This window comes from Streptomyces sp. NPDC088387, from assembly GCF_044753385.1.
Classification (GTDB): Bacteria; Actinomycetota; Actinomycetes; order Streptomycetales; family Streptomycetaceae; genus Streptomyces.
Window position 1 is genome coordinate 1 of sequence record NZ_JBIVNC010000012.1, and the last position, 115,343, is coordinate 115,343.

Annotated in this window: 97 protein-coding genes and 5 tRNA genes (1 of these 102 running past the window's edge); 73 read left to right on the top strand and 29 right to left on the bottom strand. The window is 70.7% G+C overall.

All coding sequences use genetic code 11. The features are described from left to right. Window positions 1–191: 191 nt before the first annotated feature. Window positions 192–362: a hypothetical protein gene (locus ACIQAC_RS28595; RefSeq protein WP_402195720.1), complete on the bottom strand. Its 171-nt coding sequence runs from the start codon at window positions 360–362 to the stop codon at window positions 192–194. Window positions 363–1,748: 1,386 nt separating this feature from the next. Here ACIQAC_RS28595 and ACIQAC_RS28600 point away from each other — a divergent pair. From ACIQAC_RS28600 to ACIQAC_RS28630, 7 genes are all read left to right on the top strand, one after another. Beyond that, window positions 1,749–2,747: an ABC transporter permease gene (locus tag ACIQAC_RS28600; RefSeq protein WP_402195722.1), complete on the top strand. Its 999-nt coding sequence runs from the start codon at window positions 1,749–1,751 to the stop codon at window positions 2,745–2,747. Window positions 2,748–2,784: 37 nt separating this feature from the next. After that, complete coding sequence (locus tag ACIQAC_RS28605) at window positions 2,785–4,554, top strand: ABC transporter substrate-binding protein (RefSeq protein WP_402195724.1); 1,770 nt, start codon at window positions 2,785–2,787, stop codon at window positions 4,552–4,554. 69 nt (window positions 4,555–4,623) lie between these two features. Beyond that, window positions 4,624–5,631 (top strand): ABC transporter permease, encoded by a 1,008-nt coding sequence (locus ACIQAC_RS28610; RefSeq protein ID WP_402195725.1) that lies wholly within the window; start codon window positions 4,624–4,626, stop codon window positions 5,629–5,631. Further along, a complete protein-coding gene (locus ACIQAC_RS28615; RefSeq protein WP_402195727.1) occupies window positions 5,628–6,722 on the top strand; it encodes an ABC transporter ATP-binding protein in 1,095 nt (364 codons plus the stop codon). The genes ACIQAC_RS28610 and ACIQAC_RS28615 overlap by 4 nt, the downstream gene beginning before the upstream one ends. Continuing rightward, on the top strand, window positions 6,719–7,987 hold the full coding sequence (locus tag ACIQAC_RS28620; RefSeq protein WP_402195728.1) for an ABC transporter ATP-binding protein: 1,269 nt from the start codon (window positions 6,719–6,721) through the stop codon (window positions 7,985–7,987). Before ACIQAC_RS28615 ends, ACIQAC_RS28620 begins: the two co-directional genes overlap by 4 nt. 68 nt (window positions 7,988–8,055) lie before the next feature. Further along, a complete protein-coding gene (locus ACIQAC_RS28625) occupies window positions 8,056–8,733 on the top strand; it encodes a trimeric intracellular cation channel family protein (protein WP_402195731.1) in 678 nt (225 codons plus the stop codon). Between the two features lie 25 nt (window positions 8,734–8,758). Then, window positions 8,759–9,622, top strand: coding sequence for a thioesterase family protein (locus ACIQAC_RS28630; RefSeq protein ID WP_402195732.1), 864 nt, complete (start codon window positions 8,759–8,761; stop codon window positions 9,620–9,622). An 11-nt stretch (window positions 9,623–9,633) separates the two neighbouring features. Here ACIQAC_RS28630 and ACIQAC_RS28635 read toward each other — a convergent pair whose 3' ends face one another. Beyond that, window positions 9,634–10,269 (bottom strand): TetR family transcriptional regulator, encoded by a 636-nt coding sequence (locus ACIQAC_RS28635; RefSeq protein ID WP_402195735.1) that lies wholly within the window; start codon window positions 10,267–10,269, stop codon window positions 9,634–9,636. A 101-nt stretch (window positions 10,270–10,370) separates the two neighbouring features. Between ACIQAC_RS28635 and ACIQAC_RS28640 the strand changes: the two genes are divergently transcribed. The 3 genes from ACIQAC_RS28640 to ACIQAC_RS28650 all read left to right on the top strand — a co-directional run bounded on the left by ACIQAC_RS28640 (window position 10,371) and on the right by ACIQAC_RS28650 (window position 12,107). Continuing rightward, complete coding sequence (locus tag ACIQAC_RS28640) at window positions 10,371–10,532, top strand: hypothetical protein (protein WP_402195737.1); 162 nt, start codon at window positions 10,371–10,373, stop codon at window positions 10,530–10,532. A gap of 38 nt (window positions 10,533–10,570) precedes the next feature. Further along, on the top strand, window positions 10,571–10,849 hold the full coding sequence (locus tag ACIQAC_RS28645) for a DUF4190 domain-containing protein (protein WP_402195739.1): 279 nt from the start codon (window positions 10,571–10,573) through the stop codon (window positions 10,847–10,849). Between the two features lie 88 nt (window positions 10,850–10,937). Next, on the top strand, window positions 10,938–12,107 hold the full coding sequence (locus ACIQAC_RS28650) for a cysteine desulfurase family protein (RefSeq protein WP_402195742.1): 1,170 nt from the start codon (window positions 10,938–10,940) through the stop codon (window positions 12,105–12,107). A gap of 282 nt (window positions 12,108–12,389) precedes the next feature. On the opposite strand, the gene ACIQAC_RS28655 is transcribed toward ACIQAC_RS28650, so the two are convergent. Continuing rightward, window positions 12,390–13,076, bottom strand: coding sequence for an N-acetylmuramoyl-L-alanine amidase (locus tag ACIQAC_RS28655; RefSeq protein WP_402195745.1), 687 nt, complete (start codon window positions 13,074–13,076; stop codon window positions 12,390–12,392). Between the two features lie 60 nt (window positions 13,077–13,136). Here ACIQAC_RS28655 and mnmA point away from each other — a divergent pair, with 60 nt between their 5' ends. Beyond that, window positions 13,137–14,267 carry a tRNA 2-thiouridine(34) synthase MnmA gene (mnmA, locus tag ACIQAC_RS28660; RefSeq protein WP_402195747.1) on the top strand — a complete coding sequence of 377 codons (1,131 nt, stop codon included), beginning with the start codon at window positions 13,137–13,139 and terminating at the stop codon, window positions 14,265–14,267. A gap of 40 nt (window positions 14,268–14,307) precedes the next feature. On the opposite strand, the gene ACIQAC_RS28665 is transcribed toward mnmA, so the two are convergent. Further along, entirely contained in the window at window positions 14,308–14,631 is a 324-nt protein-coding gene (locus ACIQAC_RS28665; protein WP_402195750.1) for a DUF427 domain-containing protein, read from the bottom strand. 51 nt (window positions 14,632–14,682) lie between these two features. Here ACIQAC_RS28665 and ACIQAC_RS28670 point away from each other — a divergent pair, with 51 nt between their 5' ends. From ACIQAC_RS28670 to ACIQAC_RS28740, 15 genes are all read left to right on the top strand, one after another. Then, window positions 14,683–15,222: a TIGR00730 family Rossman fold protein gene (locus ACIQAC_RS28670; RefSeq protein ID WP_402195751.1), complete on the top strand. Its 540-nt coding sequence runs from the start codon at window positions 14,683–14,685 to the stop codon at window positions 15,220–15,222. Between the two features lie 17 nt (window positions 15,223–15,239). Further along, complete coding sequence (locus tag ACIQAC_RS28675) at window positions 15,240–15,938, top strand: SDR family oxidoreductase (protein WP_402195754.1); 699 nt, start codon at window positions 15,240–15,242, stop codon at window positions 15,936–15,938. A 127-nt stretch (window positions 15,939–16,065) separates the two neighbouring features. Continuing rightward, window positions 16,066–17,073: a methionine synthase gene (locus tag ACIQAC_RS28680; protein ID WP_402195756.1), complete on the top strand. Its 1,008-nt coding sequence runs from the start codon at window positions 16,066–16,068 to the stop codon at window positions 17,071–17,073. Window positions 17,074–17,088: 15 nt separating this feature from the next. Beyond that, window positions 17,089–19,284: an NAD-dependent DNA ligase LigA gene (ligA, locus tag ACIQAC_RS28685; protein ID WP_402195758.1), complete on the top strand. Its 2,196-nt coding sequence runs from the start codon at window positions 17,089–17,091 to the stop codon at window positions 19,282–19,284. A gap of 258 nt (window positions 19,285–19,542) precedes the next feature. Continuing rightward, entirely contained in the window at window positions 19,543–21,765 is a 2,223-nt protein-coding gene (locus ACIQAC_RS28690) for a putative bifunctional diguanylate cyclase/phosphodiesterase (protein ID WP_402195760.1), read from the top strand. A 192-nt stretch (window positions 21,766–21,957) separates the two neighbouring features. After that, on the top strand, window positions 21,958–22,254 hold the full coding sequence (gatC, locus tag ACIQAC_RS28695; RefSeq protein ID WP_004925108.1) for an Asp-tRNA(Asn)/Glu-tRNA(Gln) amidotransferase subunit GatC: 297 nt from the start codon (window positions 21,958–21,960) through the stop codon (window positions 22,252–22,254). 5 nt (window positions 22,255–22,259) lie between these two features. Continuing rightward, a complete protein-coding gene (gene gatA, locus ACIQAC_RS28700) occupies window positions 22,260–23,753 on the top strand; it encodes an Asp-tRNA(Asn)/Glu-tRNA(Gln) amidotransferase subunit GatA (RefSeq protein ID WP_402195763.1) in 1,494 nt (497 codons plus the stop codon). Window positions 23,754–23,758: 5 nt separating this feature from the next. Next, complete coding sequence (locus ACIQAC_RS28705; protein ID WP_402196221.1) at window positions 23,759–23,992, top strand: hypothetical protein; 234 nt, start codon at window positions 23,759–23,761, stop codon at window positions 23,990–23,992. A gap of 15 nt (window positions 23,993–24,007) precedes the next feature. Continuing rightward, window positions 24,008–25,522 (top strand): Asp-tRNA(Asn)/Glu-tRNA(Gln) amidotransferase subunit GatB, encoded by a 1,515-nt coding sequence (gatB, locus tag ACIQAC_RS28710; protein WP_402195765.1) that lies wholly within the window; start codon window positions 24,008–24,010, stop codon window positions 25,520–25,522. Between the two features lie 266 nt (window positions 25,523–25,788). Then, window positions 25,789–28,032 (top strand): MMPL family transporter, encoded by a 2,244-nt coding sequence (locus ACIQAC_RS28715; protein WP_402195768.1) that lies wholly within the window; start codon window positions 25,789–25,791, stop codon window positions 28,030–28,032. Next, window positions 28,010–28,585: a GNAT family N-acetyltransferase gene (locus ACIQAC_RS28720; protein ID WP_402195770.1), complete on the top strand. Its 576-nt coding sequence runs from the start codon at window positions 28,010–28,012 to the stop codon at window positions 28,583–28,585. Before ACIQAC_RS28715 ends, ACIQAC_RS28720 begins: the two co-directional genes overlap by 23 nt. A 35-nt stretch (window positions 28,586–28,620) precedes the next feature. Next, entirely contained in the window at window positions 28,621–29,277 is a 657-nt protein-coding gene (locus ACIQAC_RS28725; RefSeq protein ID WP_402195773.1) for a hypothetical protein, read from the top strand. A 242-nt stretch (window positions 29,278–29,519) separates the two neighbouring features. Continuing rightward, window positions 29,520–29,717: a hypothetical protein gene (locus ACIQAC_RS28730; RefSeq protein ID WP_402195774.1), complete on the top strand. Its 198-nt coding sequence runs from the start codon at window positions 29,520–29,522 to the stop codon at window positions 29,715–29,717. A 308-nt stretch (window positions 29,718–30,025) separates the two neighbouring features. Beyond that, on the top strand, window positions 30,026–33,166 hold the full coding sequence (locus ACIQAC_RS28735) for an AAA family ATPase (RefSeq protein ID WP_402195776.1): 3,141 nt from the start codon (window positions 30,026–30,028) through the stop codon (window positions 33,164–33,166). 54 nt (window positions 33,167–33,220) lie between these two features. Next, window positions 33,221–33,418 carry a DUF6191 domain-containing protein gene (locus ACIQAC_RS28740; protein WP_402195778.1) on the top strand — a complete coding sequence of 66 codons (198 nt, stop codon included), beginning with the start codon at window positions 33,221–33,223 and terminating at the stop codon, window positions 33,416–33,418. A gap of 8 nt (window positions 33,419–33,426) precedes the next feature. On the opposite strand, the gene ACIQAC_RS28745 is transcribed toward ACIQAC_RS28740, so the two are convergent. Both ACIQAC_RS28745 and ACIQAC_RS28750 read right to left on the bottom strand, forming a co-directional pair. Next, window positions 33,427–34,608, bottom strand: a complete 1,182-nt coding sequence (locus ACIQAC_RS28745; protein ID WP_402195780.1) for a PQQ-dependent sugar dehydrogenase — start codon at window positions 34,606–34,608, stop codon at window positions 33,427–33,429. 500 nt (window positions 34,609–35,108) lie between these two features. Next, entirely contained in the window at window positions 35,109–36,107 is a 999-nt protein-coding gene (locus tag ACIQAC_RS28750) for an aldo/keto reductase (RefSeq protein ID WP_402195781.1), read from the bottom strand. A gap of 90 nt (window positions 36,108–36,197) precedes the next feature. Between ACIQAC_RS28750 and ACIQAC_RS28755 the strand changes: the two genes are divergently transcribed. From ACIQAC_RS28755 to serA, 6 genes are all read left to right on the top strand, one after another. Further along, on the top strand, window positions 36,198–37,196 hold the full coding sequence (locus ACIQAC_RS28755; RefSeq protein ID WP_402195782.1) for a 2-hydroxyacid dehydrogenase: 999 nt from the start codon (window positions 36,198–36,200) through the stop codon (window positions 37,194–37,196). A 404-nt stretch (window positions 37,197–37,600) separates the two neighbouring features. After that, the gene (locus ACIQAC_RS28760; protein WP_402195784.1) at window positions 37,601–40,639 is read left to right on the top strand and encodes a putative bifunctional diguanylate cyclase/phosphodiesterase; all 3,039 of its coding nucleotides are present in this window, start codon (window positions 37,601–37,603) and stop codon (window positions 40,637–40,639) included. Window positions 40,640–40,876: 237 nt separating this feature from the next. Next, window positions 40,877–42,733 (top strand): acetolactate synthase large subunit, encoded by a 1,857-nt coding sequence (locus ACIQAC_RS28765; RefSeq protein WP_402195786.1) that lies wholly within the window; start codon window positions 40,877–40,879, stop codon window positions 42,731–42,733. Between the two features lie 32 nt (window positions 42,734–42,765). Then, window positions 42,766–43,290 (top strand): acetolactate synthase small subunit, encoded by a 525-nt coding sequence (ilvN, locus tag ACIQAC_RS28770; RefSeq protein WP_402195788.1) that lies wholly within the window; start codon window positions 42,766–42,768, stop codon window positions 43,288–43,290. A 118-nt stretch (window positions 43,291–43,408) separates the two neighbouring features. Next, window positions 43,409–44,407 (top strand): ketol-acid reductoisomerase, encoded by a 999-nt coding sequence (ilvC, locus tag ACIQAC_RS28775; protein WP_402195790.1) that lies wholly within the window; start codon window positions 43,409–43,411, stop codon window positions 44,405–44,407. A 276-nt stretch (window positions 44,408–44,683) separates the two neighbouring features. Next, the gene (gene serA, locus ACIQAC_RS28780; protein WP_402195792.1) at window positions 44,684–46,273 is read left to right on the top strand and encodes a phosphoglycerate dehydrogenase; all 1,590 of its coding nucleotides are present in this window, start codon (window positions 44,684–44,686) and stop codon (window positions 46,271–46,273) included. A 161-nt stretch (window positions 46,274–46,434) separates the two neighbouring features. On the opposite strand, the gene ACIQAC_RS28785 is transcribed toward serA, so the two are convergent. After that, window positions 46,435–47,979 (bottom strand): MFS transporter, encoded by a 1,545-nt coding sequence (locus ACIQAC_RS28785; RefSeq protein WP_402195794.1) that lies wholly within the window; start codon window positions 47,977–47,979, stop codon window positions 46,435–46,437. Between the two features lie 84 nt (window positions 47,980–48,063). Here ACIQAC_RS28785 and ACIQAC_RS28790 point away from each other — a divergent pair, with 84 nt between their 5' ends. Together ACIQAC_RS28790 and ACIQAC_RS28795 are read left to right on the top strand one after the other, a co-directional pair. Further along, entirely contained in the window at window positions 48,064–48,681 is a 618-nt protein-coding gene (locus ACIQAC_RS28790; RefSeq protein ID WP_402195795.1) for a TetR/AcrR family transcriptional regulator, read from the top strand. A 131-nt stretch (window positions 48,682–48,812) separates the two neighbouring features. Next, window positions 48,813–49,301: a beta-class carbonic anhydrase gene (locus ACIQAC_RS28795; RefSeq protein ID WP_402195797.1), complete on the top strand. Its 489-nt coding sequence runs from the start codon at window positions 48,813–48,815 to the stop codon at window positions 49,299–49,301. A 41-nt stretch (window positions 49,302–49,342) separates the two neighbouring features. Here ACIQAC_RS28795 and ACIQAC_RS28800 read toward each other — a convergent pair whose 3' ends face one another. Then, window positions 49,343–50,632 carry a PucR family transcriptional regulator gene (locus ACIQAC_RS28800; protein WP_402195799.1) on the bottom strand — a complete coding sequence of 430 codons (1,290 nt, stop codon included), beginning with the start codon at window positions 50,630–50,632 and terminating at the stop codon, window positions 49,343–49,345. 170 nt (window positions 50,633–50,802) lie between these two features. Here ACIQAC_RS28800 and ACIQAC_RS28805 point away from each other — a divergent pair, with 170 nt between their 5' ends. The 5 genes from ACIQAC_RS28805 to ACIQAC_RS28825 all read left to right on the top strand — a co-directional run bounded on the left by ACIQAC_RS28805 (window position 50,803) and on the right by ACIQAC_RS28825 (window position 55,389). Next, window positions 50,803–51,729, top strand: a complete 927-nt coding sequence (locus tag ACIQAC_RS28805) for a proline dehydrogenase family protein (RefSeq protein ID WP_402195802.1) — start codon at window positions 50,803–50,805, stop codon at window positions 51,727–51,729. Window positions 51,730–51,811: 82 nt separating this feature from the next. Continuing rightward, window positions 51,812–53,443, top strand: a complete 1,632-nt coding sequence (gene pruA, locus ACIQAC_RS28810; protein WP_402195804.1) for an L-glutamate gamma-semialdehyde dehydrogenase — start codon at window positions 51,812–51,814, stop codon at window positions 53,441–53,443. 98 nt (window positions 53,444–53,541) lie between these two features. After that, entirely contained in the window at window positions 53,542–54,441 is a 900-nt protein-coding gene (locus ACIQAC_RS28815; RefSeq protein WP_402195806.1) for an alpha/beta fold hydrolase, read from the top strand. 32 nt (window positions 54,442–54,473) lie between these two features. After that, window positions 54,474–54,998 (top strand): GNAT family N-acetyltransferase, encoded by a 525-nt coding sequence (locus ACIQAC_RS28820; RefSeq protein ID WP_402195808.1) that lies wholly within the window; start codon window positions 54,474–54,476, stop codon window positions 54,996–54,998. 259 nt (window positions 54,999–55,257) lie between these two features. Next, window positions 55,258–55,389, top strand: a complete 132-nt coding sequence (locus tag ACIQAC_RS28825) for a hypothetical protein (protein ID WP_126395287.1) — start codon at window positions 55,258–55,260, stop codon at window positions 55,387–55,389. 21 nt (window positions 55,390–55,410) lie between these two features. On the opposite strand, the gene ACIQAC_RS28830 is transcribed toward ACIQAC_RS28825, so the two are convergent. After that, window positions 55,411–56,979, bottom strand: coding sequence for a purple acid phosphatase family protein (locus ACIQAC_RS28830; protein WP_402195810.1), 1,569 nt, complete (start codon window positions 56,977–56,979; stop codon window positions 55,411–55,413). Window positions 56,980–57,239: 260 nt separating this feature from the next. Here ACIQAC_RS28830 and ACIQAC_RS28835 point away from each other — a divergent pair, with 260 nt between their 5' ends. Together ACIQAC_RS28835 and ACIQAC_RS28840 are read left to right on the top strand one after the other, a co-directional pair. Continuing rightward, on the top strand, window positions 57,240–58,283 hold the full coding sequence (locus ACIQAC_RS28835; protein ID WP_402195813.1) for a 3-isopropylmalate dehydrogenase: 1,044 nt from the start codon (window positions 57,240–57,242) through the stop codon (window positions 58,281–58,283). Between the two features lie 317 nt (window positions 58,284–58,600). Further along, window positions 58,601–59,689 (top strand): branched-chain amino acid aminotransferase, encoded by a 1,089-nt coding sequence (locus ACIQAC_RS28840; protein WP_402195816.1) that lies wholly within the window; start codon window positions 58,601–58,603, stop codon window positions 59,687–59,689. Between the two features lie 104 nt (window positions 59,690–59,793). On the opposite strand, the gene ACIQAC_RS28845 is transcribed toward ACIQAC_RS28840, so the two are convergent. Next, window positions 59,794–61,269: a cytosine permease gene (locus ACIQAC_RS28845; protein ID WP_402195819.1), complete on the bottom strand. Its 1,476-nt coding sequence runs from the start codon at window positions 61,267–61,269 to the stop codon at window positions 59,794–59,796. A 129-nt stretch (window positions 61,270–61,398) separates the two neighbouring features. Between ACIQAC_RS28845 and ureA the strand changes: the two genes are divergently transcribed. The 6 genes from ureA (at window position 61,399) to cimA (ending at window position 68,770) form a co-directional block, all read left to right on the top strand. Beyond that, window positions 61,399–62,118 carry an urease subunit gamma gene (ureA, locus tag ACIQAC_RS28850; RefSeq protein ID WP_402195822.1) on the top strand — a complete coding sequence of 240 codons (720 nt, stop codon included), beginning with the start codon at window positions 61,399–61,401 and terminating at the stop codon, window positions 62,116–62,118. After that, the gene (locus tag ACIQAC_RS28855; RefSeq protein WP_402195824.1) at window positions 62,115–63,785 is read left to right on the top strand and encodes an urease subunit alpha; all 1,671 of its coding nucleotides are present in this window, start codon (window positions 62,115–62,117) and stop codon (window positions 63,783–63,785) included. The genes ureA and ACIQAC_RS28855 overlap by 4 nt, the downstream gene beginning before the upstream one ends. Window positions 63,786–63,793: 8 nt before the next feature. Then, entirely contained in the window at window positions 63,794–64,831 is a 1,038-nt protein-coding gene (locus ACIQAC_RS28860) for an agmatine/peptidylarginine deiminase (protein WP_402195826.1), read from the top strand. Window positions 64,832–64,846: 15 nt separating this feature from the next. Then, complete coding sequence (locus ACIQAC_RS28865) at window positions 64,847–65,449, top strand: TetR/AcrR family transcriptional regulator (protein WP_402195829.1); 603 nt, start codon at window positions 64,847–64,849, stop codon at window positions 65,447–65,449. A 134-nt stretch (window positions 65,450–65,583) separates the two neighbouring features. Beyond that, window positions 65,584–66,855 carry a TolB family protein gene (locus tag ACIQAC_RS28870; RefSeq protein ID WP_402195831.1) on the top strand — a complete coding sequence of 424 codons (1,272 nt, stop codon included), beginning with the start codon at window positions 65,584–65,586 and terminating at the stop codon, window positions 66,853–66,855. A gap of 310 nt (window positions 66,856–67,165) precedes the next feature. Next, window positions 67,166–68,770, top strand: coding sequence for a citramalate synthase (gene cimA, locus ACIQAC_RS28875; protein WP_402195833.1), 1,605 nt, complete (start codon window positions 67,166–67,168; stop codon window positions 68,768–68,770). A 494-nt stretch (window positions 68,771–69,264) separates the two neighbouring features. Here cimA and ACIQAC_RS28880 read toward each other — a convergent pair whose 3' ends face one another. Continuing rightward, on the bottom strand, window positions 69,265–69,918 hold the full coding sequence (locus ACIQAC_RS28880; protein ID WP_402195836.1) for an SLATT domain-containing protein: 654 nt from the start codon (window positions 69,916–69,918) through the stop codon (window positions 69,265–69,267). A gap of 167 nt (window positions 69,919–70,085) precedes the next feature. Further along, window positions 70,086–71,960, bottom strand: a complete 1,875-nt coding sequence (locus ACIQAC_RS28885; RefSeq protein WP_402195839.1) for a ricin-type beta-trefoil lectin domain protein — start codon at window positions 71,958–71,960, stop codon at window positions 70,086–70,088. Window positions 71,961–72,203: 243 nt separating this feature from the next. On the opposite strand from ACIQAC_RS28885, the gene ACIQAC_RS28890 reads away from it, so the two are divergent. After that, on the top strand, window positions 72,204–73,568 hold the full coding sequence (locus ACIQAC_RS28890) for a hypothetical protein (RefSeq protein WP_402195841.1): 1,365 nt from the start codon (window positions 72,204–72,206) through the stop codon (window positions 73,566–73,568). A 101-nt stretch (window positions 73,569–73,669) separates the two neighbouring features. Here the strand turns inward: ACIQAC_RS28890 and ACIQAC_RS28895 are convergent, their stop codons facing one another. Then, on the bottom strand, window positions 73,670–74,218 hold the full coding sequence (locus ACIQAC_RS28895) for a YceI family protein (protein ID WP_402195843.1): 549 nt from the start codon (window positions 74,216–74,218) through the stop codon (window positions 73,670–73,672). A 426-nt stretch (window positions 74,219–74,644) separates the two neighbouring features. Here ACIQAC_RS28895 and ACIQAC_RS28900 point away from each other — a divergent pair, with 426 nt between their 5' ends. Both ACIQAC_RS28900 and ACIQAC_RS28905 read left to right on the top strand, forming a co-directional pair. Beyond that, a complete protein-coding gene (locus ACIQAC_RS28900) occupies window positions 74,645–76,240 on the top strand; it encodes an acyl-CoA carboxylase subunit beta (protein WP_402195845.1) in 1,596 nt (531 codons plus the stop codon). 57 nt (window positions 76,241–76,297) lie between these two features. Beyond that, on the top strand, window positions 76,298–76,492 hold the full coding sequence (locus ACIQAC_RS28905; RefSeq protein WP_402195847.1) for an acyl-CoA carboxylase subunit epsilon: 195 nt from the start codon (window positions 76,298–76,300) through the stop codon (window positions 76,490–76,492). Between the two features lie 168 nt (window positions 76,493–76,660). Here the strand turns inward: ACIQAC_RS28905 and ACIQAC_RS28910 are convergent, their stop codons facing one another. From ACIQAC_RS28910 to ACIQAC_RS28945, 8 genes are all read right to left on the bottom strand, one after another. Beyond that, window positions 76,661–77,251 (bottom strand): GTP-binding protein, encoded by a 591-nt coding sequence (locus ACIQAC_RS28910; RefSeq protein ID WP_402195850.1) that lies wholly within the window; start codon window positions 77,249–77,251, stop codon window positions 76,661–76,663. Further along, window positions 77,232–77,804, bottom strand: coding sequence for a DUF742 domain-containing protein (locus ACIQAC_RS28915; RefSeq protein ID WP_402195852.1), 573 nt, complete (start codon window positions 77,802–77,804; stop codon window positions 77,232–77,234). The genes ACIQAC_RS28910 and ACIQAC_RS28915 overlap by 20 nt, the downstream gene beginning before the upstream one ends. Window positions 77,805–77,898: 94 nt before the next feature. Beyond that, a complete protein-coding gene (locus ACIQAC_RS28920) occupies window positions 77,899–78,312 on the bottom strand; it encodes a roadblock/LC7 domain-containing protein (RefSeq protein ID WP_004983065.1) in 414 nt (137 codons plus the stop codon). A 10-nt stretch (window positions 78,313–78,322) separates the two neighbouring features. Then, complete coding sequence (locus tag ACIQAC_RS28925) at window positions 78,323–81,532, bottom strand: nitrate- and nitrite sensing domain-containing protein (RefSeq protein WP_402195855.1); 3,210 nt, start codon at window positions 81,530–81,532, stop codon at window positions 78,323–78,325. Between the two features lie 379 nt (window positions 81,533–81,911). Continuing rightward, window positions 81,912–82,502 carry a GTP-binding protein gene (locus ACIQAC_RS28930; RefSeq protein ID WP_402195857.1) on the bottom strand — a complete coding sequence of 197 codons (591 nt, stop codon included), beginning with the start codon at window positions 82,500–82,502 and terminating at the stop codon, window positions 81,912–81,914. After that, on the bottom strand, window positions 82,483–82,878 hold the full coding sequence (locus ACIQAC_RS28935; RefSeq protein ID WP_402195858.1) for a DUF742 domain-containing protein: 396 nt from the start codon (window positions 82,876–82,878) through the stop codon (window positions 82,483–82,485). The genes ACIQAC_RS28930 and ACIQAC_RS28935 overlap by 20 nt, the downstream gene beginning before the upstream one ends. 112 nt (window positions 82,879–82,990) lie before the next feature. Next, the gene (locus ACIQAC_RS28940; protein ID WP_402195860.1) at window positions 82,991–83,404 is read right to left on the bottom strand and encodes a roadblock/LC7 domain-containing protein; all 414 of its coding nucleotides are present in this window, start codon (window positions 83,402–83,404) and stop codon (window positions 82,991–82,993) included. 9 nt (window positions 83,405–83,413) lie between these two features. Next, window positions 83,414–87,253 (bottom strand): nitrate- and nitrite sensing domain-containing protein, encoded by a 3,840-nt coding sequence (locus ACIQAC_RS28945; protein ID WP_402195862.1) that lies wholly within the window; start codon window positions 87,251–87,253, stop codon window positions 83,414–83,416. A 581-nt stretch (window positions 87,254–87,834) separates the two neighbouring features. Here ACIQAC_RS28945 and ACIQAC_RS28950 point away from each other — a divergent pair. From ACIQAC_RS28950 to ACIQAC_RS28990, 9 genes are all read left to right on the top strand, one after another. Next, on the top strand, window positions 87,835–88,020 hold the full coding sequence (locus tag ACIQAC_RS28950) for a hypothetical protein (protein ID WP_402195864.1): 186 nt from the start codon (window positions 87,835–87,837) through the stop codon (window positions 88,018–88,020). Between the two features lie 200 nt (window positions 88,021–88,220). Next, complete coding sequence (locus ACIQAC_RS28955; protein ID WP_402195866.1) at window positions 88,221–89,006, top strand: fumarylacetoacetate hydrolase family protein; 786 nt, start codon at window positions 88,221–88,223, stop codon at window positions 89,004–89,006. Then, window positions 88,999–90,486, top strand: a complete 1,488-nt coding sequence (gene gltX, locus ACIQAC_RS28960; RefSeq protein ID WP_402195867.1) for a glutamate--tRNA ligase — start codon at window positions 88,999–89,001, stop codon at window positions 90,484–90,486. The genes ACIQAC_RS28955 and gltX overlap by 8 nt, the downstream gene beginning before the upstream one ends. Before the next feature lie 93 nt (window positions 90,487–90,579). Beyond that, on the top strand, window positions 90,580–91,311 hold the full coding sequence (locus ACIQAC_RS28965; protein WP_402195868.1) for an HAD family hydrolase: 732 nt from the start codon (window positions 90,580–90,582) through the stop codon (window positions 91,309–91,311). A 90-nt stretch (window positions 91,312–91,401) separates the two neighbouring features. Next, a tRNA-Gln gene (locus ACIQAC_RS28970) sits at window positions 91,402–91,473 on the top strand. 40 nt (window positions 91,474–91,513) lie between these two features. After that, a tRNA-Glu gene (locus ACIQAC_RS28975) sits at window positions 91,514–91,586 on the top strand. A gap of 62 nt (window positions 91,587–91,648) precedes the next feature. Next, window positions 91,649–91,721: transfer RNA gene (locus ACIQAC_RS28980), tRNA-Glu, on the top strand. A 20-nt stretch (window positions 91,722–91,741) separates the two neighbouring features. After that, a tRNA-Gln gene (locus tag ACIQAC_RS28985) sits at window positions 91,742–91,813 on the top strand. Window positions 91,814–91,841: 28 nt separating this feature from the next. Then, window positions 91,842–91,914: transfer RNA gene (locus ACIQAC_RS28990), tRNA-Glu, on the top strand. 322 nt (window positions 91,915–92,236) lie between these two features. On the opposite strand, the gene ndgR is transcribed toward ACIQAC_RS28990, so the two are convergent. Further along, window positions 92,237–92,953, bottom strand: a complete 717-nt coding sequence (gene ndgR, locus ACIQAC_RS28995; RefSeq protein ID WP_402195870.1) for an IclR family transcriptional regulator NdgR — start codon at window positions 92,951–92,953, stop codon at window positions 92,237–92,239. Window positions 92,954–93,150: 197 nt separating this feature from the next. On the opposite strand from ndgR, the gene leuC reads away from it, so the two are divergent. From leuC to ACIQAC_RS29015, 4 genes are all read left to right on the top strand, one after another. Beyond that, window positions 93,151–94,581, top strand: a complete 1,431-nt coding sequence (gene leuC, locus ACIQAC_RS29000; protein ID WP_402195873.1) for a 3-isopropylmalate dehydratase large subunit — start codon at window positions 93,151–93,153, stop codon at window positions 94,579–94,581. Between the two features lie 6 nt (window positions 94,582–94,587). Further along, window positions 94,588–95,181, top strand: a complete 594-nt coding sequence (gene leuD, locus ACIQAC_RS29005; RefSeq protein WP_402195876.1) for a 3-isopropylmalate dehydratase small subunit — start codon at window positions 94,588–94,590, stop codon at window positions 95,179–95,181. A gap of 280 nt (window positions 95,182–95,461) precedes the next feature. After that, on the top strand, window positions 95,462–95,692 hold the full coding sequence (locus ACIQAC_RS29010) for a hypothetical protein (RefSeq protein WP_402195878.1): 231 nt from the start codon (window positions 95,462–95,464) through the stop codon (window positions 95,690–95,692). Between the two features lie 136 nt (window positions 95,693–95,828). After that, window positions 95,829–96,473, top strand: coding sequence for an HU family DNA-binding protein (locus tag ACIQAC_RS29015; RefSeq protein WP_402195881.1), 645 nt, complete (start codon window positions 95,829–95,831; stop codon window positions 96,471–96,473). Window positions 96,474–96,556: 83 nt separating this feature from the next. On the opposite strand, the gene ACIQAC_RS29020 is transcribed toward ACIQAC_RS29015, so the two are convergent. Further along, window positions 96,557–96,760 carry a hypothetical protein gene (locus tag ACIQAC_RS29020; RefSeq protein WP_402195883.1) on the bottom strand — a complete coding sequence of 68 codons (204 nt, stop codon included), beginning with the start codon at window positions 96,758–96,760 and terminating at the stop codon, window positions 96,557–96,559. A 9-nt stretch (window positions 96,761–96,769) separates the two neighbouring features. Continuing rightward, window positions 96,770–97,408, bottom strand: coding sequence for a 2-phospho-L-lactate guanylyltransferase (gene cofC / locus ACIQAC_RS29025; protein ID WP_402195884.1), 639 nt, complete (start codon window positions 97,406–97,408; stop codon window positions 96,770–96,772). Window positions 97,409–97,598: 190 nt separating this feature from the next. Between cofC and ACIQAC_RS29030 the strand changes: the two genes are divergently transcribed. From ACIQAC_RS29030 to ACIQAC_RS29040, 3 genes are all read left to right on the top strand, one after another. Continuing rightward, window positions 97,599–98,423 carry a lysophospholipid acyltransferase family protein gene (locus ACIQAC_RS29030; protein WP_402195886.1) on the top strand — a complete coding sequence of 275 codons (825 nt, stop codon included), beginning with the start codon at window positions 97,599–97,601 and terminating at the stop codon, window positions 98,421–98,423. Further along, on the top strand, window positions 98,420–99,430 hold the full coding sequence (locus tag ACIQAC_RS29035; RefSeq protein ID WP_402195889.1) for an NAD(P)H-dependent glycerol-3-phosphate dehydrogenase: 1,011 nt from the start codon (window positions 98,420–98,422) through the stop codon (window positions 99,428–99,430). The genes ACIQAC_RS29030 and ACIQAC_RS29035 overlap by 4 nt, the downstream gene beginning before the upstream one ends. Before the next feature lie 82 nt (window positions 99,431–99,512). Beyond that, entirely contained in the window at window positions 99,513–100,664 is a 1,152-nt protein-coding gene (locus ACIQAC_RS29040; protein ID WP_402195895.1) for a D-alanine--D-alanine ligase family protein, read from the top strand. A 30-nt stretch (window positions 100,665–100,694) separates the two neighbouring features. On the opposite strand, the gene ACIQAC_RS29045 is transcribed toward ACIQAC_RS29040, so the two are convergent. Both ACIQAC_RS29045 and ACIQAC_RS29050 read right to left on the bottom strand, forming a co-directional pair. Further along, window positions 100,695–101,195 carry a DUF3515 domain-containing protein gene (locus ACIQAC_RS29045; protein WP_402195898.1) on the bottom strand — a complete coding sequence of 167 codons (501 nt, stop codon included), beginning with the start codon at window positions 101,193–101,195 and terminating at the stop codon, window positions 100,695–100,697. 20 nt (window positions 101,196–101,215) lie between these two features. Next, a complete protein-coding gene (locus tag ACIQAC_RS29050; protein ID WP_016432437.1) occupies window positions 101,216–101,449 on the bottom strand; it encodes an Lrp/AsnC family transcriptional regulator in 234 nt (77 codons plus the stop codon). Window positions 101,450–101,646: 197 nt separating this feature from the next. Between ACIQAC_RS29050 and ACIQAC_RS29055 the strand changes: the two genes are divergently transcribed. Both ACIQAC_RS29055 and thiD read left to right on the top strand, forming a co-directional pair. Next, a complete protein-coding gene (locus ACIQAC_RS29055; RefSeq protein ID WP_402195901.1) occupies window positions 101,647–102,612 on the top strand; it encodes a thiamine-phosphate kinase in 966 nt (321 codons plus the stop codon). Then, window positions 102,609–103,418 carry a bifunctional hydroxymethylpyrimidine kinase/phosphomethylpyrimidine kinase gene (thiD, locus tag ACIQAC_RS29060; RefSeq protein WP_402195904.1) on the top strand — a complete coding sequence of 270 codons (810 nt, stop codon included), beginning with the start codon at window positions 102,609–102,611 and terminating at the stop codon, window positions 103,416–103,418. Before ACIQAC_RS29055 ends, thiD begins: the two co-directional genes overlap by 4 nt. 156 nt (window positions 103,419–103,574) lie before the next feature. Here the strand turns inward: thiD and rpmB are convergent, their stop codons facing one another. Next, complete coding sequence (gene rpmB / locus ACIQAC_RS29065) at window positions 103,575–103,760, bottom strand: 50S ribosomal protein L28 (RefSeq protein ID WP_105970634.1); 186 nt, start codon at window positions 103,758–103,760, stop codon at window positions 103,575–103,577. 267 nt (window positions 103,761–104,027) lie between these two features. On the opposite strand from rpmB, the gene ACIQAC_RS29070 reads away from it, so the two are divergent. Beyond that, window positions 104,028–105,767 (top strand): DAK2 domain-containing protein, encoded by a 1,740-nt coding sequence (locus ACIQAC_RS29070; RefSeq protein WP_402196224.1) that lies wholly within the window; start codon window positions 104,028–104,030, stop codon window positions 105,765–105,767. 164 nt (window positions 105,768–105,931) lie between these two features. Here the strand turns inward: ACIQAC_RS29070 and ACIQAC_RS29075 are convergent, their stop codons facing one another. Together ACIQAC_RS29075 and ACIQAC_RS29080 are read right to left on the bottom strand one after the other, a co-directional pair. Further along, a complete protein-coding gene (locus ACIQAC_RS29075) occupies window positions 105,932–108,874 on the bottom strand; it encodes a tetratricopeptide repeat protein (RefSeq protein ID WP_402195907.1) in 2,943 nt (980 codons plus the stop codon). Continuing rightward, entirely contained in the window at window positions 108,874–110,742 is a 1,869-nt protein-coding gene (locus ACIQAC_RS29080) for an HSP90 family protein (protein WP_402195910.1), read from the bottom strand. The genes ACIQAC_RS29075 and ACIQAC_RS29080 overlap by 1 nt, the downstream gene beginning before the upstream one ends. A 169-nt stretch (window positions 110,743–110,911) precedes the next feature. Here ACIQAC_RS29080 and recG point away from each other — a divergent pair, with 169 nt between their 5' ends. The 4 genes from recG to ACIQAC_RS29100 all read left to right on the top strand — a co-directional run. Next, complete coding sequence (gene recG / locus ACIQAC_RS29085; protein WP_402195912.1) at window positions 110,912–113,131, top strand: ATP-dependent DNA helicase RecG; 2,220 nt, start codon at window positions 110,912–110,914, stop codon at window positions 113,129–113,131. 111 nt (window positions 113,132–113,242) lie between these two features. Then, complete coding sequence (rsmD, locus tag ACIQAC_RS29090) at window positions 113,243–113,827, top strand: 16S rRNA (guanine(966)-N(2))-methyltransferase RsmD (RefSeq protein WP_402195914.1); 585 nt, start codon at window positions 113,243–113,245, stop codon at window positions 113,825–113,827. Between the two features lie 26 nt (window positions 113,828–113,853). After that, window positions 113,854–114,333, top strand: a complete 480-nt coding sequence (gene coaD, locus ACIQAC_RS29095; RefSeq protein WP_402196227.1) for a pantetheine-phosphate adenylyltransferase — start codon at window positions 113,854–113,856, stop codon at window positions 114,331–114,333. Window positions 114,334–114,490: 157 nt separating this feature from the next. Next, window positions 114,491–115,343, top strand: partial view of a cell division initiation protein gene (locus tag ACIQAC_RS29100; protein WP_402195917.1) — the 5' portion only. It continues 248 nt past the right edge of the window; 853 of the gene's 1,101 nt are visible here — the first part of the coding sequence; the start codon lies at window positions 114,491–114,493; its stop codon lies off the right edge, out of view.

Below are 115,343 nucleotides of genomic sequence, written 5' to 3' on the forward strand. Positions count from 1 at the left end.
ACCCCAAGCCCTACCTCTGGACCAAGACCGCAGACGAGATCCTTGAACGCCTCGCCTCTTATCTGAACAGAATTCCCGACTCAGAAGACTAGGGCGTGTTTCGAAAGTCCCGTCGTCCGTCCGGAGGGCGGGCCGAGCGGCGTCCGGTGCTCCCCCACTGCTCACGGTGACCTCGGCCAGAGTGGTCCAGCTCAACCACTCTTCACGCGGGCGGTGGCGGTCAGGGACGCCGGGCTTGTCTTCCCCCTGGCGACCATGTCGGGTTCTGTCTTCGCTTCCAGGCCGGCGACGGCGGTGGTGGGTTTCAGCGAGCCGGTCACGGTCGCCTCGACCGTGGTGATGAGGGCCGAACCGGCCGTCACCCGCCGCGGTGTGCCGGAGTACTGCCTGGTCGAGCCATGGGTCAGTGCGGGCCCCCTCGGTGGCCCCACTCCAGGTGCCGGATGACTTACCGGGAGGGCAGGCATGCGCCGCGACGGTGTCGGCTGGTGCTGCTGCCGCCTGCTCGGCGGCCGTGGGAGGGGTCGCCAGCACTCCGGCCGACATGATCACATCGATCATTTGCATTCGCATGTGTTCCATGCCTCGGTGCTTATTCGGCGTGATAAATCTGCTCGGTCACCTGGAAAACGGCTGCACTGGGCGTGCAAGCGAGTTTATTCAAACCGCTCTGGATTTCACTCAGTGGTGGCGCTGAACCGATGTTTGGTCGGGTTTACCGGCTTGGGTGTGCAGCCGTTCGTGCTTTTGATCTGGCATTCCGCCCAGTGCTGGGACGGCGTGCTGCCGGTCAGAACCCACATGGTAGAGCCCGGGACTTGCGCGCAGTTCCACGCTCGCCGTTACTTGTAGACGCCGAAGCGGTGAGTCCGGACTATCGGCCGGGCGTAACCGTGCTTCTTGGGTCGAAGACCAGCACATTGGTGACGCTCACGCCCATGCTTGCGGCGTTCGTCAGCTCGTAGCCGGCCTGGCCGATTCCTCAGCGAGGCTGCCTCCGACCTTCGCCTTCCAGGTCGAGGACTGCGAGGTGATCGTCTCGAGAGTGATCCGGAGACGGGAATTGTAGGTGGCGCCCGACAGCTTCTTCACCGTGTAGTAGGTGAAGGTGCGGCGGCCGGGGACCGCTTTTTCTTCGTTGCAAATTGAGGTATTCTTCCGATTCTCTGTTTCCTCGCTTTCCGGTTATCTGGAATGCGTTGACGAGAGGGAACTTGTCAGGCCGCGCTGGGATGGTAAAAACCTCTCGCGAACGACATTTCATCCCTCCTCGAATATACCTAAAGTTCGCAAAATTTAACTGTCAGAGGAGGTGTCGATGTGTCCAAATTGTCCGTTTCGGAACGGATGGGAGTGGAGGGGATAGGGTGCGGGGTGGTGTGGCTGTGACGTCTGTCACGCGGTGCGGGGTGTATCAAAGCTGTTTGCTGTTACCTGAGCCGGCAACGACCAGGTCGCGAGGGGTGAGACACCGAAAGTCGTGAAGGCGTGATCGGATAACGGAATGTCTGGCACTGCATCACGGTTGCGCATACTTTCCCGGGCAGCCCTGGCGGGTGATCGCGGAGACGTTGAAGACTCCCGACGCGGGTGTCGGGTGTCGCGCACAGGCGAAAGCTGGCAAGTCGCGCAAGTCGCCGGAGCGCGGGCCACGTATCCGTGGCCGGCACCAGCCAGTAAATCGAACCAAATCCGCTCACAGCGGCAGGCGTAGGCCGGTCACCACCGGCGAGAGGGGTCAGGTCACTGTGACCGCACCGATCGAGACCACCGGGGCGCAAGCCGAGGCACGGCCGGAGGCTGTACTCGTCGGCGTCGGCAAGGGGCAGATCGAGGGTCGTTCCCTGGGGCAGATCGCCTGGTCGCGATTTAAGAAGGACAAGGTTGCCGTCGCCGGCGGGGTCATCGTGATCCTGCTGATCCTCCTCGCGGTCCTCTCCCGGCCCATCCAGGCCCTCTTCGGCCTCGACCCCAACGCGCTCCACCAGGATCTGATCGACCCCAACACCTCTCTGCCCAAGGGCGGCTGGGGCGGCATGAGCTGGGACCACCCGCTCGGTGTGGAGCCCAAGTTCGGTCGTGACATCGCCACCCGCATCCTGGAAGGCTCCTGGGTCTCGCTGGTCGTCGCCTTCGGCGCCACGATCCTGTCCAACACGATCGGTGCGATTCTCGGCGTCGTGGCCGGCTACTACGGCGGCCGCGTCGACACGATCATCAGCCGGCTGATGGATACCTTCCTGGCGTTCCCCCTCCTGCTGTTCGCGATCGCCATCTCGGCGACGTTGCAAGGCGGTGCCTTCGGGCTGGAGGGCCTGCCGCTGCACATCTCCGTGCTGATCTTCGTCATCGGCTTCTTCAACTGGCCCTATCTGGGCCGTATCGTGCGAGGCCAGACGCTGGCACTGCGCGAGCGGGAGTTCGTCGACGCCTCGCGTGGCATGGGGGCCAAGGGCCCGTACATCCTCTTCCGGGAGCTGCTGCCGAACCTCGTCGGCCCGATCATCGTGTACTCGACGCTGCTCATCCCGACTAACATCCTCTTCGAGGCGTCCCTGAGCTTCCTCGGCGTCGGCATTCAGCCCCCGCAGGCGTCCTGGGGCGGCATGATCAACCAGGCGGTCGACTACTACCAGGTAGATCCCCAGTACATGATCGTTCCTGGTCTCGCCATCTTCGTGACCGTCCTGGCATTCAATCTGCTCGGTGACGGTCTCCGTGACGCTCTCGACCCGCGCAGCCGCTGACCCGCGGCCGCGACGAGAGCCCCAAAGATTTCCGACAATGGAGGGGAAGCAGACCATCATGCGAAGGTCAGCGCTGGCCGCGGTCGCGGCCATCGGCAGTGTGAGCTTGCTGCTTTCGGCTTGCAGCAAGGCCGATGACAACAACGAAAACGAAACCAAGTCGGCTGGGGCCAACGCAGCGACCAAGGGTGTCGTCAACGCCTCCACCCAGAAGGGCGGGACGGTCACTTACGAGTACGCCGACGTCCCGGACTCCTTCGACCCCGGCAACACGTACTACGCGTACATGTACAACCTCAGCCGGCTCTACGCCCGCCCGCTGATGACCTTCAAGCCCGGCGCGGGCGAGGAGGGCAACGAACTCGTCCCGGACCTCGCGGCGAGCAAGGGTGTGCCGAGCGACGGCGGCAAGACCTGGACGTATAAGCTGCGTTCGGGCCTGAAGTACCAGGACGGCACGGCGATCACCTCGAAGGACGTCAAGTACGCCGTCGAGCGCTCCAACTTCGCGCGCGACGTGCTGTCCCTCGGCCCGAACTACTTCCAGCAGTTCCTTGAGGGCGGCGACAAGTACAAGGGCCCCTACAAGGACAAGAGCGCCGAGGGCCTGAGTTCGATCGAGACGCCGGACGACACGACGGTGGTCTTCCACCTCAACCGTGCCTTCCAGGAGTTCGACTACCTGGTCGCGACGCCGCAGACGGCGCCGGTCCCGAAGGCCAAGGACACCGGCATCGACTACGTCAAGAACATCGTGTCGTCGGGTTCGTACAAGTTCGAGAGCTACGACGAGGGCAAGCAGGCCGTCCTCGTCCGCAATGAGAACTGGGACGCCTCGACGGACCCGCTGCGCAAGCAGTACCCAGACAAGATCGTTGTCAAGCTCAAGGTCAACGCCGAGACGATCGACCAGGACGTCCAGGCGGGTACCGCGATCGACCTCGGCGGTACCGGTGTCCAGGCCGCGACGCAAGCGAAGGTCGTCAACGACGCCTCGCTGAAGGCCAACACGGACAATACCTACGGTGGCCGCCTGGTCTACATGGCGATCAACACCCAGGTCGCGCCATTCGACAAGGTCGAGTGCCGCAAGGCCGTTGAGTACGCCATCGACAAGGTCTCTGTGCAGACCGCCGAGGGCGGTCCGATCCGCGGTGACGTCGCGACCACTGTCCTTCCGCCAGACATCCCGGGCTACCAGAAGGCCGACGTCTACGCCACCGAGGGCAACAAGGGCGATACCGCGAAGGCCAAGGAGCAGCTGCAGGCCTGCGGCGAGTCGAGCATCACCACCAACATCTCGGCCCGCAGTGACCGTCCGCAGGAGATCGACGCGGCCACCGCGATCATCGCCTCGCTGAAGAAGGTCGGCATCAACGCCAGCCTGAAGCAGTACCCGTCGGGCAAGTACTTCACCGACTACGCGGGTGTGCCGAGCTTCGACAAGAAGCAGAACATCGGTCTGCACATGATGCAGTGGGGTTCCGACTGGCCGTCCGGCTACGGCTTCCTCCAGCAGATCCTGCACGGTGACGCGATCGGCGCTTCCGGCAACACCAACCTCTCGTACCTTGACGACAAGGAGATCAACGAGAAGCTGGAGCAGGCCATCGGCACCGAGAGCCCCACGGAGCGCAACGCTCTGTACGCACAGATCGACAAGCGTGCGATGGACCTGGCAGCACTCGTTCCGCTGACCTACTTCAAGGTCCTGCTGTACCGGCCGGCCAACTTCACCAACCTGGTGTCCACGGCGGCATTCAGCGGTCAGTACGACTACCTCAACATCGGCACGACTAAGAAGTAGCCCCGGAAGGCAGGTGAAGGCATTGGTGCCCGCGGGCCGTGAGGCCGGCGGGCACCAGCGCCGATCCCCGTGATCTCGTACATCCTCCGTCGGACGTTCGCGGCAGTGATCCTGCTGTTGGTCGTCACCGCGGTCACCTTCGCGATTTTCTTTCTGCTTCCGCGGTTGGCGGGCCAGTCCGCCGACCAGCTCGCGCAGCAGTACATCGGAAAGAGTCCGACGAAGGCGGACATTGCCGCGGTCAAGCAGAACCTGGGTCTCGACCAGCCGCTCTACCTCCAGTACTGGCACTTCATCAAGGGGATCGTGGCCGGCGCCACCTATGACTTGGGCCCCACCACGACGCACTGCAGCGCGCCGTGCTTCGGCTACTCCTTCAAGAACCACGTCGAGGTGTGGCCGCAGCTCACCTCGCGCATTCCGGTGACTCTCTCGCTGGCCGTCGGCGCTGCCGTGATGTGGCTGGTGTCCGGTGTGCTGATCGGCGTGGTCTCCGCACTCAGGCCCCGAAGCTTCTTCGACCGTGCCTTCATGGGCGTTGCGCTCGCCGGTGTCTCGCTGCCCATGTTCTTCACGGGTCAGCTCGCGCTGTTCCTCTTCACCTTTCAGTGGCCGATCTTCGGACGCACCTACGTACCCTTCACCGAGAACCCTGCCCAATGGGCGAACACGCTATTCCCGGCATGGTGTTCGCTCGCGCTGCTGTACTCCGCCATCTATGCCAGGCTCACCCGCTCAGGCATGCTGGAGACGATGAACGAGGACTTCATCCGCACGGCCCGTGCCAAGGGCCTGCGCGAGCGCAGGGTCGTCACCCGGCACGGACTGCGGGCCGCGCTCACTCCGATCATCACGATCTTCGGCATGGACCTCGGCCTGCTGCTCGGCGGCGCGGTGATCACCGAGACTGTGTTCTCGCTGCCAGGCATCGGCCAGTACGCGGTGCAGGGAATCACCGACAACGACCTGCCCCCGATTCTGGGCGTCACCCTGCTCGCCGCGCTGTTCGTCGTTGTCGCAAATCTTCTGGTGGACCTGCTGTATGCCGCCGCCGACCCGCGGGTGAGGCTCTCGTGACCGAACTTTCCAAGACTGGCGCTGCCCTGGGCGAGCCCTCGCCAGGGAACGCTCCCGACGACGCCTTCCTGGCGGTCCGTGACCTCAAGGTGCACTTCCCCACCGATGACGGTCTGGTCAAGTCCGTCGACGGGCTCACCTTCCAGGTGGAGAAGGGCAAGACGCTCTGCATCGTGGGTGAGTCCGGCTCCGGCAAGTCTGTCACCTCCCTGGCGATCATGGGTCTGCACCGGCTCGGCGCGCGCGGCAAGAACGTACAGATGTCCGGCGAGATCTGGCTCGGCGGCAAGGAACTGGTCTCCGCCGACCCGGACGACGTGCGCCGGTTGCGCGGTCGCGAGATGGCGATGATCTTCCAGGATCCGCTGTCCGCGATGCACCCGTACTACACGATCGGCAACCAGATCGTGGAGGCGTACCGGGTCCACCACGACGTCAGCAAGAAGGCCGCCCGCACCCGTGCCATCGAGATGCTCGACCGAGTGGGTATCCCCGAGCCGGCCAAGCGCGTGGACGGTTACCCGCACGAGTTCTCCGGCGGTATGCGTCAGCGCGCGATGATCGCCATGGCGCTCGTCAACAACCCCGAACTCCTCATCGCGGACGAGCCGACGACCGCTCTCGACGTGACCGTCCAGGCGCAGATTCTCGACCTCATCCGGGATCTGCAGAAGGAGTTCGGCTCCGCGGTCGTCCTCATCACACACGATCTCGGCGTGGTCGCCGAGATCGCCGACGACGTCCTGGTGATGTACGGCGGCCGGTGTGTGGAGCGGGGCAGCGTCGACGATGTCTTCGAGCGACCGCAGCACCCGTACACCTGGGGTCTGCTCGGCTCGATGCCCCGCATCGACCGCGAGACCTCCGACAGGCTCATCCCAGTCAAGGGCCAGCCGCCGAGCCTCATCAACGTCCCCTCGGGCTGTGCCTTTCACCCGCGCTGCCCGTACGCGGACATCCCCAAGGGCGATGTCACCCGTACCGTGCGCCCGGAGCTCCAGCCGGTCGGCAGCGGACACTTCTCCGCCTGTCACCTCTCGCCGGAGGACCGCACGCGGATCTGGACCGAAGAGATTGCGCCGAAGCTGTGAGTGAGACGAAGAAACCGGACGAGGCCGCGACTCGGGCAACCGCGACCGTGGAGCGTGAGGTGCTGCTCAAGGTCGAGGGCCTGAAGAAGCACTTCCCGATCCGCAAGGGCGTGCTCCAGAGGCAGGTCGGCGCGGTCAAGGCGGTCGACGGCATCGACTTCGAGGTACGCAAGGGCGAGACCCTCGGAGTCGTCGGTGAGTCGGGTTGCGGCAAGTCGACGATGGGCCGGGTCATCACCCGGCTCCAGGACCCGACCAGCGGCTTGATCCACTTCGACGGCAAGGACATCACGCGGCTGAGTACGGCCGGGATGCGCCCGATGCGGCGGGACATCCAGATGATCTTCCAGGACCCGTACGGCTCGCTGAACCCACGGCACACCATCGGCGGCATCGTCTCGGCGCCGTTCCGGCTCCAGGGCGTCGAGCCCGAGGGCGGGGTCAAGAGGGAGGTCCAGCGGCTCCTGGAGCTGGTGGGTCTGAGCCCCGAGCACTACAACCGCTACCCGCACGAGTTCTCCGGCGGTCAGCGCCAGCGCATCGGCATTGCGCGCGCGCTCGCGCTGAAGCCGAAGCTGGTCGTGGCGGACGAGCCGGTCTCCGCTCTCGACGTGTCGATCCAGGCGCAGGTCGTGAATCTGATGGACGACCTCCAGGAGGAGCTCGGCCTCACCTATGTGATCATCGCGCACGACCTCTCTGTCGTCCGGCACGTCTCGGACCGCATCGCGGTGATGTACCTCGGCAAGATCGTCGAACTCGCAGACCGCACTTCGCTGTACGAGTCACCGATGCATCCGTACACCAAGGCCCTGATGTCGGCAGTGCCGGTCCCGGACCCCAAGCGCCGGGGTGCCAAGAGCGAGCGCATCCTCCTCCGCGGCGACGTGCCCTCGCCGATCGCGCCGCCGAGCGGCTGCCGCTTCCACACCCGGTGCTGGAAGGCGACGCAGATCTGCACCACCCAGGAGCCGCCGCTGATCGAGCTGCGTCCCGGGCAGCAGGTGGCGTGCCACCACCCGGAGAACTTCGCCGACCAGGCGCCGCAGGACACCGTGCTGCTGACCGTGGCGAAGGAGGCGGCCGAGCTGGTCGCCGACAAGGTCCTCGCGGAGTCCGCGGAGACCAGCGCGGCGGTCGCGAAGGCGGTGGCCTCCGGCGACACGTCCGCCGAGCAGGCCGCGGACGTGTCCAAGGACGAGCCCGCGAAGGTGTCCGAGGAGAAGCCCGCCGAGGCTCCTGCCAAGGAGTCCGACGGCAAGTAAGCAGTGCCCCGGCGAGCCCCCGCCTTGCGAATCAAGGCGGGGGCTCGCTGCTGGGTGAGAATGTCGGGGTGCTCCAGCAACTGTTCACCCCATCCGTCCAGCACACGCTCGACCTGGTCGGCATCTTCGTCTTCGCCATCTCCGGCGCGCTGCTGGCGGTCCGCAAGAACTTCGACGTCTTCGGCATCGCCGTCCTCGCCGAGGTCACCGCACTGGGCGGCGGGCTGTTCCGGGACGTGGTGATCGGCGCGGTACCGCCGGCCGCCTTCACGGACCTGGGCTACTTCCTCACCCCGCTCGTCGCGGCCCTGCTCGTCTTCTTCCTGCACCCGCAGGTGGAGCGCATCCAGGCCGGGGTGAACGTGTTCGACGCGGCGGGCCTCGGCCTGTTCTGCGTGGCGGGCACCACCAAGGCCTACGAGTACGGACTGGGCCTGCACGCCTCCGCGGCCCTGGGCCTGGCCACGGCGGTCGGCGGCGGTGTGCTGCGGGACGTCCTCGCCAACGAGGTCCCCTCGCTGCTGCGCTGGGACCGCGACCTCTACGCCGTCCCGGCGATCGTCGGCTCCGTCATGGTCGTCCTGTGCATCGAGTACGACGTCCTGTCCCCGCTGACCAGCGGACTCGCGGCGGTCACGGCCTTCGCGCTGCGGCTGCTCGCGATGCGCTACCACTGGCGGGCGCCGCGCGCCTGGAACCGCCGTTCGACGGTCCGCGAGGAAGAACCACAAAAAGCTACCGCTTAGTATCTTGCTGTTGTACGGTACCGGCATGGCTCAGGCATTCCAGGCGACCGTCGGTGACAGCGAGTTCGACCGCGACAGCGCCGTCACCCGGCGCGACGCGGGCGTCTACGACATCGAGTTCTCCGCCGACTGGACGATCTTCGGTGCTGTCAACGGCGGTTATCTGCTGGCCGTCCTCGGCCGCGCCCTCGCGGACGCCCTGCCGCACTCCGATCCGTTCACGATCTCCGCGCACTACCTGACGGCCACCCTGCCCGGCCCGGCGGTGGTCCGCACCGAGGTGGTCCGTACCGGCCGCACCCTCTCCACCGGCCAGGCCTCGCTCTTCCAGTACGACGAGCAGGGCACCGAGATCGAGCGGATGCGGGTCCTCGCCTCCTACGGCGACCTCGCCGCCCTCCCCGACGACGTGCACACCACGGCGGTACCGCCGGACATGCCGCCGATCGACCAGTGCTTCGGGCGGCAGGACGCGCCCCCGCCGGCCCCCGGCGCCCGGCCCGTCTCCGACCCGCCGGCGATCGCCGAGCGGCTGATGATCAAGCTCGACCCGGCGACGCTCGGCTGGGCGCTCGGACAGCCGTCGGGCAAGGGCGAGATGCGCGCCTGGTTCGGCCTGGCCGACGGCCGTGACCCCGACCCGTTCTCCCTGCTCCTCGCCGTGGACGCCCTCCCGCCGACCGCCTTCGAACTCGGCGTCAAGGGCTGGGTCCCCACGGTCGAGCTGACCGTCCACGTACGCGCCCTTCCGGCGCCGGGCCCGGTCCGCGTCTCGATCACCACACGCAACCTGGCCGGCGGTTATCTGGAGGAGGACGCCGAGGTCTGGGACAGCGCGGACCGACTGGTCGCGCAGTCACGGCAGTTGGCACGCGTACGGCTGGGCTGACGCCCGCCGGATCAATCCCTCCAGTGTGTGCGGCCCAGGCTGATCAGCCGGAGCTGGTCGGCCGCCGTGCGGCTCAGCCGGCGGCGCTCCTCCTCGCCCGCCGCACCCGCCTCCACCGCTTCCAGGAAGCGTGAGGCCGTGATCAGCATCTGGTCGACGTAGACGCCGGCCAGCATCCGCAGCTCGTCCTCGGACCATCCGGCCGACTCCGGGTCCTGGGCCAGCTGCTCCCGCACCTCCTCGGTGAAACGGGCGAGTTGGTCGCGGATCGCCGTACGCACCCGCTGCACACCCCCGTGCTGCTCACGCGCGATGAACCGGACGTGCGCGGGGTGGGCCGCGACATGCCGCTCGATCAACTCGACGGCACGGGTGATGCGTTGGTCACTGTCCTCGGTGCCGCCGACCGCCGCCCGGATCAGCGGATGCAGACTGCCGAGCGCCTCGTCGACCAGCGCGACGCCCAGATCCGCGGTGCAGCGGAAGTGGCGGTAGAACGCGGTCGGGGCGACCCCCACGGCACGGGTGACCTCGCGCAGCCCCAGGCTGCTCAGGCTCTGCTCCGCCAGCAGCTCCAACGCCGCGTCCAGGAGCGCCTGCCGGGTCTTCTGCTTCTGGGCCTGCCGGACGCCGAGGGTGTGACTCATGCCATGCAGTTAACAACTGTTCTCCGTAATCGCCAAGCCCTCAGCGCGCTAGACTGAGGAGTCAGTGAACAAGTGTTACCGCTGGAGGGGGATGCGATCCCATGTTGTTCCTCGTCGCCGCACTGCTCCTGTTCGGCCTGGTCATGGGCACCGTCGCCCATGCACCGCTCACCTTCACCCTCGTCGCCGCCACCGTGATCGGCGTCTGGCTCGGCGTCTTCGCGCTGCGCGAGCGGCACGGCCGCCGCGCGTCGACGCACTGAACCGGCCGTTCGCCACGCACCCCGTCGGGAGTCATGTCATGCAGCTCACCGCACCGACCAACACCGCCACCGGCCGCCGTCCCCTCGTCCGTGACGCCGACGGCATGGCCGTGGCCTCCTTCATCCTGGGCCTGCTGGGCCTGCTCGTCCTCAACGTCGTCCTGGGCCCGACGGCCATCGTGCTCGCCGCGGTCTCCCTCTGGCGCGGCACCGGGCGCCGGGGGCGCGCCCTCCTCGGCATGGGCCTGGGCGTCGCCGACCTGCTGGTGCTCGCCGCCTTCATGCAGGCGGACAACACGATCTCCTGGAGTTTCTAGGCCCGTTGCCCGGACGCCGTCGGTGTTCGGTCATACCGGCGTCCCCGTGGCGAAGGTCCGTACCCCGCGGCCGTAGAATCGGCACACCATGGCTTATCTCGACCACGCCGCGACCACGCCGATGCTCCCGGAGGCGGCAGAGGCCCTCACCGCCCAGCTGGGCATCACGGGCAACGCCTCCTCCCTCCACGCAGCCGGCCGTGCCGCTCGCCGCACCGTCGAGGAGGCCCGGGAGGCCCTCGCGGAAGCGCTCGGCGCACGGCCCAGCGAGGTCGTCCTCACCTCCGGCGGCACCGAGGCGGACAATCTCGCCGTCAAGGGCCTGTACTGGGCCCGGCGCGACGCGGACCCGGCCCGCACCCGGGTACTCGCCAGCCCCGTCGAGCACCACGCCGTCCTCGACGCCGTGCACTGGCTCGGCGAACACGAGGGCGCGACCGTCGAGTACCTGCCCGTCGACGCGTACGGCCGCGTCCACCCCGACGCCCTGCGCGAGGCCATCGCCCGCGACCCGCACGACGTGGCCCTCGCCACCGTGATGTGGGCCAACAACGAGATCGGCACGATCATGCCGGTCCGTGAACTCGCCGACGTCGCAGCCGAGTTCGGCGTCCCGCTGCACTCCGACGCCGTCCAGGCCTTCGGCCAGGTCCCGGTCTCCTTCGCCGAGTCCGGCCTCGCCGCGATGACCGTCTCTGGGCACAAGATCGGTGGGCCCTACGGCATCGGGGCGCTGCTCCTCGGCCGGGAGTACACGCCGGTGCCCGTGCTGCACGGGGGTGGCCAGGAGCGCCATGTCCGCTCCGGCACGCTGGACGTCCCCGCCATCGCGTCCTTCGCGGTCGCGGGGCGGTTGGCGGCGGGGCAGCGCGAGTGGTTCGCGCGGGAGATCGGTATGTTGCGGGACCAGTTGGTCGCCGCGGTGCGGGCGGCTGTGCCGGACGCGATTCTGGGGGGTGACCCGGAGCCGGGTGGGCGTCTTCCGGCCAACGCCCACTTCACCTTCCCGGGGTGCGAGGGGGATTCTCTGCTGCTGCTCCTCGACGCGCAGGGAATCGAGTGCTCTACGGGCTCCGCGTGCACCGCGGGGGTTGCTCAGCCGAGTCATGTCCTGCTCGCCACGGGCACGGATCCGGACCTGGCCCGGGGGACGCTCCGTTTCTCCCTCGGCCACACGTCGACCGAGGCGGACGTGGACGCGGTGGCCAAGGCGATCGGCCCGGCGGTCGAACGAGCGCGGGCGGCGGGCCTGACCTAGCCAACGGTCCGCGCAGTTCCCCGCGCCCCTGAGGGGGTTGTTTTTCGGGTGCGGCCCGGCGGGGGCTGTTCGCGCAGTTCCCCGCGCCCCTGAAAGGGTTGTTTTTCGGGTGCGGTGCCGTCGTGGCTGGTCGCGCAGTTCCCCGCGCCCCTAGGGGGGCGCGGGGCTCCGGCGCCTTCTCAGTGGCGGTGCTGCAACCCCCTAGGGGCGCGGGGAACTGCGCGACCAGCCCCCACCGGGCCGCGGTCGGGCGACGACCCCTTCAACGCGCCCCACCGGGCGTCAGGTCGCTGCTTCCGACGTGTTGGGGGAGGGCGCTGTCGCCGCCTGGCGGACCAGGGTCAGGTAGCGGTCCCAGTCCCAATGAGGGCCCGGGTCAGTGTGATCCGTCCCCGGCACCTCCACGTGCCCGATGATGTGCTCCCGGTCCACCGGAATCCCGTACCGCGCACATATCCCCGCCGTCAGCCGCGCAGACGCCTCGTACATCGCGTCCGTGAAGTCCTCGGGCCGGTCCACGAACCCGGCATGCTCGATACCGACACTGCGCTCGTTGTACTCCCGGTTACCCGCGTGGTACGCCACATCCAGCTCGCGGATCATCTGCGTGATGTGACCGTCGTCGCGCACTATGTAGTGCGACGCGGCCCCGTGCCCCGGATCCTGGAACACCTTCACCGCACTGTCGAAACTGCCCTGCGTGACATGGATGATCACCATGTCCACCGAGAAGTCGTCGGGCCGATCCGCCCGCCGCCAGTTCGCCGAGGACGCCGCGATCCACCGCGCCCCCCGGTAGTCCACGGCACCCGCCACCCGCGGTTTCTCCACACCGGGCACCTGCCACCACATCCGCGACAGCGGATCGCGCGCCAGCACCGCACCCGTGCCGACGGCCGCCGCGACGCCCCCGATGATCAGTGAACGCCGGCCGATCCGTCCGCCGGCCCTCCCCTTCGACTGCTCCATGAGATCCACAACGGATACTCGCGAGCTCTGGTTCCCGCGTCCCCTTACCCTGGAAGGGCTATGACTGACACCCCGCAGCCCTTCCGCCCCCTTCGCGTCCTCGCCGCCATGTCCGGAGGCGTCGACTCCGCCGTCGCCGCCGCCCGCGCCGCCGAGGCGGGCCACGACGTGACCGGCGTCCATCTCGCCCTCTCCGCGAACCCGCAGTCCTTCCGCACGGGCGCGCGGGGCTGTTGCACGATCGAGGACTCCCGCGACGCCCGCCGCGCGGCGGACGTCATCGGCATCCCGTTCTACGTGTGGGACCTCGCCGACCGGTTCCGCGAGGACGTCGTCGAGGACTTCGTCGCCGAGTACGAGGCGGGCCGTACGCCCAACCCGTGTCTGCGCTGCAACGAGAAGATCAAGTTCGCCGCCCTGCTGGACAAGGCCCTGGCGCTCGGCTTCGACGCCGTCTGCACCGGCCACTACGCCCAGGTGATCCGCACCGCCGACGGCGGCCGCGAACTGCACCGCGCGTCCGACATGGCCAAGGACCAGTCGTACGTCCTCGGTGTCCTCGACGACCAGCAGCTCGCGCACGCGATGTTCCCGCTCGGCGACACCCTCACCACCAAGGACGAGATCCGCGCGGAGGCCGAGCGGCGCGGCCTCGCGGTCGCCAAGAAGCCCGACTCGCACGACATCTGCTTCATCGCGGACGGCGACACCCAGGGCTTCCTGGCCAACCGCCTCGGCCGCGCGGAGGGCGACATCGTCGACGAGGCGGGCAACCGCCTCGGCTCCCACGAGGGCGCCTACGGCTTCACGATCGGCCAGCGCAAGGGCCTGCGGATCGGCACCCCCGCCCCGGACGGCAAGCCGCGCTACGTGCTGGACATCTCCCCGGTCGACAACACCGTCACCGTCGGCCCGGCCGACGCCCTGGACGTCTCCGCGCTGACCGCGCTCAAGCCCCGCTGGTGCGGCACGGCCCCGTCCGGACCCGGCACCTACACGGCCCAGCTGCGCGCCCACGGCGGCGAGACCCAGGTCGCGGCCGAGCTCGTCGACGGCGAACTGCGGGTGCGCTTCACCGAGCCGGTCCGCGGCGTGGCCCCCGGCCAGGCGATCGTGCTGTACGACGGCACGCGCGTGGTCGGTTCGGCGACGATCGCCTCGACCACGCGCGCGACACCGGCGACGGTCTAGGGCAGGCCCTGGACCGGTTCCGCCTCAGACCGGTTCCGCCTCAGACCAGTTCCACCTCGTAGAAGCAGAGGTGGTCCTTGATCCGGGCCACGTCGGCGTTCGGGTCGGGGTAGCCCCAGACGAGGTCGGGGGCGTCGGGCAGGGACCAGTAGGACGCCGTGCCCTTGAACGGGCAGAACGTGTGGGTGTCGGAGGGGGCGAGAAGGTCGAGGCGCACGTCCTCGGCCGGGATGTAGTACCGCGCGGGACAGCCGGTCTCGTGGAGCACGAGGGCCTTGGAGCTGTCGGCCAGCACCTGGCCGTCCCGGACCGCCCGCACTCGCTGTGTGCTCTGCTCGATGGTGATCGTGTGTCCTTGGCTCATGGAGGGAAAAGCACTCGCGGAGCCCCCGTTCTTCCCGCGTACCGTGGCGCCATGAACATCTGTGTCTTCCTCTCCGCCGCCGACCTCGACGACCGCTACACCCGCCCCGCGCGGGAGTTCGGCGAGCTGATGGGCAAGGGCGGGCACACGCTCGTGTGGGGCGGCTCCGCGCAGGGCCTGATGAACGTGGTCGCGGACGGCGTACGGGAGGGCGGCGGCCGCCTGGTGGGCGTCTCCGTGGAGTTCCTCGCCGACCGGGCGCGCACCGACGCGGACGAGATGGTGATTGCACGCGACCTCGCCGAACGCAAGAAGCTGCTCCTGGAGAAGTCCGACGCCGTGGTGATCATGGTGGGCGGCACCGGCACCCTCGACGAGGCCACGGAGATCCTGGAACTGAAGAAGCACGGCCACACCGACAAGCCGGTGGTCCTGCTCAACACGGCCGGTTTCTACGACGGCCTCAAGCAGCAGTTCCGGCGGATGGAGGACGAGGGCTTCCTGCCGGTCCCGCTCACCGGCCTGGTCCTGTTCGCCGAGGAGCCGGTCGGCGCCCTGGCCTACCTGGAGGAGAGCCGGGGCATCGTCTGATCCGGCCTGATGCGAGCATGGCGGGCATGGCTACACATGTGATCACCGGGGCCGGTTCCGGCATCGGCGCGGCCGTCGCCCGCCGTCTGCACGCGCGCGGTGACGAACTCGTCCTGCACGCGCGCGACGCGGGCCGCGCCAAGGAGCTGGCCGCCGATTTCCCCGGCGCCCGCACCCTCGTGGGGGACCTCGCGGAACCCTCCCGGCTCAGCTGGGCCCTGTCCCACCAGACGCTTCCCGAGCACGTGGACTCCCTGCTGCACATCGCCGGCGTCGTCGACCTCGGCCCGGTCGGCGAGCTGACCCCGAAGAGCTGGCAGCACCAGCTCGCCGTGAACCTCGTGGCCCCCGCCGAGCTGACCCGCCTCTTCCTGCCCCAGCTGCGCACCGCCCGCGGCCAGGTCCTGTTCGTGAACTCCGGCGCCGGCCTCAACGCCCACGCCGACTGGTCCGCGTACGCCGCCTCCAAGCACGGCCTCAAGGCCCTCGCCGACTCCCTGCGGTACGAGGAGCACCCCCACGGCGTCCGCGTGACCTCGGTCTTCCCCGGCCGCACGGCAAGCCCCATGCAGGTCAAGGTCCACCAGCAGGAGGGCAGGGAGTACGACCCGTCGAAGTGGATCGACCCCGAGTCGGTGGCGACGACGATCGTGACGGCCCTGGACCTCCCGAGAGACGCGGAAATCACGAACGTGACGGTCCGCCCCAGCAGCTGACAGGCCCGCCGGCGCCCTCCCAGTCCGTCCGGCGCTTGAGGACGAGGTCGTCCAGGCCAAAGGGGGGCCCGGGGCCGCAGCTCCCGGAGGACGCCGACCACCCACAACGGTTACGTAGGCTGCGGGGGTGAGCAACACAACCCCCTGGCAAACCGGCGGAGCCACCGGCATCGGTTCGATGCCCGGCGGCGACGCAAGAGAAGCCGCCAAGACAGTCACCGGCACCTTCGACGCCTTCCCGTACCTCGCGGAGCTGCCGGCCCGAGGCCCCGGCGCGGACATGATCGGCCGTACCGCCGGCCTGCTCGTCGAGGTCTACGCGCGCGTGGAGCCCAGCGGCTGGCGGATCGGCGACCGGCCGGGCCGGGACAGCAAACGGGCCCGTTCCTGGCTGGGCGAGGACCTGGACGCGCTGGAGGAGTTCACCCAGGACTACGAGGGGCCGGTCAAGGTCCAGGCGGTCGGCCCGTGGACGCTCGCCTCCACGCTGGAGCTGAGGAACGGCCAGTCCGCCCTCTCCGACCGCGGCGCCTGCCGCGACCTCGCCGCCTCGCTCGCCGAGGGGCTGCGGCAGCACCTCGACGAGGTCCGCCGCCGGATCCCGGGCGCGACGCCGGTGCTCCAGCTCGACGAGCCGGGCATCACGGCCGTACTGCGCGGAGAGGTCCGTACGGCGAGCGGTTACCGCACCCACCGGGCCGTGGACCGGCAGACCGTCGAGGCCACCCTCCGGGACGTCGTCGGGGTTCACGGGGACGGGCCGGTCGTGGTGCACTCGTGCGCACCGGACGTGCCGTTCGCCCTGCTGCGCCGGGCCGGTGCCACGGCCGTCTCCTTCGACTTCGCACTGCTCACCGAACGTGACGACGAGGCGATCGGGGAGGCGGTGGAGGCCGGCACCCGGCTGTTCGCCGGTGTCGTGCCGGGTACGGACGGCCCGTTGTCGGACCCTGCCGGTAGCGTCATGGGTGTCAGGACGTTGTGGCGCAGGTTGGGGCTGCATCCGGGGCTTCTCGCGGAGGCGGTCACCATCACGCCGTCGTGCGGACTCGCGGGCGCCTCCCCGGAGTACGCGCGGCAGGCTCTCGCCCACTGCGTCCGGGCGGCGAGATCCCTCGCGGACAACCCTGAGTAACGGGAGGACCATACGGTGGCCGGCGACAAGCAAGCGGATTCCACAGCGGTGCCCGCCGAGGCCCGGGAGAGCCATGCCCGGCTCGCCGAGCAGGTCGAGGAGCACCGCTTCCGGTACTACGTGAACGACGCGCCGGTGGTGAGCGACGCGGAGTTCGACCGCCTCCTGCGCACCCTGGAGGAGCTGGAGGGCGAGTATCCGGAGCTGCGCACCCCGGACTCGCCCACACAGAAGGTCTCCGGTTCGTACGAGACGGAGTTCACGGCCGTCGAGCACCGCTCGCGCATGCTCTCCCTCGACAACACCTTCAACGACGAGGAGCTGGGCGCCTGGTTCGACCGTATCGGCCGGGAGCTGGGCGAGCAGGAGTACCACTTCCTGTGCGAGCTCAAGGTCGACGGCCTCGCGGTCAACCTCACCTACGAGCACGGCCGGCTCACCCGCGCGGCGACCCGCGGCGACGGCCGCACCGGCGAGGACATCACCTCCAACGTCCGTACGATCGCCGAGATCCCGGACCGGCTGACCGGTGACAAGGTCCCCGACCTGGTCGAGATCCGCGGCGAGGTCTACTTCCCGATGGAGGAGTTCCAGGCGCTCAACGCCCGTCTTGTCGAGGCCGGCGACAAGCCGTTCGCCAACCCGCGCAACGCGGCGGCCGGTTCACTGCGCCAGAAGGACCCGCGGGTCACCGCGACCCGCCCACTGCACATGGTGGTGCACGGCATCGGAGCCCTGGAGGGCTTCACCGGCCTGACCCGGCTCTCCGAGGCGTACGACCTGCTGAAGACCTGGGGCCTGCCCACCTCCCCGCACAACCGGGTGGTGGACGACCTCGACGGCGCCCGCGAGTTCCTCGCGTACTACGGCGAGAACCGGCACTCGGTGGAGCACGAGATCGACGGTGTCGTCGTGAAGCTCGACGAGATCCGCCTCCAGGGCCGGCTCGGCTCCACGGCCCGCGCGCCCCGCTGGGCGATCGCGTACAAGTACGCGCCGGAGGAGGTCAACACCAAGCTGATCAACATCCGCGTGGGTGTGGGCCGCACCGGCCGCGTCACGCCGTACGCCCAGGTCGAGCCGGTCACGGTGGCCGGCTCGGAGGTCGAGTTCGCCACGCTGCACAACCAGGAGGTCGTCAAGGCCAAGGGCGTGCTGATCGGCGACACGGTGGTGCTGCGCAAGGCCGGTGACGTGATCCCGGAGATCCTCGGCCCGGTCGCCGACCTGCGCGACGGCACCGAGCGCGAGTTCGTGATGCCCGCCGAGTGCCCCGAGTGCGGCACACCGCTCAGGCCGATGAAGGAGGGCGACATCGACCTGCGCTGCCCCAACGCCCGCGCCTGCCCGGCCCAGTTGCGCGAGCGCCTGTTCTACCTCGGGGGCCGCAGGGCGCTGGACATCGAGCAGTTCGGCTATGTCACCGCGACAGCCCTCACCAGGCCGCTGGAGCCCGCCGAGCCGCCGCTGACCGACGAGGGTGACCTGTTCGGCCTCACGATCGAGCAGCTGCTGCCCATCAAGGCGTACGTCCTCGACCAGAACAGCGGGCTGCCCAAGCGGGACCCGAAGACCGGCGAGGAGAAGATCGTCACGGTCTTCGCCAACCAGCAGGGCGAGGCCAAGAAGAACGCGCTCGCGATGCTGGAGAACATCGCCGCCGCCAAGGAGCGCCCGCTCGCGCGCGTCCTGACGGGGCTGTCGATCCGCCACGTCGGACCGGTCGCCGCCGAGGCGCTGGCAAGGGCGTTCGGCTCGATCGACCGCATCGAGCAGGCGACCGAGGAGGAGCTGTCCGACACGGACGGCGTCGGCGCCATCATCGCGGCCTCCCTCAAGGAGTGGTTCGCCGAGGAGTGGCACCAGGAGATCCTGCGCAAGTGGAAGGCCGCGGGCGTCCGGCTGGAGGAGGAGCGCTCCACGGAGGACGAGGGCCCCCGCCCGCTGGAGGGCCTCACCCTCGTGGTGACCGGCACCCTGGAGAACTTCACCCGCGACGGCGCCAAGGAAGAACTTCAGCGGCGTGGAGCAAAGGTGACCGGTTCGGTTTCCAAGAAGACGGCGTTCGTCGTCGTGGGGGACAATCCGGGCTCGAAGTACGACAAGGCGATGCAGCTGAAGGTGCCCGTTCTGAACGAGGACGGCTTCAAGGTCCTGCTCGAACAGGGTCCCGAGGCCGCGTCCGAGGCCGCGCTTCCGGTCGAGGAGTAGCGGTTGAAGGCCACCCGTACGGCGCATATCAGATGCATACGGGTGGCCGGGGCGCATTCGGGCAACCGTCGACGACCGCTGCCCGTGGAAGCCTTCCGCGGCCTACTGTTGAGGTGTGCACCTGCCGTGCCCAGCTGCGGTCGGGGCATTCCCGTGCTGTTCAGGAGCAGGGGAAGCGTTTTCCGACGCGGTGCCGTTGATGGACGAGTGGCATCGGGCCGCGTGGCGTGGGCACCGCCGGCTGTGAGAGGGACGGGAATGGAACCGACCGAGAGCGCCGCCCCGGAGTCACGGCTGCGCCGAGTGGCCGGCGCCTGGCGAGGGGGCCTCACCGCGTGGCGGGGGGCCGGGGCACCGGGGAGCGAGCCGGGGCGGACCGGCGCGCCGGTCACCGTACCGCTCGGCCCTGTGCACTCCCACACGCTGGCGGACGACGACAGCGACGGCGAACGGCAGTTGTCCTGGCCCGCGCTGCCCGCGGCGGTCGTGTGCTCGGCCGCCTTTCTCCTCGGCGCCGGCTTCTACCGCGCGTTCACCGGCAACCACGCGCTCTTCCCGTCCGGCGCGGTCGGCTGGTCGCTGGCCGTGCTCACCGGGCTCATCGTGGGCCACCTGGTGATGCTCGGCCGGGCCCGCTGGGGCGGCGGCACCGGCTCGGGCGCCGCCCTCACCCTCGCCGTCCTGCTGCTGTACGGCTGGGTGCCGGCCGGCATGGTCAGCCTCACCACCGTCGTCCTGGTCGGGATAGCCAGGCGCCACCGCTGGCGGCAGGGTGTCCTGCACGGCGCGGTGGACATCCTCGGCATCGGCTCCGCCGCCCTGCTGCTGGCCGCCTTCGGCCGCGTCCCCACGGTGGAGCGCCCCTGGCTCCCCGAGACCTGGACCGTCTACACCGCCACCGAGGTCGTCCTCGTGGCCCTCGCCTATCTCGTCGTCACCCGGGCGCTGTTGTGGTATTTGCACGCCCCCCGCTCCGGCGGACTGCCCACGGTCGCCCGCAGCACCCTCGTCCGGCACGGTCTGGTCGCCGTGGCCCTGCTCGGCATCGCTCCGCTGATCTGTGTGATCGCCGTCGCCAAGCCGATCCTGCTGCCGCTGTTCGCGATCCCGCTCATCGCCCTCGACTCCACTCTCTGGATGGCCCGCGCCCGCGCCGAGGAACAACTGCGCGACCCGCTCACCGGACTGCCCAACCGCCAGTGGCTCCTTGAGCGCATCTGGACCGCGCTGGACGACGCCGACCGCATCGGCGCCCGCGCCGCCCTGATGCTGATCGACCTCGACCGCTTCCGCTCGGTCAACGACACCCTCGGCCATCTCGCCGGTGACCGGCTGCTGCTCCAGACCGCCGACCGGCTGCGCGTCGCACTGCCCCGGGGTGCGGAGGCCGCGCGGCTCGGCGGCGACGAGTTCGCCGTGTTACTGCCGGTCGCCGACTCCACGACGTCCGCGACCCGAATCGCCCGCGGCATCGTCGCCGCCCTCAGTTCCCCGCTCGACCTGGACGGACTCACCCTGGTCCTGGAGGCCAGCGCCGGCGTCGCCGTCTTCCCGGACCACGCCCTCGACGCCGAGGGCCTGCTGCGCCGCGCGGACGTCGCCATGTACCAGGCCAAGCGGGACCGTACGGGTGTGGAGGTGTACGAGTCCAAGCGGGACTCCAACACCCCGGACCGCCTCGGCCTGCTGGCCGACCTGCGCCGCGCCCTGGACGCGCACGAGGTCGAACTGCACTACCAGCCGAAGGTCCGCTTCGACGGACAGGTGGCCGGCCTGGAGGCGCTGGTGCGCTGGGCGCACCCGGAGCGCGGGAAGGTGCCGCCGGACGAGTTCATCGCGATCGCCGAGTCCTCCGGCCTGATGCCCCACCTCACCGAGTACGTGCTGGACACCGCGCTCGCCCAGGTCGCCCGGTGGCGCGCACAGGGACTGTTCGTGCCGGTCGCGGTGAACGTCTCACCGCGCGACGTGCACACCCCCGGCTTCGCGGGCTCCGTCGCCGCGCGGCTGGCCCGGCACGGAGTTCCCGCGGGAGCGCTCCAACTGGAGATCACCGAGCATGTGCTCCTGGAGGATCCGCAGCGCGCCGCGGACACCCTCGCCGGGCTGACTGGGCACGGGGTGAAGATGTCGCTCGACGACTTCGGTACGGGGTACTCGTCGCTGGTGCATCTGCGGCGGCTGCCGGTGAGCGAGCTGAAGATCGACCGGTCCTTCGTGGCGCGGCTGGCCATCGACAACGAGGACGCGGAGATCGTGCGGTGCACGGTCGATCTCGCGCACTCGCTGGGGCTGCTGGTGGTCGCCGAGGGGGTGGAGGACGACGAGACGTGGGAGCGGTTGCGGGATCTGGGGTGTGACGCGGTGCAGGGGTGGCTGGTCGCCGCCGCGATGCCCTCCGGGGAGATGACGGCGTGGTTGCGGGCCAGGGGTTCTCGTGGCTGGCAGAGGCCGAAGGCCGCCTTGCCGGCTGCCGACTAGCTTTCCGGGGTTCGTTCTCGGGTGCGGCGCCGTCGGGGTTGTTCGCGCAGTTCCCCGCGCCCCTGGGGGATACGGGCCGTCCTCGTGGCGCCGAAGGGCTCTCGGTCGTCGGGGACATCCGTTTAACGGTCGTGGGGCTCTGGCCCATAGGATTGGGCCAAAACAAACACTCTCACCCCAGAGGATCGCTGCATGCCTGGCATCACGCGCGAGGAGGTCGCCCACCTCGCACGGCTGGCGCGTCTGGAGCTGAAGCCCGAAGAACTCGACCACTTCGCCGGCCAGCTGGACGACATCATCGGCGCGGTCGCCCGCGTCAGTGAGGTCGCCGACCAAGACGTACCGCCGACCTCGCACCCGCTGCCGCTGACGAACGTCATGCGGCCGGACGAGGTCCGTCCGTCGCTCACCCCCGAGCAGGCGCTGTCCGGCGCCCCGGCCCAGGAGCAGCAGCGTTTCAAGGTGCCGCAGATCCTGGGGGAGGAGTAATCCGCATGACGGACATCATCAAGCTCACCGCCGCCGAGATCGCCGGGAGGATCGCCTCCGGCGAGCTCACGGCCGTCGAGGTCACCGAGGCCCACCTGGCCCGTATCGAGTCCGTCGACGAGAAGGTGCACGCCTTCCTGCACGTGGACCGCGAGGGCGCCCTCGCCCAGGCCCGTGCCGTCGACGAGAAGCGCGCCCGGGGCGAGCGGCTCGGCCCGCTGGCCGGTGTGCCGCTCGCGTTGAAGGACATCTTCACCACCGAGGGCATCCCGACGACCGTCGGCTCCAAGATCCTCGAAGGCTGGATCCCGCCGTACGACGCGACGGTCACCAAGCGGCTCAAGGCCGCCGACGTGGTCATCCTCGGCAAGACCAACATGGACGAGTTCGCCATGGGGTCCTCCACCGAGAACAGCGCCTACGGCCACACCGGCAACCCCTGGGACCTCACCCGGATCCCCGGCGGCTCCGGCGGCGGCTCCAGTGCCGCCCTCGCGGCCTACGAGGCCCCGCTCGCCATCGGCACCGACACCGGCGGCTCCATCCGCCAGCCGGCCTCCGTGACCGGCACGGTCGGCGTGAAGCCGACCTACGGGGCGGTCTCCCGGTACGGCATGGTCGCCTTCTCCTCCTCCCTCGACCAGGGCGGCCCCTGCGCCCGTACGGTCCTGGACGCGGCCCTGCTGCACGAGGCGATCGCCGGGCACGACCCGCTGGACTCGACGTCGATCGACGCGCCCGTCCCGCCGGTCGTCGAGGCCGCCCGCAACGGCAGTGTCGCCGGGATGCGCGTCGGCGTCGTCAAGCAGTTCCGCGGCGAGGGCTACCAGGCCGGCGTCATCCAGCGGTTCGACGAGTCCGTCGCGCTGCTCAAGGAGCTGGGCGCCGACATCGTGGAGCTGGACTGCCCGTCGTTCGACCTGGCGCTGTCGGCGTACTACCTGATCGCCCCGTCCGAGTGTTCGAGCAACCTCGCCCGCTTCGACGGTCTGCGCTACGGCCGCCGTACCGGCGACGACGGTTCGCACTCCGCCGAGGCGGTCACCTCGATCACCCGCGAGGCCGGCTTCGGCCCCGAGGTCAAGCGCCGCATCATGCTCGGCACCTACGCCCTGTCGAGCGGCTACTACGACGCGTACTACGGCAGCGCCCAGAAGGTCCGTACGCTCATCACGCGCGACTTCGAGAAGGCGTTCGAGCAGGTCGACGTGATCGTGTCGCCGACCACGCCGACCACCGCGTTCCCGATCGGCGAGCGGGCGGACGACCCGATGGCGATGTACCTCGCCGATCTGTGCACCATCCCGACCAACCTCGCGGGCAACGCGGCCATGTCGCTGCCCTGCGGTCTCGCCCCGGAGGACAACCTCCCGGTGGGCCTGCAAATCATCGCGCCCGCGCTGAAGGACGACCGCCTTTACAAGGTCGGCGCCGCCGTTGAGGCCGCCTTCGTGGAAAGGTGGGGTCACCCGCTGCTTGAGGAGGCTCCGTCGCTGTGAGTGCCATGGCAAAGAAGGCCAAGAACTTCAAGAAGTCGAAGACCGGGCTCTACGTGTCGCTCGGCAGCACCGCCGTCGGTGCGCTCAGTGTCGCCAAGCAGGCCAAGCTCGCCCGCCAGGACGGCGACTTCCTGCGCCTCGTCGACGCCGCCGTGTCCGCCGCCGCCATCGTCACCGGCCTCGCCATTCTCTACCGCGAGCTGAAGCGGCTGGGCGACGACGACGTCCTGCTGGGCTGAGAGGGAAGTTTCACCGTGACCACCACGACCGACCTGGTGTCGTACGAGGACGCGCTGGCGACCTACGACCCCGTCATGGGCCTTGAGGTCCATGTCGAACTCGGCACCAGGACCAAGATGTTCTGCGGCTGTTCGACCGAGCTGGGTGCCGAGCCCAACTCCCAGACCTGCCCGACCTGCCTCGGCCTGCCCGGCGCGCTCCCCGTCGTCAACGCGACCGGCGTGGAGTCCGCGATCAAGATCGGCCTCGCGCTGAACTGCGAGATCGCCGAGTGGTGCCGCTTCGCCCGGAAGAACTACTTCTATCCGGACATGCCGAAGAACTTCCAGACCTCCCAGTACGACGAGCCGATCGCGTTCAACGGCTACCTCGACGTACAGCTGGAGGACGGCGAGACCTTCCGTGTGGAGATCGAGCGCGCCCACATGGAGGAGGACACCGGCAAGTCGCTGCACGTCGGCGGCGCGACGGGCCGTATCCACGGCGCCTCGCACTCGCTGCTCGACTACAACCGGGCCGGCATCCCCCTCATCGAGATCGTCACCAAGCCGATCGAGGGTGCGGGGGAGCGCGCTCCCGAGGTCGCCAAGGCCTACGTCGCCGAGCTGCGCGAGCTCATCAAGGCGCTCGGTGTCTCCGAGGCCCGTATGGAGCAGGGTCAGATGCGCTGCGACGTGAACCTGTCGCTGCGCCCGCACGGCCGCGAGAAGTTCGGCACGCGCAGTGAGACGAAGAACGTCAACTCGCTGCGCTCCGTGGAGCGTGCGGCCCGCTTCGAGATCCAGCGCCACGCCGCGGTGCTGAACTCGGGCGGCACGATCATCCAGGAGACCCGGCACTTCCACGAGGACACGGGGTCCACGACCTCGGGCCGCGTGAAGGAGGAGGCCGAGGACTACCGGTACTTCCCCGAGCCGGACCTGGTGCCGGTGGCCCCCTCGCGCGCGTGGGTCGAGGAGATCCGCACCGGGCTGCCCGAGCTGCCGCTGGCCCGCCGCAACCGGCTGCTCGCCGAGTGGGGCATCTCGGCGTTCGACATGCAGTCGATCATCAACGCCGGGGCGCTGGACCCGATCGTCGCCACGATCGACGCCGGTGCCGACGCCGCGTCCGCCCGCAAGTGGTGGATGGGCGAACTGGCGCGCAGCGCCAACGAGTCGGGCACCTCGCTCGACGAGCTGGCCATCACGCCGGAGCAGGTCGCCCGGGTCACCGCGCTGGTCACCTCCGGCGATCTGAACGACAAGCTGGCCCGTCAGGTCATCGAAGGTGTGCTCGCGGGCGAGGGCACACCGGACGAGGTCGTCGACAAGCGTGGTCTGAAGGTCGTCTCCGACGAGGGTGCGCTCGGCACCGCCGTCGACGAGGCCATCGCCGGCAACCCGGGCGTCGCGGACAAGATCCGCGCCGGCAAGGTGGCCGCGGCCGGCGCCCTGGTCGGCGCCGTCATGAAGGCGACCCGCGGTCAGGCCGACGCGGCCCGCGTCAAGGAACTGATCCTGGAGAAGCTGGGCGTCGGCGAGGGCTGACCCCGGCAGCACCAGGAGGAGGGGGATGTGCCGAGACCGGCGCATCCCCCTCCTGCGTGTTCAGTCGCTCGGCGGACGTCACGTTGGGCGGAACTGTCCAGTGACCTGGGTCCCTTTCCTGTGAACAAACCCACGAATGCGGCAAACGATCATTTTGTGCTGCAAGAGTGTCCTGCGATTGCTCATACGTTCTTTGCGGGCCGTTCACGTCCTGGACGACTGTTCCCGGTCAAAGATCCACACATCGCAACCCTGGGAGCAGGTACGTGGCAGCCCTTGCACGCTGGTGTGTCCGCCACCGCCTCGTGGTCGTCCTGCTGTGGCTCGCCGCCCTCGGCGGTGTGACCGCTGCCGCCGCCGTCACCGGCTCCGCGTACTCCAACGACTACGAGGTCCCCGGCACCGAGTCCGGCCGTGCCACCGGGCTTCTGGAGCGCGGCTTCCCCGGGTTCGGCGGCGGCGACGCCACCGTCGTATGGCACACGGGCGCCTCCGCCGCCCCGGACGCCGGTGTGCGTGCCGCCGACGTCGAGCAGACCATGACCCGCACCCTCGACGAGATCGCCGGACTCCCGTCGGTGGCCGCCGTGAACGGGCCCTACAGCGACCAGGGCACGGGCAGGATCAGCGAGGACGGCCGGACCGCCTACGCCACCGTCACCTTCGGCGGACGGGCCGACGAGGTCGGCGACGCGCGCGTGCAGGCCGTGGTGGACACCGCGCGGGCCGCGGCGGGCGACGGGCTCCAGGTGGCGGTGGGCGGCACCGCGGTCGGCTCCACCGAGTCCTCCGGCGGGCATCTCGCCGAGTTCGTGGGTGTGGCCGTCGCAGCGGCCGTGCTGTTCCTCGCCTTCGGCTCGCTCGCCGCGTCACTGCTGCCCATCGCCACCGCCCTGGTGAGCGTCGGCACCGCCTACTCCGGCATCGTGCTGCTCGGACACACCATGACCGTCGCCGACTTCGCGCCCATGCTCGGCATGCTGGTCGGGCTCGGCGTCGGCATCGACTACGCGCTGTTCATCGTGACCCGCCACCGGCGCGGCCTGAAACGCGGGCTGAGTGTCACGGAGGCGGCCACCCAGGCCGTGGCGACGACCGGACGCGCGGTCGTGTTCGCGGGCGCGACCGTTTGCATCGCCCTGCTCGGGATGCTGATCCTGCGGCTCGGTTTCCTCAACGGCGTCGCCGTGGCTGCCTCGCTGACCGTGCTGCTCACCGTCGCCGCCGGGGTGACCCTGCTGCCCGCGCTGCTGTCCCTGATCGGTATGCGCGCGCTCAGCCGCCGCGAGCGGCGCCGGCTCGCCGAACACGGCCCGCAGCCCGAGCTGCCCACCGGGTTCGCGGCCCGCTGGTCGGCGTTCGTCGAACGGCACCCCAGGAAGCTCGGCGCCGTCGCCCTCGTGGTGATCACCCTGCTGGCGCTGCCCACCCTCGCCCTCCGGCTCGGCACCTCCGACCAGGGCAACAACCCCGGGACGACAACCACACGACAGGCCTACGACCTGCTCGCGCAGGGCTTCGGCCCCGGTATCAACGGCCCGCTCACCGTGGTCGCCGAGGTACACGGCGCCGGCGACAAACTCGCCCTGGACAACCTCGACCGCGCCCTGCGCGCCACCGAGGGCGTCGCCTCCGCCTCGTCGGTGACCTTCAGCGCCGGCGGCGACACCGCGTATCTGACCGTCGTACCCGAGTCGGCCCCGCAGTCCGGACGGACCAGCGACCTCGTCGACCGGCTGCGCGACGAGGTGCTGCCCCGCGCGCAGCTGGGCAACTCGCTCGACCTGCACGTCGGCGGAGTCACCGCCGGCTACGACGACTTCGCGGATGTGATCGTCGGGAAACTGCCACTGTTCGTCGGTGTCGTCATCGGCCTCGGCTCGCTGCTGCTCCTGCTCGCGTTCCGCTCGGTCGGCATCCCGCTCAAGGCCGCCGTGATGAACGTGGCCGCCGTCGCCGCCGCGTTCGGCGTGGTCGTCGCCGTCTTCCAGTGGGGCTGGGGCAGCGAACTGCTGGGCCTGGGACGTGCGGGCCCCATCGAACCCTTCCTGCCGGTCATCATGGTCTCGGTCCTCTTCGGACTCTCCATGGACTACCAGGTGTTCCTCGTCAGCCGGATGTACGAGGAGTGGCTGGAGACCGGCGACAACCGCCGCGCGGTCCGGGTCGGACTCGCCGAGACCAGCCGCGTGATCAACTCGGCCGCGGTCATCATGATCTCCGTCTTCCTCGCCTTTGTGCTCAGCGGCGACCGGGTGATCGCCATGTTCGGCATCGCGCTCGCCGCCGCCGTGGCCCTGGACGCGTTTGTGCTGCGCACCCTCCTGGTGCCCGCCCTGATGCACCTCCTCGGCGACGCCAACTGGTGGCTGCCGCGCGCCCTCGACCGCCGGCTGCCGCGGATCAGCATCGAGCCGCCCGAGTGCCGGGCCGTTCATGAGAGGCTCGCCGGTGTCGAAGAGGAGTTCGAGAGGGAGCGCGAGCGGGATGTACGCGATATCGCTGGGTGACGACGGGGCACAGCTGCGCCCCCTGGAGCCGTGGCACGCCGAGGAGTTCCTCGCCCATCTGGACCGCGGGCGGGACCACATCAACGAGCACATTCCGTTCGGTTCGAAGGCGACCGGCGTCGACTCCGCGCGGGAGGTCCTCCAGCGGTACGCCGACATGCGCGCCGCCGACTCCGGCTCCCTGCACGGAGTGTGGCTCGACGGAAAGCTCGTCGGCGGTGTCCTCTTCCGGATCTTCGACACCTCGACCGGAGTCTGCGAGATCGGCTGCTGGCTGGAGCCCGCCGGCACCGGACGGGGACTCGTCACGCGCGCGTGCCGGGTGCTCATCGACTGGGCCGTCCTGGAGCGCGGGATGCACCGCGTGGAGTGGCACGCGGCGTCCGGCAACACGGCCAGCATCAAGGTGGCCGCCCGCCTCGGCCTCACCCGCGAGGGAGTGCTCCGCGAGTCCTTTCCCTGGCGGGGCATTCGTCAGGACTACGAGATTTGGGCCGTTCTGGCACCGGAATGGCGTGCCGCACGCGCGCGGGACACCAACAGCGATCTTTAAGAAACTTCTCAGACTCGGTCCGTACGGTGCGCGGCATGGGTACCAAGACTGACGACGAGGCGGAGACCGGCACCGCGGCCACCACGGCCGCTCGGCCCGAGAGCAACGAGGTGACGGACACCGACGCCGTCACCGAGAGCGAGGGCGTCGAGAAGGAGAACGCCGACAACGGCGACAACGGCGACAGCGCCGACAACGCTGACAACGCCGACAACGAGGAGCCGGACTCCGCGGCGGTCGCCGACGGCGACGACCTCGAACCCGAGGCCGCCGAGGTCCGGGCGGAGGGCCCCTCCGGTGTCGGACAGGGTGCAGCCGCGGTCGTCTCCGCGGTCCTCGGCCTGGTCGCGCTGACCGGCAGCTGGGTCGGCACCGTCGCCTCCGCGCGCGAGAACATCACCGGCCAGCTGGAGATGCAGGCCTCCACGAACGCCACCGTCGAGGCACAGCTCGAAGCGGTCTACGGCAACGCCTGGCAGGCCACCGCGCTGTGGGGCGGCATCTTCGCCCTGGTCGCGGCGCTGGTCGGCGCCGCGGTCCTCGTCCGGCCGGCGTTCGGCGCCCCGGGCCGGCCGCAGGCCGTCTGGATCAAGTCGGTCTCCTGGGCCGGCGTGGCCCTCGGTGTCATCGGCCTGATCCTGGCCGTCCTCAAGTACACCGACGTACTGCTCGGCATTCCGTCGACCAGCTGATCCACCACGGTTCACCAGGGGTCTTAGCCCGCACACCAGGGGCCTCAGGGCGTACGTAAGGCATTCACGTACACCCTGAGGCCCCTTACGCGTGTCTAAGGCCCCGGCCACCGGCGAAGATGCGGAACTCTCCCGATGTGGCCGCACCCCCTGGGAGACGAAAGTGGAGGCATCGCGGAGAACGGACCGCGAGACGGCCCCTCACCACGAGGGAAGCGCCACCACTTCACAGGGGGTACGAGATGTTCGAGTACGAGATCCAGCAGCTGCGCTCCGACGAGCTGATCCGCCGCGCCGAGCACTCCCGGCTGGCCCGCGAGGCCGTCCGGCAGGGCCGCGCCGCGCGCCGCGAGGCCGAGGAACGCGCCGCAGGAAACCGAGCGGCGGGTGAGTCGCATAGCAGCCGCCCGCGCCGCCTGCGCTTCCCACGCGCCGCGTGAGCTCCGCACCGGGCGAGGCCGGCGCCGGGGGAACAGCCCCCGGCGCCGGCCCCACCGCGCCGGCCGGTGCCCCGGTGTGGGGCGCGGGGGTGTCCGCACCGGGGGCACCGGCCGACGGGGACGGCGGGGGGCGCGGGGACAGTGGGGCCGACGAGGGGCGCGGGGACGGCGGGGGCCGCCAGGGAGGGGCCGGGGTTACGGCGCTTCGCGCGGTCGGCACCCCGGACCTTGCCCGCCGTACGGACCTTGCCCGCCGTACGGCCGGCCCGCTCCACAAAACCGCTGCCCCACTGTCAGACCGCCGTGCGATGCTCGGGACCGTGGAGAACAGGTCCGTCAGTCCCGTGTTCGTCGGTCGCGCCGACGAACTGAGCACACTCGAAGACGCCCTGGTCCGTGCCGCGGGCCGGGGCGCGGACCGGCCCGGCGAGCCGCAGGTGCTGCTCGTCGGCGGCGAGGCGGGCGTCGGCAAGACCCGGCTCGTCGAGGAGTTCGCGACCGCGGCCTGCCGCCGGGGCGCCGTCGTCGCCCTCGGCGGCTGTGTCGAGATCGGCGCCGACGGGCTGCCCTTCGCCCCGTTCTCCGCGGCCCTGCGCGCGCTGCGCCGGGAACTGCCGGCGGAGCTGGCCGCCGCCGCGGCCGGCCAGGAGGAGGAACTGGCCCGGCTGCTCCCCGAGTTGGGCGACACCGGCGCCGGACGCCACGACGAGGAGGGCATGGCCCGCCTCTTCGAACTCACCGCACGTGTGCTGGAGCGCGTCGCCGCCGACCGCACGGTCGTCGTCGCCCTGGAGGACCTCCACTGGGCCGACGCCTCCACCCGCCACCTCCTCGCCTACCTCTGCCGCACCCTGCGCACCGGCCGCCTCGTCGTCCTCGCCACCTACCGCTCCGACGACATCCACCGCCGCCACCCGCTGCGCCCCCTGCTCGCCGAACTCGACCGGCTGCGCACCGTCCGCCGGATCGAACTGGGCCGCTTCACCCGCGAGGAGGTCGGCTGCCAGATAGCCGGCATCCTCGCCACCGAACCCGACCCCGCCCAGGTCGACGCCATCTTCGAACGCTCCGACGGCAACGCCTTCTTCGTCGAGGAACTAGCCGTCGCCGCCGTCGAGCGCTGCTGCACCGGCCTCACCGACTCCCTGCGCGACCTGCTGCTGGTCCGCGTCGAGGCGCTGCCCGAGAGCGCCCAGCGGGTCGCCCGGATCGTCGCCGAGGGCGGCTCCACCGTCGAGTACCGGCTGCTCGCGGCCGTCGCCCGGCTCGCCGAGGACGACCTCATCGAGGCCCTGCGCGCCGCCGTCGGCGCCAACATCCTGCTCGCCACCCCCGAGGCCGACGGCTACCGCTTCCGGCACTCCCTCGTCCGCGAGGCCATCAGCGACGACCTGCTGCCCGGCGAGCGCTCCCGCCTCAACCGCCGTTACGCCGAGTGCCTGGACGCCGACCCCACCCTCGTCCCCGCGGGCGAACGCGTGATGCGCCTGGCCAACTACTGGTACCACGCGCACGACCCCGCCAAGGCCCTCCCCGCCGTCCTGGACGCCTCCGTCGCCGCCCGCCGCCGCCACGCCTACTCGGAGCAGCTACGGCTCCTGGAGCGCGCGATGGAGCTGTGGGACGCCGCTCCCGAGGACGTCAGGGCCGCACTCGGCCCCGACGAGTACGCCGACGTCTACCGCACCCCCGACGGCACCGAGCCCGCCACCGCCTCCCTGCGCTATCTCGACCTGATGGCCGCGGCCACCGTCGCCGGCCGCTTCTGCGGAGAACACGAACGCGCCCTGAAGATCACCAAGCGGGCGCTGCGGCTCGTGGAGGACGAGGACGACCCACTGCTCGCCGCCTGGTTCTGGGTCCAGCGCTCCCGGCTGATGCAGGCCAAGGCCCGCGGCGACGGCTGGCAGGAACTGGCCACCGCCCAGGACCTCGTACGCGGCCTGCCGCCCTCCGAGGTGCACGCCGAGGTCGTCAACAACGTCGCCGCCTGGTCGATGATGCACACCCCCGGCGCCGACGCCCTCGCCTCCGCCGAACGTGCCGTGGACTACGCGCGGATGGTCGAGGCCCGCGAGACCGAGCTCAACGCCCGGATCACCCGCGGCATCCTCCTCGTCGACGCGGGCGACTTCGCCGGCGGGCTCGCGGAGATGCGCGAGGTCGGCGAACTGGCCCTCGCCGAGGGCTTTGCCCATGTCGCCGGACGCGTCTACGTCAATCTGCCGTCCGGACTCGAAACCGTCGGCCGCTCCGCCGAAGCCGTCGAGATCCTGCGCACGGGCGTCGAGTTCGCCAAGGAGTACCGGCTGCTGGACACCCTGGCCTGGATCTTCGCCAACCTCTCCGACTCGGAGTACTCCCTCGGCCGCTGGGACGAGTCCGCGAAGGCCGCGTCCGACGCGCTGCGCCGCGGCATCGGCGCCAAACCCCTGGGCTCGGCCGCCCTGTGTCTGGCCCATCTCGCCCTGGCCCGCGGCGACTCCGCCGAAGCACGCCGCCAACTGACCGCCGCCCACGGGTACTTCGGCACCCACGATCCCATGCCCCAGCAGTGGCTCCCGCTGGCCTACATCGGCGCCGGGGTGGCGTCCGCGGAAGGCCGCATCACCGACGTCCGCGCCGAACTCGACCGCGCCCTCGACGCCGGCATCCCGCCCGGCGCCCAGCAGTACGGCTGGCGGCTGCTGCTCGCCGCCGCCACCGCCGAGGCCGACCACCGTGCCCTGCCCGCCGCACAGCCCGGCCGCACGGCCGCGCTGGAACGCATCCTCACCACCGTCAAGCGCCTCACCACCGGCGCACCCATCTGGCTCGCCCACGAGAAGTGGGTCCGCGCCGAACTCCAGCGCGCCGAGGGCAGCGCCACCCCCGACATCTGGTCCGACGTCGTCACCGCCTTCGAATGCCTGGAGCGCCCCTACGAACTCGCCCGCGTCCGCCTCCGCCTGGCCGAGTCCCTCCTGACCACGGCCACGAGCACCGACGGCACCGACGGCACCACCGTCACCCCGGGCACGGGTACGGCCCCGGGCACGGGTACGGCCGTCGCCGAGGACACCCGCGCCCGCGCCACGGAGCTGCTGCGGCTCGCGCACACCGTCGCCGACCACCTCGGCGCCCGCCCGCTGGCCGAGGCCACCGCCCTGCTCGCGCAGCGCGCCCGCCTCACGCTCAAACAGGACGCCCGGCGCGAGCCCGTCCCCGCGGACCCGGTCGAGGCGCTGGGCCTCACCAGCCGGGAGCGTGACGTCCTGCGTCTGGTCTCCGCCGGCCGCACCAACCGGCAGATCGCCGAGGAGCTCTTCATCTCCCCGAAGACCGCGAGCGTCCACGTCTCCAACATCCTGGGCAAGCTGGGCGTCTCCGGCCGGGGCGAGGCCGCCGCGGTGGCCCACCGGCTCGGTCTGTTCCCCGCGCCGGAGGAAGAACCGCTCGCCGCGGGATGACGCCACGGCCTTCCGGCGTTATGGGTCATACGTGCCGTCCGACCAGGGAGAGCCATGTTCAACGCCTTCGAGGAACTGTTCTCCCCGGGCCGCAAGCACACCACCGACGAGCAGAACCGTCTGGAGCTGACCCGCGAGGACGTCGGCGACGCCGACCCCGGCCGTGGCCCGATAGACCTGGAATCGGGCAAGGTCGTGGTGAGGGCGCCCGAGGAGGACGACGAGAAGCCGCCGGCCGCCCCGGACGCGTAGGAGCTTCTCTAGCTGACCTCCAGCTCCAGGATCCGGTCGTCCTCGTCGCCCGGGGATCCGCGGCCGTCGGTCTCGCTGGTCACCAGCCACAGCTTGTTGCCGCCCGCCGACACGACCGTGCGCAGCCGGCCGTAGTCACCCTCCAGGAAGGCCTGCGGGTGCGCCGACGCCTCCGTGCCGTCCAGCGGGACGCGCCACAGCCGCTCGCCGCCGAGGCCCGCCATCCATATCGAGCCCTCGGCGAACGCGATACCGCTCGGGGAGGCCTCGTCGGTGGTCCACTCCGTCACCGGGTTGTGGAACTGGGAGTCGTCCGACTCGCCCTCGGCCTCCGGCCAGCCGTAGTTGTCACCCGGCTTGATCGCGTTCAGCTCGTCCCAGGTGTCCTGGCCGAACTCCGACGCGAAGAGCCGCTGCCGGGTGTCCCAGGCCAGGCCCTGCACATTGCGGTGCCCGTACGAGTACACCGCCGAGTCCGGGAACGGGTTGCCCGGGGCGGGCTCGCCCTCCGGGGTCATCCGCAGGATCTTGCCGCCGAGGGAGTCGCGGTCCTGGGACAGGCCCGTGTCGCCGCTCTCGCCCGTGCCCGCGTACAGCATCTTGTCGGGGCCGAACGCGATCCGGCCGCCGTTGTGGATGAAGCCCTTGGGGATGCCGCGGAATATCGTGTCCGGGGCGCCGAGCTGGTCGCCGGCCGGCCTGTCCGTGTCGTAGAGCATCCGGACGATGCGGTTGTCGCCCTCGGACGTGAAGTAGGCGTAGACCATGTGGTCCGAGGCGTAGTCCGGGGAGAGGGCCAGGCCCATCAGGCCGCCCTCACCCGCCGGCGACACCCCGGGTACCTCGCCGACCTCGGTCTTCTTGCCGGTCTTGGTGTCGACCCGGGTGATCGTCGCCTCGTCGCGCGAGGAGACGAGGAGACTGCCGTCGGGGAGGGGGGCGAGGCCCCAGGGGCTGTCGAGACCCTCGGTGACGGTCCGCACGACGTTCACGGTGCCCTTGGCCGGCGGGGGTGTGTCGGTGGTCTGTGCGGGGGCCGACGCGGACGGGGACCCTCCGGGGGAGGCGTTCCCGGACGAACGGGACGGGGTGGCCTCCCCTCCTCCGTCGTCGTCGGAGGAGCAGCCGGCCGTCAGTAGCAGGGCGGTCGCGGCCAGCACGGTCGTCACAGCATGACGTTGCACGATCATGGTCCCTTCGACGCGGGTTCATCCAGCCCGGTTCCTACTTGTCATACACCGCCCAAGCCCCACAGGTTCCCACCGCCCCGTTCGCGCAGTTCCCCGCGCCCCTGGGGGTGGTACGGATTGTTTTCGGCCGCGGCCGGGTGGTGGGTTGTTCGCGCAGTTCCCCGCGCCCCTGGGGGCGGTGCGGAGTGTATTCGGCCGCGGCCGAGTGGGGGCTGGTCGCGCAGTTCCCCGCGCCCCTTACGTCGGTGCTCAGACCGCCGACTCGACAACGCAGCCCCCCAAGGGGCGCGAGGAACTGCGCGCCCAGCCCACCACGACCGGAGGCCGACGACGGCGCGGTCCCCCGAGGGGCGCGGGGAACTGCGCGAGCAACCCACCACGACCGGAGGCCGACGACGGCGCGGTCCCCCGAGGGGCGCGGGGAACTGCGCGAGCAACCCACCACGACCCGAGGCCGACCGCGGCGCGGTACCCCCCTGGGCGTGGTTGGGTGTGGCCCGCTACTCCCAAGAGCCCTGGGCCGTTGGCAAGGCTTGGATGTCCGTCAGGTCCTGGGGCGTCAAGTGGAGCTTCGTCGCGGAGGCGTTCTCAGTGATCCAGCGGACGCGCTTCGCACCCGGCACCGGCACCACATGCCGCCCCTGCGCCAGGGTCCAGGCGAGAGCCACCTGGGCCGCCGTGACATCCCGGCCGTGGCGGCCGGCCACCCGCCGCAACCCCACCACGATCGCCTGATTCGCGGCCATCATCTCCGCCGTGAACCGCGGATGCCGCGCCCGCATGTCATCCGGCTCGAACCCCTCGCCCGGCGTCAGCGTGCCCGTCAGGAAGCCGTTCCCGAGCGGCATCGCGGCCAGAAACCCGATCCCCCGCGACTCGCACCACGGCAGCAACGCGTCCAGCGCCTCCGGCGACCACACCGACAGCTCCGCCTCGACCGCGCTCACCGGGAAGACCTGCTGCACCCGCAGCAGCTGCCTTATCGTCGCGTCGTAGAGACGTGTCCCGGACCGGCGGCCTCCGCGCGCCCCCACCGCGCAGAATCCCAATGCCCGTACCTTCCCGGCCCGCACGAGATCCGCCATCGCGCCCCACGTCTCCTCGACGGGCACCTCGGGGTCGGGCCGGTGCAGCTGGTAGAGGTCGATGACGTCCGTCTGGAGCCGCCGCAGCGAGGCGTCGCACGCGCGCCGCACGTACCCCGGCCGCCCGTTGGCCACGATGTGCTGCTCACCCACCAGCAGCCCCACCTTCGTCGACACGAAGGCCTCGGCACGGCGCTCCTTGAGCACCCGCCCCAGCAGCAGCTCATTGGTGAACGGGCCGTACATGTCCGCCGTGTCCAGCAGGTCGGAGCCCAGATCGAGCGCCCGGTGCACGGCCCTCAGCGACTCGTCGCCCCGCTGCCGGGACGAGCTGTAGGCCCAGCTCATCGGCATGCACCCGAGTCCGACGGCCCCCACCGCGAGCGCCGCCGCGCCGATCGTCCTGCGCTCCACCTGGCCGTAACCCTCTCTCTCGGCACCCCAACCTAACCTCTGCGCCGGCGTACGCCCGACCTGGGTCCGGCAGGAACTAGCCTCCTGACCATGACCAATGACGTGTGGCTGCCCCTCCGGCCGGAGGAGATCGAAGGACTTCCCGACGGACCCGACTACCACTTCTGGGACGGCGCCCCGGAGTTCCCGGCGGATCCGGCCGACTGCGTGCTGTACGTGGTGCCGTACATGAGGCCCAGCGAAACGTGCCTGCGCCCGCTTCCGCGGATGCGTTCCGTGCGGGTCGTGCAGACGCTGTCCGCCGGCATCGACAACGTGACGCCGGGCCTGAAACACCTGCGTCCCGGCGTGCAGTTGTGCAACGCGCGCGGTGTGCACGAGGCGAGCACCGCGGAGCTCGCGTTGGCACTGATCCTGGCCTCGCTGCGCGGCATCCCCGACTTCGTGCGCGCGCAGGACCGCGGCGAGTGGCGCGGCGGATTCCGGCCCGCGCTGGCCGACAAGAGCGTGCTGATCGTCGGCTACGGCTCGATCGGCGCCGCCATCGAGGACCGGCTCACACCGTTCGAGCTCGCGCGGGTGGCGCGCGTCGCGCGCTCCGGGCGCACCACGGAGCGCGGTCCCGTGCATCCACTCACCGAACTGCCCGCCCTGCTCCCGGAGGCGGACGTGGTGATCCTGTCCACCCCGCTCACCGACAGCACCCGCGGCCTGGTCGACGAGGCCTTCCTGGCCCGCATGAAGGACGGCGCGCTGCTGGTCAACGTGGCCCGCGGCGGGGTCGTCGACACCAAGGCGCTGCTCGCCGAACTGGAGGCCGGCCGGATCACCGCGGCCCTCGACGTCACCGACCCCGAACCCCTGCCGCGCGAACACCCGTTGTGGAGTGCGCCCGGCGTACTCGTCAGCCCCCATGTCGGCGGACCCACCTCCGCGTTCCTGCCGCGCGCCGAGCGGCTCCTGGTCGCCCAGTTGAAGCGCTTCGTGAACCGGGAGCCCCTCGCCAACGTGATCCTTACGACGGACAGTGCGACGGCGGCGCAGACGGACCCGGCCAGCGGCCCGCAAAGCCCCACAACAGCCACGTAAATCCACACAACAGGCACTAAAATTCCGGTTCGGGCACCCTCCGCAACCCCCCGGAAGCGGTCCGTGCCCGCATCGCCGCTGGTCGTCACGGAGCGTAGAGAAGCTATGTCCCTGAGTGACGAGACTGGTGTATCGTCCGGACAGGGGCTGCGCCGTGCACCGTTCGGCGCCGGGGATGGACATTTCAGACTGCGAGGGGGGCGACGGGCGATGCACGGCCTATGGACCAACGATCCGACGCGGCGGGGCCGCCGACGACGGCCCTGGCGCACGGCCGCGCGCAGGCGCGGCCGACACACTGTTCACCACGGCCACCAGTGCAGTCACCGCAGGCACGGCGGCCGCAAGAGGCCCGCGCACCGGGACCCGCGGGACCCGGCCGCGGCACGGACCTGGAGGGTCCGGTGAACTCGCCGTCGCCCTCCACGGCCGCCCTCGACCGGGGGCTGCGGGCCCGCCCCGCGGTCCGGCCGAGGCCTCTGCGATCCGGCCCGTCGACCTCCGGCAGCGGCTGGGGGACCTTCCACCAACTCGCCCTGGTCCTGGTGTGCGCGGGCTACGCCGTCGGTTCCGCGATCGGCTGGGGCGACGAGCGAGTCGCCCTGATCATGGGCGACTTCGGGCTCAGCGCCGCGGCCGGCGCCGCGGCCGTCTCCTGCTTCCTGTACGCGCGCACGCGCCGCGTCCGCTTCCGGGCCGCGTGGCTGCTGTTCGCCCTGTCATCGGCGATGGCCGCCATGGGCAACCTGGTCTGGGGGTGGTACGAGGTGGTCCTCGACCGCCCCGTGCCCAGCCCCAGCTACGCCGACGTGTTCTTCCTGTGCTTCGCGCCGCCCGCCATCGTGGGGCTGCTCGTCCTCGCCAAGCGGCCGGTGACGAGGGCCGGTTGGGTCTGCCTGGCGCTCGACGCCTGGCTGATCGGCGGCTCCCTGCTCACGCTGTCGTGGAGCCTCGCGCTCGCGCAGACCGCCAGCGCGGGCGGTGCGAGCGTGGCGCACACCGCGCTGTCGCTGGCCTACCCGCTGCTGGACATCGCGCTGGTCAGCATGGTGCTCGCGCTGCACTTCCGGCGCACCGGGGCCAATCGCTCCGCGGTCAACACCGCGATCGGCGCCCTGGCGCTGACCGTGATGTGCGACGCCCTGTTCACCTCACCGCTGCTGCACAACAACTACCGCTCGGGCCAGTTGCTCGACGCGGGCTGGTTCGCCGGCTCGCTGCTGCTGGCCTACGCCCCCTGGGCCACGCTCCGGCACGGCCGGCGTGTGGAAGAGATCCGCGCGCGGGTGGTCCACGAACACGTGCCGGGGCAGCGCAGCGTCCCGCACCCGCCGCCCGCGCACACCCAGCACGGCGAGCACACGCGGTATCCGGTCACCCGCCCGATCACCGGCTCCCTGGCGGCCCTCACGCCGTATCTGGCCGCAGCCGTGTGCACGCTGGGGATCCTGTACACCGTCCTCAACGGCCGCAGCGTCGACCGGGTCGTGCTGCTCACCGGCGGCACGGTGGTGCTCGCCCTCGTGGTGCGCCAGGGGATCATGCTGCTCGACAACATCACCCTCACCCAGGAACTGGCGCAGAAGGAGAACCACTTCCGCTCCCTGGTGCAGGGCTCCAGCGACGTCATCATGATCGCCGCACCCACCGGCGTCCTGCGCTACGTCTCCCCGGCCGCCGCCGGGGTCTACGGCCGCCGCGCGGAGGACATGGTCGGCACCGAACTGGCCGAACTCATCCACCCGGAGGACCTGGGCTGTGTGGTGCACGAAGTGCGCCGCTTCCTCACCGCCAACCCGCTCGAAGAACCCACCACCCGCATCGAGTGCCGCTTCCGCTCCGGCGACGGCGGCTCCTCCCACGCGGACGACCCCGGAAGCGGAGGCGGCTGGCTCAACGTCGAGTCCACCGTCAACCGGCACCACGGCGGCCTGCTCTTCAACAGCCGCGACGTCACCGAACGGGTCCGCCTCCAGGCGCAGTTGCAGCACAACGCCGAACACGACCCGCTGACCGACCTGCCCAACCGCGCCCTGTTCACCCAGCGCGTCCAGCAGGCCCTGTCCGGCCGCCGCAGCTCCGACCGGGGCGTCGCCCTGCGCAACACGGCGGTGCTCTTCATCGACCTCGACGGCTTCAAGGCCGTCAACGACACGATCGGCCACCAGGCAGGCGACGAGCTGCTCGTCCAGGCCGCCCGCAGACTCCAGGACGCCGTCCGGCAGGGCGACACCGCCTCCCGGCTGGGCGGCGACGAGTTCGCGGCCCTGATCGTCGGCGACACCACCCGCGACCGCAGCGCCCGCGAGCGTCACATACTGGAGCTCGCCGACCGGCTCAGAGTCACCCTCTCGCAGCCGTACGACATCGACGGCAACGATGTCCGGGTCGCCGCGTCCATCGGTGTCGCGTTCGCCGAATCGGGCCTGGGCGCGGGCGAGTTGCTGCGCAACGCCGATCTCGCGATGTACCGCGCGAAGTCGGCCGGCAAGGGCCGCGTCGAGCTGTACAAGCCGCAGATGCAGCAGGACGTCGTACGCAAGGCGGAGCTGGCGACGCGGCTGCGGGCCGCACTGCACGACGGCGAGTTCACCCTGCTGCACCAGCCCGTGGTGTGCCTGGCGGACGGCCGGATCACCGCGGTCGCGGCGCAGGCGCGCTGGCGGTCCTCGCAAGGGGTGCTGTTCACACCGGCCGAGTTCCTGCGGGTGGCCGAGGACAGCGACCGGACGGCCGAGCTGGGCCGCTGGATGCTCCAGGAGGCGGTCGAGCAGGCCGCCGAGCGCACCGGCACCGGGCTCGCCGTGCCCGTGACCGTACGGCTGGGCGCGCGCCGCCTGCTGGACCGCTCGCTGCCGCTCGGTTCCGTCGAGGCGCTGCTGACCCGGCACGGGCTGCCGTCCGGGGCGCTGGTGATCGAGCTGTGCGACACCGATCCGAGGGTCCCGCTGGACGAGCTGGAGCGCCGGCTGGCCGCCCTGCGGCGGCTCGGCGTCCGGATCGCCCTTGACGGCTTCGGCACCGGCTACGCGGCCGTCACGGCGCTCAGACGGCTCCCGCTCGACATGGTGAAACTCGACCGCGGTCTGGTCGAGGGTGTGGTCGAGTCCGCGCGGCTGCACAAGATCACCAGTGGTCTGCTGCGGATCGCGGGCGATCTCGGTCTCCAGTCCGTGGCGGACGGGGTGGATCTGCCGGAGCAGGTGGTCGCCCTGCGCGCGATGGGCTGCACCCATGGACAGGGGATGGCCTTCTCCGGGCCGCTCGACGAGTACCGGCTGCGCAGGGCGCTGAAGTCCGGCCACTGCACGGTGCCGCACGGACCGGCCGAGCCCGCCTTCGCGGGCGGCGGTTCCGGCGTGTACAGCACCGGTGTGACCACCGTTTTCAGTGGCTCTCCGGCCCTCCGCTCACATAATGAGACTCCCGTCCCACCCACTTGACAGTGGGTGTGCGCCGGGGGGAGGGTCTGTGCCATGCGCACCCGAATTCTCGTACTTGGACAGCGCGTCGGCTGAGCTGGGACCCACCGGAGGACGATCCGGAAATCCCAGCGACCACACCGGCGCGCTCCCCTCGCTTGCCTTTTGGCACGAGGGGTTTTTTGTTGCACAGGCACCTGCCGCACCGCAGTCGTACTTCGTACAAACCTCGCAAAAACCCTCAGCATCGAGAAGAGAATGCCGATGACCGAGCAGGCCACCGGGGCCCATCACCCGCAGCCGCGGCCCCGATCCGGAGGACAGCCGTCCGCCCCCGAGCACGTCACGGGTGCGCAGTCCCTCATCCGCTCGCTTGAGGAGGTCGGGGCCGACACCGTATTCGGCATTCCCGGCGGTGCGATCCTTCCCGCGTACGACCCGCTGATGGACTCCACGCGGGTCCGCCACGTCCTGGTCCGGCACGAGCAGGGCGCCGGACACGCCGCCACCGGCTACGCGCAGGCCACCGGCCGGGTCGGCGTCTGCATGGCGACCTCGGGACCCGGCGCCACCAACCTGGTCACGCCGATCGCCGACGCCCACATGGACTCCGTGCCGATGGTCGCGATCACCGGCCAGGTCGCCTCCAAGGCGATCGGCACGGACGCCTTCCAGGAGGCGGACATCGTCGGCATCACCATGCCGATCACCAAGCACAACTTCCTCGTCACCAAGGCCGAGGACATCCCGCGGGTGATCGCGCAGGCGTTCCACATCGCCGCCACCGGCCGCCCCGGCCCGGTGCTCGTCGACATCGCCAAGGACGCCCTCCAGGCACGTACCACCTTCTCCTGGCCGCCGGTCATGGACCTGCCCGGCTACCGGCCGGTGACCAAGCCGCACGCCAAGCAGATCCGCGAGGCCGCCAAGCTGATCACCGCCGCCAGGCGGCCCGTGCTCTACGTCGGCGGCGGCGTCATCAAGGCAGGCGCCACCGCCGAGCTGAAGGTCCTCGCCGAACTCACCGGAGCGCCCGTCACCACCACCCTGATGGCGCTCGGCGCATTCCCCGACAGCCACCCGCTGCACGTCGGAATGCCGGGCATGCACGGTGCGGTCACCGCCGTCACCGCGCTTCAGAAGGCCGACCTGATCGTCGCCCTCGGCGCCCGCTTCGACGACCGCGTCACCGGCAAGCTGGACAGCTTCGCCCCGTACGCCAAGATCGTGCACGCCGACATCGACCCGGCCGAGATCGGCAAGAACCGCGCCGCCGACGTGCCGATCGTCGGTGACGCCCGCGAGGTCATCGCCGATCTGATCCAGGCGGTGCAGAAGGAGCACGCCGAGGGCCACCGGGGCGACTACACCGCCTGGTGGAAGGACCTCAGCCGCTGGCGCGACGGCTACCCGCTCGGCTACGACCAGCCCGAGGACGGCTCCCTGTCCCCGCAGCAGGTCATCGAGCGGATCGGCCAACTCGCCCCGGAGGGCACGATCTTCGCGGCGGGCGTCGGCCAGCACCAGATGTGGGCCGCGCACTTCATCCAGTACGAGAAGCCCGCGACCTGGCTGAACTCGGGCGGCGCCGGAACCATGGGCTACGCGGTCCCCGCCGCGATGGGCGCCAAGGCCGGAGTCCCCGACCGGGCGGTCTGGGCGATCGACGGCGACGGCTGCTTCCAGATGACCAACCAGGAACTGACCACCTGCGCCCTGAACAACATCCCGATCAAGGTCGCCATCATCAACAACGGCGCCCTCGGGATGGTCCGCCAGTGGCAGACCCTCTTCTACAACCAGCGCTACTCCAACACCGTGCTGCACAGCGGCCCGGGCGCGGACGGCAAGCAGCCGAGCGCGGGCACCCGCGTCCCCGACTTCGTGAAGCTGTCGGAGGCCATGGGCTGTTACGCGATCCGCTGCGAGTCCCCCGACGACCTCGACAAGGTCATCGAGGAGGCCAACTCGATCAACGACCGCCCGGTCGTCGTCGACTTCATCGTCCACGAGGACGCCATGGTGTGGCCGATGGTCGCCGCCGGCACTTCCAACGACGAGATCCTGGCCGCCCGGGACGTCCGCCCCGACTTCGGCGACAACGAAGACGACTGAGAAGACCACTGAGCCGAGAGAGACCACGACCCATGTCCAAGCACACGCTCTCCGTCCTGGTGGAGAACACGCCGGGCATCCTGGCCCGGATCGCCGCCCTGTTCTCGCGGCGCGGCTTCAACATCGACTCGCTCGCCGTCGGTGTCACCGAGCACCCCGACATCTCGCGCATCACCATCGTGGTGGGCGTCGAGGACCTGCCCCTGGAGCAGGTCACCAAGCAGCTCAACAAGCTCGTCAACGTGCTGAAGATCGTCGAACTGGAACCCGGTTCGGCCGTTCAGCGCGAACTCGTTCTGGTGAAGGTGCGCGCCGACAACGAGACGCGCTCCCAGATCGTGGAGATCGTCCAGCTGTTCCGCGCCAAGACCGTCGACGTCTCCCCGGAGGCCGTCACCATCGAGGCCACCGGCAGCACCGAGAAGCTCTCCGCCATGCTGAAGATGCTGGAGCCGTACGGCATCAAGGAACTCGTCCAGTCCGGCACGATCGCGATCGGCCGCGGCGCCCGTTCGATCACGGACCGCTCGCTGCGCGCCCTGGACCGGTCCGCGTAACGATGGAGACGGGCGGCCGGCCGCGACGGCCGCCCGCATTCCGAGACCCCCGAACTTCCTCTTACCCCGCCGTCATACGGTGGGACGCAACACCTGCACCCCAAGGAGAGAACCCAAAGTGGCCGAGCTGTTCTACGACGCCGACGCCGACCTGTCCATCATCCAGGGCCGCAAGGTCGCGGTCATCGGTTACGGCAGCCAGGGCCACGCCCACGCCCTGTCGCTGCGCGACTCGGGTGTCGACGTGCGCGTGGGCCTGCACGAGGGCTCCAAGTCCAAGGCGAAGGCCGAGGAGCAGGGCCTGCGCGTGGTGAGCCCGTCCGAGGCCGCCGCCGAGGCCGACGTCATCATGATCCTCGTCCCGGACCCGATCCAGGCCCAGGTCTACGAGGAGCACATCGCCCCGAACCTGAACGACGGCGACGCGCTGTTCTTCGGTCACGGCCTGAACATCCGCTTCGGCTTCATCAAGCCCCCGGCCGGCGTCGACGTCTGCATGGTCGCCCCCAAGGGCCCGGGCCACCTCGTGCGCCGCCAGTACGAGGAGGGCCGCGGCGTTCCGTGTATCGCCGCCGTCGAGCAGGACGCGACCGGCAACGGCTTCCCGCTGGCGCTGTCGTACGCGAAGGGCATCGGCGGCACCCGCGCCGGCGTTATCAAGACGACCTTCACCGAGGAGACCGAGACCGACCTCTTCGGTGAGCAGGCCGTGCTCTGCGGTGGTACGGCCGCGCTGGTCAAGGCCGGTTTCGAGACGCTGACCGAGGCCGGCTACCAGCCGGAGATCGCGTACTTCGAGTGCCTGCACGAGCTGAAGCTGATCGTCGACCTCATGTACGAGGGCGGCCTGGAGAAGATGCGCTGGTCGATCTCCGAGACCGCCGAGTGGGGCGACTACGTCACCGGCCCGCGGATCATCACCGACGCCACCAAGGCCGAGATGAAGCAGATCCTCGCCGAGATCCAGGACGGCTCCTTCGCCAAGAACTGGATGGACGAGTACCACGGCGGTCTGAAGAAGTACAACGAGTACAAGCAGAAGGACGCCGAGAGCCTGCTGGAGACCACGGGCAAGGAGCTGCGCAAGCTCATGTCCTGGGTGAACGAAGACGCGTGACCGCGTACCCCGTGGCGGCGCCCCCGACGTGGGGCGCCGCCACGGGGCCGTGCCGGGACCCCGTACAGCAAGGCGCTTCACGTCCGGGTGATCCTTCCGCAGAGGCGCAGGACGACTGTCGGCGCGCCACTACACTGCCGTACTACATACGCGTCAGGCCCACAGCGTCGTGCGTCTTCCACGCGGCCCAGCGACACCGAGGATTCAGCGGTGCGCTCCCCTCCACCGCCAGCGGCCGTCGGGACGGCCGTCCGCACTGGACATGTGAGGACTCACGTGAGCTCGAACCCCGTCGTACTCATTGCTGAAGAGCTGTCGCCCGCCACCGTCGACGCGTTGGGGCCGGACTTCGAGATCCGGCACTGCAACGGAGGGGACCGAGCCGAACTGCTCCCCGCCATCGCCGATGTCGACGCGATCCTGATCCGCTCCGCCACCAAGATCGACGCGGAGGCCATCGCCGCCGCGAAGAAGCTGAAGGTCGTCGCACGAGCCGGCGTCGGCCTGGACAACGTCGACGTCGCCGCCGCCACCAAGGCCGGCGTGATGGTCGTCAACGCGCCCACCTCGAACATCGTGACCGCGGCCGAACTGGCCTGCGGTCTGCTGCTCGCCACCGCCCGCAACATCCCGCAGGCCAACGCCGCGCTCAAGGTCGGCGAGTGGAAGCGGAGCAAGTACACCGGCGTCGAGCTGGCCGAGAAGACCCTCGGCGTTGTGGGTCTGGGCCGGATCGGCGCCCTTGTCGCACAGCGGATGTCCGCGTTCGGCATGAAGGTCGTCGCCTACGACCCCTATGTGCAGCCCGCGCGGGCCGCGCAGATGGGCGTCAAGGTGCTCTCCCTCGACGAGCTGCTCGAGGTCTCCGACTTCATCACCGTGCACCTGCCGAAGACCCCCGAGACCCTCGGGCTCATCGGCGACGAGGCGCTGCGCAAGGTCAAGCCGAGCGTACGGATCGTCAACGCGGCGCGCGGTGGCATCGTCGACGAGGAGGCGCTGTACTCCGCCCTCAAGGAGGGCCGGGTCGCCGGTGCCGGGCTCGACGTGTACGCGAAGGAGCCCTGTACGGACTCGCCGCTGTTCGAGTTCGACCAGGTCGTCTCCACCCCGCACCTCGGTGCCTCCACCGACGAGGCGCAGGAGAAGGCCGGTATCGCCGTCGCGCGTTCCGTGCGGCTCGCCCTCGCCGGTGAGCTGGTCCCGGACGCGGTGAACGTGCAGGGCGGTGTCATCGCCGAGGACGTCAAGCCGGGGCTGCCGCTCGCGGAGCGGCTCGGCCGGATCTTCACGGCGCTCGCCGGCGAGGTCGCGGTCCGCCTCGACGTCGAGGTGTACGGCGAGATCACCCAGCACGATGTGAAGGTGCTCGAACTCTCCGCGCTCAAGGGGGTGTTCGAGGACGTCGTCGACGAGACGGTGTCGTACGTCAACGCTCCGCTGTTCGCGCAGGAGCGGGGTGTCGAGGTACGGCTGACGACCAGCTCGGAGTCGCCGGACCACCGCAACGTCGTCACCGTGCGGGGCACGCTCGGCAGCGGCGAGGAGGTCTCGGTCTCCGGCACGCTGGCCGGGCCCAAGCACCTTCAGAAGATCGTCGCGGTCGGCGAGTACGACGTGGATCTCGCGCTCGCCGATCACATGGTCGTGCTGCGGTACGAGGACCGTCCCGGTGTTGTCGGCACCGTGGGGCGGATCCTCGGGGAGGCCGGGATCAACATCGCCGGGATGCAGGTCGCCCGTGCGGCGGCGGGGGGCGAGGCGTTGGCCGTGCTGACCGTCGACGACACGGTGGCCTCCGGCGTGCTGGCCGAGGTCGCCGCGGAGATCGGGGCGACGTCGGCCCGGTCCGTCGACCTGGTCTGAGGTCGGCGGCACTTGTGGGGGCTCCGCCCCCACACCCCCGTTCGCCCTGAATGGGCTCGTCCTCAAACGCCGGACGGGCTGGAATCGGCCGGCCTTGTCCGTAAGCGTCCGCAAGTATCCGTAAGCGCCGGGTCGGCTGGGAGTCCAGCCGACCCGGCGCTTTATGCTGCCGTCTTCTCCGCCTCCGTCACCTCCCGCACCCGCACTCCCCGTAGGGCCGTCAGGGCCACGGCCGCTGCCGCCAGGAGCAGGATCGCCGCTGCCAGGGCCGCTGCCCGCATGCCGTCCGTGAAGGCGTCGCGGGCTGCCGCGGCCAGCGTTTCGCCCGTTTCGCCGGGGAGGCGGGCGGCGCTGGCGAGGGCGCCGCCCAGGGTTTCCCGGGCCTCGGCGGGGGCCGTGGCCGGGATCGTGTTGTGGTAGACGGCCGTGCCGATCGAACCGAGGACGGCCATGCCGAGCGCGCCGCCGAACTCCGTGCCGGTCTCCATCAGGGAGGAGGCGGAGCCGGCGCGTTCCACCGGGACCGTGCCCATGGCGAGGTCCACCATCTGGGACATCACCATCGCGATGCCGGACGCCAGGACACCGCACGCGGCGAGGACCAGCCAGAGCGAGTCGGAGTCGGCGAGGACCAGCAGGCCGAAGCCGGCGGCGCCGGTGACGAAGCCGGTGCAGACGACGTAGGCGCGGTTGACGCCCTTCTGGACGAGCTGGTTGGCCGTCGGGGCGGCGACGGCGATGGGCACGGAGGGGAGCAGGGCCCACAGGGCCGCCTCCAGGGCGCTCTTGTCCAGCACGGACTGGAGGTACTGCGTGGTGAAGTACGCCGAGCCCATCATGCCGAAGGTCGCGACCAGGTTGAGGGAGAGGGCCGGGGTGAAGCCGCGGCCCTTGAAGAGGGCGGGGGAGATCATCGGCGAGGCGATGGTGCGCTGGCGGTGCACGAACACGGCCGCGAAGAGCAGGCCCACGGTGATCGACACGACGTACCGGACGTTCCAGCCGTCCGCCGCGATCTCCTTGAGGCCGTAGATCACGGGGAGGACGGCGGCCAGGGAGAGCGGGACGCTCGGCCAGTCGAAGCGGCCGGGGGCCGGGTCGCGGGACTCGGGGAGCAGCAGCGGGCCGAGGACCAGCAGCAGGACCATCGCCGGCAGGTTGACGAGGAAGACCGAGCCCCACCAGAAGTACTCGACGAGGATGCCGCTCATCACCGAGCCGAGGGCGACGCCGGCCGTCATCACGGTGGACCACAGGGCGATCGCCTTCGCCCGCTGCGCGGCGTCCGTGAACATCGTGCGGACCAGTGCCAGCGTCGACGGCATCAGGGTCGCGCCGCCGATGCCGAGCACCGCGCGGGCCGCGATCAGCATCTCGGCGTTCTGGGCGTAGGCCGCTGCGAGGGACGCGGCGCCGAAGGCGACGGCTCCGGTCAGCAGGAGCCTGCGGCGGCCGACCCGGTCGCCGAGCGAACCCATCGTCATCAGCAGGCCGGCCAGCACAAACGCGTAGATGTCGAATATCCACAGCTGCTGGGTGCCGCTCGGCTCCAGGTCGGCGCTGATCGCCGGGATAGCGAAGTAGAGCACCGAGACATCCATCGAGACCAGCAGCAGCGGGAGCATCAGCACGCTCAGCGCGGTCCATTCGCGGCGCCCGGCGCGGCCGGCGCCCGGGTCGGTCGTGTGCGTCGGATTCGTCGTCATGGCAGTGACTGTACGAGCGTCCTATACGCTTGTCTAGTACGAGTGTTTAAGACGGTCGTATATCGGCCGCGCTACGATGGCGCGATGGGACACCGTGAGGATCTGCTCGACGGCGCCATGCGCTGCCTGCTGGAGAAGGGATTCGCGCGCACCACCGCGCGCGACATCGTCAAGGAGTCGGGGACCAATCTGGCGTCCATCGGCTACCACTACGGCTCCAAGGACGCGCTGCTCGCCCAGGCCTATGTGGCCCTGGTGGAGCGGCTCGGCGACGACTTCGAGGCGGAGGGCGGGGAGTTCGACGGGGCGCCCGGCTCGCTGGAGCGGTTCGGCGAGGTCTGGACGAACATCATCGGCACCATGCGGGCACCCGGTTCGGTGTGGCGGCTCAGCATGGAGATCCTGACCATGGGCGACCGTATGCCGGAGGTCCGCGACCATCTGGCCCGCGCCCAGCGCGAGGCCGCCCGCGGACTGATCGCCATGCTCATGGGCGGCCGCGAGGAGGACATCCCGGACGACGAACTGGCCACGCTGGGCAAGTTCTACACCACCCTCATGACCGGGCTCATCGCCCAGTGGACCTTCGACCCGAAGACGGCGCCCACCGCCGAGGAGCTGACCGAGGGGCTGCGGCGGGTGCTCGCGGGTGCGGGAGGGGCCGGGATCCGGACGCCCCGGCCACCGGTCACGCCCGCCTGACCCCGGCGACCATTGCGGGGGTGTTGCAGGTTGATGGCTGGACGGACCGAAGCCTTCCGGGCCGGCTCGCGCCCTCACTACGGTGCCGACGAAGGCTCCGGGACATCCTGGCCCCAGAAGGTGAGGGCACCATGTCAGTGACCGACGAGTACCTGGCCAACAACGCCGCCTACGCCGCCTCTTTCAGCGGTCCACTGCCGCTTCCGCCGTCCCGGCAGGTGGCGGTCGTCGCCTGCATGGACGCCCGGCTGAACGTCTACGCGATCCTGGGTCTCCAGGAGGGCGAGGCGCACGTCATCCGCAACGCGGGCGGGGCGGTCACCGACGACGAGATCCGTTCGCTGGCGATCAGTCAGCGCCTCCTGGGGACCCGGGAGATCATCCTGATCCACCACACCGACTGCGGCATGCTCACCTTCACCGACGACGACTTCAAGCGGCAGATCGAGGACGAGACGGGCATCCGCCCGGCCTGGGCCGCCGAGGCCTTCCGCGACCTCGACGAGGACGTACGCCAGTCGGTCCGGCGGATCACCACCAGCCCCTTTGTGCCGCACACCGAATCCGTCCGCGGATTTGTCTTCGACGTGGCTTCCGGACAGCTGGCCGAGGTGAAGTAAGGCCCTGCTCCCTGGAGGCACGCTCCTTACAGCCGTGCTGCCTACAGCCGCGCCCCCTTCAGTGCCATGTGCAGCAGCAGCCGGTCCTCGCCGTCGTCCAGGTCCAGGCCGGTGAGCTGTTCGACCCGGGACAGGCGGTAGTAGAGCGTCTGGCGGTGGATACCGAGTTCGGTGGCCGTGCGGGTGGCCTGGCCCGCGCAGTCCAGGTACGTCTCCGCCGTGTGCGCCAGATCGCGGTGGGCGGGGGAGAGCAGCGCCGAGACGGCCGGGTCGTGGGCCGCGTTCGCGGGCAGTGCCGTCAGGAGACGGAACGGGCCGATCGCGGCCCACTGGGCCACCGGGCCCAGGCGGGGTTCCGCGAGAGCGGCCCGTGCCGCCGACGTGGCCTCGTGCCAGGCGACACCCAGCTCGGCGAGGCCGGTCCGGCCGGCCGCGATCCCGGCCGCGAGGGACCCGGCCGCGACGCCCCCACGCGTGCCGGCCCCGTGCGCGCCCGAATCCGCCACGTGGCTCCCGGTCGGGCCCGGCTCCGGCGGACGGCTCCCGGACGCGCCCCGCTCCAGCAGCCGGTTCGCCGCCGAGACCGCCGGGGTCAGGGTCTGCGTGGAGCGCAGCCGGACCAGGACCGCCAGGGACTGGGACGCCGTGCCCCACGGGACCGTGCAGCGGGCCGTCGCACCCGGCAGTGTGCGGACCGACGGGGCGTCGTCCGGGTCGGCGGACGGCCAGGGCGCCACACAGACCACCGTATGGGGGCCGTCGGCGCGGGAGCCGAGTGCCGTGCGCAGCTCGGCGACCGCCATGTCGTGCTGCCACTCCCGCTCCGCGGTCAGCACCGCCCGCAGCTCGCGCGTCAAGTCGGCGCCGTGCTGCGCCTCGTCCGCGAGCAGCGCGCCGATCCGGTCGGCCACGGTCATCGCGGCGGTCAGCCGGTCGTCGGACGGGCCGGGGTCGGTGTCCAGCAGCCAGACATAGCCGAGCACCACACCCCGATGGCGTACGGGCAGACAGATGCGGCCCCGGTAGACGCCGGCCTCCGGGGTCGGCGGGATCCGGACCGGGCCGGTCGCGCGGGTGATGCCGAAGCCCTCGAACCAGGTCCGTACGGCCGCCGTCGAGCGCCGGGTCAGGATCGAGCGGGTGCGGACCGGGTCCAGCGCGGACGCGTCGAGGTCGTCCTCACTGTCGTACGCCCCGAAGGCGATCAGTTCGAAGTCGCGGTTCTCCAGGGTCGCGGGCGCTCCGAGCAGCTCCGAGAGCTCGTCGACGAGCTCCTGGTAGTCGCCACGGTGGTCCGCGTAATCCGACGTCACCCGGGCATTCTCCCGCATTTCCGCGGGGCCTTCATACATCTGTCTGAGATCTGCGGCACGGATGCGTGACAGCTGTCGATGGCCCACGCTCGGAGGGATCCCTAGGTTTCACAGTGGTTCTCCGTGCCGTACCCGAACGATCACCTTCGGGGTCCCACGGCCGTCTGTCGCCTGTTGTGGAGGTGCCCGTGCTGGGTCCCGTGATTCTCGCCGCCTCGCGCAGCGACCGGATGCGACGTCTGATCTCGGCGGCGCCGGTCACCAGGCAGGTGGTCGACCGGTTCATCCCCGGCGAGACCGTGGACGACGTCGTCCCGATCGTCGAGGAGCTCACGGCCAGGGGCCTGGAGCTGACGATGGACGTCGTCGGCGAGGACATCACCAACCCGGAGCAGGCCGCCGCCGCGCGGGACGCCTATCTGGCGCTGGTCGACCGGCTGAGGCCGCTGGGTCTCGGTGACGGCGTCGAGATGTCGGTGAAGCTGTCGATGTTCGGCCAGGCGCTGCCCGGCGGCCACGAGCTGGCACTCGCCAACGTCCGGCCCGTCGTCGAGGCCGCCGCCGCCATCGGCACCACCGTCACGCTCGACGCCGAGGACCACACGACCCTCGACTCGATGTTCGCCATCCACGAGGAGCTGCGGAAGGACTTCCCGCAGACCGGCTGTGTCATCCAGGCCTACCTCTTCCGCACCGAGGCCGACGCCCGCCGCCTCGCCGCGAGCGGCAGCCGGGTACGCCTGGTCAAGGGCGCGTACAAGGAGCCCGCCGAGGTCGCGTACCAGCAGAAGCACGAGATCGACAAGGCGTACGTGCGGATCCTGCGGACGCTGATGGAGGGCGACGGGTACCCGATGATCGGGTCCCACGACCCGCGCCTGATCTCCATCGGCCAGGAACTGGCCCGCAGGGCCGGCCGCAAGCCCGACGAGTACGAGTTCCAGATGCTGTACGGCATCCGCGGCGACGAACACCTCCGGCTCGCCGCCGAGGGCCACCGCATGCGCGTCTACACGGCCTACGGCACCGACTGGTACGGCTACTTCATGCGGAGACTCGCGGAGAAGCCGGCCAACCTGCGGTTTTTCGGCCGCAGCATGCTGACCCGAGGCTGAGAGACCCGCGCTTTTTCGGCCGCAGTCTGCTTGGCAAGGGCTGAGCCCGAACACCCGCTCAATTCAAGGAGTTACGGATCTCATGGACGCGGTGACCCAGGTCCCCACCCCCGTCAACGAGCCGGTGCACGGCTATGCCCCCGGCTCTCCCGAGCGCGCCCGGCTGGAGGTCAAGCTCAAGGAGCTGGCCGAGAACCCGGTCGACCTGCCGATGACCATCGGCGGCGAGCGGCGGATGGGCGGCGGCGAACGCGTCGACGTCGTCCAGCCGCACAACCACAAGGCACGGCTCGGCACTTACGCCAACGCCACCCAGGCCGACGCGCAGGACGCGATCGACGCGGCCCTCGCCGCCGCGCCCGCCTGGCGCGCGATGGCCTTCGACGACCGCGCCGCGATCATCCTGCGCGCCGCCGAACTGCTCTCCGGCCCCTGGCGCGAGACCCTCGCCGCCTCGACCATGCTCGGTCAGTCCAAGACCGCCCAGCAGGCCGAGATCGACTGTCCCTGTGAGCTGGTCGACTTCTGGCGCTTCAACGTCAAGTACGCCCGCGACCTGCTCGCCGAGCAGCCCCCGGCGAACTCCCCGGGCGTCTGGAACCGGCTCGACCACCGCCCGCTCGAAGGCTTCGTCTACGCGATCACGCCGTTCAACTTCACGGCCATCGCGGGCAATCTGCCGACCGCGCCCGCCCTCATGGGCAACGTCGTGGTGTGGAAGCCGTCCCCGACGCAGACCCACGCGGCCGTGCTCCTCCTCCAGCTGCTGGAGGAGGCGGGCCTGCCCAAGGGCGTCATCAACCTCGTCACCGGCGACGGTATCGAGGTGTCGAAGGTGGCCCTTGACCACCGCGACCTGGCCGGCATCCACTTCACCGGCTCGACCAAGACCTTCCAGTACCTGTGGAAGACGGTCGGCAACAACATCGAGAAGTACCGCTCCTACCCGCGTCTGGTCGGCGAGACCGGCGGCAAGGACTTCCTCGTCGCCCACCCGAGCGCGGACCGCGCGGTCCTGAAGACGGCCCTGACCCGTGGCGCCTTCGAGTACCAGGGCCAGAAGTGCAGTGCCACCTCGCGCGCGTACATCCCGGCCTCCATCTGGAACTCCGGCTTCAAGGAGGAGTTCGCGGCCGAGGTCGACTACCTGACCATGGGTGACGTCACCGACCTGTCGAACTTCGTCGGCGCGGTCATCGACGAGCGCTCCTTCGCCAAGAACAAGGCCGCCATCGACCGCGCCAAGGCCGACCCGACCTGCACGATCGTCGCGGGCGGCTCCTACGACGACTCGGTCGGCTGGTTCGTCCGCCCGACCGTCGTCGAGTGCACCGACCCGGAGAACGAGGTCTTCCGCACCGAGTACTTCGGCCCGTTCCTCGCCGTGCACGTCTACGAGGACGACGCCTACGACGAGATGCTGACCCAGATGGAGTCGGTCTCCGACTACGCCCTGACCGGCTCGGTCGTCTCCAACGACCGCGCGGCGGCGGCGTACACCATGGACAAGCTGCGCTACGCGGCCGGCAACTTCTACATCAACGACAAGTCGACCGGCGCCGTCGTCGGCCAGCAGCCCTTCGGCGGCGGGCGCGCGTCCGGCACCAACGACAAGGCCGGCGCCCCGCAGAACCTGATGCGCTGGACCCTGACCCGCGCCATCAAGGAGACGCTGGTCCCGCCGACCGACTACGGCTACCCCCACATGGGCTGACGTTCCGGCACGTCACGCCCCTCCCCGCCAGGCCGCCGTTCCCTCCCCCCGGGACGGCGGCCTGGCCCGTTCCCGGCCCCGCGGGCAGACTTCTTGCCATGACCTGGGCGGCGGGAGACGAGACAGCGGCCGGGACCGTACCGGCCGACGACGGCGTACGGCTGTGGACGGCCCGGTCGGGCCGCGGAGGCCGTGAGCCCCTGGTGCTGTGCCACGGCGGCCCCGGGCTGTGGGACATGTTCGGCGAGCTCGCGGAACTGCTCGGCGACCTGACCCCGGTGATCCGCTGGGACCAGCGCGGCTGCGGCCGCTCCGAGCGGTGCGCGGGCCCGTGGACGACCGAGCGTTTCGTCGCGGACCTGGACGCCGTACGTCGACACCACGGCCTCGACCGGATGGCGCTGCTCGGCCACTCCTGGGGCGCCCAGCTCGCCCTGAGCTACGCGCTCGCGCACCCCGGGCGGGTGAGCGCCCTGGTGTACGTCGCCGGTACGGGCATCGGCCCCGACGTCGACTGGCACCCCGCCTACGAACGGAACTTCGCCGCCCGGCTCGGCGAGAACCCCGAACACCTCGCCCGCTGGCGGGAGTTGCAGGACCGACCCGAGCCGACCGAGGCGGAGGAGCGGGAGTGGGCGGTGCTGCACTGGTCCGTGGAGTTCGTGGACCGCGAGCGCGCCCTGGCACACGCGGAGGCGATGGCCGAGCCGTGGTTCGGGATCAACCACGCCTGCAACCGGACCCTCAACGCCGAGCGCCGGCGCACCTGGGGCACCGCCGACCTACCCGCCGCCTGCGCGGCCCTCGACGTCCCGGTGCACATCGTCGACGGCGCCCAGGACATCCGCCCCCGCGGCGCGGTCGACTCCCTCCACCTCGCCCTGCCCCGCGCCCGGCGCACGGTGATCCCGCACGCCGGGCATCTGCCGTGGGTCGAGGAGCCCAAGGGGTTCCGGGAAGCCGTCGCGGACGCGCTGGGAACACCGGAACTCCGCTGACGACGGAGCGTGGCTGTGCCGATACTGGGGGAATGAGTCTGCGTCTCGTTCACACCTCGGCCCTCACCCGTCCCGAACTCGAGGCCGTCCGTGCCCTGTTGCTGGACGCCTTCGACGGCGACTTCGGCGACGAGGACTGGGAGCACAGCCTCGGCGGCCTGCACGCGATCGTGGACGACGGCGAGGGCGTCGTCGCGCACGGGTCGGTCGTCATGCGCCGGGTGCGGCACGGCGGACGCTGGCGCCGGGTCGGGTACGTGGAGGGCGTCGGCGTACGGTCCGACGCGCGCCGGACCGGGCTCGGCGGCCGGGTCATGGGCGCCCTGGAGGACGTCATCACGGCGGCCTACGACTTCGGGGCGCTCGGCGCGAGCGACGACGGCGCCGCGCTGTACGCCGCGCGGGGCTGGCAGATGTGGAGCGGACGGATCAGCGCCCTCGGCCCGGACGGGGTGGTCCGGCTCCGCGAGGAGGAGGGCTGCGCGTACGTGTGGGGCCTGCCCGACGGACCCGACGACGAGCTGCTCTTCGACTGGCGCGACGGCGACGTGCTCTAGGCCACGGCAGAACGGCGAAAGCCCAGGTCAGCCCCGGGTGATCGATCAGGCCGTCTCAGATAGTAGGAAGTCCGAGTAATTGTGGAGACAGAAAGGCCCTGCTCGCTTAGCTTTGTAGGAGCCGAACGTCTCGCTCGATCAAGCGAATGGCGGTCGTGAGCCGGGCCCCTTGCAGGCAACCCCTGCGGCACCGCTCGCCGCCCACCGGCGTCTCGTAATCCGCTCCGCACTCCCTGGTCTTCGAAGGAGTCGATTTCCCATGGCCGAGACGACCGCCCGCCGCCGAGTCCGTCACCTCTCCCGCACCACCGAGTCCGACCGCAAGAACGCCGCCGCGGCCCTCCAGCGTGCCCTCGACCGTCGTGACAACGGCGGCTCGACCGGCCACTGAGCCCACCGCCGGGCCTGCCGTTCACCTGTTGCGCCGCACCTCGAAGTGGTCGATGCGCCGGCCGTCCTGGTCGAGCGCCGACACCGAGAGGTGCGGTGCGGGGCCCGCGTGTGCCTCCACCGACAGCAGCGAGAAGCCCCGGTAGCGCACCCGCGACCACTCCACCTCCTCCTGCTTGGCGAGCCGTGACCTCGTCCAGTGGAAGGTGGGCACGGACTCGGCGTCGGCGACCTTCCCCTCGTAGCTCTCGGGGATCCCCGCCGGGAAGCTGTAGAGATCCTTGCCACCGCCGCCCGCGGTCACGTACACGGTTCCGTCGCGCGTCGGATCGGTCCGTCCGCCGACCGGCACGGCCCGGCCGACCCCGCCGTTCCTGATCGCGTCGGTGCGCTCGTACACATGGTTGTGGCCGTTGATCACCAGATCGACCTGGTGCTCGGCGAAGAGCGGCAGCCACTGCGCGCGCACCCCGCCGTCGGAGCCGTGCGAGGACGTCGAGTACGCGCAGTGGTGGAAGAACACCACCACGAACTCCACCGCGTCCGACGCCCGCAGTTCCTTCAGCGTCCGCTCCAGCCACCGCGTCTGCCGCCCGTCCGTGTACCCGAGATTGGCGGGGATCTCGTACGACACGTCGTTGGCGTCCAGCGCGACCACACCGACGTTGCCGTAGGTGAAGGAGTAGACGCCGGGTGCGCGGCGCGGGTCGAAGCCGTTGTCCGGCAGGGAGAAACGGGCCACCTGGCCGCCGTAGCCCTCCTGCGAGTACCAGGCCTCCATGTCGTGGTTGCCGGTCGTCACCATCCACGGGACCGACCGGGACACCGGCTCGTTCTGCTTGAGGAACAGGTCCCAGTACGTGGCGTCGTACGCGTCCGACTCGGTGCCCCGGCCGGTCGGGTTGGCGTAGCAGATGTCGCCGGCGTGCAGATGGAACGCGGGCTTGATGTCCAGCATCACCCTGCCGTTGGCGACCGCGGCCTCGTTGACGCCCTGGTCGCCGAACGCGGTGAAGGTGAAGGTCCCGGGGTTCGCCGGTGCCGTACGGAAACTGCCCGTGGTGGCGCGGTGTTCGGCCGCCGCCGGGTCGAGTCCGTCGTGGCCGACGCCGTAGTAGTACGTCGTGCCGGGCAGCAGGTCGTCCAGGGCCGTGTGCACGTAGTACTGCTCGACGGCCGCGCGCACCCCCTTCAGCTCCGGGGTGCGCAGCGTCCGTACCTCGGCCTCGATCTTCCGGCCCAGCTCGTCCGGGCGCGAACCCACCCGTACGAACGGCCTCTTGACCGCCGCCGGCACCTGCCACGAGATCCGCATCTGGGTGCGCGGGTCGGCGCCGAGGGCGAGATGGCGGCCGAACGGGAGCACGGCGGAGCCCGGCGCGTCCGAGGACGCGGAGGCCGACGGCGTACGGGTCGCCGTCCCCGACGAGCCGGACGGTCCCGAGCAGCCCGTCAGCAGTCCGCCCGCCACCGCGCCCGCGGTCACCAGCGTGCGGCGCCGGGTCAGCGTGGCGCGCAGGTACTCGTGCTGCTCGGCCATGCTCATCCGGGCGGCAAGCCGGGCCGGTATGCCGAAGTCGGGGGTCTCCATGCCGCTGAAGTTCCCAGCGTGGGCCAACACCCGCAATACATGGCGGTGAACGGGTGGTGACCACGGGTCGGCGCTCGTGGTCGGGTGCGGGTGGTAGGGGGCCGGCCGCGCAGTTCCCCGCGCCCCTTCAAGGCCGGTTGCCCGCAACGGAGTCAAGGCCACCGGCCCGCACCCGGCCACGAAGGTCACACCCCGCCCGGCCGCGTCCGCATCGCGGACATCGAGTGTCATCCCATGGGACGAGGAGTAGGGTGCCCGGCATGTCTCGCAGCCTCAATCTCGCAGTGATCCCCGGCGACGGCATCGGCCAGGAGGTCGTGGCCGAAGGCCTCAAGGTCCTCTCCGCCGTCCTTCCCCAGGACGTGAAGCTGGAGACCAAGGAGTACGACTTCGGCGCCCGTCGCTACCACGACACCGGTGAGACCCTCACCGACGCCGACCTCGACGCCCTGAAGAAGCACGACGCCATCCTGCTCGGCGCGATCGGCGACCCGTCCGTGCCGTCCGGCGTCCTGGAGCGCGGCTTCCTGCTGAAGCTCCGCTTCGCCTTCGACCACCACGTCAACCTGCGTCCGTCGAAGCTCCTCCCGGGTGTGGACACACCCCTGAAGGGCGAGCCGGCCATCGACTTCGTGGTCGTCCGCGAGGGCACCGAGGGCCCGTACACCGGCAACGGCGGCACCATCCGCAAGGGCACCGAGCACGAGGTCGCCACCGAGGTCTCCGTGAACACCGCGTTCGGGGTCGAGCGGGTCGTCCGCGACGCGTTCGCCCGCGCCCAGGCCCGCCCGCGCAAGAAGCTCACGCTGGTCCACAAGAACAACGTGCTGACCTTCGCGGGTCACCTGTGGACGAACATCTTCAACAAGGTGGCCGGGGAGTTCCCCGAGGTCACCACCGACTACATCCACGTCGACGCGGCGACGATCTACCTCGTCACCGACCCGGCCCGCTTCGACGTCATCGTCACCGACAACCTCTTCGGCGACATCATCACCGACCTCGCCGCAGCCGTCTCCGGCGGCATCGGTGTCGCCGCCAGCGGGAACATCAACCCGGCCGGCACCTTCCCGTCGATGTTCGAGCCGGTGCACGGCTCCGCCCCGGACATCGCGGGCCAGGGCAAGGCGGACCCCACCGCCACGGTGCTGTCCGTCGCCCTGCTGCTGCGCCACCTCGGCCACGAGTCCGAGGCCGCCCGGATCGAGGACGCGGTCTCCGCCGACCTCGCCGAGCGGGTCGGCGGACCGTCCCGGTCCACGGCCGAGATCGGTGACGCCCTCGCGGTACGAGTAGCCGGCTGACCCCACGGTTCCTCGGACAGCCGTCGGGTCGCGCGAGCGCCCGGCGGCTTTCGTATGTCCCCTCGCGGGTGCCACCATCGACCCCCGGACCGTATTCACCCCGTTTCATCCGCCACCCCGTCCGGGCGATAATCGGACGCACGGCGGCCTCGCCGACCGATGCTCGGACGTCCTAGTACCGACGACCGGGGGTACGGGGGCGAGCGCGGGCCGTGACAACCGAATCAGGTGCTGCACTGTCCGGGGGCCACCCCGGATCCCGGCCGGCCGACCGGAGCCGCCCCGCCCCTCATGCCAGGAAGTAAAGGACCCGACTCATGACCACGCCCTCGATCGAGCTCAAGCCCTCCGCCAGTCCGCTCTCCGCCGCGGAGCGCGAGGCGATCCTGGCCAACCCCGGATTCGGCCGCCACTTCACGGACCACATGGTGACGATCAAGTGGACCGAGGGCCGCGGCTGGCACGACGGCCAGCTCGTGCCGTACGCGCCGATCTCCCTCGACCCGGCCACCACCGTGCTGCACTACGCGCAGGAGATCTTCGAGGGCCTCAAGGCCTACCGCCGGCCCGACGGTACGGTCGCCACCTTCCGGCCCGACCAGAACGCCCTGCGCTTCCAGCGGTCCGCCCGCCGGCTCGCGATGCCGGAGCTGCCGGTCGAGACCTTCATCGAGGCCTGTGACGCGCTGGTCCGCCAGGACCGGGACTGGGTGCCGGCGCACGGTGGCGAGGAGTCGCTGTATCTGCGGCCGTTCATGATCGCCACGGAGGTTGGTCTTGGGGTGAAGCCGGCCGGCGAGTACCTGTTCCTGGTCATCGCGTCGCCGGCCGGCGCGTACTTCCCCGGCGGGGTGAAGCCGGTCTCCATCTGGGTCTCCGAGGACCGGGTGCGTGCGGTGCCCGGGGGTATGGGGGACGCCAAGACCGGGGGCAACTACGCGGCGTCGTTGCTCGCGCAGGCGGAGGCGGCGGACATGGGGTGCGACCAGGTGTGCTACCTCGACGCGGCCGAGCACAAGTGGGTCGAGGAGCTCGGGGGCATGAACCTGTACTTCGTGTACGGGGACCGGATCGTGACGCCTACGCTCACCGGGTCGATCCTTGAGGGGGTCACGCGTGACTCGCTGCTGACGGTTGCGCGGGACCTCGGGTATCACGCCGAGGAGGATCGGATCTCGGTGGATCAGTGGCAGCGGGACTCCGAGCGGGGGGCGCTGACCGAGGTGTTCGCCTGTGGGACGGCGGCGGTGATTACTCCGGTGGGGACGGTCAAGCGTACGGGGGTGCAGTGGCGGCAGTCGGGGGGTGAGCCCGGGGAGGTCACGCTCCGCCTGCGGCAGGCCCTCCTGGACATCCAGCGCGGCACCCAGCCGGACGCCCACGCGTGGATGCACCAACTGGGCTGAGGCGTTCCGCCGGTCGCGCAGTTCCCCGCGCCCCTGGGGGGGGGGTGAGGGGCTGTTGTCCGGGTGCGGGCTCGTCGTGGTTGGTCGCGCAGTTCCCCGCGCCCCTAAGAGGCTTGCGGCTTGCGCTCGTTGGAGACTTGCCGTAGCTGCGGGCAGGCGTGCCGCTGGGGCACGTCCGTCGCGTCGGGTTGTGGAGCGCCCCCGCTGCCGGGTGGGAAGAAGGAATAGGTCAGTCCGCCCACTGTGCCCGACAGGAGGAAGCTGGTGTCCACTCCGCCGGTGAGGGAGAGCAGGGGCCCCTCGTAGGAGGGGAGGGAGACGGCCAGGACGCCGACCGTCGCGCCCACCGCCCAGGCCACCGTCGCCGGCACGTTCCACCCGCCCCGGAACCAGTAGACACCGCCCCGCGCCCGGCGGTTGAAGACCTGGAGGGCGTCCGGGTCGTAGACCCCGCGGCAGCGGACGAAGCCGATCAGCGTGATCACCGCCCACGGCGTCCCGATCGCCGTGAGCAGCAGCACGAACGACGTCATCGCGTCCTGCGCGGTCGAGGCGTAGTGCCCCGCGAAGACACACGCGGTGGCCACCACCGCGACCGCGCACGTGGCCCGCGCCCGCGACGCCCGCGGCAGGATCGCGTCCAGGTCGAGCCCCATCGAGTACAGCATCAGCCCCGCGTTCCCCACCGACCCCGCGGACGCGGCCAGCAGCAGCGGGACCAGGTACCAGCCGGGCGAGGCGTCGACGAGCGGCCCGGCGTAGTCGAGCGCCGCACGCGCCGCGTACGCCGTGAACGTACCGAAGAGCTGCGGCACGAGCAGCCCGAGCAGCAGCCCCAGCCACGTGGCGTGCAGCACCTGGCGGGAGGTGTGGCGGGCCGGCGAGATGTAGCGGGTGTAGTCGCCGAGGAGAGTGATGAAGGCGATGGGTCCCGACAGACCCGCGGCCACCGTCGCCAGCAGCCAGGTCGGCCAGAAGCCGCCGAGCAGATGGCCCCCCGCCTCCGGCAGCGCGGACGTCGTGAAGTCGGGGGCGTACGCGGCCAGTCCGAGCAGAAGGAGGGCCGTCATGCCCACCGCGAGGACGCGGGACATCGTCAGCAGCAGCCGGTACCCGTACACCGCTCCGGCGACCGTCGCCGCGGCCAGCACCCCGTAGACGACCGCGTACGACACGTCGTTCGCCGGGACGCCGAGCAGCCGGTCGAGGACGCGGACCGTGACGTCGCCGCCGATCCAGACGGTCAGCGCGGTGTAGCCGAGGGCGAGCAGCAGGCCGACCACCGAACCCACCAGCCGGCCGCGGACCCCGAACTGCGCGCCGGAGGAGGTCGACAGGTTGGTGCCGGTGCGCAGCGAGATCAGGGCCAGCGGCGCGGTGAACAGGGTGCCGACCACCGTGCCCGTAACCACGGCGGTGACCGAGGCCCACCAGCCGAGCCCGAAGGACGGCGGCAGCCAGCCGAAGATGATCACCCCCAGACAGAGGTTGGAGCCCAGCAGGATCGCCACGAGGTCTCGTGGGCCGCTGGTCCGTTCCGCGTCCGGGATGGTGTCGACTCCGCGCTGTTCCATCGGCATGTCTGGCTCCCTCGGTTAGAGTGCCGTTCAATCTGAGGTGTTCGCCCGTCGCTCGTCAACCCTTGGGTTAATGCAATCCAGCATTTAGAGTGTTGCTCTAAATCAAGGCACGCAAGGAGGTGTCGCACGGTGAGACTCACTCCCACGGAACGTGACCGGCTGCTGCTCTTCGGAGCCGCCGAGCTGGCCAGGGCCCGCCGCTCGCGCGGACTGCGGCTGAACGTCCCGGAGGCGACCGCGCTGATCGCGGACACCGTCTGCGAGGCCGCCCGCGACGGGGTCCGGCTGGCCGAGGCCGTCGACCGCGCCCGGTCCGTACTGGGCCCGGACGACGTGCTGCCGGGCGTCGCCGACGTCGTCACCGAGGTGCATGTCGAGGCCGTCTTCGACGACGGCTCCCGGCTCGCCGTGGTGTCCGACCCGATCGGCGGGGGACTGGGCGAGCGGGCGCCGGGCGCGCTGCTGCCGGGACCGGCGCACGCCGACCCCGAGCCGGCCGTACGGCTCACCGTCACCAACACGGCGACCGTGCCCGTCTCCGTCACCTCCCACTTCCACTTCTTCGAGGCCAACCCACGGCTCGACTTCACCCGCGCGCGGGCCTACGGCATGCGCCTCGCCGTCCCCGCCGGCTCCTCCGTACGGTTCGGGCCCGGCGAGAGCGTCGAGGTCGGACTGCTGCCGATCGGCGGCGACCGGATCGCGATCGGCTTCGCGGGACTGGTGGACGGCCCACTGGACGCACCGGGCGCGCGGGACGAGGCCCTGCGCAGGGCCGTCGCCTGCGGATATCTGGGCGCCGGGCACACGGTCCACCCGGAGGCCGGGGACGAAGGGACAGCGCGATGAATCCGTACGAGTACGCCGCCACCCACGGCCCCCGCGCCGGCGACCGCATCCGCCTCGGCGACTCCGGCCTGGTGATCCGCGTCGAGGAGGACTCCCAGCGGTACGGCGACGAGTTCCTCGCCGGCTTCGGCAAGACCGCCCGCGACGGACTGCACCTCAAGGCCGCCGCCGTGCGCGACACCTGTGACGTCGTCATCAGCAACGTCGTGGTGATCGACGCCGTGCAGGGCATCAGGAAGGTGTCGATCGGCATCCGGGAGGGGCGGATCTGCGGCATCGGACGCGCCGGGAACCCGGACACCCTCGACGGGGTCGACGTCGTCGTCGGCACCGGGACCTCGATCGTCTCCGGCGAGGGGCTGATCGCCACCGCCGGTGCCGTGGACACCCACGTCCATCTGCTGTCGCCGCGGATCATGGAGGCGTCCCTCGCCTCCGGTGTCACCACGATCGTCGGCCAGGAGTTCGGACCGGTGTGGGGTGTCGGCGTCAACTCGCCCTGGGCACTGCGGCACGCCTTCAACGCCTTCGACGCCTGGCCGGTCAACATCGGCTTCCTGGGCCGGGGTTCGTCGTCCCACGAGGCCCCGCTGATCGAGGCGCTGGCCGAGGGCGGCGCGTCCGGCTTCAAGGTGCACGAGGACATGGGCGCCCACACCCGGGCGCTGGACACCGCACTGCGTGTCGCCGAGGAACACGACGTCCAGGTCGCCCTGCACAGCGACGGGTTGAACGAGTGTCTGTCCGTGGAGGACACCCTGCGCGTCCTGGAGGGCCGGACCATCCACGCCTTCCACATCGAGGGCTGCGGCGGCGGACACGTCCCCAACGTGCTGAAGATGGCCGGCGTCCCGAACGTCATCGGCTCCTCCACCAACCCCACCCTGCCCTTCGGCCGGGACGCCGTCGCCGAGCACTACGGCATGATCGTCTCCGTCCACGGTCTGAAGACCGACCTGCCCGGCGACGCCGCCATGGCCCGCGACCGGATCCGCGCCGGGACCATGGGCGCCGAGGACGTGCTGCACGACCTGGGCGCGATCGGCATCACCTCGTCCGACGCGCAGGGCATGGGCCGCGCGGGCGAGACCGTCCGCCGTACCTTCGCCATGGCCGGGAAGATGAAGGCCGAGTTCGGCGCCCCCGACGAGCACGACAACGAGCGCGTGCTGCGGTACATGGCCAAGCTGACCGTCAACCCGGCCATCGCGCACGGCCTCTCCCACGAGGTCGGCTCCATCGAGGCCGGCAAGCTCGCCGACATCGTGCTGTGGCGGCCCGAGTACTTCGGCGCCAAGCCCCAGCTCGTCCTGAAGTCCGGCTTCCCGGCGTACGGTGTCGTCGGCGACCCCAACGCGGCGACCGACACCTGCGAACCCCTCGTGCTGGGACCGCAGTTCGGCGCGCACGGCGCCACCCCCGCCGACATCTCCGTCGCCTTCGTCGCCCGGGCCGCCCTCGACCAGGGCAACGACTCGATGCCGACCCGGCGCCGCAGGGTCGCGGTGCGCGGCACCCGGGGAATCGGCCCCGCCGATCTGCGCCTCAACTCCCGTACCGGAGCGGTCGACGTCGACCAGCGCACCGGCCTGGTCACCCTCGACGGCGACCCGCTGCGCTCGGCACCCGCCGACTCCGTCTCCCTCAACCGTCTGTACTTCCTGTGAGGTCCCCGATGTCCGCAGCCGCCGACGGCTTCCGTATGCCCGCCGAGTGGACCCCGCACGAGCGCACCTGGATGGCGTGGCCGGGCCCCAACCCCACCTTCGAGGACCCCGACGACCTCGCCCGGTCCCGCGCCGCCTGGGCCTCGGTCGCCCGTGCCGTACGCCGCTTCGAGCCGGTGACGGTGGTGTGCGGCCCCGGCCAGTCCGCCGCCGCGCGCACCCTGCTCGGCGACGGCGTCGACACCGTGGAGCGGGAACTCGACGACGCATGGATGCGCGACATCGGGCCCACTTTCCTCACCGACGGACGGGGTCAACTCGCCGCCGTCGACTGGACGTTCAACGGCTGGGGCGCCCAGGAGTGGGCCCGCTGGGAGCACGACGCGAAGATCGCCTCGTACGTCTCCGGTCTCGCGGGGGCGCGGACGTACGCCTCGAAACTGGTCAACGAGGGCGGCGCGATCCACGTCGACGGCGAGGGCACCGTCCTGCTGACCGAGACGGTCCAGCTCGGCGCCGGGCGCAACCCGCACTGGACGCGCGAGCAGGTCGAGGCGGAGATCCACGCCATGCTCGGCACGCAGAAGGCGATCTGGCTGCCGCGCGGCCTCACCGGCGACTATCCGCCGCACGGCTTCGGGACGCTCGGGCACGTCGACATCGTGGCCGCGTTCGCCCGCCCCGGTGTGGTGGTCGCGCACTCCCAGCCGGACCCCGCGCACCCCGACCACGAGGTGAGCAAGGAGATCATCGGGCTGCTGAACGCGCAGACCGACGCCCGCGGCCGGCGCCTGGAGGTCGTGGAGGTCCCCGCCCCGACCGTCCTGGAGGCCGACGGGCACTGGGCCGACTACTCCTACATCAACCACTACCTCTGCAACGGCGGTGTGGTGCTGTGCGCCTTCGACGACCCGCGCGACGAGATCGCCGCGGGCGTCTTCCGCCGGCTGTTCCCGGAGCGGACGGTGACACTGGTGGACGCCCGTACGATCTTCGCGGGCGGGGGAGGCATTCACTGCATCACCCAGCAGCAGCCGAGGAGCTAGGACATAGGAGCAGCGATGGCAGGTGGTGGGCGCAGACCGGCGCCGCCGCGCGAGGAGGTCCTCGCCGCCGCCATGGAGATGATCGCCGAGCGCGGTCTGGAGAAACTCACCATGGCGGCGCTCGGCCGCGAGGTCGGCATGAGCAGCGGGCACCTGCTGTACTACTTCGGCTCCAAGGACGAGCTGCTGCTGCGCACCCTGGAGTGGAGCGAGGGCCGGCTCGGCGTCGAGCGCGGCCGCCTCCTCAACCGTGGTGCCCCCGCGCGCGAACGTCTCGACGCCTACGTCGACCTGTACGTCCCCGACGGCCACCGCGACCCGCACTGGACGCTCTGGCTGGAGGTCTGGAACCGCTCGCAGAACGCCGCCGACGACGCCCGCGAGCGCCAGGCCGCGATCGAGGGCGCCTGGCACCGGGACCTGGTCGCGCTGCTCGCGCAGGGCGTCTCGCGCGGGGAGTTCCGGTCGGTCGACGCCGACCGGTTCGCCGCCCGTCTGCGGGCGCTGCTCGACGGGTTCTCCATCCACGTGGCGATCGGACTGCGCGGCACGGACCGGGCGACGGTCCTCGGACACGTACGCGAGTTCCTCGACGAGCGGCTGCTCCCCGACGCTTGAACTCCTGTCCAGGTTGTACGCGTTCCGGCGGATTGACCTGCCGGCCCGTGGTGCGGTTGCCTCATGTCGACCATGGAAAAGGCGTGTTGACCACACGTCCGCACGGGGAAACAGGGGGAACAGTGCACACAAGCATGCGCGCGGTGTCGGTCGCGGTCGTCACGGGGGCGATGGTCGCGCTGACGGCGACGGCGACGGCAACGACGACGGCCGCGGCACCGGGACCGGCGCCACGGACCGGGACCGAGCGGGTGACCCTGTCGGCGACGGGCGACCAGCTGACGGGCACCTCGGACGGACCGCGGCTCAGCGCCGACGGGCGTTACGCCGCCTTCGCTTCGTACGCGCCCGACGCGGTGCCCGGCGACACCAACGGCAAGTCCGACGTCTTCGTCCGGGACCTGCGCGGCGGCGCCGTCGAGCGGGTCACCGTGGCGTCGGACGGCACCCAGGCGGACGCGGACAGCCACTACGTCACCCTCAGCGCCGACGGCCGCCTCGTCGCCTTCGTCTCCCGGGCGACCAACCTCGTGCCCTGGAGCAGCCCGCAGACCTTCCACAGCGACGTGTACGTCCACGACCGCCGCACCGGGAAGACGGAGCGGGTCAGCGTCGCCGCCGACGGCGGATCCGGCTGGGTCGCCGACAACCTCGACATGTCCGCCGACGGCCGCTACCTGGCGTTCACCGCCCCGGCGTCCCGGATCGAGGGCGGGAGCGCGCCGGGCCACGCCCGCGCCTACGTCGTCGACCGCCGTACCGGCGAGACCCGGAAGGTCAGCGACCGGCTGCCCGCCGACTGGTACGTGAGCAACGTCAGGATCAGCCCCGACGGCCGGCACGCGGCGTACATCCAGCGCCACCCGCGCGGCGGCCGGGGCGAGCTGTACCTCGCCGACCTGGACACCGGCGCGCAGCGGCAGCTGAACGTCACCCCGGAGGGCGAGCCGACGAACGGCGGACCGGCCGGCCTGTCGTTCTCCGCGGACGGCAGCCGCGTCGCGTACTCCTCCTTCGGCGACGACGTGGTCCCCGGCGCACCGGAGGGCACCTGGGAGCTGTACGTCCACGACACCCGCACCGCCACCACCCGGTGGATCACCCACGAGGGCACGGGCGGACTCGGCGGCGGGCTGCTCAGCGCCGACGGCCGCAAGCTGGCCTACATGCGCGAGACCACCGACCCGGACGGCCAGAGCGTCGAGAACGTGTACGTCCGCGACCTGGGCACCGGACGCACCGCACTCGTCACGGAGGCCCGCGGCGGCGGCCCGGCCGGCGGCTACAGCGCGCCGTCCGCCTTCACCCGCGACGGCGGCGCGCTCGCCCTGTTCTCCACCTCGCCCGACCTCGTCCCCGGGGACACCAACGGGGAGGGCGACGGCTTTGTGCGCCGACTGCGATGAGTGATCCGGCGCTCGCATACTGAGACAACCGTGAGCACGGGGGCGGGCTGTGCCAGACTGCCCCCGTGCTCTCGTTCGCCACGATGATTATTGGCAGCAGGCGCGCCGGTCCGCAGTGACCGCCACGTACGACCAGGTACGGGCGGCCACCGTCGTCCTCGACCCGCGCGCAGACCTCTCGCACCCGCGAGGGGTTTTTCGCTTTTCTGGCCCACCTACAGCCGGAAGCAGAGCGCGAGGGATCATTGGGGGACGGTGGAGCCGGTCATTCCGGTACAGACCGAGTTCATTACCTCAGGAGCCTTGAACCATGACGGACACCAGCGAGCTCGACGACTCGTTCCACGTCTTCGACACCACCCTGCGCGACGGCGCGCAGCGGGAGGGCATCAACCTCACCGTCGCGGACAAGCTGGCCATCGCACGGCACCTGGACGACTTCGGGGTGGGCTTCATCGAGGGCGGCTGGCCCGGCGCCAACCCGCGGGACACCGAGTTCTTCGCCCGCGCGCGGCAGGAGATCACCTTCCGCCACGCCCAGCTCGTCGCGTTCGGCTCCACCCGCCGCGCCCACGCCAAGGCCGCTGACGACCCGCAGGTCAAGGCCCTGCTGGAGTCCGGCGCCCCGGTGATCACCCTGGTCGCCAAGTCCCACGACCGGCACGTCGAACTCGCCCTGCGCACCACCCTCGACGAGAACCTGGAGATGGTCCGCGACACCGTCTCCCACCTCAAGGGCCAGGGCCGGCGGGTCTTCGTCGACTGCGAGCACTTCTTCGACGGCTACCGCGCCAACCCGGAGTACGCGAAGGCCGTGGTCCGTACGGCGTCCGAGGCCGGCGCGGACGTCGTCGTCCTGTGCGACACCAACGGCGGGATGCTCCCGGCGCAGATCCAGGCCGTCGTCGCCACCGTCCTCGCCGACACCGGTGCCCGCCTCGGCATCCACGCCCAGGACGACACCGGCTGCGCGGTCGCCAACACCCTCGCCGCCGTCGACGCGGGCGCCACCCACGTCCAGTGCACGGCCAACGGCTACGGCGAGCGCGTCGGCAACGCCAACCTGTTCCCCGTGGTGGCGGCGCTGGAGCTGAAGTACGGCAAGAAGGTCCTCCCCGACGGGCACCTGCGCGAGATGACCCGCGTCTCGCACGCCATCGCCGAGGTCGTGAACCTCACCCCGTCCACCCACCAGCCCTACGTCGGTGTCTCCGCCTTCGCCCACAAGGCCGGACTGCACGCCTCCGCGATCAAGGTCGACCCGGACCTGTACCAGCACATCGACCCCGAGCAGGTCGGCAACACCATGCGGATGCTGGTCTCCGACATGGCGGGCCGCGCCTCCATCGAGCTCAAGGGCAGGGAACTCGGCATCGACCTCGGCGACGACCGCGAACTGGTCGGCCGGGTCGTGGACCGGGTCAAGAAGCGGGAACTGGAGGGCTATACGTACGAGGCCGCCGACGCCTCCTTCGAACTGCTGCTGCGCGCGGAGGTCGAGGGCGGTCCGCTGACGTACTTCGAGGTCGAGTCCTGGCGGGCGATCGTGGAGGACCGCCCCGACGGGTCGCACGCCAACGAGGCGACCGTGAAGCTGTGGGCCAAGGGCGAGCGGATCGTCGCCACCGCGGAGGGGAACGGGCCGGTCAACGCGCTGGACCGGGCGCTGCGGGTGGCTCTGGAGAAGATCTATCCGCAGCTCGCCAAGCTGGAGCTCGTGGACTACAAGGTCCGCATCCTGGAGGGCGTCCACGGTACGCAGTCCACGACCCGGGTCCTGATCTCCACGACGGACGGTGCGGGGGAGTGGTCGACGGTGGGGGTCGCGGAGAACGTCATCGCCGCGAGCTGGCAGGCCCTGGAGGACGCGTACGCCTACGGCCTCCTCCGAGCGGGGGTCGCTCCCGCGAGGTAGCAGCGCGCTGTCGGGCGCGGCCCGGCGGATGGCGTTCGCGCAGTTCCCCGCGCCCCCGGGAGGTGCGGCCCGGTGGGGGCTGGTCGCGCAGTTCCCCGCGCCCCTGGGAGGTGCGGCCCGGTGGGGGCTGGTCGCGCAGTTCCCCGCGCCCCTGGGAGGTGCGGGTCGGTGGGGCTGGTTCGCGCAGTTCTCCGTGTCCCCGGGGGGTGCGGGTCGGTGGGGCTGGTTCGCGCAGTTCCCCGCGCCCCTATGGGGTGGGGGCGCTCGCGCCGTTCTTTGCGTCCCTGGCAGGGGCTTGTGTTTCTGAATGCCGGGGTGGGCGAGGTGTCTTCAGGGGCGCGGGGAACTGCGCGATCAGCCCCCACCGGCCCGGCAGCCGACAACGCACCTCGACAGGGGCGCGGGGAACTGCGCGAACGCCACCCACCGGGCCGCGCCCGACGACGCACTGCGCGACCAGCCCCCACCGGGCCCGCGCCCGGCGATGAGGCGGGTCAGATTGCGGAGTCTCGGGTGCGGGGGAGTTCGGGGCCGCGGTCTCGGCCCGGCGTACGGTCCAGCCGGAACAGCCCGCCGCCGGCGACCCGCTGGGCGGACCCGGAGGACGTGGACCGAGTCAGTTCCTCGACCCCGTCGGCCAGGTACCCGATCCACGCCGCACTCTCCTCCTCCATGACCCGCTGCGCATCGGCACGCAACCGCTCGATCACTTGGAGAAGCGCGGCCTGCTCCTTGTCACTCGGCGAGTCGGTGGCCCGCAGATACGCCTGCGCCCACTCAGCCTGTGCCTTCTTCAGCACCTGCTGGAGAGCGATCTCGGTACGGATGTAGCGCGTCCAGGACGCCGAGAACCCGAAGACCCGGTCGAACAGCACACACCCGGCGCCGGCGGCGAGGAAGACGAAGCCCCACTCGGGCTGAATGGCGGAAGGAGCCGCCGCGTGCACAAGCGGAGTGAGCGTGCCGAGGATGCCGAGCAACCCGGCAAGCGCCCGCAGCGAGCGCGACCACAACGCAGGCCCCCGCCGCCGCGTCAGATACCACTCGATCGCGCCGGTGACCTCACCCTCGGCCTGCTTGTAGAGCTCCCAGAGCAGATCGGCACGGGTGCGGGAACGATCCAGCTCGGTGAGCCCGGACACCGTCATGTCCGCGACCCTGCGTCTCCTCGGCATTGCCCCGCCCTGCCCTTTCCTGCTGACGGCCGGCCGTACGGCGCACGGTGGCTGGGAGGCATGGTATGCGCCGCCCGGCCGGCTGTCGCATCGGCCTCAAGTACTCCGTGAATCAAGGGGAGTTGAGGCCCGCTCGGTGACTATCCCAGTCTCCACTTCTGATTGGCTGCGCCCGTGCACGACCAGATTTGCGCGCGGGCGCCGTTGGCCGAGGAGTTGCCGGTCACGTCGAGACATTTGTTTGCGGCCGTGTTCACCACATCACCGGTCGTCGCGTTGTACGACCACTGCTGTGCGCCGGTGCCGTTGCAGGTGTACAGCTGGGTCTGTGCCCCGTCGGCCGTCGAACCGCCGTTCACGTCCAGGCACTTGCCGAGCGCCCGGATCGACCCGTCGCTCTGCACGGTCCACTGCTGGGCGGTGCTGGCGTTGCAGTCGTAGAGCTGTACGGCGGTGCCGTCGGCGCTCGAACCACCCGCCACATCCAGGCACTTGTTCGCGAGACCGACGAGCGCGCCGCTCTGGCTGCCACCGCCGGACTGGGTGCCGTTCCAGGTGAAGGTGGCCGAGGTCTTGCCTGGCAGCGAGTAAGTCGCGTGCTGCGAACCCCAGTTGATGGTGACGGTCCTGGCCGCGGTGCCGTCGTTGTACGCGATCAGCGCCTTGGAGCCGTCCGGGTTGCGCCAGGCCACGTTCGGCACCGAGGTGGAGGCCGTGGAGGCGATCCGGTGGGCGCCCGGCTTCACGAACTTCGTCAGGTGGCCCATCGTGTAGTACTCGATGGTGTAGTCGACCTGGCCGTGCCGCGCGTCGCCGTTGTGGACGGTGACGAGCCCGTCGCAGGTGCCGCAACCGCCGTTGTGCGGACCGCGGTTCTGGTCCACGGCGAGCGACCACTTGGTCACCGACTTCGCCCAGTTACGGGTGTAGTCGATGATGTTCATCATGTCCTCGCGCTGCTGGTTGGCTATCCAGGTGCCACCGGAGTGCTCGGTCTGGAAGGCGTCCAGCTGCGGGTACTGGTTGTGGACCTCGGTCTGCTTGGAGACGTTGCCCCCGTAGCCGTGCCAGGCGATGCCGCCGAAGTTGGGGTGGTTGCGCACGGCCGCGTCGTTCACGGTCTGCGCCGCGTACGCGTCGTAGGTGTCCCAGTTCCAGTCGTGCGCCAGCACCTTGGTGGAGAGCCCGGCGGCCTGGAGCTTGGGCAGCAGGTTGTCCTTGGTGAAGAAGGCCAGGCCCGAGGCGTTCCAGCTCATCGACGGGTAACTGCTGCAACACGTCGGCTCGTTCTGGGCCGTGACGTAGTCGATCGGGACACCCTGGTCGCGGTAGGCCTGGATGTACTTCACGAAGTAGTCGGCGTAGGCGCCGTAGTACTGCGCCTCCAGCCAGCCGCCGTTGAGCTGGTCGTTGTCCTTCATCCAGGCCGGCGCGGTCCACGGCGAGGCCACCGTGGTCAGGGCCGGGTTGAGCTGCTTGGCCTGCCTGGTCAGCGGCAGCACGTCCTGGAGGTCGTGCGCGATCGAGAACCGGGACAGCGTGGGGTCGGTCTGCCCGGCCGGCAGGTCGTCGTAGGTGTAGCCGAACCGGGCGAGGTCCGAGCCGCCCATCGGGTTGCGGATGTACGACAGGCCGATGCCCTCGGTGGGCGAGAACAGCTTGCGCATGGTGTCGTCACGGGTGGCGGTGGAGAGCGCGCCGCTGCCGTCCATCAGCCAGGCGGCCGTGTCCGTGAAGGAGGCGCCGCCGCCGGTGAAGGTCTGGTAGCGGGTGTTCTCGTCGACGGTGATGTTGTCGCCGGAACCTCCGGCGCCCGCCTGGAAGTTGAACGGCGCCTGGGCCTGGAGCCCACGCGTGACGGTACGGCCGCCGGTGTCGCTGGTCGTGGTGAGCCAGGCGGTGACCTGTTCGCCGGCGGCCTGCGCCGGGGTGGCCGCCGTGACGCCGGCGGCCGTCAGCAGCCCGGCGAGCAGCAGTCCGACGGTGCGCGTGGGTCTCCTGGTGGATCTCCTCATGGAGCGCCGCCCTTCAGTGGTGGGGGATGGGGAGGCGGTACGGAGGCATGAGCACATGACGGCGGAGAGGGTCACGTGTTAACTCACGCCGTGATCTAAGCCATGAGAGTACTGGGGGACGCCGCGCACGTTCCATGCTCGGGACAGCACTTTTCCGCCGGGCCCCACCCACCGCACCGGCCGGACGACATCGGCCCGCGACCGATCTCCTTTTCCCGGGACATTCGGGGTACTTTCGAACGTATGAAGGGCGCCCTGGTACCAGCTCTTGTCCGCCTGCTGATCGTGCCGGCCGCCGCCGCACTGGCGGTCCTGATGACGGGTGCGCCCGGCGCGCACGCCGCGACCGATCTCTCCGAAGTCGCCGAGTCCCTGCGCGAGAGTCCCGTCTACGTCGATCCGGCCGCCTCCGGCCTGCTGTCGAAGTCGGACGCCGAAGCGCTCGCCGACAAGATCAGGGACGCGGACAAACCCGTGTTCGTGGCGGTCCTCCCGGCCGACTACCCGACGCGGAACCTCTTCCAGAACCTGCGCACCGAGACCGGCGTGACCGGCCTCTACGGCATCCGCCTCGGCGACGAGTTCGACGCCCGCGCGGACAGCAGCGTCCTCGGCAACAGCGCGGTGAGCAACCTGGTCACCGCCGTGCAGAGCGCCGGCGACCCCAAGGCCCAGCTCAACGACTTCGTCGACGACGCCCTGCGCAACGTCGGCGGCACCGCGCCCAGCAGCTGGAGCGAGGGCTCGGGCGACAGCGGCGTCTCCGCGGGCGGTCTGATCACCGTCGGCGCGGTCGTGGTGGCCGGCGGCGCGGGCGCGTACGCCCTGGTCCGCCGCAACCGCCGCCGCCACGAGGAGGAGCAGCGGGCCGCGCTGGAGAAACTGCGGGTCGTCGTCGACGAGGACATCACCGCGTTCGGCGAGGAACTCGACCGGCTCGACTTCCACCCGGCGGAGACCGGCGCCGACGACGCCATGCGCGCCGACTACGAACGCGCCCTCGACGCCTACGAACAGGCCAAGTCGTTCATGGACGCGGCCACCCGGCCCGAACAGGTCCGCGCGGTCACCCAGGCCCTCGACGACGGCCGCTTCTCGCTGGCCCAACTCGCCGCCCGGCGCGCGGGAAAGCCTCTGCCGCAGCGCCGTCCGCCCTGCTTCTTCGACCCGCGCCACGGCCCGTCCGTCGCCGACGTCACCTGGACCCCGCCGGCCGGCGCCACCCGTGAGGTACCCGTCTGCGCGGCCGACCAGGCCCGGCTCGCCGACGGCGACGACCCGATGATCCGCGAGGTCGAGACCGCCGGCGGGCGCCGCCCGTACTGGGACGCCGGTCCCGCCTACGGCCCCTGGGCCGGTGGCTACTTCGGCAGCGGCCTGCTGCCCGGCCTGCTGGTCGGCACACTCCTCGGCAGCGCCATGGCGGCCCCGGCCTACGCGTCCGACTACGGCTCCGGCTACGGCGACTTCGGCGCCGGCGGCTACCAGGGCGGCGATGTCTCCGGGGCGGACTTCAACTCCGGCGACTTCTCCGGCGGATTCGGCGGCGGCGACTTCGGCGGCGGCGGAGGATTCGGCGGGGGAGGCGACTTCGGCGGCGGCTTCTGAGCGCCCGCCGAAAGCGGGTCCTGAGCGCCCGCCGGCGTACGAGGGCCGTCGGCGCCCGCGGACATGCGAAGGCCGCCCCGAAGGGCGGCCCGCACCACCGGTCAGGCGCTCTTGATCGCCGAGACGTCGAAGTTGAGCTTGATCTTGTCGGAGACCAGGAAGCCGCCGGTCTCCAGCGCCGCGTTCCAGGTCAGGCCCCACTCGGAGCGCTTGATCTCGGCCTTGCCCTCGAAGCCCACCCGCTCGTTGCCGAACGGGTCCTTCGCGGCGCCGTTGAACTCCAGGTCGATGGTGATCGGCTTGGTGACACCGAGCACGGACAGGTCGCCGGTGATCCGGTAGTCCTCGTCGCCCAGGGCCTCGGCCTTGGTCGAGCGGAAGGTCATCGTCGGGAACTCGTCGGTCTTGAAGAAGTCGGCGCTCTTCAGGTGGCCGTCACGGTCGGCGTTGCCCGTGTCGACGCTCGACATGACGACGTCGATCGACGCCGTGGACTTCTCCGGGGCGTCGCCGTCGAGGTGCAGCGTGCCGGTGAACTCCAGGAACTTGCCCTTGACGTTCGTGACCATGGCGTGACGGGCCGTGAAGCCGATCGTCGTGTGGGCCGGGTCGAGGGTGTAGTCGCCGGTGAGTGCGCTGAGGTCGGTCATGACTTCTCCCTTGGGGACGTTCAATCGACGGTCAATTGAAGGTTCAACGATTACCTCGACACCGACCTTAGACCCATGAGGTTCAATATTCAACATCATGGGTGCGGGCGTGTCACGGCGAGCGTAATCACCCCGTCCCGCTACGCGCGGGTAGCGCACCGGAAGCCGCCACGCGCCGACGGAAAAGCGACGGTGTACGGTCTCGGTGACCCCCGCACATCACTCCGGCGATGGCATGCCCCGGACGCGAATGTGAGGCGGCTCTCAGGTGACGACTTTGTGCGACCCCTACAAGCCGCACGCCCCCTGAGCAGTCGGAAACCGTGCATGCTCCGGAGGTTCTGTTCAGTGCTACCAGGAAAACGGGCCGGAGACTGTTCGGAGTCGACGGCTCGCTTTCCTTGCGGGGCTTCGTAGAGTCGCTACATGACCGTTTTGGAAGAGACGACGGGTGAGCCGACCGGTGAGCCGACGGACGCCCGCGGGCGCGTCGCCGAGCTGCACGACATCCGTGCGCGGGCGGTCGCCGGGCCGAGTGAGAAGGCGACGGCGGCACAGCATGCCAAGGGCAAGCTGACCGCGCGGGAGCGCATCGAGCTGCTGCTGGACGCGGGTTCCTTCCAGGAGGTCGAGCAGCTGCGCCGGCACCGGGCGAGCGGGTTCGGCCTGGAGGCCAAGAAGCCGTACACGGACGGTGTCATCACCGGCTGGGGGACCGTCGAGGGCCGCACGGTCTTCGTGTACGCGCACGACTTCCGGATCTTCGGCGGTGCGCTGGGCGAGGCCCACGCGACGAAGATCCACAAAATCATGGACATGGCCATCGCGGCTGGTGCGCCCCTGGTCTCCCTCAACGACGGTGCGGGCGCCCGGATCCAGGAGGGGGTGAGCGCGCTCGCCGGCTACGGCGGCATCTTCCAGCGCAACACCCGCGCCTCCGGCGTGATCCCGCAGATCTCCGTGATGCTCGGCCCGTGCGCGGGCGGCGCGGCCTACAGCCCGGCGCTGACGGACTTCGTGTTCATGGTCCGCGAGACCTCGCAGATGTTCATCACCGGACCGGACGTCGTCAAGGCGGTCACCGGCGAGGAGATCACCCAGAACGGCCTGGGCGGCGCCGACGTCCACGCCGAGACCTCCGGTGTCTGTCACTTCGCCTACGACGACGAGGAGACCTGCATCGCCGAGGTGCGCTACCTGCTGGCGATGCTCCCGCAGAACAACCGGGAGAACCCGCCGCGGGTGGACCCCTCGGACGCCCTCGACCGGCGCAGCGACGTACTGCTCGACCTGGTCCCGGCGGACGGCAACCGTCCGTACGACATGACCAAGGTGATCGAGGAGATCGTCGACGACGGCGACTACCTGGAGGTCCACGAGCGGTGGGCGCGCAACATCATCTGCGCGCTGGCCCGGATCGACGGCCAGGTCGTGGGCATCGTCGCCAACCAGCCGCAGGTGCTCGCGGGTGTGCTGGACATCGAGGCGTCGGAAAAAGCTGCGCGTTTTGTGCAGATGTGTGACGCTTTCAATATCCCGATCGTCACTTTCCTGGACGTTCCCGGGTTCCTCCCGGGAGTTGACCAGGAGCACGGCGGAATCATCCGGCACGGCGCGAAGCTGCTCTACGCGTACTGCAACGCGACGGTGCCGAGGATCTCCCTGATCCTGCGCAAGGCGTACGGAGGTGCGTACATCGTCATGGACAGCCAGTCCATCGGTGCCGACCTCACCTATGCGTGGCCGACCAACGAGATCGCCGTGATGGGAGCCGAAGGCGCCGCCAACGTGATCTTCCGCCGGCAGATCGCGGACGCCGAGGACCCCGAGGCGATGCGGGCGCGCATGGTCAAGGAGTACAAGTCCGAGCTGATGCACCCCTACTACGCGGCCGAGCGCGGTCTGGTCGACGACGTCATCGACCCCGCCGAGACCCGCGAAGTCCTGGCCAAGGCCCTGGCGATGCTGCGCACCAAGCATGCCGACCTGCCGTCCCGCAAGCACGGCAACCCCCCGCAGTAACCGAGCGGACCCATCGCGGCAACCCCGTCGTCCTCTCACTCACGGAGACTGACATCCATGAACACCCCTGACATCCGCGTCGAGAAGGGCCACGCCGAGCCCGAGGAGGTCGCCGCGCTGACGGCGATCCTGCTGGCCCGTGCGGCGGCACACACGTCCACGGAGGCTCCGGCCGACCACACCGGTCGCCGCGCCGTCTGGCGCCGCCTGGAACGCGAACCGGGCTTCCGGGCCCCCCACAGCTGGCGCTGACGCCTCCGGCGCTTCTGCGGCCCCGTTCTCCCCGTGGGGAGGACGGGGCCGTTCGCGCAGTTCCCCGCGTCCTCTCAGGGGCGCGGGGAACTGCGCGAGAAACCACGAACTGCCCGCACCCGGCACTCAGCAGGATGGGGCAGCCCAATAGCCGCGTAGAAGCGGTGGTTACCGCAAGCGAGCCATCAACGCGTGCTCGACCAGCGTGATCAGCGCCGACTTGGCGTCGGCCCGATGCCGCGCATCCGTAGTGATGATCGGGGTGTCGGGCCCGATCTGAAGAGCCTCCCGCACCTCGTCGGGGTTGTACGGCTGATTCCCGTCGAACCCGTTGAGGGCGATCACGAACGGAAGCCCCGAGTTCTCGAAGTAGTCGACAGCCGGGAAGCAGTCGGCAAGACGCCTCGTGTCCACGAGAACGATCGCGCCGATGGCGCCGCGCACCAGGTCGTCCCACATGAACCAGAAGCGGTCCTGGCCGGGTGTACCGAAGAGGTACAGGATCAGGTCCTGGTCGAGCGTGATACGGCCGAAGTCCATGGCGACCGTGGTGGTCGTCTTGTCTCCGGTGTGGGTGAGGTCGTCGATGCCCGCGGATGCGGACGTCATGACGGCCTCGGTGCGCAGCGGGTTGATCTCCGAGACGGCGCCGACGAACGTGGTCTTGCCCACGCCGAAGCCGCCCGCCACCACGATCTTCGCGGAGGTGGTGGAGCGACTCTGAGAAACCGGCCCTCCGCTAGAGCTTGCGAAGTCCACTGAGCACCCTTTCGAGCAGTGTCACGTCTGGCTGGCCGCCGGCGTTCTCGTCGCCGCCGGGCTGATGGATGGCGACCAGTCCCGCCTCCGCCAAGTCGGCGACGAGGATCCTGGCCACGCCGAGAGGGATCGAGAGCAGGGCCGAGACCTCGGCCACCGACTTGATCTCACGGCACAGGTTGCAGATCCGCTGATGCTCGGGCAGCTGACCCTGCATCTGGTGCGGAGCCGCGGTGGTGTGCACCAGCGCCTCGATGGCGAGCTGGTAACGCGGCCTGGTGCGGCCGCCCGTCATGGCGTACGGGCGCACCAGGGGGTTGTTCGACGCTCCGGCGGGCGCGGGCTCAGGGCTGCGGCGCTGCGGCTGCACCGGCTGGATGCGCGGTGCCGACGGCTGGTCGTACGGCGAGGGCCCGGGGCCCTGCGGTGCGTACGGCTGCCGGTGGCTGGGCGTGGAGGGGAAGTTGTACCGGTTCGCCGAGCCGTCGCCCTGCCCCTGACCGGGGCCGTACGACCAGTTGCCCGAAGACGAACCGCCTGGGGGTGTTGCCACTTTCTCCTCCTCCGACTGTGCCGGGCACCCATCGCTGTGGAGCCGCGTCCCGAAACTTTACGGCCACGGGACGCGAAATCGCACCGTGTGTCTGTTAGTTGAGAAGGCTGCCCTGGAGCTCCGCACGGAGATCCGGGGTCAGAACCGTACCGGCACGGTCGACGAGCAGGGCCATCTCGTACCCAATGAGACCGATGTCCGCTTCCGGGTGGGCCAGGACTGCGAGCGACGACCCGTCGGAAATGGACATGATGAACAGGAACCCGCGCTCCATCTCCACAACGGTCTGGTTCACGCTGCCGCCCTCGAAGATGCGCGAGGCACCGGCGGTCAGCGAGGTCAGACCGGAGGCGACGGCCGCGAGCTGGTCGGCGCGGTCGCGGGGAAAGCCTTCGGACATCGCCAGAAGGAGTCCGTCGGCGGAGACCACCACCGTGTGCGACACCCCGGGGGTGTTGTCCACGAAGTTGGTGATCAACCAGTTCAGGTTCTGCGCCGCCTGGCTCATCGGGCTCACACTAACGCTCCTGGTTGTAGGTGCTGTCAGGCCCACTGTGATGCCGTGTGGCCTGGCCGTTCGTTTCGCTTCCTGCACTGCGTCCCCGCTGGACCCCGCGGCGCAGGTTGCTCAGCCTGCCCCGGACGTCCTCGGGAGCGCGGGAGACCTGTGGGCCGCCCTGCGGAGTCGTCTCCGCGGCACCCTCGACCAGATTCGCCTTGGGTACCCGCCGCGGCAGGCCGGAGGAGGTGACCCCACCCGCCTTGGGCTTGCGGAGCTGGGAGGCCTGCTGCCAGCGCTCGTCGTTCGCCGAGCGCCAGGAGTCGCCACCCGGTCCGTCCGTCGCGGGGGCCGCCGCCTCCCGGGTCGCGGGCCGGGGAGCACCGGCGCCCGCACCGGACGCGGTGGATCCGCGGCGCGGAAGCCCGGCGTCGGTCAGCTCGTGGCCGGCGGTGGGGGTGGGTCCCGGACGGTCGAAGCCTACGCGGTCCTGCTCACCCGCGTCAGCGGCCTGAGTGGATTCCGCTTGCGGAGCGTACTGGTCCGGATAGCCGTTCTGGTAACCGGTCTGCTGCGGCCAGTCATCCTGGTAGGGCCGCTCTTCGAGACCCGCATAGCCGTTCTGGGCGGGCGCCTGCGGCTCGGGCCGCGGCTGCTCCGGATACGAGGTTTCCGGGTAGCCGCCGTTGGACGAGTAGCCCTCGCCCTGCGGCTGGTTGCCGTTCGGCGCGTAGTACGGCTCCTCGTACGTCGGCTGCTGCGGCTCCTCGTACGACGTCTGTCGTCCGTAGGCGTCCTGCTGGTCGGGGTAGCCGACCTGGCCGTTGCCGTTGTCGTAGGACTGCGGAGCGTTGTAGCCGTCGTACGGGGACGCCTCGGGGACGCCCTCCTGGCCGGGCTGGTGCGCCTGGGCCTCCAGGGCCGCGCGGCGCTCCTCGCGCATCAGGGAGCGGCCCACCGGGTCCAGCTCACGGATGTCGTCCGGCACCTCGGTGTAGGCGCTGTCGTCGAAGCCGAGCTCCGCGGCGGTGCGCATCGGCTCGACGCCGAACTGCTCGCCCGCGAAGTTCTGCTCCGGGATGATCTGCGAGACCGTGAACTCCTCGCGGCTCATCGGGGACTCGCCGCCACCACCGTGGGTGATCGCGTCGGGCAGCATGACCAGCGAGGTGGTGCCGGCCTGCTCGCCCGAGGGGCGCAGCTGGACCCGGATGCCGTGCCGGTCGGACAGCCGGCCGACCACGAACAGGCCCATGCGCTGGGAGATCGCGGCGTCCACGGTCGGCGGGTTGGCCAGCTTGTGGTTGATGTCCGCGAAGTCCTCGGCGGTGAGGCCGATGCCCTTGTCGTGGATCTCGATCATCACGCGGCCGTCGGGCAGCCGGGTCGCGGTCACCCGGACCTTGGTCTGCGGCGAGGAGAACGTGGTGGCGTTCTCCAGCAGCTCGGCGAGCAGGTGTACGAGGTCGGTCACGGCGCGGCCGTGGATCTCGGCCTCCGGGACGCCCTGGAGCTCGATGCGCTCGTACTGCTCCACCTCGGAGGAGGCGGCGCGGACGACGTCGATGAGCGGCACCGGCTGGTCCCAGCGGCGGCCCGGCTCCTCGCCGGCGAGGACCAGGAGGTTCTCGCCGTTGCGGCGCATACGGGTCGCGAGGTGGTCCAGCTTGAAGAGGCTCTCCAGCTGGTCCGGGTCGGCCTCGTTGTTCTCCAGCTCGGTGATCAGGGTCAGCTGGCCCTCGATCAGCGACTGGTTGCGGCGCGACAGGTTGGTGAAGATCGCGTTGATGTTGCCCCGCAGCAGGGCCTGTTCCGCGGCGAGCCGGACGGCCTCGCGGTGCACCTGGTCGAAGGCGCGGGCGACCTCGCCGATCTCGTCCGTGGAGTTGATCGGGATGGGTGCCACGCGGGTGTCGACCCGGCCGGGGTCGGTACGCGAGAGCTGGTCGACCAGCATCGGCAGCCGCTGCTCGGCGACACCGAAGGCGGCGTTGCGCAGCTGGCGCATCGCGCGGCTCATCTGGCGGGCCATCATGCCGGCCAGGATGAACGCGGCGAGCAGGGCGACGACGACGATGGCGCCGGTGACGATCGCTTCCTGGCGGGCGTTGTCGGCGAGGGTCGCGGCCTCGTTCACGGCCTTGTCGACCATCTCGGTCTCAAGGGTGTCGTAGCCGTCGAACTTCGCCGTGGAGACGCCGAGCCAGGTCTTGGGGGTGACGCCCCGCTGGGCCAGCTCCTCGGTGGGCAGCCCGCCGGCGATGCCCTGGAGCATGGTGTCCGCGAGGGGCATGGCGGTGTAGGCGCCGCCCTGGGTGGAGGAGCTGGCGCCGGCGTCGACGGCCTCGCCCTTGTCCCCCACGGTCTGGCGCTGCTCGGCCATGATCGCGTCGAGTCGCCGTACGTCGGCCTCGTCGGCGCCGGAGACCAGCTCGTTGACGGCGATGCCCTCGAGGTAGCGGTACGAGGCGAGGGAGACGCGCTGCTGGGCTACGACGGTCGCCTTGTCGGACGGGCGCACCAGCAGGTGCACACCGATCGCGCGCTCCAGGGAGGCGGCCGCCTTGGCCAGCGACACCGCGTAGACGGTACGGCCGTAACTGGTGACGTTGCCGGAGCCGAGGCTGAGCTCGTTGGCGAACTCCGTCAGGCCGTGCTGGACCGCGACATAGCCCTCTTCGGTGGCGACCGGGTCCATGGCGGTGGTGTAGGCGCGCTCACGCAGGGCGGCGAGCTTGGTCTCGTTGCCGCGGAACAGCTCCATACGGCGGTTCAGCCGGGCCGTGTCCGGCAGCCCCTCGGCGACCTTGTCGAACTGCGCCTTGGCGGCGTCGGTGTCGGCGCGCAGCTTCTTGACCGTGGCGGTCTCGCCCTTGCCGAGCAGCAGGTCGGACGCGGAGAGGTCACGTTCGTTGAGCAGGGCCTGGCCGTACTCGTCGGCGGCGCGCACGAGGAGGGCCACACTGTGGGCGTCCTCGGCCTCCTGCCAGGTGTCGATCGAGCCCTTCACCTGGAAGCCGCCCATGACGAGGCCGACCAGCACGGGTATGAGCAGGATCGCGTTCAGCCTGGTGGGCACCCGCCAGTTGCGCGGGGAGAGACGGCCGCCGCTCGGAGCGGGTGCGGCCGTCGGCTCCGAGCCGGGCACGGGGGCGGGCGCCGCGCCGCGCGGCGGCGGGGTGAAGTTGCCCCGGGCGGGCGGCTCGGGACCTTTGTTGCTTCGCCTCACTCGACCAACAACCTTCCGGCGGTCGGCACCTACGTCGTGCCGCAGCAGTGTCTCAGAGCCCGTTCGCCATCGACCTGGAGTACGTCATTGACTATTGGGCAGTTCAGGCATTCCAGCACGTCACCCAGTCGGGTTCCAAACATGGGAAAGTATGGGTTCCACGTGATGTAAGCCCCACATAAAACGGTCATAAAGAGCGAGCCCCGCCAAATGACGGGGCTCTTGTGCGCGCAGCGAGACCACTTGACCGCGACGCGTGGCGGTACTACTCGATTCCTCTGCCGAAACGTTATGAACACCGGAGCCGACCGTGTCAAAGGCCACAGCCGGCTCCAATGTGTCTACGACAACTGCCGTACGCGCCTGCCGACTTGAGTGACTACCTCAGCCGTGCCATCAACGCGTGCTCGACCAGGGTGATCAGCGCGGACTTGGCGTCCGCACGGTGCCGGGCGTCCGTGGTGATGATGGGCGCGTCCGGCCCGATCTGCAACGCTTCCCGCACTTCGTCGGGGGTGTAGGGCTGCTGGCCGTCGAAGCCGTTGAGGGCGATGACGAACGGCAGCCCGCTGTTCTCGAAGTAGTCCACGGCCGGGAAGCAGTCCGCGAGCCGGCGGGTGTCCACCAGGACCACCGCGCCGATGGCGCCGCGCACCAGGTCGTCCCACATGAACCAGAAGCGGTCCTGGCCGGGTGTACCGAAGAGGTACAGGATCAGGTCCTGGTCGAGCGTGATACGGCCGAAGTCCATGGCGACCGTGGTGGTCGTCTTGTCTCCGGTGTGGGTGAGGTCGTCGATGCCCGCGGATGCGGACGTCATGACGGCCTCGGTGCGCAGCGGGTTGATCTCCGAGACGGCGCCGACGAACGTGGTCTTGCCCACGCCGAAGCCGCCCGCCACCACGATCTTCGCGGAGGTGGTGGAGCGACTCTGGGAAACCGGCCCTCCGCTAGAGCTTGCGAAGTCCACTGAGCACCCTTTCGAGCAGTGTCACGTCGGGCGCACCGGTGGTCTCGTCGCCGCCCGGCTGGTGGATGGCGACAAGACCGGCCTCGGCGAGGTCGGCGACGAGGATCCGGGCCACGCCCAGCGGCATGGTGAGCAGGGCCGACACCTCGGCCACCGACTTCACCTCGCGGCACAGGTGGCAGATGCGCTGGTGCTCCGGAAGGAGCCCCATGAGCGCGGCGGGGTCGGCCGTGGTGCTGATCAGCGCCTCGATGGCGAGCTGGTAACGCGGCCGCGTCCGGCCGCCGGTCATGGCGTACGGACGTACCAGCGGCTCGTCGCCCTCGTCCCCGTACGCGTCTGTGTACGGATCATGAGGAGCGGTGGGCGGGGTCATGAATCCTCCGGGCGGGGACAGCAAGTTGGTCAGTCGAGCCATCTGACGAGGCCGGTGGGGGGATTGTGGCGGCCGGACGACGATTTGGTGAGACGGGTGGATCCGAGGCCGATCAGTGGAGCAGACTTCCCTGTAGTTCGGCGCGCAGGTCGGGCGTGAGTACCGCGCCCGCGCGGTCGACGAGGAGAGTCATCTCGTAGCCGACGAGGCCGATGTCGCATTCGGGGTGCGCGAGCACGGCCAGGGACGACCCGTCCGAGACGGACATGAGGAAGAGGAACCCCCGCTCCATCTCCACGACGGTCTGTGCCACGTCGCCACCCTCGAAGATCCGGGACGCCCCGGCTGTCAACGAGGTGAGCCCGGACGCGACCGCTGCCAGCTGGTCGGCGCGATCGCGGGGAAAGCCCTCCGACATCGCCAGGAGGAGTCCGTCGGCGGACACGACGACGGTGTGGGACACCCCGGGGGTGTTGTCCACGAAGTTGGTGATCAACCAGTTCAGGTTCTGTGCCGCCTGGCTCATCGGACTCAACTAACGCTCCTGCTGGTGAGTGGGGCTCGGGAAACTGCCCGTCCGGCCGGACCCGGCCTGACGGCCCTGTGCGATGCCCCGACGGAGGTTGGTCAGCCGACCGCGTACGTCCTGAGGAGCACGCGAGACCTGCGGACCGCTCTGCTGAGGTTGCTGCTGCGCCGTACCCGGGACGAGGTTGGCCCTGGGTACCCGGCGCGGCAGTCCGGAGGTGGTGACTCCGCCCGCGGCCGGTTGCCGTACACGCTCTGCCTGCCGGACGAAGTCGTCGTTCGGCGAGCTGCGCCATGCGGCGGAGGCGGCGGGACGTTGTGGGGGAGCGGCCGGCGCGGGTGCCTGGGGAGGCTGCGGCGGCTGCTGGGGGAGCGACGGGGCGCTGTTCGCGTCCGCACGCTGCTGCTCCTGCTGTCCGTGGAACCAGTTGGTCTCCAGCGTGTCGTACAGCGGGGTACGACCGTCGCCGGGGCCGGTGGCCGGCGGCAGCGCCTCGGGCTCGCGCACGGGACGCTGCTGCGGACGCGGCGGGATCTGCGGCCGCTCGTACTGGCCGGTCCCGTCCGACTGGTTCTGCGGGTTCTGGTTCTGGTTCTGGTTCTGGTGGTTCTGGCTCTGGCGGCCGGGCAGGTTGTGCCGGCCCGTGTTCTCGTCCCGGCCGGGCGCCTGGAACTGGCCCGTGGAGCCGTTGTCGTAGCCCTGCTGCGGCATGGCGAACTGGCCGGTGGAGCCGTTGTCGTAGGACTGCGGTGCCTGGAACTGGCCCGTCGAGCCGTTGTCGTAGCCCTGCGGAGCCTGGCCCCGGCCGCTGTCCTGGCCGGGCGCCCCGAAGACGTCCGGGCGGACGAACTGCCCCGGGTTCTGGCGGCCGTTGGTCCCCGGCTGGGCGAACTGGCCGGTGTCGTGCGGGCCGCCGGCGCCGGGCTGGGCGAACGGGTCGTTCTCCTGCTGTGCGCCCGGACGGTTGAACTGGCCCGTCTGCTGCGGTCCGCCGTGCCGGCCCGAGTCGATGCGGGGCATCTCGCTGGTCGCGCCCGCGCCGTGCCGGTCGTCGATCCGCGGCATGCGCGAGGTCTGCTGCACGTCGGGCTCGTCGTGGCCGCGCGGAGTGTCCAGCGAGGCACGGGAGACCGGCGGCTGCGCGTTCTCGTCGCTCCAGCTGGGCCGCTGCTGCGGCGGGTTGCCGCCCGGCAGTTCGGCACGCGGACCGCCACGCGGCGGCAGCTGCGGCTGACGACCGCGCGGCGCCTGGCCGTCGTTGGGGTTCTGGCGCTGGGAGCCGGGGCCGCGGTTGCCGCCGAAGGCGTCCTGACCGCCGGAGCCGCCACCGCGGTTGCCGCCGAACGCGTCCTGGCCGGCCGCACCCGGACCACGGTTGCCGCCACCGAAGGCGTCCTGACCCTGGGATCCGGTCGACTGAAGGCCCTGCGGGGCGCCGGGAGCCTGGCCGCCGAAACCGGCGGGAGCCGGCCGGCCGCCCTGGCCACGTCCGTTGCCCTGCCGGCCGCCCGGGTCACCGGGCAGCGCGGGACGCGGTCCCTGACCGGCACCGAGCAGACCCGGGGAGGCGCCGGCGCCGACGGCACCGCCGCCCCGGCGCGCCGCGGCGACACCGGCCGCGGCCTGCGCGGCGGCGGGACCGCCCGAACCGAGCGGGGCACCGGACTGACCGGGCTTGCCCTGCGGCTTCTTGCCGCCCTGGGCGACATCGACGGGCAGCATGACCAGCGCGGTCGTACCACCGGAGTCGGAGGGGCGCAGCTGGATCCGGATGCCGTGGCGCTGCGAGAGGCGGCCGACCACGAACAGACCCATACGACGGGAGACGGAGACGTCCACGGTGGGCGGCGAGGCGAGCCGCTCGTTGATCGCCGCGAGGTCCTCGGGGGAGAGGCCGATACCCGTGTCGTGGATCTCGATCAGCACCCGGCCGTCGGGCAGGGCGTGACCGGTGACCTTGACCTTGGTCTGGGGGGAGGAGAACGACGTGGCGTTCTCGAGCAGCTCGGCGAGCAGGTGCACGAGGTCGTTGACCACACGGCCGGCCACTTCGGTGGTCGGCACGGAGGCCAGTTCGATGCGCTCGTACTGCTCCACCTCGGACGCGGCGGCGCGGAGCACGTCGACCAGCGGGACCGGACGGGTCCACCGGCGGCCCGGCTCCTCACCGGCGAGGACGAGGAGGTTCTCGCCGTTCCGGCGCATACGGGTCGCGAGGTGGTCGAGCTTGAACAGCGAGGCCAGCTGGTCCGGGTCGGCCTCGCGGGACTCCAGTTCGGAGATGAGCGACAGCTGGCGCTGGATCAGACCCTGGGAGCGGCGCGAGAGGTTGGTGAACATCGCGTTGACGTTGCCCCGCAGCAGGGCCTGCTCGGCGGCGAGGCGGACCGCCTCGCGGTGCACGTCGTCGAAGGCCGCGGCCACCTGGCCGATCTCGTCCCGGGAGTGCACACCGACCGACTCCACGGACGTGTCGACGTCCTGCGGGTCGGACTCGGAGAGCTGCTTGACCAGCTCGGGCAGCCGGTCCTGGGCGACCTTGGTGGCGGTCTCCTGGAGCCGGCGCAGCGAGCGGATCATGGACCGGGCGACGACGAAGGCTCCGACCAGCGAGACACCGAGCACCAGCAGGATCAGCGCACCGGAGATGTACGCCTCGCGCTCCGAGTCGCTGCGGAGCGTACGGGCCTTCTGCTCCATGTCCTCCAGCAGCCGGCGCTCGATGTTGCGCATCTGCTGGATCTTGGTGGACGAGTCGTCGACCCAGTCCTGGTAGGAGCGCTTCGCGACCTGCTCAAGACCCTGCGCCCGGCCGAAGGCGCGGGTGGCGTAGGTGTCGGAGGCCTCGATGATCGGGTTGCCCTCTTCGATGGGCTGCAACAGCTCGGCGGCGGACTCGTCGCCGTAGATGCTGCGGAAGCTGCTCAGCTCGGAGTCCTGGCTCTCCAGGGCCGACTCGGCGTAGAGCCGGTCGTTCTCCGAGAGGTCGCCGAAGGTGGTCTTGTTGGGGGGCAGGGCCGCGGCGAGCACCGCGCGCTGCACCGACGCGTACTCCTTGGCGGAGGAGAAGGCCGCCAGGGCACGCGTGCGCTTGATCATCTCCGGGTTGCTGGTGGCCTCGGCCATGTCCTGGGAGAGGTCCAGCAGGTGGGTGATCAGCCGGTGGTAGGCCTCGACCGTCTGGGTCGAGTTGCCGTCGGCCTCGTACGCGCTGTTGCGGATCTTGGCGACGTTGCCGAGTTCGCCGACAAGGCCGACGAGGGTGTCGCGGACGCCCTGGAGGTTGCCGTCCCGCGCGGAGGCGTCGATCTCCTCCGAGGCGTTGACGAAGTTCTCCACGGCCCGGTCCGTCTTGTCCCGGAAGCCCTTGACCGTGATCGCGCTGGACGTCGAACCGTGCGCCAGCGGGCCGGCGGACTTGTCGCGCTCCTCCTGGAGGGCGGCGGCGAGCTCCGTGGCCTGCTTGGTCATGTCCGTCAGCAGCTTCATGTTGTCGAGCTGCTGGATGTCGTCCATGGAGTCGTTGATACGCACCGCGCCGAGGGTGGTCGCCGCGACCACGGGGAGCGTCAGCAGGGCGACCAGACGGGTGGAGATGCGCCAGTTGCGCAGCGCTATTCGCGGCCCCGGACCGCTGGGGCCCTGGGGCGGCTTCACGTTGGGGGAGGGCGAGGCCGCGGGAGCGGCCGCGGTCGCGCGACCTGCCCGCTCACCGCCGTCCGCAGTGGAGGCCGAGCCCTGGTTCTGGGCGTGCTGGGGCGAGGAACCGCCGACATTGGGGCCGGTCCCGCCGTGCGTCTCCGGCTCCGCCGGAGCGCTGCCATCCCTCTTGAAACGTCCCTGCACTAGCGTCGCAACCTCTGGACCAGGCGCCCCTCCGGGTGACCGGAAGAACGGTGTCGGCGTGGTCGGAGACGCCCTGAAAACGTCTCCGGATGGTCGTGAAGTGACCGGCGCTGGCTCCCCCTGTTCTTACCGCCGCACGGCGCGTCTTCTTGCGCCCCCTGTGCGCCGGCTCGATCCCGCGGCGGTCCGTGGAATTCCAGCACAGTGCAGGATCTCCAACAAGGCCAGTTGTTCAGGCTGTGACATCCGTGACTGCATGTGAGGGGCATGTCACCAGGTGTTGGCCAACGTATCCCATATATCGGGCATACCGGAGCGAGTCGTCGGGGCCCTCCCGGTGTCCCAGTCGCCATGATCAGGAGCGGAATGCTCGGTTCAGACCGTCAATGTCCGTTTCGTGGCCATGAGTTGAGGGCCTGAATTGACCGTTTTGAGGGTGACCTCGTGAGCAAACTCACACGGCGATCAAGGCGACTTCCCGACTCCGGCGGGGAATCGGATGTTTAGCCTGACGCTTTACAAGAGCTGTCACTCTGACAACTCGGCCCAACCCGCCCGCGACGACAAGGTCTCGTACAACCGTGAAGACGACGATGATGTTCCACACGATCGCCAACCCGCAGCGCACCACCCTGGCGCACCTGGACGAGGCCGACGAGCTGCGGACACCGGAGCTGGAACACTCCGTCGACCTCCCCACCCAGACCGCGAACCCCCGCCGCACCATCCTGATGGACGTCCCGGAGCCGGCAGGCGCGGCCAACTAGCGGGAACCTCTGGACGCCGGGCCCGGCGATGCCGCCAAGGGGCGCGGGGAACCGCGCGACAGGCCACGACGCACCCGCGCCCGAACAACAAACGCACCCGCGCCCGAACAACAACAGAACCCGGCAGCCCCTCCCCCCGAGATAGCCTGGACCGTCGAACTCCAGTCACCCCGATCTCAGACAAGGGGCGCAGCCACCCCGTGCGCATCGCCAGATTCTCCATCGACGGCAACGTCGCCTTCGGCGCGGTCGAGGGCGACCAGCCGGACGAGCTCGTCCTCGACATCATCAAGGGCATCCCCTTCGCGGACTTCGAGCTCTCCGGCACAAAGGTCCCGCTCAGCAAGGTCCGCCTGCTGCCGCCGGTGCTCCCCAACAAGGTCGTCGCCTTCGGCCGCAACTACGCCGAACACGCCCGGGAACTCGGCAACGAGGTCCCCGACGCCCCCTTCGCCTTCCTCAAGCCGTCGACCGCCGTGATCGGCTCCGGCGACGAGATCCAGTACCCCTCCTTCACCCAGGACCTGCACCACGAGGCCGAGCTGGCCGTCGTCATCGGCCGGATGTGCCGGGAGGTCCCGCGCGACCGCGTCCAGGACGTGATCCTCGGCTACACGTGCGCGAACGACATCACCGCCCGCGACGTCCAGAAGCGCGAGAAGCAGTGGGCCAGGGCCAAGGGCTTCGACACCTCGTGCCCGCTCGGCCCCTGGATCGAGACCGGCCTGGACCTCGCCACCGCGTCCGACCTGACGATCCAGCTCACGGTCAACGGCGCCCAGCGCCAGCTCGGCCGCACCAGCGAGATGATTCACTCCATCGCGGACCTGATCGTCAACATCACCGAGGCCATGACGCTGCTCCCCGGCGACGTGATCCTCACGGGCACCCCCGCGGGGGTCGGCCCCCTGGCTGTCGGCGACGAGGTCGCCGTCAGCATCGAAGGCATCGGCACTCTCACCAACAAGGTTGTCAAGCGTGGCTAGCGCACCCGACGTCCCCGTACGCGTCCGTTTCTGCCCCTCGCCCACCGGTAACCCGCATGTGGGCCTGGTCCGCACCGCCCTGTTCAACTGGGCGTTCGCCCGGCACCACGGCGGCACACTGGTCTTCCGGATCGAGGACACCGACGCGGCCCGCGACTCCGAGGAGTCCTACGGCCAGCTGCTCGACGCGATGCGCTGGCTCGGCTTCGACTGGGACGAGGGCCCCGAGGTCGGCGGCCCGCACGCGCCCTACCGCCAGTCGCAGCGCATGGACCTCTACAAGGACGTCGCCCAGAAGCTGCTGGACGCCGGCCACGCCTACCACTGCTACTGCTCGCAGGAGGAGCTGGACTCCCGCCGCGAGGCCGCCCGCGCCGCCGGAAAGCCGTCCGGCTACGACGGCCACTGCCGCGACCTCACGGCGGCACAGGCCGAGGAGTACCGGGCCGAGGGCCGCGCCCCGATCGTCCGCTTCCGGATGCCCGACGAGACGATCACCTTCACCGACCTGGTCCGCGGCGAGATCACGTACCTCCCGGAGAACGTCCCGGACTACGGGATCGTACGAGCCAACGGAGCCCCGCTCTACACGCTCGTGAACCCGGTCGACGACGCCCTCATGGAGATCACCCACGTCCTGCGCGGCGAGGACCTGCTCTCCTCCACCCCGCGCCAGATCGCCCTGTACAAGGCGCTGATCGAGCTGGGTGTCGCCAAGGGCACCCCGCACTTCGGCCACCTGCCGTACGTGATGGGCGAGGGCAACAAGAAGCTCTCCAAGCGCGACCCCGAGTCGTCCCTCAACCTCTACCGCGAGCGCGGCTTCCTGCCTGAGGGACTGCTCAACTACCTCTCCCTGCTGGGCTGGTCGCTCTCCGCCGACCAGGACATCTTCACGATGGACGAGATGGTCGCGGCCTTCGACGTCTCCGACGTGAACCCCAACCCGGCCCGCTTCGACCTGAAGAAGTGCGAGGCGATCAACGGCGACCACATCCGCCTGCTCGACGCCAAGGACTTCGCCGAGCGCTGCCGCCCGTGGCTCGGGGCCCCGTTCGCCCCGTGGGCGCCCGAGGCCTTCGACGAGACCAAGTGGCTCGCGATCGCCCCGCACGCCCAGACCCGGCTGCGGGTGCTCTCCGAGATCATCGACAACGTCGACTTCCTGTTCCTCGCGGAGCCGGTCTTCGACGAGGCGAGCTGGAACAAGGCGATGAAGGAGGGCTCGGACGCCCTGCTGCGCACCGCCCGCGAGAAGCTCGACGCCGCCGACTGGAACTCCGCGGAGTCCCTGAAGGAGGCCGTCCTCGCGGCCGGCGAGGCCCACGGCCTCAAGCTCGGCAAGGCCCAGGCCCCGGTCCGCGTGGCCGTCACCGGCCGCACGGTCGGCCTCCCGCTCTTCGAGTCCCTGGAAATCCTGGGCAGGGAGAAGACCCTGGCCCGAGTGGACGCGGCCCTGGCGAAGCTCGCCGCCCAGTAGTCCGTACGTTCCTGGAGGGGCGGTGCCCGTAGCGGGTACCGCCCCTTCGGTGTTCCCGCCCCACGGCCCGGGGCCGCGCGTTACCGTCGGATCATGAGCATCCGAGCCGTGGTCTGGGACGTCGACGACACGCTCTTCGACTACACCACCGCCGACCGCGCCGGCATGGGCAGCCATCTGATCGCCGAGGGACTGCTCCAGGCGTACGGCAGCGCCGAGGAGGCCCTGCTGCGCTGGCGGGAGATCACCGACGCGCAGTGGGCGCGGTTCGCCGCCGGCGAGGTGTCCTTCGAGGCACAGCGGCGCGACCGGGTGCGGGTGTTCCTCGGCCAGGAGCTGAACGACGCCGAGGCGGAGGCCTGGTTCGCCCGGTACATCACGCACTACGAGGCCGCCTGGGCGCTGTTCCCGGACGTACTGCCCGTGCTGGACGCCCTCGCCGGCAGCCACCGGCACGCCGTGCTCTCCAACTCCAGCCTGCACGTCCAGGAGCGCAAGCTGCGCGTCCTCGGGCTGCGCGACCGGTTCGAGGCCGTGCTCTGCGCCGCCGAGCTCGGTGTCTCCAAACCGGAGGCGGGCGCCTTCCTCGCGGCGTGCGAGGCGCTCGCGCTCGCCCCGCACGAAGTCGCGTATGTCGGAGATCACCCCGAGATCGACGGACGCGGGGCCGTGCAGGCCGGGTTGCTGTCGGTGTGGATCGACCGGGGCGGCGCGCACACCGGCAAAGACGTCCCGGCGGGCGGGCATCGGATCGCCTCCCTCGCCGAACTCCCCGCGCTGCTCGGCTCCGATACCCGTTTTGGAGCCCCGTCCACCTTCGGGTAATGTTCTTCCTGCGCCGCCGGGGAGCGGGCCGAGAGGCCGGTCCCGGGGGAGCAGACTAGAACAAGATCCCCTGTGGGGCTTGCGTTCCAGTGGCCTATGGTGTAATTGGCAGCACGACTGATTCTGGTTCAGTTAGTCTTGGTTCGAGTCCAGGTAGGCCAGCTCGCGGAGTTCATCCGCATGCGGAGACCAGATCCGCGAGGCCCCCGTTGTGTAGCGGCCTAGCACGCCGCCCTCTCAAGGCGGTAGCGCCGGTTCGAATCCGGTCGGGGGTACAGATCCTTCCCGCGAGGGTGGTCAGGGTAGCTCCCGCCGATCTCGATGCAGGATCGCTAGGGCCCCCGTTGTGTAGCGGCCTAGCACGCCGCCCTCTCAAGGCGGTAGCGCCGGTTCGAATCCGGTCGGGGGTACGCGTGTGCTTGACCCGCATTGGTCTATGGTGTAATTGGCAACACTACGGTTTCTGGTACCGTCATTCTAGGTTCGAGTCCTGGTAGACCAGCTCTGATCTGCGGAAACGCAATATCTAGGCCCCCGTTGTGTAGCGGCCTAGCACGCCGCCCTCTCAAGGCGGTAGCGCCGGTTCGAATCCGGTCGGGGGTACGGTTACGAATGGCTCTTCGCCTTGGCGGTTGCTGAGGTGGGGGGCCGTTTTTGTTGTGGGGTGAGTGCGGGTTTGTGGGGGGTGCTCGCGCAGTTCCCCGCGCCCCTCTATGGGGTTGGGGTCGCGTGGGATTTGGTGGTGCCCCGGCTTCTCTGGGCCTTCGCGCAGTTCCCCGCGCCCCTTTGACGGGGTTGGGGTGGGGCCGGGTTTTTCGTTGCGCGGGGTCCCTGTGGCCCTTGCGCGGTTCCCCGCGCCCCTGGGGGCCGTCTTGCTGAAGGGGCAGGGTCGGCCGCGGCGTTGAGGCTGGCCCTGGTTCCTTTGTCAGCCTGTGCGGCGGAGGGCTTCTGAGAGGCGGGCCGCTGAGTCGATGACCGCCTGGGCGTGCATCCGGCCGGGGTGGCGGGTGAGGCGCTCGATGGGGCCCGAGACCGAGACGGCGGCGACCACGCGGTTGGACGGGCCGCGCACCGGCGCCGAGACCGAGGCGACACCCGGCTCGCGCTCGCCGATCGACTGGGCCCAGCCCCGGCGCCGTACCCCCGACAGGGCCGTCGCCGTGAAGCGGGCGCCCTGGAGGCCGCGGTGCAGACGCTCCGGCTCCTCCCAGGCCATCAGGATCTGCGCCGACGAACCGGCCTTCATCGTCAGGGTCGAGCCCACCGGGACCGTGTCCCGCAGTCCGGACAGGCGTTCCGCGGCGGCGACGCAGATCCGCATGTCGCCCTGGCGACGGTAGAGCTGCGCACTCTCGCCCGTGATGTCACGGAGATGCGTGAGCACCGGGCCGGCCGTCGCGAGGAGGCGGTCCTCGCCGGCCGCGGCCGCGAGCTCGGCCAGGCGCGGGCCGAGGATGAACCGGCCCTGCATGTCGCGTGCCACCATGCGGTGGTGTTCCAGGGCCACGGCCAGGCGGTGAGCCGTGGGTCGAGCCAGACCGGTCGCCGACACCAGACCCGCGAGGGTGGCCGGACCGGACTCCAGAGCGCTCAGGACGAGGGCCGCCTTGTCCAGAACGCCGACGCCGCTACTGTTGTCCATGAAACGATACTCGCGTCTCACTCTGTGAAACGCAAGTTCAATTTTCCCAGGAACGCGCCACCCTTGGAAGCACGAAGGCACAGGGGCCCGCGGACCAACGGGCCCGGCGGTGCGCGCCCGGACACGGGGGCGGGGGCGGCCGCCACCCAAGGATCTCTAGTTGGGTCGGCGCACCTCAGCCGGCCGGAGGGAAAGCGATGGGTAGGACACTCGCGGAGAAGGTCTGGGACGACCATGTCGTCCGGCGCGCCGAGGGCGAGCCCGACCTCCTCTACATCGATCTGCATCTGCTGCACGAGGTGACCAGCCCGCAGGCCTTCGACGGCCTCCGCAAGAGCGGCCGCGGTGTGCGGCGCCTCGACCTGACCATCGCCACCGAGGACCACAACACCCCGACCCTCGACATCGACAAGCCCATCGCGGACCCGGTCTCCCGCGCCCAGCTGGAGACGCTGCGCAAGAACTGCGCCGACTTCGGCGTCCGGCTGCACCCGCTGGGCGACGTCGAGCAGGGTGTGGTGCATGTCGTCGGCCCGCAGCTCGGCCTGACCCAGCCCGGCACCACCGTCGTCTGCGGCGACTCGCACACCTCCACGCACGGTGCCTTCGGCGCGCTGGCGTTCGGCATCGGCACCTCCCAGGTCGAGCATGTGCTCGCCACCCAGACGCTGCCGCTGGCCCGCCCGAAGACCATGGCCATCACGGTGAACGGCGCGCTGCCGGACGGTGTCACCGCCAAGGACCTGATCCTGGCGATCATCGCGCGGATCGGTACGGGCGGCGGCCAGGGCTACATCCTGGAATACCGCGGCGAGGCCATCGAGCAGCTCTCGATGGAGGCCCGGATGACCATCTGCAACATGTCGATCGAGGCCGGTGCCCGCGCGGGCATGATCGCCCCCGACGAGACCACCTTCGCCTACATCAAGGGCCGCGCGCACGCGCCCGAGGGCGCCGACTGGGACGCGGCCGTCGACTACTGGAAGACGCTGCGCACGGACGACGACGCCGAGTTCGACGCCGAGGTCGTCATCGAGGCCGCCGAACTGTCGCCGTTCGTCACCTGGGGCACCAACCCGGGCCAGGGCGCGCCGCTTTCGGCACAGGTCCCCGATCCTGCTTCGTACGAAGACGCCTCGGAGCGCTTCGCCGCCGAAAAAGCCCTGGAATACATGGGGTTGGCGGCCGGACAGCCGCTGCGCTCCATCAACGTGGACACCGTCTTCGTAGGTTCGTGCACCAACGGCCGTATCGAGGACCTGAGGGCCGCCGCCGGGATCCTGAAGGACCGCAAAGTCGCCGACGGCGTACGGATGCTGGTCGTGCCGGGCTCCGCGCGGGTCGGTCTCCAGGCCGTTTCCGAGGGTCTGGACGTCGTATTCAAGGAGGCGGGCGCCGAATGGCGGCACGCCGGCTGCTCGATGTGTCTGGGCATGAACCCCGACCAGCTGGCCCCGGGCGAGCGCTCCGCGTCCACGTCCAACCGCAACTTCGAGGGCCGGCAGGGCAAGGGCGGTCGTACGCATCTGGTGTCGCCGCAGGTCGCGGCCGCCACGGCGGTGCTGGGCCACCTGGCGTCGCCCGCCGACCTGTCCGACGCAGCCACCCGTACGCCCGCTGGAGTCTGAGCAGTCATGGAAGCATTCACCACGCACACCGGCCGTGCCGTCCCGCTGCGGCGCAGCAACGTCGACACCGACCAGATCATCCCGGCGCACTGGCTCAAGAAGGTGACCAGGGACGGTTTCGAGGACGGACTCTTCGAGGCCTGGCGCAAGGACGAGAAATTCATTCTCAACCGGCCCGAGCGGGAGGGTGCGACCGTGCTGGTCGCCGGCCCCGACTTCGGCACCGGTTCCTCCCGCGAGCACGCGGTCTGGGCGCTTCAGAACTACGGCTTCAAGGCCGTGATCTCGTCCCGGTTCGCCGACATCTTCCGGGGCAACTCGCTCAAGAACGGCCTGCTCACCGTGGTTCTGGAGCAGAAGATCGTGGACGCGCTGTGGGAGCTGACCGAGCGTGACCCCCAGGCCGAGGTGACGGTCGACCTGGAGGCCCGCGAGGTGCGCGCCGAGGGTGTCACCGCCTCCTTCGAGCTGGACGAGAACTCCCGCTGGCGGCTGCTGAACGGCCTCGACGACATCTCCATCACCCTGCGCAACGAGCCGGACATCGCCACGTACGAGGCGGAGCGGCCCTCGTACAAGCCGCGCACGCTGAACGTCTGAGCCGTCCGGGGCTCCCCCGGAGCCCCCGTAGAGGTCGAGTTTCGGCCACCCGAACACCCCGGCTGTACCCCCGATCGGCCCGATCGGGGGTACAGCCATTTCTGTACCCGTACGGCCGCACGTCCCGCGCGCAAGCTCTTCAACTGCCCATGTGACAGGGGTTGTTGGCGGGTCGGGGGAGTTGCTCCGACACGGTCGCAAACACCCCCGTGAGGGCCGTTCGAGGCGGCAGTTGCACCCCGAGCAGGCGACAACTCGCCCCAGATGGCACAATCTGTGCATGGGACACGACGGCCAACTCGAGCTCTATGCGGCAGTCGCGAACCAACTGAAGGAAGCGCACACAAGAGTGCGCGCACTGCAAGTCCCGGAGGGCGTACGGATGGCGCTGACCCGGAAGCTGCTGGTCATTACGGCCGCGGCCAAGCACGATCTCGCCGACGCGGCAAGGCGCCTGGAGGCGTTCACCGCGGACCTCGACGAGGGTCGATTCCCCGAAGAGGAACGCTGAACGCGCCAGGACAGTCGAAGCCGTTGCGGCACAAGGGTGATTCGCCCGTTTCGTGTTTGATTTGCGGTATATATCTGCCTAACGTGCGAAAAAGCTTGAACACTTTCGTTCTGGCAATGTCTCCGAAGGGGAAGACGTGAACAAGGCGCAGCTCGTAGAAGCGATTGCCGACAAGATGGGCGGCCGTCAGCAGGCCGCCGAGGCTGTCGACGCGGTCCTGGACGCCATCGTCCGTGCGGTCGTCAGTGGCGACCGGGTCTCGGTCACCGGGTTCGGTTCGTTCGAGAAGGTCGAGCGTCCCGCCCGCTACGCCCGCAACCCCCAGACGGGCGAGCGGGTTCGGGTCAAGAAGACCTCCGTGCCGCGCTTCCGCGCGGGCCAGGGCTTCAAGGACCTGGTGAGCGGCTCGAAGAAGCTCCCGAAGGGCGACATCGCGGTCAAGAAGGCGCCCAAGGGCAGCCTGACCGGTGGTGCCTCGGCGACGGTCAAGAAGGCCGCCGCGAAGAAGGCGACCGCCAAGAAGACCACGGCCGCCGCCAAGAAGACCGTGGCGAAGAAGACCGCCACGAAGAAGACCACGGCGGCGAAGAAGACCACCGCGAAGAAGGCGACCGCCAAGAAGACCACGGCGACCGCCAAGAAGACGGCGGCGAAGAAGACCACCGCCAAGAAGGCGACGGCCAAGAAGGCCCCGGCGAAGAAGGCGACGGCCAAGAAGGCCCCCGCCAAGAAGTCGACGGCCCGCAAGACCACCGCCAAGAAGGCCACCGCCCGCAGGTAGGCGGAGCGCAAGCCACTCACGCGCCGGGCCGGACTCCTTCGGGAGCCCGGCCCGCGGCGTTCTCCACGGCTGTCCGGGCGGTCTCAGAACGTCTGAAGCGTCACCAGCGTGATCCGGCGGGAGTCGCCGTCGCCCTCGGTCTCGATCCGCACCCGCTGTCCGGGCCGCAGCAGCCGCAGCCCGCCCGCGTCGAAGGCCACGGCGTCGAAGGGCACCGGAGTGCCGTCGTCCAGGAGCACCTGTCCGCTGCGGGTGCCGGCGTCGTACGTGTATGCGGTGGCCTGCATGGCGGCAGCCTACTGCCCGGCGATCAGCAGGCGCGCGGTCGCCGCCGCCGTCCGGGGCCCCACACCCAGCAGCAGCGCCGCGCGCAGATCGTCGCCGGTGTCCACGTCCTGCCGTACGGAATCCACCGTGTCGAGTTCGAGTTCCCGCGCGCCCGAGGCGCGGTGCCGGGCGCGGGAATCCGTGCCGAATGCCGGGAGCAATTCCACACCGGGTCCCGCGGCGAGCAGAGTGGTGCCGATTGCGGCCGCGTCCGGCAGGAAAGCGCGCGGGAATTGCGCGGCCGCGTCCAGGACCCGGGCCAATTCCGCCGGGCGCAACGCCGGGAGATCGGCGTTGACGGCGGCCACCCGGCTTTGCGGGCGAGCGGTCCGTACCATTGCCGCGCCGTACTCCAGAGCGGCGTTCAGGCCCTGCCCCGGCTCGTCGGGGAGGATTCGCGCGCCGAGTGCGGACAGCTCGCGGCCGGCCAGCTCGTCGTCCGTGACTACGGCCACATCCCGTACCGCCGGGCTGGCCAGGGCCGCTGCCACCGTGTCCTGGGCGAAGGCGAGCGCGAGCCCGGGGCGCAGCCCGTGCGCCGCCGTGCCGGCGAGCCTGCTCTTGGCCCGCGCCAAGGGCTTCAGGGGTACCACCAAGGTCCACTGCACCAGTGATCCGTCCCTCTCTTGTCGCGGCCATTGTCACCCGGACCGGTTGTCGCCTCTCGCATCGGGAGTGGTGTGAAGCTCCTTGCCGGGGGCGGTGTCCGGTGACGGGCGGGCGTACGGTGTTCTCGACAGACAGGCGGCCCGGGGCGACACTTGTGCGGCCCCCCAGGCCCTAGAGGAAGGTGTTCGCGTGCCCCGCCGCAGAAAGGGCTTCTGGTACCGCCTCGCCGCGGTGATCTGCAAACCGCCGCTGGTCGTTCTGCTCAAGCGGGACTGGCGAGGAATGGAGCACATTCCGGCCGAGGGCGGATTTATCACCGTGGTGAACCACAATTCCCACGTCGATCCCGTCGCGTACGGACACTTCCAGTACAACAGCGGGCGCGTTCCACGATTCCTCGCGAAGAGCGGGCTTTTCGGGAAGGGGTTCGTCGGCGCCGCGATGCGGGGCACCGGACAGATCCCGGTCTACCGGGAGAGCACCGACGCACTCAGCGCCTTCCGCGCCGCGATCAACGCCGTGGACCGCGGCGAATGCGTGGTCTTCTACCCCGAGGGCACCATCACCCGGGACCCCGACGGCTGGCCCATGACGGGCAAGACCGGCGCCGCGCGCGTGGCGCTGAAGACCAAGTGCCCGGTCATCCCGGTCGCCCAGTGGGGCGCCAACGAACTGCTGCCGCCGTACGCGAAGAAGCCCGATCTGCTGCCGCGCAAGACCCACCACGTGCTGGCCGGACCGCCGGTTGACCTCTCGCGCTTCTACGGCCGGGACATGTCCGCGGACGTCCTCAAGGAGGCGACGGAGGTCATCATGGCCGCCATCACCCACCAGCTGGAGCAGATCCGCGGCGAACAGGCCCCCACCGAGCCCTACGACCCGCGTCGCGAGCGCATCGAGCAGCGCCGGCGCACCCAGGAAGAGACCCGGATCCAGGAACAGACCCGGATCGAGGAACGGACGCGGACCCGGGAACAGTCACGGGGCACGCAGGCAGAGGGGCAGGGCACGTGAGCAAGGCGGTCAAGGCGGCGGTCTTCAGCGCCGGTTCGTGGGGTACGGCGTTCGGCATGGTGCTCGCCGACGCGGGCTGCGAGGTCACGCTGTGGGCGCGCCGCGCGGAGGTCGCCGAGGCCATCAACTCCACGCGGACCAACCCCGACTACTTCCCCGGCGTCGAACTCCCGCAGAACCTGCGCGCGACGACCGATCCCGCCGAGGCCGCCGCGGACGCCGACTTCACCGTCCTGTCCGTCCCCTCGCAGACCCTGCGCCAGAACCTCGCCGCCTGGACGCCGCTGCTCGCGCCCGGCACGGTCCTCGTCTCGCTCATGAAGGGTGTCGAACTCGGCACCACCATGCGGATGAGCGAGGTCGTCGAGGACGTCGCGAAGGTCGGCGCGGACCGGGTCGCCGTCGTCACCGGGCCCAACCTGGCCCGGGAGATCGCCGCCCGGATGCCGGCCGCCGCCGTGGTCGCGTGCGCCGACGAGACGGTCGCCCAGCGCCTCCAGGCCGCCTGCCACACCCCGTACTTCCGCCCTTACACCAACACCGACGTCGTCGGCTGTGAACTCGGCGGCGCGGTGAAGAACGTGATCGGGCTCGCCGTCGGCATCGCGGACGGCATGGGCCTCGGGGACAACGCCAAGGGCTCGCTCATCACCCGAGGCCTCGCGGAGACGACCCGGCTGGGTCTCGCCATGGGCGCCGACCCGCTGACGTTCTCCGGACTCGCGGGCCTGGGCGACCTGGTGGCGACCTGCTCCTCGCCGCTGTCGCGCAACCACACCTTCGGCACCAACCTCGGCAAGGGCATGACCCTCCAGGAGACCATCGCGGTCACCCGGCAGACCGCCGAGGGCGTCAAGTCCTGTGAGTCGGTGCTGGATCTGGCCCGCAGGCACGGCGTCGACATGCCGATCACCGAGACGGTCGTCGCCATCGTGCACGAGGGCAAGCCTCCGGTGGTCGCCGTCAAGGAGCTGATGTCGCGCAGCGCGAAGCCCGAACGACGCTGAGCGACGGCCTCCGGGGGCACCGCGCGACGCCTGCGCAGGGGAGCTAGGTCGGCGCTGTACCACCCGGTACGCTCAACGCGATATGAGCACCGAGAACCTCCCCCAGAGCCAGTCGTTCCGCAAGCCGCGGGTGGCCGTCGTGTTCGGCGGTCGCAGCTCCGAACACGGGATCTCCGTGGTCACCGCCGGCGCCGTACTGCGGGCCATCGACCGGACCAAGTACGAGGTCCTGCCGATCGGCATCACCCAGGACGGCCGCTGGGCGCTCACCGCGGACGCCCCCGAGCGCATGGGGATCACCGACCGCCGCACACCGAGCGTCGAGGACCTCGCGGAGTCCCGGGAGGGCGCCGTGGTCCTCCCGGTCGACCCTGCGAACCGCGAAGTCGTCTACAGCGAGCCGGGTTCGGTGCCCAAGGCGCTCGGCGAGGTCGACGTCGTCTTCCCCGTCCTGCACGGCCCGTACGGCGAGGACGGCACTCTCCAGGGCCTGCTGGAGCTGTCCGGTGTGCCCTATGTCGGCTCCGGCGTGCTCGCCTCGGCCGTCGGCCAGGACAAGGAGTACATGAAGCGGGTGTTCACCTCCTTCGGGCTCAAGGTGGGCCCGTACGTGGTGATCCGGCCCCGTGAGTGGGAGCGGGACGTGTCCGCCGCCCGCAAGAAGATCGTCGAATTCGCCGGCGAGCACGGCTGGCCGCTCTTCGTGAAGCCCGCCCGCGCGGGTTCGTCGATCGGCATCACCAAGGTCGAGGACCTGTCCGGGCTCGACGAGGCGATCGCCGAGGCCCAGCGGCACGACCCGAAGATCCTGGTGGAGGCCGCGCTGCGGGGCCGCGAGATCGAGTGCGGGGTGCTGGAGTTCGAGGACGGCCCGCGGGCCTCCGTACCCGCCGAGATCCCGCCGCCGGACGCCCACGCGTACTACGACTTCGAGGCGAAGTACATCGACTCGACGCCGGGGATCGTGCCGGCCCCGCTCTCCGGCGAGGAGACCGCCGAGGTGCGCCGGCTCGCGGTGGACGCCTTCGAGGCGGCCTCCTGCGAGGGGCTGGTCCGCGCGGACTTCTTCCTCACGGAGGACGGCGAGTTCGTGATCAACGAGATCAACACGATGCCCGGCTTCACACCCATCTCGATGTACCCGCAGATGTGGCAGGCGACCGGCGTCGGCTATCCCGCGCTGGTGGACCGGTTGATCCGGGCGGCGCTCGACCGGCCGACCGGCCTCAGGTAGTACGGCCGCTCCGCACATGCCCCGCGGTGATCAGTCGGCGATCCCCTTCGGAACCGCCGACTTGATCGCCGGGGCGAGATCCACCAGCGCCGACGTGCTGTCCCGCTCCGCGGGAACCACCACCTCGACATAGGCGACACGACTGGCCGTCGTGAACCGGAACGCCCCGTCGTCCGCCTTCTCCTGAAGCCAGTCGACCCCGTCGACCCCGCCGGCCACGGCGTTCTCGTCCCGGCCTTCGGCGACCTTGGGATCGATCATCTTCGGGGGCCGGGGGACACCGCACCGCAGTATGATCGCCGGGCTCCCCCAGCCCGCCGTCAGTGCGGACGCGGGCTCGGGGTCCGTACGGCCCTGCCCGTCGAGCTTCTTCGGCAGGGCACCGTCCAGGTTTCGGCACAGCTTGACCACCGCCGCGTCCGGTGACGGAACCGCGGCGGTGGCATCGTCGTCTGCTGATGAGCAGCCCGCGACCGAGATCGCGAGAACGAGCGCGGGCAGACAGATGTGCCGGTGACGGAAGAACTTCACCGGCAAAGCGTAGACGGGGGCTACAGATGGACGACCGGGCAGGTCAGGGTACGGGTGATGCCGTCCACTTGCTGGACCCTGGCGACCACCATGCGGCCCAGGTCGTCGACGGTGTCGGCCTGTGCGCGCACGATGACGTCATACGGTCCTGTCACGTCCTCGGCCTGGATGACTCCAGGGATCTTGCTGATCGTTTCGGCGACGGTCGACGCCTTGCCGACCTCCGTCTGGATCAGGATGTACGCCTGTACCACGGAACCTCCAGGGCGGCCACGAGGATCATGTGGGGAAAAGGAACGCCACGGTATCGCGTCGCCGCTCTTCGCGGGGAGACCTGCGGTGACCGGCGCTCGCGCGCCGGGGTGCCGTCACGACGGACGTTGACGGCCGGCACGGTCGTCGTACCGGACACAACGCATACTCGGTCAGGGACAGAAGGGGCGTAAGGGCAATGAAGGGCACTGTTGGTGAGCTCGGCGAGTTCGGGCTCATCAGGGAGCTCACCTCCCGGCTCACCACCACCCCGGCGGTCCGCGTCGGCCCCGGCGACGACGCCGCGGTGGTCGCCGCGCCCGACCGGCGGGTCGTGGCCAGCACCGACATCCTGCTGGAGGGGCGGCACTTCCGCCGCGACTGGTCCACGGCCTACGACGTCGGACGCAAGGCGGCCGCGCAGAACCTCGCGGACATCGCCGCCATGGGCGCCGTACCGACCGCCCTGCTGCTCGGCCTCGTCGTCCCCGCCGAACTCCCCGTCACCTGGCCGACCGAGATGATGGACGGCCTGCGCGACGAGTGCCAGGTCGCGGGCGCCGCGGTGGTGGGCGGCGATGTCGTACGGGGTGACACGATCATGGTGTCGATCACCGCGCTCGGCGATCTGCGCAACCAGGAGCCCGTCACCCGGGGCGGCGCGCAACCCGGTGACCTGGTCGCCGTGACCGGCTGGCTGGGCTGGTCCGCCGCCGGGTTCGCGGTGCTCTCGCGGGGCTTCCGCTCACCGCGCGCCTTCGTCGAGGCCCACCGCCGCCCCGAACCGCCGTACCACGCGGGTCCGGCCGCCGCGGGGCTCGGCGCCACCGCGATGTGCGACGTCAGCGACGGACTGATCGCCGACCTCGGGCACATCGCCGAGGCCAGCAAGGTACGGATCGACGTCCGCTCCGGCGCGATCGACATCCCCTCGCAGATGAACGACATCGGACAGGCCGTCGGTGTGGACCCGCTCCAGTGGGTGCTGACCGGGGGAGAGGACCACGCGATCGTGGCGACCTTCCCGCCGGACGTGAAACTGCCCGCCCGCTGGAAGGTCATCGGCGAGGTCCTCAACCCGTCGGCGCTGCCCCAGGTGACCGTCGACGGGGCACCCTGGACGAAGAAGAGCGGCTGGGACCACTTCGGGGACATCGAGTCATGAGCGCACCTGCCCGGGTACTGACGGTGGCCGGCTCCGACTCCGGCGGCGGCGCCGGCATCCAGGCCGACCTCAAGACCATGCTCGCGCTCGGCGTGCACGGCATGAGCGTGATCACCGCGGTGACCGCGCAGAACTCCCTTGGTGTGCAGGGCGCCTGGGAGCTGCCGGCCGAGGCGGTGCGGGCGCAGTACCGCAGTGTCGTCGACGACATCGGCGTACAGGCGGTCAAGACCGGGATGCTGGCCTCCGCCGAACTCGTCGAGACCGTCGCGGAGTTGGTCGGCGGGACGAACGCGCCGGTGGTCGTCGACCCGGTCGGTGTCTCCAAGCACGGCGACTCGCTGCTCGCGGAGTCCGCGCTGGAGTCCGTACGCACCAGGCTGCTGCCGCTGGCCACCGTCGTCACACCGAACCTCGACGAGGTCGCCCAACTCACCGGTGTGCACGTGGAGACGGAGACCGACATGCGGTCGGCCGCCGACGTACTGCTGATGTACGGGCCGCACTGGGTGCTGGTCAAGGGCGGGCATCTGGCGGGCGACGCCGTGGACCTGCTGACCGACGGCTCCGCCGAGCACTGGCTGCGCGCTCCCCGCTACGACAACCGGCACACCCACGGCACCGGCTGCACCCTCGCCTCCGCGATCGCCTCGCAGCTGGCGAAGGGGGACTCCGTTCCGGAGGCGGTGACGGCGGCGAAGGCGTACGTCACCGGGGCGATCAGGGCCGGGTTTGCGCTGGGGGGCGGGATCGGGCCCGTGGACCACGGCTGGGATCTTCGGCGGGGTTCCGCCGCCAAGCGCTGAGCACAGCTCCTGAGCACAGCCCTTGAGCACAGCCCTTGAGCACAGCCCTTGAGCACAGCCCTTGAGCACAGCCCTTGAGCACAGCAGAAAGCCGGCCCACCGAAGTGGGCCGGCTCAGTGCAGCGAACCAGCAGTGGCCGCGCGCTTAGCTGTGTCTCAGCGCGAGACCTTGCCGGCCTTGATGCACGAGGTGCAAGCGTTCACGCGCTTCGGCGTCCCACCGACCACGGTACGTACGCGCTGGATGTTCGGGTTCCAGCGACGGGGTGTACGGCGGTGCGAGTGCGAGATGGCGTTGCCGAAGCCCGGCCCCTTGCCGCAGACGTCGCAGTTGGCAGCCACGGGTCACTCCAAAGACTTCAGATGCTCTTACGGTTGATCCCGGCATGCCGGGATCAAAATCTTGAGGCGCTGAGAGCGATCCGAGATCTGAGTGGCGGTGCCAGGGGAATGGCCCGATCGAGATCGGGCAACCGGAGCAGCATACAACGGCTGCGTCGGTACAACGAAATTACCATGGCTGCTCAGGGGCCCGCCCCGCCCACTTCCGGCGGACACCGGTCCCAGGGCTACGCTGCGTCCCACGTCCAGCAGCTCAAGGAGGCGCAGGTGGCGCAGGTGCCGCAGACATTCTTCGATGCTCTCGCGGTGCGCACCTGGTGCGGTCTCGCGCTGGAGGCGCTGGGCCGCGCGCGCGAGGAGATCGACGCCATCAACGTCTATCCGGTCGCGGACGGGGACACCGGCACGAACCTCTATCTGACCGTCGAGTCCGCCGTGGGCGCGGTCGAGGCGGTGTTCGCCGGGCACGCGGTCGACGCCCGCGACACGGAGGGCCCGCTGCTGGCCGACGCCGCGCGGGCGATGGCCCACGGCGCGCTGATCGGAGCGCGCGGCAACTCGGGGACGATCCTGGCGCAGCTGCTGCGCGGTATGTCCCAGGTGCTGGCCGACGGTGACAACGCTCACACCGACGGGCCCGGCCTGCGGCTCGCGCTGCGCCGCGCGGCCGACGCCGCCCGGCAGGCCGTGGCGCATCCCGTCGAGGGCACGGTCCTGTCCGTCGCCTCGGCCGCGGCCGACGCGGCCGGAGACACCCAGGGCGACTGCGGGACGGTCGCGCGGGCGGCCTACGAGGCGGCCTGTACGGCGCTGGCGGCGACGCCCGAGCAGTTGGCGGTCCTGGGACGGGCGGGGGTCGTGGACGCCGGCGGACGGGGCCTGGTGGCGGTGCTGGGGGCGCTGGTGGAGACGTTCACCGGGGAGGCGCCCGGGGTCGTGGGCGCGGTGGGGGGCAGGCCCGGCTCCGGCTCGGGTTCTGTCTCCTTCTCCTCGGAGGCCGGCCCCTTCTCCTCCGAGGCCGAGGAGATACCGCGGGACGGTGCCGCGGACTGCCCGGAACCGGGGGAGACCGCGGCGGAGGACGGTCCGGCGTACGAGGTGATCTATCTGCTGGAGGCCGGGGACGACGCCGTGGAGCGGCTGCGGGCCCGGCTCGACGGGCTCGGCGACTCGCTGGTCGTGGTCGGCGGCGACGGGCTGTGGAACGTCCATGTGCACGTGGACGACGCGGGGGCTGCCGTCGAGGCGGGGGTCGAGGCCGGCCGGCCGTACCGGATCCGGATCACCCACTTCGGGGTCGACGACGTGCACAGCGTGCGCGGGGAGCGGCCCCCTCGGGAGCGTGCGCAGCGGGCCGTGGTGGCCGTGGTGCCGGGGGAGGGGCTCGCGGGGCTGTACGCCGAGGCGGGCGCGACGACCGTGCTCGCGCGCCCCGGGGAGCCGCCCGCGAGCGGGGAACTGGTGGAGGCGGTGCGGCGCGCGCACGCGCGCGAGGTGGTGCTGCTGCCCAACGACGCCGAGCTGCGGCACACGGCGGCAGCGGCGGCCGAGCAGGCCCGCGCGGAGGGTGTGCGGGTGGCGTTGATCCCGACCCGGTCCCCGATCCAGGGGATCGCGGCGCTCGCGGTGCACGCGCCCGAGCGGCGGTTCGACGAGGATGTGGTGTCGATGACCTCGGCGGCGGGGGCGACCCGGCACGCCGAGGTCGTCGTCGCGGAACGGCAGTCATGGACGATGGCCGGCATCTGCCAGGCCGGGGACGTGCTCGGGCTGATCGACGGGGATGTCGCCGTGATCGGGTCCGACGTCACGGCGACGGCGGAGGCGGTGCTGGACCGGATGCTCTCCGCCGGGGGCGAGCTGGTCACCCTCGTGCTGGGCGACGAGGCCCCGCCTCCCATCGCCGACCACCTGGAACACCGCGTCCGTGAGGCCTACCTGGCCGTGGACACGGTGGTGTACCGGGGCGGTCGGCAGGGCGCCCTGCTGCTGATCGGCGTGGAGTAGGCCGGGGCTGGGCGGGACGGACCCGGGGGCAGACCGGAGGCTGCGCGGGACGGCCGGCAGGCGACCTCCGGTGACGGGCGGGGCCTTGGGTGTCGCCCGCCCGCCCGCCCGGCCGGCCGCCCGCCCGGCCGCCCGGGCGAGCGGGCCGGCGGGCGGTGGCCGTGCTACCCCCGGTCGTCCTCCTCCGCCTGTTCGGTCATGACGCGGAGCATCTGCTCGGCCTCCCGGCGGCGGGCGGCCACCGCCTCCTCGTCGGGGGTGGCCTCGTAGGCGGCGAGTACCGCTCGTGCGCGTGCCGTCGCCTTCTCGGGGTGGCCCAGGTCGGCCTCCAGCCAGCCGGCGGCCAGTTCCGCGCCCGTGCGCGCGTGCAGGGCCCGGTCACCCAGCGACTCGAAGACGCCGGCCGCGAGGGAGATCTGGGCCAGGGCCTCCTGGAACGCGGCCCGGATCCCGTCGTCCTCGGCGTCCTCGCCGGACGAGCGGGCGAGGAGGTCGCCGAACTGGCGGTGGGTGTGCCCGAGTTCGAGGAGCAGCTCCTCACGCGCCTCGGGATCCGGCACCGGGTCCAGCGCCGTCTCGCACTCCTGGACGGCCTGCGCCATCAGCGCCCGCGCGGCGTCCACGGTGTCCTCCGTGCCCAGTGCCAGCCACGCGCGTGCGCGCAGGGCACGGACCAGGCCGTGGACGTCACCGAGGGAGCGCCACAGGTCGCCCGCGCGCGTGTAGGCCTGGTCCGCCTCGGCGGGCAGCCCCGCCGCGCCGAGCGACTCGGCGGCGAGATGGGCGAGCGTGGCGTGGTCCTGCTGTTCCGGCCAGTGCCGGGCGATGTCCGCCGCGCGCAGCCGGCGTTCGGCCGCCGCCCGGTGCTCGCCGAGTTCGCCGAGACAGTCGCCGAGCCACCACTGGGTCTGGACGACCGCGCCCTCGCCGTGCGTCTCGGCGGTCAGGTCGGCGAGCGCCGACTCCAGCACCTCCGCCGCCTCGGCCCACCGCCGCTGCCGCAGCAGGAAGCCGCCGAGGAGCTGTCTCGCCCAGGCGCCCAACTCCGGCCCCTCGCCCGCCTCGTCGGCCCAGTGCGCCGCCTCCAGGGCATGCTCGCCGGCCTCGGCGAACCACCCGGCGCCGCCCAGCACCTCGGCCAGCTGGAGGTTGAGCCGGGCGCGTCCCGGTGGCTCCAGATACGGTCCGCCGTGCTCCAGGGCCGCCCGCAGCGCCCGGTCCGCCCCGGCCTGGTCGCCGAGCTGGTGCGAGAGCGAGGCCACCCGGGCGTCGTACTCCACCGCGAACCACGGCAGCCCGGCGGCCACGAACTCCGCCGAGGCCCGCTCGAACAGCTCCACCGACGTCTCCGCGTCCCCGGCGTGTCCCGCCAGCTCGCCGAGCATGGCGTGCGCCTCGGCCGCCCGCGCGGCGAGCCGTACATCGTCGCCGGCCCGCCCGTCCACCAGCGCCAGGACCTCCCGTACGGCCGTCTCGGCGTCGCCCAGGACGGCCCCGTCGGCGCTGTCGGCGTCACCCTCGTGGATCCGCCGCATCATGATCCGGGCCCGCGCCATCACGACCGACGCGGTCTGCCGTACGCCCGTGCCGTCCTCGGCGTAGAGCGCGAGCACCTCGTCGTACGGGCCCGTCACCGCGGCGAGGGCCTCGTCGACGTCACCGGCGAGCGCGCGCACGTAGGCCGCACGCGCGCGTACCGCCAGGGCCTCGCCCGGGTCGCCCGCCTCGGTGAAGCACGCGGCGGCCTCCTCGAAGAACTCCAGGCCCTCGGGGCCGAGTTCCATCGCGCGGTGGTCGGCGATCTCCGCGCGGTCGCGGGCGTCCAGCTCGACGCCCCGCGCGGCGCGCGCGACCGCGGCCCAGGCCTCGACGGCGTGCGGCTGGAGCGTGTCCGACTGGCGCCGGGCCTCGGCCAGCAGCGTGGACAGGTCCGGCTCCGCGGCCTCCGGCGCCGGGTCGCGCGGAGCGGGCACGGAGGGCGCGGGACCCGTCCGTACCGAACGCACGCCCAGGGGCAGCCGCTCCACGAGCGGACGTTGGTCCATCCGCGCGCGTGCCCGCTCGCTGACGTAGGCCGTGCCGTTGCGGGCGTCGAAGCGTGCGCCGAGGGCGAGGGCGTCCGAGCGGGCGTGCGCGGCCAGTTCCCGTGCCGTCCACTCGCGTCCCGCGGGACCGGGCACCTGCTGGTCGCCCAGACCGAGTTCCGTCAGCCGGTCCATGACAAGCGTCACGACGCTGAGGAAGTCCAGCCGGCTGCGCGGATGCCCGGTGTCCGTGAAGTACGCGGGACGCTCGGCGAGCAGCTCCAGCGCACGCGCCTCGTTCCCGGTCAGCGCGCAGAACTCCACATGGTCCGCGTAGGCGCCCCGCATGCTCTCCATGGGCCGTACGAGCCGGAAGCCCCGCAGATGGTTCGTCCGCGCCTCGTCGAGCCGGCCCAGCCGCAGCAGGGGCAGCAGCGACGCCGCGAGAGCCGTGTGCGGCTCGTGCGCACAGGTGTACTCGCCGTCCAGCACCGGCGCCCACCGCTCCAGTGCCTCGGCGTCCCGGCCGCTGTCCGCGTGCCACCAGGCCTGCCCGTGCAGCTCGCACGCGTGGCAGTCCGCCATGTCGTCCCGGTCCGCCGCGAGCCATGCCGCGAACGCCCGGTCCGCCCGCGCGCGGTCGCCCACATGCGCGGCCACACTGAACTCGGCGCTGCGCACCGCCCGTTCGGAGTGCCCGGCCAGCCGGTATCGGTGCTCCATCTCGCCGAGCCACTTCTCGACCGAGGCGAGCGGGATGTGCGGCTGGTCGAGCATGCCGGCCGACATCCACTTGAAGACCCAGTGCAGGGAGTGCGTCTCGTACGCGTCGAAGTCCTCGGGCCGCTCGTCCCACATCCGCAGCAGCCGCGCGAACGGGACGAACATCTTGTCCTTCTCGGAGCTGTAGTTGTAGACCTTCAGCTGGTGTCCGAGCGCCTCGATCACGGCGAGCGGGATGTCCAGCTTCTCGGCCTCGGCGAGCAGTTGCTCCGCGCGCGCGTTGCGGGCCGGTCCCTCCGGCCGTTCGGAGTTCTCCGCCATCTCGTGGCGCAGCGAGTCGAAGTCGGTGATCTCACTCATCAGTGACCGTTCCCGGTGGGGTCGGAGCCGGGGCCCGCGGCGGTGTCGCCGTGCGTCGCCCATTCCAGCAGGCCGATGAAGGCGCGGTTCAGCAGCACGGAGTCGGCGGGCCGCAGCGGTCGCTGGGCCATCAGCAGCGCCTGCCCGTACAGCGACTCCGTGGCGGTCCCGATCAGCTCCCGGTCCTGAAGCGAACTGATCCGCCGGATCAGCGGATTGAGGTGGTTCAGCACCAGCCGCGCGCGGGGCGCGCTGCCGCGCAGCGAGCCCAGAATGCCCGCCCAGAGGTCGTCGGCCTGCGACTCGGCCTCCGCGCGGGCCTGTTCGTGCCGCCCCTGGCGGTCGTCCAGGTGCAGCGCGGGCACGGACAGCGGATGGAACGCCCGCAGGACGACATCGCAGCCCAGCGAGTCGAGTGCCGCCCGCGCGGTGGCCAGGAAACCCGCCAGGGCCAGCTCCTCGGCCGGGTCGACGGCGTCCAGGTGGGCCGTCACCGTGTCGGCGTCCAGCTCGGCCACCGACGTGCCGGGCCGCACCGACGGCAGCGCCTCCACCAGCTCGGTGTCGTACGTGTAGCCGCCGTTGACGACCCCGATGCCCTGCGCGGAGGCGATCGGCGCGACCTGCCGGAACTCCTCGACGGTCCGCGTGAAGTGCACCACCGGGTGCCGCTGGGCGAACTCCTCCAGCGACAGCCGGCCGTCCGTTGTCTCGAACGGCAGCCACGGCAGCATCGTGCGCAGCATGTCCTTGTCGTGCCGCGCCAGCGACTTCACGCCCAGGTGGTGCACCGACAGGAAGGCCGCGAGCCGCTGCGGATCACCGGCGGCCAGGGACGTCAGCCAGGAGCGGATCCGCTCGCCCAGCGCCTCGCGCACGGCGGCCAGCGTCTCGTCCTCGTACAGCGCCTCGCGCGACGCCGTCGGCCGCAGACTGTCCGTGTCCAGCACACAGCGCACGAAGAACGCCCAGTCGGGCAGCAGTTGTTCGGCGCGCTCGGTCAGCAGCATGCCCTTGAGATGCACCCGGTGCCGGGCCCGGTGGGCCGGGCTGATCGCCGACGGCAGCACGTACGCCACCCCGCGGATCCCGGCGAGCGGCACACTCAGGTCGATCGAGTCCAGCGGGGTGAAGCCGAACAGGTCGTGGCAGTGGCGCGCGAGCGCCACCCGCCGGGTGGAGGGCGACGGATACGGCCGGTCCCAGGGCGCGGGCAGGTCGGTGACCTCCTCGGCGCCGACCCGTACGTCGTAGGGCAGCAGCGAGCCGAAGTCCCGCGCCAGTTCCAGGACCCGCTCCTCGGCCAGCCACTCGCCCGCGCCCGCGCGTGCCACCAGGTGCACGGTGGTGCCGGGTTCGGGCCGGGCCGCGTCCGGCAGGGTCCGTACGGTGTACGAGCCGTCGTCCGTCGCCGTCCACTCCACGGGCGGCGCGTCCGGCGTCCGGGCGCTGCGGCTCACCACGCGGATCTTCTCGGCGACCACGAAACACGCCAGCAACCCGATGCCGAACTGCCCGAGGAAGTCCGAACGGGCCGCCTGAAGGCCCTCGGCACGCTTGGAACTGCGCCCGATCGTGGCCAGCAGGGTGTGCACGTCCGACTCGGTGAGACCGACCCCGGAGTCCTCCACCCGCAGGGCGCCGTCCTCGACGTACAGCCGCACCCGCGCGGGCGCGTGCGGCTCTTCGGCGCGGCGCGCGGTGATGGCGTCCACCGCGTTCTGGAGCAGCTCGCGCAGATAGACCCTGGGGCTGGAGTAGAGGTGATGGGAGAGCAGGTCCACCAGACCACGCAGGTCGACCTGGAACGAATGAGGTGACGGCGAGGGCTGAGGTGCCTGGGATGACTGTGAGGTCTGGGAATCCATCGTCGCTGCGCCGGTGGAGGGAGTTCGCGACGGCGCGGGGTCGGGCGGCCCCGTGTGAGGCGGTGACCGCGGAAAGGATGGCCTGAGCGCGTCATCCTAGGGCCGGAACGAGCCGCCTGACCAGGAGTTTCCCGAGACGTATACGGCATTGTCAGTGGCGTGGTGTGCAATGGATCTCGTGCCCGCACTGGAAGAACCACTGAAACAACCGCTCAAGTCAGTGCTCGGCCCGGCCACCGCGAAGGTGATGGCCGAGCACCTCGGCCTGGAGACCGTCGGCGACCTTCTCCACCACTATCCGCGCAGATACGAGGAGCGCGGGCAGCTCACCCATCTCGCCGATCTGCCGATGGACGAGCACGTCACCGTGGTCGCGCAGGTCGCCGACGCCCGGCTGCACAGCTTCGCGTCCTCCAGGGCACCGCGCGGCAAGGGCCAGCGTCTCGAGGTGACGATCACCGACGGCAGCGGCCGGCTCCAGCTCGTCTTCTTCGGCAACGGTGTGCACAAACCCCACAAGGAACTGCTCCCGGGCACCCGCGCGATGTTCGCCGGTAAAGTTTCGGTATTCAACAGCCGGTTGCAACTGGCCCACCCGGCCTACGAACTGCTCCGCGGCGACCCGGAGGAGTCCGTCGAGACGTGGGCCGGCGCCCTCATCCCGATCTACCCCGCCACCGCCAAGCTGGAGTCCTGGAAGATCGGGAAGGCCCTCCAGACCGTGCTGCCCGGCGCCCAGGACGCGGTCGATCCGCTGCCCGACTCCCTGCGCGAGGGCCGCGGCCTGGTCTCCCTCCCCGAGGCCCTGCTCAAGATCCACCGCCCGCACACCAAGGCCGACATCGAGGACGCGCGGGCCCGCCTGAAGTGGGACGAGGCCTTTGTCCTCCAGGTCGCCCTCGCCCGCCGCCGCCACACCGACGCCCAACTCCCCGCCGTGCCCCGCGTCCCCCTGCCGGACGGCCTCCTCACCGCCTTCGACGACCGGCTGCCCTTCACCCTCACCGACGGCCAGCAGAAGGTCTCCCGGGAGATCTTCGAGGGCCTCGCGACGGCCCATCCGATGCACCGGCTCCTCCAGGGAGAGGTCGGTTCGGGAAAGACGCTGGTCGCCCTGCGCGCCATGCTCGCCGTCGTCGACGCCGGCGGACAGGCCGCGATGCTCGCGCCGACCGAGGTCCTCGCCCAGCAGCACCACCGCTCGATCGTCGAGATGATGGGCGACCTGGCCGAGGGCGGCATGCTCGGCGGCACCGAACACGCCACGAAGGTCGTGCTGCTGACCGGCTCCATGGGCACCGCCGGCCGCCGCCAGGCCCTGCTCGACCTGGTCACCGGCGAGGCCGGGATCGTGATCGGCACCCACGCCCTGATCGAGGACAAGGTGCAGTTCCACGACCTCGGCCTGGTCGTCGTCGACGAGCAGCACCGGTTCGGCGTCGAGCAGCGCGACGCCCTGCGCGGCAAGGGCAAGCAGCCCCCGCACCTGCTCGTCATGACGGCCACCCCCATCCCCCGCACGGTCGCGATGACGGTCTTCGGCGACCTGGAGACCTCCGTCCTCGACCAGCTCCCGGCCGGCCGCTCGCCCATCGCCAGCCATGTCGTCCCCGCCGCCGACAAGCCCCACTTCCTCTCCCGCGCCTGGGAACGCGTGCGCGAGGAGGTGGAGAACGGCCATCAGGCCTACGTCGTCTGCCCGCGCATCGGCGACGAGGAGGACGACCCCAAGAAGGCCGCCAAGCAGAAGTCCGCCGAGGACGAGGCCGAGAAGCGACCGCCCCTCGCCGTCCTCGCCGTCGCCGACCAGCTCGCCAAGGGCCCCCTGGCCGGCCTCCGGGTCGAGGTGCTGCACGGCCGGATGCACCCGGACGACAAGGACGCCGTGATGCGCCGCTTCGCCGCCGGCGAGACCCACGTCCTGGTCGCCACCACCGTCATCGAGGTCGGCGTCAACGTCCCCAACGCCACCGCCATGGTGATCATGGACGCCGACCGCTTCGGCGTCTCCCAGCTCCACCAACTGCGCGGCCGCGTCGGCCGTGGCTCCGCGCCCGGCCTCTGTCTCCTGGTCACCGAGATGCCCGAGGCGAGCCCCGCCCGCCAGCGGCTGAACGCCGTCGCCGCCACCCTCGACGGCTTCGAGCTCTCCCGCATCGACCTGGAGCAGCGCCGCGAGGGCGACGTCCTGGGCCAGGCCCAGTCCGGCGCCCGCACCAGCCTCAGGGTCCTCGCGGTGATCGAGGACGAGGAGATCATTGCGGAGGCGAGGGAGGAGGCGACGAGGCTGGTGGCCAACGACCCCGACCTCAAGACCCTGCCAGGCCTCCGAACGGCACTGAACGCCCTCTTGGACGAGGAAAGGGAGCAGTACCTGGAGAAGGGGTGAGCGACCCACCCGCCCCCAGGGGTGCGGGGCTGTAGTCCGTTTGCGGCTACCGCCGCGCGGGCGCGACCAGCCACACTGATACGGAAACCCGCCCACGAACAAGGACCCCACATGACCCGCGTGATCGCCGGAACGGCCGGCGGACGTCGCCTCGCCGTCCCCCCGGGACAAGGGACCCGCCCCACCTCCGACCGCGCACGCGAGGGCCTCTTCTCCACGTGGCAGTCCCTCCTGGGCACCCCCCTGCAAGGCGAACGCGTCCTGGACCTCTACGCGGGCTCGGGCGCGGTCGGCCTGGAAGCACTGTCCCGCGGCGCCGGACACACCCTCCTCGTGGAAGCGGACGCGAAGGCCGCCCGGACCATCCGCGAGAACGTGAAGAACATCGCCCTCCCGGGCGCGGAGGTCAGACCCGGCAAGGCCGAGCAGATCATCCGAACGGCGCCTGAACAGCCGTACAACATCGTCTTCCTGGACCCTCCGTACGCCGTCACGGACGACGATCTTCGGGAGATCCTGCTCACACTCGGCTCGGAGGGCTGGCTCGCGCCGGAGGCGATCGTCACCGTGGAGCGCAGCACCAGGGGCGGGGAGTTCCGGTGGCCGGACGGCTTCGAAGCGCTCCGGTCCCGTCGCTACGGCGAAGGAACCTTTTGGTACGGTCGCGCCGCCTCTACGTGCGAAGACGCACGATGACCGGACCGGAGAGCGAGGGATCACAAGTGCGCCGCGCCGTCTGTCCCGGGTCGTTCGACCCGATCACCAACGGACATCTCGACATCATCGCCCGCGCCTCCCGTCTGTACGACGAGGTCTATGTCGCGGTGATGATCAACAAGGCCAAGAAGGGCCTGTTCGAGATCGAGGAGCGGATCGAGCTGATCCGCGAGGTCACCGCCGAGTACGAGAACGTCCGGGTGGAGTCCTTCCACGGCCTGCTCGTCGACTTCTGCAAGCAGCGCGACATCCCCGCCATCGTCAAGGGCCTGCGCGCGGTCAGCGACTTCGACTACGAGCTCCAGATGGCCCAGATGAACATCGGCCTCTCGGGCATCGAGACCCTGTTCGTGCCCACCAACCCCACCTACTCCTTCCTGTCGTCCTCCCTGGTCAAGGAGGTCGCGACCTGGGGCGGCGATGTCTCGCACCTGGTCCCGCCGGCCATCTTCGAGGCCCTCTCCGAGCGTCTGAAGCAGGGCTGACCGACCCCGGAGCACGGGCCGCCGCCGAACGCCGGGCGCCGGCCGCCGCGTTCCCCGGCCCGCGGGCAACGCGGGATCCGGTGTCCCCCGGCAGTCCCATGGCCGTACAGTCGTCCCGTCCGTCTCCATCACAGGCGTAGAGAGTGGCGAGCACACGATGGATGTGCAGAAGAAGCTCGACGAGATCGTCGACGCGGTCTCCAGTGCCCGTTCGATGCCGATGTCGGCCTCGTGCGTGATCAACCGCGCGGAGATGCTCTCTCTGCTGGACGAGGTGCGCGCCGCGCTGCCCGACTCCCTCGCGCACGCGCAGGAACTGATCGGCGGGCGTGAGCAGCTGGTCGAGCAGGCCCGTCAGGAGGCCGAGCGGATCATCCAGGGCGCGCACGCCGAGCGCGGTTCGCTGATCTCCGACACCGAGGTCGCCCGCCGCTCCCAGGCCGAGGCCGACCGGATCCTCGCCGAGGCGCGCAAGGACGCCGAGGAGATCCGCGCGGAGGCCGACGACTACGTCGACTCCAAGCTCGCCAACTTCGAGGTCGTCCTCACCAAGACCCTCGGCTCCGTCGGCCGCGGCCGCGAGAAGCTCCTCGGCACCGGTCCCGGCCTGGACGCCCAGGGCTACGAGGACGAGGACGCCCCCGAGCGCAGCCACGACCCGGAGACCCTGCGCCGCAACGCCGACGAGTACGTCGACGTCAAGATCGGCGCCTTCGAGGCGGTGCTCGCCAAGACCCTGGAGGCGGTCGGCCGCGGCCGGCAGAAGCTGCACGGCCGGATCGCCTCCGACGACCTCAGCGCCCTCTCCGACGACACCAGCACCGTCCAGCACTCCAGCGACGCCGACTATCTCGCGGGTCTGGCCGACACCCCGGCCGAGCGCCCGATGGCGCCGCCCCAGCCCGAGCAGCCCCCGGTCGCCCAGCCCGCCTACGCCTACCAGCAGCAGCCGGACCCGTACGGCGGCTACCAGCAGCAGGGCTACGACGCACAGCACGACCAGGGCTACG

What these genes read in the sequence shown, in the direction of transcription:
- ACIQAC_RS28605 (WP_402195724.1), top strand. Translation starts at nt 2,785, where the DNA reads ATGGAGGGGAAGCAGACCATCATGCGAAGGTCAGCGCTGGCCGCGGTC.
- ACIQAC_RS28630 (WP_402195732.1), top strand. Translation starts at nt 8,759, where the DNA reads ATGGCTCAGGCATTCCAGGCGACCGTCGGTGACAGCGAGTTCGACCGC.
- ACIQAC_RS28635 (WP_402195735.1), bottom strand. Translation starts at nt 10,269, where the DNA reads ATGAGTCACACCCTCGGCGTCCGGCAGGCCCAGAAGCAGAAGACCCGG.
- ACIQAC_RS28640 (WP_402195737.1), top strand. Translation starts at nt 10,371, where the DNA reads ATGTTGTTCCTCGTCGCCGCACTGCTCCTGTTCGGCCTGGTCATGGGC.
- ACIQAC_RS28645 (WP_402195739.1), top strand. Translation starts at nt 10,571, where the DNA reads ATGCAGCTCACCGCACCGACCAACACCGCCACCGGCCGCCGTCCCCTC.
- ACIQAC_RS28650 (WP_402195742.1), top strand. Translation starts at nt 10,938, where the DNA reads ATGGCTTATCTCGACCACGCCGCGACCACGCCGATGCTCCCGGAGGCG.
- ACIQAC_RS28655 (WP_402195745.1), bottom strand. Translation starts at nt 13,076, where the DNA reads ATGGAGCAGTCGAAGGGGAGGGCCGGCGGACGGATCGGCCGGCGTTCA.
- mnmA (WP_402195747.1), top strand. Translation starts at nt 13,137, where the DNA reads ATGACTGACACCCCGCAGCCCTTCCGCCCCCTTCGCGTCCTCGCCGCC.
- ACIQAC_RS28665 (WP_402195750.1), bottom strand. Translation starts at nt 14,631, where the DNA reads ATGAGCCAAGGACACACGATCACCATCGAGCAGAGCACACAGCGAGTG.
- ACIQAC_RS28670 (WP_402195751.1), top strand. Translation starts at nt 14,683, where the DNA reads ATGAACATCTGTGTCTTCCTCTCCGCCGCCGACCTCGACGACCGCTAC.
- ACIQAC_RS28675 (WP_402195754.1), top strand. Translation starts at nt 15,240, where the DNA reads ATGGCGGGCATGGCTACACATGTGATCACCGGGGCCGGTTCCGGCATC.
- ACIQAC_RS28690 (WP_402195760.1), top strand. Translation starts at nt 19,543, where the DNA reads ATGGAACCGACCGAGAGCGCCGCCCCGGAGTCACGGCTGCGCCGAGTG.
- gatC (WP_004925108.1), top strand. Translation starts at nt 21,958, where the DNA reads ATGCCTGGCATCACGCGCGAGGAGGTCGCCCACCTCGCACGGCTGGCG.
- gatA (WP_402195763.1), top strand. Translation starts at nt 22,260, where the DNA reads ATGACGGACATCATCAAGCTCACCGCCGCCGAGATCGCCGGGAGGATC.
- ACIQAC_RS28705 (WP_402196221.1), top strand. Translation starts at nt 23,759, where the DNA reads ATGGCAAAGAAGGCCAAGAACTTCAAGAAGTCGAAGACCGGGCTCTAC.
- ACIQAC_RS28720 (WP_402195770.1), top strand. Translation starts at nt 28,010, where the DNA reads ATGTACGCGATATCGCTGGGTGACGACGGGGCACAGCTGCGCCCCCTG.
- ACIQAC_RS28725 (WP_402195773.1), top strand. Translation starts at nt 28,621, where the DNA reads ATGGGTACCAAGACTGACGACGAGGCGGAGACCGGCACCGCGGCCACC.
- ACIQAC_RS28730 (WP_402195774.1), top strand. Translation starts at nt 29,520, where the DNA reads ATGTTCGAGTACGAGATCCAGCAGCTGCGCTCCGACGAGCTGATCCGC.
- ACIQAC_RS28735 (WP_402195776.1), top strand. Translation starts at nt 30,026, where the DNA reads ATGCTCGGGACCGTGGAGAACAGGTCCGTCAGTCCCGTGTTCGTCGGT.
- ACIQAC_RS28740 (WP_402195778.1), top strand. Translation starts at nt 33,221, where the DNA reads ATGTTCAACGCCTTCGAGGAACTGTTCTCCCCGGGCCGCAAGCACACC.
- ACIQAC_RS28745 (WP_402195780.1), bottom strand. Translation starts at nt 34,608, where the DNA reads ATGATCGTGCAACGTCATGCTGTGACGACCGTGCTGGCCGCGACCGCC.
- ACIQAC_RS28755 (WP_402195782.1), top strand. Translation starts at nt 36,198, where the DNA reads ATGACCAATGACGTGTGGCTGCCCCTCCGGCCGGAGGAGATCGAAGGA.
- ACIQAC_RS28765 (WP_402195786.1), top strand. Translation starts at nt 40,877, where the DNA reads ATGCCGATGACCGAGCAGGCCACCGGGGCCCATCACCCGCAGCCGCGG.
- ilvN (WP_402195788.1), top strand. Translation starts at nt 42,766, where the DNA reads ATGTCCAAGCACACGCTCTCCGTCCTGGTGGAGAACACGCCGGGCATC.
- ACIQAC_RS28785 (WP_402195794.1), bottom strand. Translation starts at nt 47,979, where the DNA reads ATGACGACGAATCCGACGCACACGACCGACCCGGGCGCCGGCCGCGCC.
- ACIQAC_RS28790 (WP_402195795.1), top strand. Translation starts at nt 48,064, where the DNA reads ATGGGACACCGTGAGGATCTGCTCGACGGCGCCATGCGCTGCCTGCTG.
- ACIQAC_RS28795 (WP_402195797.1), top strand. Translation starts at nt 48,813, where the DNA reads ATGTCAGTGACCGACGAGTACCTGGCCAACAACGCCGCCTACGCCGCC.
- ACIQAC_RS28800 (WP_402195799.1), bottom strand. Translation starts at nt 50,632, where the DNA reads ATGCGGGAGAATGCCCGGGTGACGTCGGATTACGCGGACCACCGTGGC.
- pruA (WP_402195804.1), top strand. Translation starts at nt 51,812, where the DNA reads ATGGACGCGGTGACCCAGGTCCCCACCCCCGTCAACGAGCCGGTGCAC.
- ACIQAC_RS28815 (WP_402195806.1), top strand. Translation starts at nt 53,542, where the DNA reads ATGACCTGGGCGGCGGGAGACGAGACAGCGGCCGGGACCGTACCGGCC.
- ACIQAC_RS28820 (WP_402195808.1), top strand. Translation starts at nt 54,474, where the DNA reads ATGAGTCTGCGTCTCGTTCACACCTCGGCCCTCACCCGTCCCGAACTC.
- ACIQAC_RS28825 (WP_126395287.1), top strand. Translation starts at nt 55,258, where the DNA reads ATGGCCGAGACGACCGCCCGCCGCCGAGTCCGTCACCTCTCCCGCACC.
- ACIQAC_RS28830 (WP_402195810.1), bottom strand. Translation starts at nt 56,979, where the DNA reads ATGGAGACCCCCGACTTCGGCATACCGGCCCGGCTTGCCGCCCGGATG.
- ACIQAC_RS28835 (WP_402195813.1), top strand. Translation starts at nt 57,240, where the DNA reads ATGTCTCGCAGCCTCAATCTCGCAGTGATCCCCGGCGACGGCATCGGC.
- ACIQAC_RS28840 (WP_402195816.1), top strand. Translation starts at nt 58,601, where the DNA reads ATGACCACGCCCTCGATCGAGCTCAAGCCCTCCGCCAGTCCGCTCTCC.
- ACIQAC_RS28845 (WP_402195819.1), bottom strand. Translation starts at nt 61,269, where the DNA reads ATGCCGATGGAACAGCGCGGAGTCGACACCATCCCGGACGCGGAACGG.
- ACIQAC_RS28855 (WP_402195824.1), top strand. Translation starts at nt 62,115, where the DNA reads ATGAATCCGTACGAGTACGCCGCCACCCACGGCCCCCGCGCCGGCGAC.
- ACIQAC_RS28860 (WP_402195826.1), top strand. Translation starts at nt 63,794, where the DNA reads ATGTCCGCAGCCGCCGACGGCTTCCGTATGCCCGCCGAGTGGACCCCG.
- ACIQAC_RS28865 (WP_402195829.1), top strand. Translation starts at nt 64,847, where the DNA reads ATGGCAGGTGGTGGGCGCAGACCGGCGCCGCCGCGCGAGGAGGTCCTC.
- ACIQAC_RS28870 (WP_402195831.1), top strand. Translation starts at nt 65,584, where the DNA reads ATGCGCGCGGTGTCGGTCGCGGTCGTCACGGGGGCGATGGTCGCGCTG.
- cimA (WP_402195833.1), top strand. Translation starts at nt 67,166, where the DNA reads ATGACGGACACCAGCGAGCTCGACGACTCGTTCCACGTCTTCGACACC.
- ACIQAC_RS28880 (WP_402195836.1), bottom strand. Translation starts at nt 69,918, where the DNA reads ATGACGGTGTCCGGGCTCACCGAGCTGGATCGTTCCCGCACCCGTGCC.
- ACIQAC_RS28885 (WP_402195839.1), bottom strand. Translation starts at nt 71,960, where the DNA reads ATGAGGAGATCCACCAGGAGACCCACGCGCACCGTCGGACTGCTGCTC.
- ACIQAC_RS28890 (WP_402195841.1), top strand. Translation starts at nt 72,204, where the DNA reads ATGAAGGGCGCCCTGGTACCAGCTCTTGTCCGCCTGCTGATCGTGCCG.
- ACIQAC_RS28895 (WP_402195843.1), bottom strand. Translation starts at nt 74,218, where the DNA reads ATGACCGACCTCAGCGCACTCACCGGCGACTACACCCTCGACCCGGCC.
- ACIQAC_RS28900 (WP_402195845.1), top strand. Translation starts at nt 74,645, where the DNA reads ATGACCGTTTTGGAAGAGACGACGGGTGAGCCGACCGGTGAGCCGACG.
- ACIQAC_RS28905 (WP_402195847.1), top strand. Translation starts at nt 76,298, where the DNA reads ATGAACACCCCTGACATCCGCGTCGAGAAGGGCCACGCCGAGCCCGAG.
- ACIQAC_RS28920 (WP_004983065.1), bottom strand. Translation starts at nt 78,312, where the DNA reads ATGAGCCAGGCGGCGCAGAACCTGAACTGGTTGATCACCAACTTCGTG.
- ACIQAC_RS28935 (WP_402195858.1), bottom strand. Translation starts at nt 82,878, where the DNA reads ATGACCCCGCCCACCGCTCCTCATGATCCGTACACAGACGCGTACGGG.
- ACIQAC_RS28940 (WP_402195860.1), bottom strand. Translation starts at nt 83,404, where the DNA reads ATGAGCCAGGCGGCACAGAACCTGAACTGGTTGATCACCAACTTCGTG.
- ACIQAC_RS28965 (WP_402195868.1), top strand. Translation starts at nt 90,580, where the DNA reads ATGAGCATCCGAGCCGTGGTCTGGGACGTCGACGACACGCTCTTCGAC.
- ndgR (WP_402195870.1), bottom strand. Translation starts at nt 92,953, where the DNA reads ATGGACAACAGTAGCGGCGTCGGCGTTCTGGACAAGGCGGCCCTCGTC.
- leuC (WP_402195873.1), top strand. Translation starts at nt 93,151, where the DNA reads ATGGGTAGGACACTCGCGGAGAAGGTCTGGGACGACCATGTCGTCCGG.
- leuD (WP_402195876.1), top strand. Translation starts at nt 94,588, where the DNA reads ATGGAAGCATTCACCACGCACACCGGCCGTGCCGTCCCGCTGCGGCGC.
- ACIQAC_RS29010 (WP_402195878.1), top strand. Translation starts at nt 95,462, where the DNA reads ATGGGACACGACGGCCAACTCGAGCTCTATGCGGCAGTCGCGAACCAA.
- ACIQAC_RS29020 (WP_402195883.1), bottom strand. Translation starts at nt 96,760, where the DNA reads ATGCAGGCCACCGCATACACGTACGACGCCGGCACCCGCAGCGGACAG.
- ACIQAC_RS29040 (WP_402195895.1), top strand. Translation starts at nt 99,513, where the DNA reads ATGAGCACCGAGAACCTCCCCCAGAGCCAGTCGTTCCGCAAGCCGCGG.
- ACIQAC_RS29055 (WP_402195901.1), top strand. Translation starts at nt 101,647, where the DNA reads ATGAAGGGCACTGTTGGTGAGCTCGGCGAGTTCGGGCTCATCAGGGAG.
- thiD (WP_402195904.1), top strand. Translation starts at nt 102,609, where the DNA reads ATGAGCGCACCTGCCCGGGTACTGACGGTGGCCGGCTCCGACTCCGGC.
- ACIQAC_RS29075 (WP_402195907.1), bottom strand. Translation starts at nt 108,874, where the DNA reads ATGAGTGAGATCACCGACTTCGACTCGCTGCGCCACGAGATGGCGGAG.
- ACIQAC_RS29080 (WP_402195910.1), bottom strand. Translation starts at nt 110,742, where the DNA reads ATGGATTCCCAGACCTCACAGTCATCCCAGGCACCTCAGCCCTCGCCG.
- recG (WP_402195912.1), top strand. Translation starts at nt 110,912, where the DNA reads ATGGATCTCGTGCCCGCACTGGAAGAACCACTGAAACAACCGCTCAAG.
- rsmD (WP_402195914.1), top strand. Translation starts at nt 113,243, where the DNA reads ATGACCCGCGTGATCGCCGGAACGGCCGGCGGACGTCGCCTCGCCGTC.